Below are 109,136 nucleotides of genomic sequence, written 5' to 3'. Positions count from 1 at the left end.
GAACTTGAGAGAGGGGTCGAAGCGGCGCACGGCCTCGCACAGCGCATCGGCGAGTTCGGGCTCCTTCACGGCCTGGTTGTAGAGCTGGCCATGCGCCTTCACGTGCGAGAGCTTGCCGCCCTCGGCCTTCACGATGGCAGCCAGCGCGCCCACCTGGTAGAGCACGTTGGCCACGATCTCCTCGGGCGGCAGGTGCATGGTGCTGCGGCCGAAGTTCTCGCGGTCCGGAAAGCTGGGATGCGCGCCGATGGCCACGCCGTTGCGCAGCGCCCAGCGCACGCACTGCTGCATGGTCTTCGCGTCGCCCGCGTGCCAGCCGCAGGCGATGTTGGCGGAGCTCACCAGTGCGAGCAGGGCTTCGTCGTTGCCGGCGCCTTCACCGAGGTCTGCGTTGAGGTCGATCTGCATGGTGGGGCTTCCTTTTCCTGTCGCGGTTCTATTGCGACTATCTCGGGGGTTTCTGCAAAGTCTATGCCGCGCGCGGCCAGCCCGCAGCGGCAAGCCCTTGCGCCACCTGCGACAGGTAGCGCTGCTGGCTTGCCCACGCGGCCAGCGCCTGCGGCTGGTCGACCTGCACGAGGCGCAGCCTGCCGTTGAGCGGCGCCTGCGCGAGCTTCCAGAGGTCGGCGCGGATGACCACGCCGATGCGCGGATAGCCGCCGGTGGTCTGCGCATCGCCCATCAGGATGATCGGCTGGCCCGAGGGCGGCACCTGGATGGTGCCGGGAATCACGCCCGAAGACAGCATGTCGCCGCCGCGCTTGCGCTTGAGTTCCGCCCCGTCGAGCCGGCTGCCCATGCGGTTGCTCTGCGGCGTGATGCGCCAGCGCTCGCCCCAGAGCTGCTCGCGCGCGGCCAGCGTGAACAGTTCGAACTCGGGGCCGGGCAGCACGCGCAGGGCGATGGCGCCGTCGTCTTCGGCCGTGCCCCAGTCGGGACTGCGCACGCCGAAGGGGCGGCGCTCCCGCAGCGCGGCATCGAGCATCGATGCGCCCGTCGGCAGCCGGTCGCCCTTGCGCAGCGCACGGCCTTCATGGCCGCCGAAGCCGGCCTTGAGGTCGGTGCTGCGCGAGCCGAGGATCGGCGGCACGTCGACGCCGCCCGCCACCGCGAGCCAGCTGCGCACGCCGGCCTTCCTCTTCGCACCGGAAGCATTGGCGCCCGCGAGCCTGAGTGTCTGGCCCGCTGAAACCGGCACGCTCCAGAAGGGCCACAGCGGCATGCCGTCGAGGGTGGCGCCGAAGTCGTCGCCGGCGAGGGCGATGCGCGTGTCGGTCTCGAACTGCAGTTCGCAGCCGCCCATCGTGAGCTCGAGGCCCGCGGCACCGTCGGCATTGCCCACGAGCCGGTTGGCCAGCGTGAGCGCCAGCACGTCGAGCGCGCCGCCCGGGCAGATGCCGAGCTGGCGATGGCCATGGCGGCCCAGGTCCTGCACCGACGCAAGCACGCCGGGTTTGCGGATGACGATCATGTCTGCACGCTCTCCGCCACGAAGCGCACGCGGTCGCCGGGACGCAGCAGCGTGGGCGGCTCGGCCGCGGGATCGAACAGCTCGAGCGGCGTGCGGCCGATCAGCTGCCAGCCGCCTGGCGACACCAGCGGATAGATGCCGGTCTGCTCGCCGCCGATACCGACCGAGCGCGCCGGCACGGCAAGACGCGGCTCGGCGCGGCGCGGCGTCGCGAGTTCGGGCGGCAGTCCGCCCATGAAGCTGAAGCCGGGCAGGAAGCCGAGCAGGTAGACGACGTACTCGGCGGCGGTGTGCCGCCGCACCACTTCAGCCGGGGTGAAGCCGGTGTGCGCCGCGACGTCGGCCAGGTCGGGCCCGTGCTCGCCGCCATAGGCCACGGGAATCTCGACCAGCCGCCCGTTGACCGCGCCTGCGGCCAGCTTCGGCCAGGCCTCGAGCACCCGCGCGGTGAGCGTGTCCAGATCGATCGCGACGGGATCAAAGGTGAGCGTGAGGTTGTTCATGCCCGGCAGCGTCTCGCCGACGCCGGGCCACTGTCGCGCATGCTCGGCCAGCGCCCAGATGCGCTGCTGCTGCGCCAGCGTGGCCGGCGCGGGCAACTCGCACAGCAACGCTGCATCGCCCAGAAGATGCAGCCGGGGCAATGGCGCGCCGCTCACCTCACACCAGCCTGCAACGCGGGCCGGACTTTTCGCGAAACACCGTGGAACCGGCTTTGCCGGGCCACCGGTGTTGCCCCCGGCGAGGGGGCGGGCGAAGCGACACGAAGTGCGCGCAGCCTGGGGGAGCGCCTATTCACGGCCGAGGCTGCGGACCTTGGCGGCCAGCTGCTGCTCCACGTTCGGGGAGACGAACTTGTGGACTTCGCCGCCCAGCATGGCGATCTCGCGCACGAAGGTGCTGGAGATGAACTGGTACTTGTCGCTCGGGGTCAGGAACACGGTCTCGACATCGGGCATCAGCGAGCGGTTCATGCCCGCGAGCTGGAACTCGTAGTCGAAGTCGGTCACGGCGCGCAGGCCGCGCACCATGGCCTTGCCGCCGCGCGCGACGACGAAGTCGCGCAACAGCCCGGAAAAGCTCTCGACGGAGACCTGGTCGCTGTAGGGCTTGACGGCCTCGCGGGCCATGTCGATGCGTTCGGACAGCGTGAACAGCGCCTTCTTGTGGTGGCCCGCCGCCACCGCGACGATCACCTTGGAAAAGAGCTGGGTGGCACGGCGCACCACGTCCTCGTGACCGAGGGTAATGGGGTCGAATGTGCCGGGATAAACCGCGATGACGTTGCTGGCCATGGTTGCTTCTTCCTCATGCTGCCGGTGCGGCTTGTCCGGCGGATTATGCAGTCCCCTGCGCCGCCGGCCTCAGCAGGTGCGCGTGGACTGCGCCGGCCTTGAGGTAGCGGAACTCCGCGAGGCCGAGGGCTGCGAGTTCTTCGCCGCTCCAGCGGCGCGGGGCCTCGAGGTACACCGAGCCCTCGGCGCGCAGTGCGCGCGCGGCGGCGCGAAGTGCGGGTTCGTAGAGCGCGATGTTGTCGAAGGGCGGATCGAGGAACACGGCATCGAGGCTGCCGGCCGGCGTGCGTTCGAGCGCGGTGACACCGTTGCCGCGCTCGATGCGGACGGCCTCGGCGCTCAGCTTCGTCCTGACAGCCTGCAGCTGGGCGACGAGTGCGGCGTCCTGCTCGCACAGCAGCACGCTCGCCGCGCCACGCGAGGCGGCCTCGAAACCGAGCGCGCCGGTGCCCGCGAAGGCATCCACGCACTGCCAGCCCGGCAGCTCGCCGCCACCGGCTCCGGCCAGGCTCGCGAGCCAGTTGAAGAGCGTTTCGCGCACGCGGTCGGGCGTGGGGCGCAGGCCGGGCTTGTCGGCCACGGCGAGTCGGGTGCGCTTCCATTCGCCGCCGATGATGCGCACCTCGCTGGGCTTCGACGGGCGCTTCACCGCCGGCTTGGACTTGCCGGCTGGCGCGGAACGGGAGGCTGGGGTGGCTTTCTTCTGGGGCATGCGGCGAGCTTAACGCCGCCGTCTGGGCACGCCCTTCAGAGCCCCGTCAGCGCACGCCGCGCCAGCACCGCCGCCAGCACGAGCATGGTTCCGCCGATCAGCGCGTCGAGCATCTGCCAGGCACGCGGCTTTGCGAACACCGGCGCGAGCAGCCGCGCGCCGAAGCCCAGCGAGGTGAACCACAGCACGCTCGCCGCGCTGGCCCCCGCCACGAACCAGACCTTGAGCAGGCCCGCGTACTGCGCGCCGGCGCTGCCCACGAGCAGCACCGTGTCGAGGTAGACGTGCGGATTCAGCAGCGTGAAGCCAGCGGCCTGTGCCACCACGGCCGCGCGCGACAGCGACGTGCCGCCCTGCGCACTGGCCTGCAAGGCCGCGGGCTGACGCGAGCGCCACAGCGCCCTGAGCCCGTAGGCACACAGGAAGGCCGCGCCAAGCCCCGCGAGCACCGTGGCCAGCATCGGCCGCCCGTTCAGCGCCTGTGCCATGCCAGCCACGCCGGCGCTGATCAGCACCGCGTCGCCGACCGCGCAGAACAGCACCACCGCGCCCACGTGCTCGCGGCGCAAGCCCTGGCGCAGCACGTAGGCGTTCTGCGCGCCGATGGCGACGATGAGGACCAGGCTCATGAAGAGCCCGTTGGCGAAGGCGGTGGTGACGTGTACGGCTTGCATGCTTCGAGGATGCCGTCCGCCTCGCATTAATTCAAACTAAACTTTCTTAATCCAATTCAGTTCTACTTCATTCGATCCATGCTGGACTACGCCGCCCTGAACGCCCTTGCCGCCGTCGTGCGCGAAGGCAGCTTCGAACGCGCCGCCCGCGCGCTGCACGTCACACCCTCGGCGGTTTCGCAGCGCATCAAGCAGCTGGAGGAGCGCACCGGCGGCGCGCTGCTGGTGCGCGGCCAGCCCTGCGTCGCGACCGAGGCGGGGCAACAGCTGTGCCGGCACGTCGAGCGCGTGGGCATGCTGGAGCACGAACTGCGCGAAACCTTGCCCGCCCTCGGCATGGGCGGCGGCGAGGCGGGCGATGAGCGCGTCACGATCCGGGTGGCCGTCAACGCCGACACCCTCGCGACCTGGTTCATTGCCGCCGCCGCGGCCTTCACCGCGCAGGAGCCGGGCGCGTTGCTCGACCTCTCCGTGGACGACCAGGACCATACGGCCGAACGGCTGCGCAGCGGCGCGGTGCTCGCGGCGGTGACGGCGCTGGCCCAGCCGGTGGCAGGCTGCAACAGCGAGGCACTGGGCACGACGCACTACGTGGCCGCCGCCAGCCCCGGGTTCGTGCGCGAGCATTTCGCCAAGGGCGTGGGCGCCCGCACGCTGGCGGAAGCACCGAGCCTGGTGTTCGACCGCAAGGACCGACTTCAGGCACGCTGGGTGCGGCGCATCTGCCACCGCAATGTCGAGACGCCGCGGCACTGGATTCCCTCGCCGAGCGCCTTCGTCGAGGCGGCGTGCTCGGGCATGGGCTGGGGCATGCACCCGGTCAGCATGGTGGCCGACGCGCTCAGGGAAGGAAGGCTGGTCGAGCTGGTGCCGGGCTCGACGCTGCCGGTGCCGCTCTACTGGCAGCACGCGCGTGCGGCGCCGAAGCTGCTTGAGAAACTCGGAGCGGCGGTGCGCGCAGCCGCAAGCAGCGGCCCGCACGCATTGGGTTAGGCACTCCCCCAGGCTTCGCGCACTTCGTGTCGCCGCGCCTACCCCCTCGCCGGGGGCGACACCTGCGGCCCGGCCAAGCCGGTTCCGCGGTGTCTCGCGAAGGGGCCCGCCATTCAGGCGCCGTGGGGGAGCAACTACTGCTGCGCCTTGGCGGTCTTCGCGTCCTTGGCGTCCTTGCCGCCCACCACCACCGTCACCATCCGCTCGGGCTGCAGCTTGCGCTGGAAGGCGGCCTTGATGTCGGCGGCCGTGACCGCGTTCATGCGCGCGGTCCAGGTGTCGAGGTAGTCCAGCGGCAGGTCGTGCCAGGCGATGTTGGCGACGTTGCCGATCAGCTTGCGGTTGCTGTCCAGCAGCAGCGGGAAGCCACCGATCAGGTTGTCCTTGGCTGCCTTCAGCTCGCTGGCGGTCGGGCCTTCGGCCACGAACTTCGCGAGCACTTCGCGCGACACCTTGACGGCCTCCTCGGCCTGGTCGGGCCGGGTCTGGAAACCGACGCGGAAGGCGCCCGCCTCGAGCCCCGGCGCGAAGCCGCTGTAGATGCTGTAGGTCAGGCCGCGCTTCTCGCGCACCTCGTTCATCAGGCGCGAGACGAAACCACCGCCGCCGAGCACGTAGTTGCCGAGCGTGAGCGCGAAGTGATCCGGGTCCTTGCGCGGATAGCCGGGCTGGCCGATGAGCACGTGGGCCTGCGCCGAGTCGAACGCGATGCGATCGTCCTTCGGCGCTGTCAGCGCGGCCACCGGCGCAACGGCCGGCAGCGGCGCGCAGGCCTCGGGGCCGGGCAGGCGCGACAGCAGCGTGGTCGCGATGGTCTCGGCCTCGGCGCGCGTGACGGCGCCGACGATGCTGAGCTTGGCGCGGCACGGCACGATGAGCTGCTGGTAACGCTGGCGCATGGCGGCGGTGTCGATGCGCGCCAGCGTCTCTTCCGTCACCTCCTGGCCGTAGGGATGCACGCCGTAGACGTCGGCCGCGAACGTGCGGCCGGCAATGGTTGCCGGCTTGGTGTTGGCTTCCTTGATGGCCGCGTTGATGCGCTCGCGCTCGCGCTGCCACACGTCGTCGGGAAAGGAGGGCTCGCCGATCTCGCGTGCAGCGAGCGCCACAGCCTTGTTGAGCAGCGCCGGATCGGACAGCGTGCGCAGCGAATAGCTGGTGCGGTCGGTGCCGGCGCTCGCGTCGAAGCTGGCGCCCAGGTCGGCCCAGGCTTCGCCGAGCGCATTCTGGTCGAGCGCAGGCTCGCCGTTCTTCCCGGCACGCACGCCCTTCTCGACCATGGTCGCGGTGGTGCTGGCCAGGCCGGCCTGCGGCGCGGGGTCGCGGCGGCTGCCGGCGTCGAAATCGATCTGTACGTCGACGATCGGCAGCGCGTTGGTCGACACGAGATAGATCTTTGCGCCGTTGGCCAGCGTCCATTGCTGGATGGGCAGCGCGGCATGCGCAGCGGTGATGCCCGCGATGGCGGTGACGCCAGCGAACAGGGCGCTCTGCGCGATCTTCTTGATGAGAGTCTTCGTCATGGAATCGGGGCCTTTCAGCGCATTTCGCCTGCGGGCGCGGCAAAGCCACGGCCACGCGGCTTGGCTTCGGGCGGCAGGGGGCGCAGCGTGGCGACGGTAAGCTGGTCGTCGCCGAAGTACTTGGCGGCCACGGCCTGCACCTGGGCTGCCGTGACGGATTGCAGCCGCGCGACGATGCGCTCGCTGGCATCGAGCGGCAGGCCCTGGATCCAGTTGCTGCCGAGTTCGCGCGCCTGCGCCATCACCGAGTCGCGCTTGTAGGTCTCGCTCGCCACCCACTGGGTCTTGACGCGGGCGAGTTCGGCTTCGCCCACGCCGTCCTTGGCGATGCGTGCGATCTGGGCACGCAGCGCGGCCTCGACCACCTCGGCGTTCTTGCCCACGGCCGGCACGCCGTCGAGCACGAAGAGCTGCGGACCACGGCCGATGAAGCCCGAGTAGGCGCCGGCCGAATCGGCGACGCGGTCGGGCCCCTGGGTGAGCGCTCGGTCGAGCCGCGCGCCGGCATAGCCGTCGAGCACGGCGGACAGCACCACCAGCGCCCAGGTGTCGCTGTTCACGTCGTCGAGGTTGGCGAGCTGCGGCACGCGGAAGGCCAGCGATACATAAGCCTGCTCGGCCGGGGCCTTGAGTTCGATGCGGCGGATGCCGCGCTGGGCCGGCTCGGTGCGCGGCTTGCGCTCGGGCACGACGCGCGAGGGAATGCGGCCGTAGTACTTCTCGGCCATGGCGCGCACCTGGGCCACGTCGACATCGCCGGCCACCACCAGCACGGCGTTGGCGGGTACGTACCAGCGCTTGAAGAAGGCGCGGGCGTCCTCGGGCGTCATGGCGTCGAGGTCGCTCATCCAGCCGACCACGGGGCGGTGGTAGGGCGAGGCGGTGAAGACTGCCGCGTTCTGCTGCTCGCCGAGCAGCGCGCGCGGCTGGTCTTCGGTGCGCAGGCGGCGCTCTTCCTTGACCACCTCGATCTCGCGCTTGAACTCGTCGTCGGGCCACTGGTTATTGGCGAAGCGATCCGATTCGAGCTTCATCACCTGCTCGAGGCTGCCGACCGGGATCTGCTGGTAGTAGCCGGTGTAGTCACGGGTGGTGAAGGCGTTTTCCTGGCCGCCGAGGGCCGCCACGCGGCGCGAGAACTCGCCGGGCTTGATGTCCTTGGTGCCCTTGAACATCATGTGTTCGAGCGCATGGGCCACGCCGGAGGTGCCGTCGACCTCGTCGACGGAGCCGACGCGGACCCAGACCATCTGCACCGCCGTCGGCGAACGCCGGTCGGGCTGCACGATCAGCGTCATGCCGTTGGCGAGCGTGAATTGCTGGGGGCCGGGAGCCGCAGCTGCGGCGGCGGAAGACGGAGTGGAAGCCGGGGTGGACTGGGCCTGCGCAGGCATGGTCCACGACGCCAGAAGCGCCATCGCCAGCACCGCACCAGACGCAGCACGGCGTGGCGGGAGGTGTTTCATAGAATGGGTCGGATTGTAAAAAGCTCCTGATGTTCAGTTTCTTCAAGAAAAAACCGCCTGCCGAAACCCCCGATGCGCCGGCGCCCACCCCGCCGGCCCCGGCGGTGCCTGCCCCGGAGCCCGCGCCGGCGCGCTCGGTGTTCTCGCCGTCGAGCTGGTTCGGCTCGAAGCCGGCGGCGGAAGAAACGCCGGCCCCGCCACCCGCACCCGTCGCGGCCCCTGCGCCGGAGCCCGCGCCGCCCCCCGCACCAGTTGCATCGCCCGCGCCGGCCCCTGTTTCCGCTCCTCCGGTTGCCGCCCCCGCTCCAGCACCAGTCGTCGCGCCGATTGCCGAACCCGCCATCGCCACCGAACGCAAGGGCTGGTTCGACAAGCTCAAGACCGGCCTGCGCAAGACCGGCACCGGCATCCAGGCCGTGTTCGTCAACGCGAAGATCGACGAGGCGCTGTACGAAGAGCTCGAATCGGCCCTGCTGATGGCCGATACCGGCGTCAAGGCGACCGAATACCTGCTCGACGACCTGCGCGGCCGCGTCAAGCGCCAGATGGCCACCGACGCCTCGCAGGTCAAGGCCCTGCTGGCCGAGACAGTGGCCGACCTGCTGCGGCCGCTCGAGAAGCCGCTGGTCATCGGCCAGTTCACGCCCACCGTGATCATGGTGGCCGGCGTGAACGGCGCGGGCAAGACGACTTCCATCGGCAAGCTCACCAAGCACCTGGCCGACGAAGGTGCCTCGGTGCTGCTGGCCGCGGCCGACACCTTCCGCGCTGCGGCGCGCGAGCAGCTGCTGGTCTGGGCCGACCGCAACACGGTCGAGATCGTGAGCCAGGAAGGCGGTGATCCGTCGGCCGTGAGCTTCGACGCGGTGAACGCAGGCAAGGCGCGCGGCAAGGACGTGGTGCTGGTCGACACGGCCGGCCGGCTGCCGACGCAGCTGCACCTGATGGACGAGCTGAAGAAGATCAAGCGCGTCGTCACCAAGGCCGACGGCACCGCGCCGCACGAGGTGCTGCTGGTGATCGACGGCAACACCGGCCAGAACGCGCTGGCTCAGGTCAAGGCCTTCGACGAGACGCTGGGCCTCACGGGCCTGGTCGTGACCAAGCTCGACGGCACGGCCAAGGGCGGCGTGCTGTGCGCCATCGCGCGGGAAAGGCCGATTCCGGTCTACTTCATCGGCGTGGGCGAGAAGCTGGAAGACCTGGAAACCTTCAACGCCCGCGAATTCGCGCAGGCCCTGCTCGGTTGATTCGGATAAAAAAACGGCCCCGGCTTGCGCCGGGGCCGCTCACTTTCTCTCTCCCCTACCTACTTCCTTTCGCGAGAAACGCGATGCCGTGAAGATAGGGCACGAGGCCGCTGCCAGCCAGTGTCGAAAGTCATGGACCTCGATGGCCATGGCGCCTGTTCGCCACATCTGGTGACAAAACGAATACAAATGAATTCAAAAGCAGGCTTGATGCCTGCGGCCGCCTTTACCTGGCGACCGCAACCTCGGCCATCGCCTGCAGCAGCAGATCGGCCACGACCGGCTTGAACAGCACCGGCACCCGTGACTCGCGCACGCGCTGCAGCCTGTCGGGCGAGGTCTCGCCGGTGATGAGCAGCAGCGGCGTCGCCGCGCCCTCGGCCTGGCTGAGCCGCAGGCCGGCATCGAGCCCGTCGGCGCCGTCGGCCAGCCGGTAGTCGCACAGCAGAAGGTCGAAGGGGCGGCCCTCGCCGATCGCCCGCCGCAGGGCGGCCGCGGCATCGGCCTCGTCCGCCACGGCATGGGCGTCGATGGCGTGGGAGCGCAGCAAGCCGGTCATGGCTTCGCGGATTTCGAGTTCGTCGTCGAGCAGGAGCACTCGGCTGGGCAGAGCCAGCGCGGCGGCATGACGGGAGGCCGCTTCGGGCACGGCGGCCGCAGGCGCCAGCGCTCCCGAGCGCGCCGGGGTGCTCACCGCCGGCACCACCACGCGGAAGTGCGTGCCCCGCCCCGGCCGCGAGTGCATCTGCACCGGGTGTCCCAGCAGCCGCGACAGCCGCTGCACGATCGACAGCCCGATGCCCAGTCCCCGCGAGCGGTCACGGCCCGGATTGTTGATCTGGTAGAACTCCTCGAAGATCCGCCCCGACTGCTCGGGCGCGATGCCGATGCCGGTGTCGCGCACCTCGATCCACACCGCGTCGCCGCGCTCGCGGGCCGTGACGGTCACGCCGCCGCGCATCGTGTACTTGAGCGCGTTGTCCATCAGGTTCGACAGCATGCGGTGCAGCAGCTGCGGATCGCTCTGCACCCACAGGCCGCTGGCGCGCACGCGCAGCTGCAGCTGCTTCTGCTCGGCGCGCGCCGCGAAGGTGTGGTTGAGCGGCAGGAACAGCGCGTCGAGCTGCACCGGCTGGGGCGCGGGCGTGATCACGCCGGCGTCGAGGCGCGAGACGTCGAGCATGGTGTCGAGCGAAGCGCCCAGCGCGTTCACCGCGCGCATCAGGCGCTCGGCGTTGCGGCCCTCGGGGCGGTCGCGCAGCTCGTTTTCAAGCGCGGCGCCGAAGAGCGCGATGGCGTGCAGCGGCTGGCGCAGGTCGTGGCTGGCGGTGCCGAGGAAGCGCGTTTTCTCTTCGCTCGCGCGCTCGGTGGCGGCGATCTGCTCGCCGAGCCGCGCGGCGAGCGCCTCGTTCTCGAAACGCAGCATGAGCGATTCGGTCAGCAGCTTGTGCTGCCCGATGCCCGCATGCAGCGTCAGCAGCAGATAGGCCGCGCCGGCCGCCGCCAGGAACAGATGCAGCCCGTCGCCCTGCCACGCCAGCGCGGTGATCATGCCCAGCGACATCGGCATGGTGTAGCCGAAGAGCGCCGGCTTCAGCGGCCAGAGCGACTGCGCCGCCCGCGCGCAGCTGCCGACGATCACCGCCATCAGCAGCGAAGTCATCGGCAGGTTGTCATGCGGCACGATGAGCCAGGGCACCACGGCCGTGACCATGCTCACCAGCGTGACCATGCGCGAGATCTTGCGCGCCCAGTACGCGCTTTCCCGCGCGGGCCGCGTCGGGTTCCAGCGTGGCGTGAAGAACACGTAGATGTCGGCCATCAACAGGCCCGCGAGCCAGAACAGCAGGCTCGGATCCTTCAGCTGCGAATAGATGATGCTGCCGAACACGACCACGAAGGCCATGTGCGTCAGCGTCGAGACTCTGTAGGTGCTGTAGACCGAGGCGACATGCTCGCGCAGCACCCGCTGGCCGAGTTCGTGTTCGGCGGACGGGGCGTTCGGCGCGGCGGGCTGCACGCTCAATGCAGGGTGCTGATCAACTGGGCGCGCGAACGCATGCCGAACAGCAGCAGGATGGTCGAGACATGGTTCTTCACCGTGCCTTCGCTCAGGTTCGCGAGCTGGGCGATTTCCTTGTTGGCCTTGCCCTCGAGCACCCATTGCAGCACCTGCATCTGCCGCGGCGTGAGTTCCTGCCAGGCGCTGGCGTGGGCGAACTCGGCGTACCCGGTGAGCGCCCTGGGCACGGGCGGGGACGGCGGCTGTTGCGGCTGCGACGCGTCGGTGGCACCGTCGAGCAGGCCGCAGGCACGGATGAAGCTCACGACCTCCTTCAGGTCGGCCGACTTCGGAAGGAAGGCCGCGGCACCGAGCGCGAGCACGCCCTGCGCCAGCGTGCTGTTGCCAGTGCCGGAGAGCACCACGATCCGCGCATCGGGAAAGCGCATCCGGAACTCGGCCAGGCCGCTCAGGCCGTGCGTGTCGGGCAGCGCGAGGTCGAGCAGCACAAGGCCGATGGAAGCCTGATGAGCCTCGTACAGCCTGAGCGCGTCGGCGACGTTGCTCGCCTCGAAGACTTCGATGCTCGCGCCGGACGGGCTCGCCTGGGCCTGGACCAGTGCGCAGACCCCCAGGCGCAGCAGGTCGTGGTCGTCCACGACAAGGATCGCCCGGGGTGCGCGGGCAGCCGCGCCGGTCTCCGCGGCCGGCGACAAGGGAGCGGGTGGGGAGTCGAAGGGTGGCACTTGCCGATCTTAGCGATGTAACCTTCCGGTGACAGTGCAGAAAGTCACGGCAACCTCCGTGGTTGTAGTGCTTTATGCTACTTATTTGATAGCAATTTCACATCGCATCCGCGCTTGCCATCGGACCTCTCTGTCGGCACCATCGAAAGTCTCGCCGCATCGCACGGCGCCCACGGAGACCCGTCATGACGCACACCGCCGCCGCCCCGCTGGAATCGAGCGACCGCAAGGTCGACCGCCTGCTCGCCCACTACGAGGAAAGCCACCGCAACCCGACCAACGAGCTGATCCATTTCGTGGCCATCCCGGCCATCATGCTGAGCATCGTGGGGCTGCTGTTCGCGATCCATCCCTGGGTGGCCTACACCTTCGTGGCCGCCAGCCTCGTCTACTACATGCTGCTGCGCGCCCCGGCCTTCCTGGTGGCCATGCTCGTCCTGACTGCACTGGCCCTGGGGCTGGTGCATGCAATGGGTGGACTTGTATTGCCGGTTTCCGCCGCTATCTTTGTAGTGGCCTGGATCTTCCAGTTCGTGGGCCACAAGATCGAAGGTAAGAAGCCGTCGTTCTTCGAAGACATTCAATATCTCTGGGTCGGTCCCCTTTTCGTGTTGTCCAAGCTCTTCCTAAGGCTGGGCATCCGCTGGTAGCCGCTGGCTATTCCGGCGATAGAAATTCAAGGGAACCCTTGGTTTAGCACTCCCTCTAACCGAGTGCTAATATGGCCAACACAAAGGAGTTCCCCCTGATGACAACGCTGTCTGGAGTCTCTGCCAACCAGCTGGCCGTCGCCAACCCCTGGTCGATGGTTCCCCCGCTGGGCAACCTGGACGCCTATATTTCGGCCGCCAACCGCCTGCCGATGCTCACGCTCGAAGAAGAGCAGGGCTACGCACGCAAGCTGCGCGACCACAACGACCTCGAAGCCGCCGGCGCGCTCGTCCTGTCGCACCTACGCCTCGTGGTCTCCATTTCCCGCCAGTACCTGGGCTACGGGCTGCCGCACGGCGACCTGATCCAGGAAGGCAATGTCGGCCTCATGAAGGCCGTGAAGCGTTTCGACCCCGACCAGGGCGTGCGGCTCGTGAGCTACGCCATGCACTGGATCAAGGCCGAGATTCACGAGTACATCCTGAAGAACTGGCGCATGGTCAAGGTCGCGACGACCAAGGCCCAGCGCAAGCTGTTCTTCAACCTGCGCTCGATGAAGCAGGGCTTCAAGGCCGACTCGGCCGCTGCCGACAACGGCACGCACCGCGAAACGCTGAGCCCCGACGAGGTGTCGCAGATGGCGACCCGGCTCAACGTCAAGCCCGAGGAAGTGCTCGAGATGGAAACCCGCCTGTCGGGCGGTGACGTCATGCTCGACCCGGGCCCGTCGGACGACGGCGAAGAAGCCTTCGGCCCGATCGCCTATCTGGCCGACGCCTCGCAGGAACCCACCGCGCTGCTCGAATCGCAGCAGCGCGACCGCCTGTCGAGCGACGGCATCGCGACCGCGCTCGAGGCGCTGGACGACCGCAGCCGCCGCATCGTCGAAGAGCGCTGGCTCAAGGTCAACGACGACGGCTCGGGCGGCATGACGCTGCACGACCTGGCCGCGGTGTACGGTGTGAGCGCGGAGCGCATCCGCCAGATAGAAGTAGCGGCCATGAAGAAGATGAAGAAGGCGCTCGCGGACTACGCGTAAGCCTGTCGCCCTCAGGAACAAAGCCCGGTACTGCCGGGCTTTTTCATTTGGAGAGCGTCCGCAGCGCCCGCTTCGCGATGTAGCGGGTTTCGGCCGCGTCCGACTCCGCCACCCACCGCGCGCAGACCTTGTCGACCCACTCGGGCTGGCTCTTGCTCGCGTCGTTGAGCCAGTTGGCCACCGAGTTCTGCACGTAGCGGCTGGAGTCGGCACGCAGCGGCTCGATCAGCGGCAGCGCGCGCCAGGGCTCGGTCTTGAGCGCCTCGATCTGCGCGCACCACACGCCGCGCGGCCGCGTGAGTTCGCTGGCGAAGCGGCGGATGTTGGGGTCGGCATCGAGCACCCAGGGCTGCAGCAGCACGATCGCTTCGTCGAGCGATGCGATCACCGTGTCGCGCACCGCCATCCACGCGATCTCCCGCACACCGAAATGCCGATCGGCGGCAAAGCGCCGCACCGCCTCCAGTTGCTCCGCCAGCGGCAGGCCCGAGAGCGTGACCCACTGCGCGGCCCAGCAGCGCGCGACGTCGCTCGCGTGCGTGGCCAGCCGGTGGGCGACAGCATCGCGCTCATCGTGCAGCGCCGTCAGGTCGTAGAGCGCACGCGCGATGTGCCCGTGCCTCTGCATCGGCTTGAAAGCGCCCAACATCGCGATCGTGTCGGCCAGCCGCTCGCTCTGCGCATCGAGTCCGATGTGCCCCGCCACGCTGCGCGCCAGCCGGGGCAACTCCAGTGCCAGGAATTCGTTGAGATTGACGGTCTCGAGCAAGCCGTCGTTGAGGGCACTCAGCACCTCGGGCGGGATCAGCGCGATGCGGAAGGCGCCCTTGCGCCCCTTCAGGTGCTCGACCGGGTCCGTGGCAGCCATCGGGCGGTCTTTTTCAGGAGGCCAGCAGCGTCTTCAGGTCGGACACCATCGACGCCACGCCGGCGCCATAGCGCGCGTAGAGCCGCAGGCGACCCTGCGTGTCGTAGACATAGCTGGCGGCCGAGTGGTCCATCGAATAGCTGGTCGGCGTCTTGCCGTCGACCTTCTTGTAATAGACCTTGTAGTCCTTCGCGACCGCGGCCAGCTCGTCAGCCGTGGGGATCAGCGCGACGAAGCTCGGGTCGAACGCGCCCATGTAGGCCTTGAGCACCTCGGCCGTGTCCCGCGCGGGGTCGACCGTGACGAACAGCACCTGCAGCTTGTCGCCATCCTTGCCGAGCTGCTGCTTGACCTGCGCCATCTCGGTCATGGTGGTCGGGCAGACGTCGGGGCACTGCGCGTAGCCGAAGAACAGCACGACCAGCTTGCCCTTGAAGTCGGCCATGGTGCGGACCTTGCCGTCCGCGTCCTTCAGGGAGAAGTCCTTGGCGTAGTCGGCACCGGTGATGTCGACCGCGGAGAAGCTCTGCCTGGTCTCGCTGCAGGCCGAGAGGCCCAGCCCGAGGGCGGCGGTCACGCCCAGCCAGCCGGCGCCCGTTGCGATCAATCGGAGAGCGTTGCGCTTGTTCATGGAAACCAGGAGATCAGTGAATGTAGTGATCGACGAGCAGTGCCAGGAACAGCACGCTCAGGTGGATCAGCGAGAAGCGGAAGGTCTTGCGCGCCAGTGTGTCGGAGTAGTTGCGCCACAGCGCGAAGGCATAGCCGGTGAAGCCCACGCTCACGGCGACGGCCACCGCCAGGTACAGCCAGCCGCTCATGCCGTAGATGAAGGGCATCAGGCAGGCCGCGAACAGGATGAAGGTGTACAGCAGCACCTGCAGCCGCGTGAATTCGTTGCCATGGGTCACGGGCAGCATCGGCAGGCCTGCCTTGCGATAGTCCTCGACGCGGTAGAGCGCCAGCGCCCAGAAGTGCGGCGGCGTCCACAGGAAGATGATGAGGAAGAGAATCAGCGCCTCGGGCCCCACGTCGCCCGTCATCGCGGCCCAGCCCAGCACCGGCGGCATGGCTCCAGAGGCTCCGCCGATCACGATGTTCTGCGGCGTCAGCGGCTTGAGGATCACCGTGTAGATCACCGCATAGCCCACGAAGGTGGCGAAGGTGAGCCACATGGTGAGCGGATTGACCATGAACCACAGCAGCGCCGACCCGGCGACGCACAGCAGCGCCGAGAAGACCAATGCCTGCAGGTCGCTCAGTTCGCCGCGCGCGGTGGGGCGCCACGCCGTGCGCTTCATCTTGGCGTCGATGCCTTTTTCGACGAGGCAATTGAACGCCGCCGCCGCACCCGCCACCAGCCAGATGCCGATGCAGGCCACGACGGCGCGCTTCACGTCACCCCACGAAGGCAACCCGGGCACGGCCAACACCATGCCGATCAGCGCGCAGAACACGATCAGCTGCACCACGCGCGGCTTGGTCAGCGCGTAGAACTGGCGCAGCACGTTCGCGGTGCCGGTTTGCTGAACGGGGATCGGGGTGCTCACGCAGCGGCCTTTCTTTGATTTCTTTGACTGTTGTTGTTCTGACCAGTCGCATTGTCACTGGCGCCTGCGATCTGCACCGCCGGAGCGCGCCGGCTCTCGCACAATGCCCAGGTGAGCACCACGGCAAGCGCCGCGGCGCCGCCGGTATGAAGCACGGCCGCGGCCAGCGGCCATCCGAGCAGCACGTTGCCCAGGCCGGTGGCCAGCTGGAGCAGCGCCAGGCCCGCGAGCCATCGCGCCTGCGGGCGCAGCGTGTCGATTCGGCGCATGCGCCACGCCAGCACGCCCAGCGCAACGAACACCGCATAGGCCATCAGCCGGTGCGCATAGTGGATGGCGGTGAGCGCGGAAAAATCGAGCGGCTGGCCTTCGCCGGTCACGCCCAGGTGGCGCCAGATCTCGAAGCCCTGCGCGAAATTCATGGGCGGCCACCAGCTGTCCTGGCAGGTCGGGAACTGCGTGCAGGCCAGCACCGCATAGTTGGTGCTGACCCAGCCGCCGAGCGCGATCTGCAGCACGAGCAGTGCGGTCGTCGCGATGAGTCCGTTGCGCAGCGCGGGCGATACGGGCGTGGGCAGCCGATCGGCGGCTGCCTGGCGGTAGCGCACGGCCTGGATGCAAAGCAGCGCCAGCAGCACCACGGCGCCGAGCAGATGCAGCGTGACGATCGCAGGGAACAGCTTCCAGGTCACCGTGAGCGCGCCGAACGCGCCCTGCAGGCAGACCCAGATCAGGGTGAAGGCCGGCCACCAGGCGCTGAGCGTGGCGTGGTGTTCGCCGTCTGTCGATGGCGGCGGAGCGAGACGCTGGCGGCGGCGCACGATCCAGGTCGCGCCCGCGAGCGTGAGGATCAGTACACCGACACCCGTTGCCAGATAGCGGTGAACCATCTCGACCCACGCCTTGCTGTGCGTGACGGGACCAGTCGGTTGCGCGGACTGCGCCATCGCGATCTCGTGGCGGGCGCCGTGCGGACTGGCGTTGCCGTAGCAACCGGGCCAGTCGGGACAGCCCAGGCCCGAATCGGTGAGCCGCGTGAAGGCGCCGAACAGCGTGAGGTCGAAAGTGAGGAACAGCGTGAGCACGGTCAGCGCATGCAGCCGGCGCGCCGGGCCGGCACCCGCGTTGCGGCGCCACACCCACAGCAGCGGCCCGAGCGCGATCAGCACGCCGACCGCCATGAGCCAGGCGATGGGCGTCAGATCGTAGAGAGAGCTCGTCGTGTCCATGCGGCGTCGGTTCAGTCTTCAGCGGCCCGGCTCGTCCCACGACGCCGAGGCGCGCAGCAGGCGGTCGAGGTCGCGCTTGGCGCGGCTCGCGCCGGCGGCGTCCATGCGGGCCGGGAAGCGCATCATCCAGTTGCCCATCGGATCGACCACGTACAAGTGCTCGGCCAGCGAGTGGCCCGACGCGGGCGCGAGCCACTTGGCCAGCTGGTCGGCGGGCACGCGCAGCACGGTCGCGCCATGCAGGCCGTTGTTCAGGCGCTCGGGCACGGGGGCGGCATCGCTCACGAGCCAGACGCGGTCCATGCGGTCTTTCTCGCGGCCCAGGCTTTCGCGCAATTGCCGCTGCAGGTAGAGCTGCTGCTCGCACAGCGCGTCGCATGCGGCATCGGCCACCGACACCAGCAGCCACTGGCCCTTGAGCGTGGAGAGGTCGACCGGCGCGCCGTTGCGGTCGGCGGCGACGATCTTCGGCAGTTCGCGCTGCGGATCGATCAGCTCGCCGTAGGCGCTGCGCCCCTCGGGCCGGATCACGTAGTAGGTGAAGTACGAGGCGATGACCGGGGCCGCGCACATCAGCATCACGGCGATCATCTTCCAGCGCCCGACGACCGTGCGCCGGCCCTCCGCGCCATCGAGCGCCTGGTTGGGCGACGGCATCGAATGCACCGTCAGGCCCAGCGGCTCGTCAGAAACGGCCATCGCGTGCACGGCGCCTGGCGCGGCGGAGGGGCGTGATGAATTGGAACCAGACATAGAGGATGACGACGAGGGCCGACAGGCCGAACCACTGGAATGCGTAACCGTAGTGCCTCTCGAGACCCAGCGCCGGAGCCGGCCAGTCCCGCTGCAGGCCCTCGGAAGCCGCCCCGCCCTGCTGCAGCGACACATCGGTGCGCAAGGGCAGCTTGGTCTCGGCCCGGAAGGCCTCAAGGTCGAGATTCTGCCGGATGGGCGAATACCCTTCGGCGACCGGTGCCGCAGGGGTTGCTGCAGCCGGGGCGGAAGCAGCAGCTGCAGGCGCAGAGGCGGCGGGCGCGGGTGCCGGCGCGGCGGTGCCGAGCTCCAGCAGGTGACTCGGCGGCGGCTCGATCAGGCCCGTGACCTCGACGATGCCGGCAGGCGTCTCGACCGCCCCCAGCTGCGTACGATCGACGAAATTCCGCTGGATCCAGCCGCGCTGCACCATCACCGTCTGCTCGGTGCCTTCGAGGGCGAAGGGGGTCAGCACGTAGAAACCGGGCACGCCATGCATCTGGCGGTTGTCGAGGTAAACGGTCTGCGGCGTCAGCCACAGGCCGCGCAGGCGCACCGCGCGGTGCAGCGCGTCGGAGGCCTTGGGCAAGGCGAGAAATTCAGCCTGCGTCAGTGGCGGCTTCTGCTTCTCGGCGTCGATGCTGGCCTGCAGCGCTTCTTTCTGCGCGGCGCGCGAGAGCTGCCAGCGGCCAAGGGAAACGGTGGCCGACACGGTCAGCGCGGCGGCGATGGTCAACACCCAGAAGCGGCCCCGGTGGAGGCGCTTTTCGGGATACAGGGGTTCAGGAGTCACTGGAGGGAACGGGGCGTGCGGCCGATAATGCGGGTCATGAAATACTTCGTTGCCCTGGTGTTCGTGGGCATCTTCGCGAGCCTCGCGTTTGCACTCTACTTCATGCTGAAGGACGGGCGCAACGGGCGTGCCAAGAGCGGCGGCATGGCGCGCGCGCTCACCGTTCGGATCGGCCTCTCGGTGTTTTTGTTCCTCTGCATGCTGCTCGCCTGGAAGTTCGGATACATCCAGCCCACCGGGCTCCCGCTCGGCAAGTAGATGGTGCTCGTGCCAGGAGAACCAAGAAAAAGGCGCCTTCCGGCGCCTTTTTTCTGGAATGCCGCGAGGGTCTTCGCTCAAAGCCAATAGACCAGCAGATAGAGGCCGAGCCAGACCACGTCAACGAAGTGCCAGTACCAGGCCGCGCCCTCGAAACCGAAGTGGCGCTCGGGCGTGAAGTGCCCCTTGCGCAGGCGCAGCGTGATGAACAGCAGCATCAGCATGCCGATGAACACGTGCAGGCCGTGGAAGCCCGTCAGCATGAAGAAGGTCGAGCCGTAGGTGCCCGAGCTGAGCTTGAGGTTCAGTTCGGTGTACAGGTGGTGGTATTCGTAGCCCTGCACGCCCAGGAAGATCACGCCGAGCAGCACGGTGAGCCACATGAAGCGGATGGTCTGCGCGCGATGGCCGGCACGCAGCGCGTGGTGGGCGATGGTGAGCGTCACGCCCGAGCTCAGCAGCAGCGCGGTGTTGATCGTGGGCAGCCAGAACGGGCCGACGGTCTGGAAGGGCTCGACGATGCCGGCCGGCGAAGCGGTGGCGCCGGGCGCGACGCTGGGCCACACGGCCTTGAAGTCGGGCCAGAGCAGCGCGTTGTCCAGGCTGCCGAGCGCAGGCAGCGCGTGGGTGCGTGCCCACCACAGCGCAGTGAAGAACGCGCCGAAGAACATCACTTCCGAGAAGATGAACCAGCTCATGCTCCAGCGGAACGAGAGATCCACCTTGTGGCCGTACTGGCCGCTCTCGCTCTCGCCGATGGCGGCACGGAACCACACGAACAGCGTGCCGAGCCAGATCAGCATGCCGGCCAGCAAGGACCATGCCCCCCACTGATGGCCGTTGATCCATTGCGCGGCGCCCAGGATCACGAAGAACAGGCCGATCGCGGCCGAGACCGGATAGGCCGACGGTCCGGGCACGAAGTAGTAGGGCGTGGTTCCGTGGGTGGTTGAACTCATTTCTTCAGCTCCTGGCTTTCTTTCTTCTCTCGATTCAATGGATTCTGCTTGCCGTGGAACGCACCGCGTCCCTCAGGCTCCGGCCGCCGCGACCACATGCCGCACCAGCAGCACCAGCGCGACCACGAAGACGACGACCGCAACGAACGCCACCGCGATGATGTGCAGGGGATTCAGCTTGCGCAGGTCTTCCTGGTAGGCGCTGTTCTTGCGCACGCCGAAGAACGACCAGCCCACCGCCTTCACCGTGTCCCACAGCGAAGCCTTTGGCCGGTTCGATGGATCGGTCACGAGCGCGGCTCATTGGCTGCTGTGCCGGAAACTGCCGCGACCGGCGCCGCGGGTGTCTTGCCGCCCACCTCGAAGAAGGTGTACGACAGCGTGATGGTCTTCACGTCCTTCGAAATCTTCGGGTCGATCACGAACGCGACCGGCCACTGCTTCCTCTCGCCCGGATCGAGCGTGTACTGGTTGAAGCAGAAGCACTCGAGCTTGTTGAAGTACGGCGCGGCCTGCTGCGGCGCGTAGCTCGGGATGGCCTGCGCGGCCATGCGACGGTTCTGCACGTTCTGGAACTCGTACATCACCGTGTTGAGTTCGCCCGGGTGCACCTGCATGGTCCGCTCCGCGGGCTTGAAGTCCCAGAGGCCGCCGCGCACGTTGGAGTCGAACTCGACCGTGATGGTGCGGGTCGTGTCGATCTGCGTGTTGTCGGGCACGCGCACGTTCTTGCCGCCGCTGGCACCGCCCGGCACCTCGAGTTCGGAGAGCGCGAGGATGTTGATGCCGGTCATCTCGCAGATGGCGCGGTACATCGGCACCAGCGCGTAGCCGAAGGCGAACATGCCGCAGGCCACGACGGCCAGCTTGCCGACCATGCGGACATTGGCGCGGCGGATGCGTGGACCGAGGCTCATGCGCGTGCTGCTCCCGTTCGTTGCGTGGATGACGGGTGGTTCAGCGTCCGCTGAACCAGACCATGCGGACGATGAAGCCGATGAAGAACACCACGGCGATGGAGGCCAGCGTGAGCCCCATTCGACGGTTGTTCCTTTTCTGTTCGGGAGTCATCGCGTGCGATACCGATCGTTCAACCGATCACCTTGGTGGCGGTCGCATCGAGCTTGGGCGGGTTCTCGAAGGTATGGAACGGTGCCGGCGAAGGCACTTCCCATTCGAGGCCTTCGGCGCCTTCCCACGGCTTCTGCGTAGCCTTCTCACCCTTGCCGAGCATCGTGGGCAGCACGATGAACAGGAAGAAGTAGACCTGCGCGAAACCGAAGAAGAACGCACCGACCGACGCGATGGCGTTGAAGTCGGCGAACTGCATCGGGTAGTCGGCATAGCGTCGCGGCATGCCGGCCAGGCCCAGGAAGTGCATCGGGAAGAAGGTCACGTTGAACGAGATCAGCGACCACCAGAAGTGCACCTTGCCGCGCGTCTCGTTGTACATCACGCCGGTCCACTTGGGCACCCAGTAGTAGAAGCCCGAGAACATGGCGAACAGCGAGCCGGCCACCAGCACATAGTGGAAGTGGGCCACCACGTAATACGTGTCCTGCAGCTGCGTGTCGATGGGGGCGACGGCCAGGATCAGGCCGGTGAAGCCGCCCATCGTGAACACGAAGATGAAGCCGACCGCGAACAGCATCGGCGTCTCGAAGGTCATCGAGCCCTGCCACATGGTGGCGATCCAGTTGAAGATCTTCACGGCCGTGGGCACCGCGATCAGCATGGTCGCGTACATGAAGAACAGTTGGCCCGTAAGCGGCATGCCGGTCGTGAACATGTGGTGCGCCCACACGATGAACGACAGGATGGCGATCGACGAGGTGGCGTACACCATCGAGGCATAGCCGAAGAGCTTCTTGCGGGCGAAGGCCGGGACCACCTGGCTGATGATGCCGAAGGCCGGCAGGATCATGATGTAGACCTCGGGGTGGCCGAAGAACCAGAAGATGTGCTGGTACATCACCGGGTCGCCGCCGCCGGCGGGGTTGAAGAAGCTGGTGCCGAAGTGCCGGTCGGTCAGCGTCATCGTGATGGCGCCTGCGAGCACGGGCATCACGGCGATCAGCAGGTAGGCGGTGATGAGCCAGGTCCAGCAGAACATCGGCATCTTCATCAGCGTCATGCCGGGAGCGCGCATGTTGAGGATGGTCACGATGATGTTGATCGAGCCCATGATCGACGAGGCGCCCATGATGTGCATCGCGAAGATGCCGGCGTCCATCGAGGGGCCCATCTGCAGCGTGAGCGGCGCGTACAGCGTCCAGCCTGCGGCGGGTGCGCCGCCGGGCATGAAGAACGACCCCACCAGCATCAGCGCAGCCGGGATCAGCAGCCAGAAGCTGAAGTTGTTCATGCGCGCGAACGCCATGTCGGAGGCGCCCACCTGCAGCGGGATCATCCAGTTCGCGAAGCCCACGAAGGCCGGCATGATGGCGCCGAACACCATGATCAGGCCGTGCATGGTGGTGAACTGGTTGAACAGCTCCGGGTTCACCAGCTGCAGGCCGGGCTGGAACAGCTCGGCGCGGATCAGCAGCGCGAGCACGCCGCCCACCATCAGCATCGTGAAGCTGAACAGCAGGTAGAGCGTGCCGATGTCCTTGTGGTTGGTCGCGAACACCCAGCGGCGCCAGCCGGTGGGCGCGTGGTGGTCGTGATGCTCGTCGTGTGCGTGATCGCCGTGGGCTGCGTGACCGTGGGGGTCGAGAACTGCGCTCATTTCGTTGTTCCTTGCAATTTCTTCGTCGCGGGACGCTCGCGCATCACTTGCCGCGCAGGGCCAGCACTTCGGCCGGCTGCACCAGCTGGCCCGTCTTGTTCGACCAGCTGTTCTTGGTGTACGTGGCCACGGCCGCGAGGTCGGTATCGCTCAGTTGCTTCCAGGAGGGCATCGCGCCGTTGTTCTGGCCGTTGAGCAGCACCGCCAGCTGGATCTTGTGGTCGGCGTCGGTCACCTTGGCGGAGCCGTCGAGCGGCTTGATCGGGCCGGCACCCTTGCCGTTGGCCTGGTGGCAGGCCGCGCAGTTGGCGGCATAGACCTTCTCGCCGCGCGTCAGCATGTCGGGCAGGGCCCAGACCTTGGTCGGGTCGTCGAGCTTGGCGGCGGCTTCCTTGCGCTTGGCGGATACCCAGGCCGTGTAGTCGGCCGCGGAGACCACCTTCACGTGGATCGGCATGTAGGCATGTTCCTTGCCGCACAGTTCCTGGCACTGGCCGTAGTAGTCGCCCACGGTCTCGGCGCGGAACCAGGTGTCGCGCACGAAGCCGGGAATGGCGTCCTGCTTGAGGCCCAGCTGCGGCACGGCGAATGCGTGGATCACGTCGTTCGCGGTGGTGATGATGCGGACCTTCTTGTTGACCGGCACCACCAGCGGGTTGTCGACCTTCAGCAGGTAGTCGTCGGGCATCGCGCCCTTGGCGCCCGCGTCGGACATGGCGCGCTGCGAGCTGTCGAGCGTGGAGATGAAGGCCAGGCCCTCGCCTTCGCCGTTCAGGTAGTCGTAGCCCCACTTCCACTGGTAGCCCGTGGTCTTGATCGTGAGGTCGGCGTTGGTGGTGTCCTTCTGGGCCACCAGCACCTTGGTGGCGGGCAGCGCCATCACGATGACGATGAGGAAGGGCACGATGGTCCAGATGACCTCGACCACCACCGATTCATGGAAGTTGGCAGCCTTGTGGCCCACCGACTTGCGGTGCTTCCAGATGGAATAGAACATCACCGCGAACACGCCGACGAAGATGACCGTGCACAGGATCATCATGATCGTGTGGAGCAGATGCTGCTCCTGAGCGATCTTGGTCACTCCGACCGGAAGATTCAACTGGCGCACCGAGGGGCCGCCGGGCAGATCGTTGACTGCGTGCGCCGCGCTGCTGAAAGCCGCGCCGGCCGCCAGCAACAGATTCGCCGGCCTGTACTTATTGCGCCAAATGCTCTTCATCGTGTTCACGTTTCTTCAATTTTTCGACAAACCCAACCGTGCAGCACTGCGCGAGCCCCCTCAGGCGCCGCGTAACGCCATGCGAATCTCGCGGGCCAAGGCCGCACGCAACTCCGGGCGTACATAGCGCCCCACCCTGACCGATCGACCTTGCCCCGAGACCTCGATCAGCGAGCGATCGCCGGTCTGGGGTTCGATCCGCACCTGGTGCGGAAGAAATTCCGTGCGCTCGTAGTGCCCGCCGTTCTCGAGCTCGACGACGAGGCGTCCCTCCTGCAGCGCGATCTTCTCGCCGTCGGTCGCATGCCGTGCGTAGACCATGAACGCAAACCCGACAGCGGCCAGTTCGAGCCAGGCAAAAGGCAGAACCAGCGGCGCACCGTGCAGCCAGAACAGGGTGCCGATGCCGAGCGATACCACGCACAGCGAGGCGTAGAGCCAGCCCAGCTGGCCCGGCGTCACCGAGCAGTTGCGCTTCAGGAACCAGTGGATGTTCTGGCCTGAAACGGTGGCAAATCGAAACACGGAATTCGACACGGGCGAGTTCAGCAAATCGGTGCGTCGATGGTCGCCAAACCCCTCGTACAAACAGGATTCGACACCCCTCGATCGCGGGACAATACCCGCGAGTTTCACGCAACGGCGGATTGTAGCGGGTAGATATCGGCGCCCGAGTGCCCTGTGGGACGCCTACGGGTCACTACTAGTAGGCAAGAAACGGCCTGTGCGACAGGCGTTTTTACCGACTCGCCGGCAAGCGATCAGGCGCCCGGCCGGCCCCGTTGCAGCATCGATCGCATCTCGCGCAGCGACACCGCGCTTTCGGCAGACAGCGACACGCGCGGCAGCGGCTTGAACGCGTGGCCGTACACGACCTCGAAGGTCAGCGCGATGCGGCCGTCGCCGCCTTCGGCCGGCGCGAGTTCGGGCAGCGCCTTCTTCAGTTCCTGCAGCCAGCCCTTGCCGCGCAGCGAGGGGAAGCGCGCCGGATGCAGGTTGCGGCCCAGCGTGCGCAGCTCGGCGAGCGCAGCCTCGGGCGTGGCCCAGGTCAGCACGATGCGCTCCATGTCCATCACGGGTTCGGCGAAGCCGGCGTGCACCAGCATGTCGCCCCAGTCGTGCATGTCGGTGTACTCGTGGCCCGCGGCGGGCCAGCCGAGGCGGGCATGTAGCGCGCGCAGCTCGCGCACGGTGTCGGGGCCGAGGCAGGAAAACATGAGGAAGCCGTCGGTCGCCACCAGCTTGTGCCAGTGCGCGATCAGTGCCTCCGGGTCGGCCGCCATATGCAGCGACATGTTGGCCCAGAGCAGGTCGACGCCGTCTTTGGGCGGTGCATCGAAGCGAGCCTTGCCCGCTTGCCAGCGGCGCGCGCTCCACCACGGGGCGGCCAGCGCCTGGGTGGTGGCTGCGGCGAGCGCGGGCTCGGGTTCGATCACGAAGGAGGCTGCGTCCTTGTAGCGGCGCGCAACGAGTTCATGCGCCTCGAGCCCGCTGCGCAGCGGCGCCCAGTCGGCCCAGGTGCGGGGCTGGGCCTTGATCCATTGCAGCCTGTCTTCCATGCGGCGGCCGATTTCCTCGTGCAGCCAGGGAGAAGCGCCATCGGCGGGCGCGAGCCGGCGCCAGCGGGCGGCCGCCGTGGCATCGATGGTCGGCGGTCGTCTTGAGGGGTCGGTGGCCATGGGGCCGTGAGTATATTGAGGCGATGCTCAGCCACCGGGCCATATGGCCTTTCCCGTCTTCAAGACCTCTCGGGGCCTTCACCGCCCTGCTCGCGCGGCTGCCCAGCCAGTGCACGGTCTGCCGCGCCTGGCCTTCGCGCCCGGTGTGCGATGCCTGCGTGGCCCGCTTCGCCCCGCCCACGGCGCGATGCGGCGGCTGCGCCCTGCCCGTGCCCGAAGGCGTGAGCCGCTGCGGCGAGTGCGTGAAGCATCCTCCGCCGCTGGACGCCTGCCTCGCGGCTTGCACCTACGCATGGCCCTGGCCCGACGCCATCGCGGCCTTCAAGTTCCGTGGCGAGGCCGGCCGGGCCGGGCCCTTCGCCACGCTGCTGCGCAGCGCGCCCTGGGTGGAGCCGGCGCTGGAAGCCAGCGACATCGTGCTGCCGATGCCGCTGGCGCCCGGCCGGCTGCGCGAGCGCGGCTTCAACCAGGCGCACGAGCTGGCGCGCCGGCTCGCGCCCGCGAAGACCGACGCCACCCTGCTCCTTCGCACCCGCGAGACGCCTGCGCAGAGTGGACTGTCGCGTGCCGACCGGCTGCGCAACCTGCGCGGCGCCTTCGCGGTCGAACCCTTGCGCGCCGACAGGCTGCGCGGCCGGCGCCTGGTGCTGGTAGACGACGTGATGACCAGCGGTGCCTCGCTGTTCGCAGCCGCCGAGGCACTGCGGCAAGCCGGCGCAGCCCACATCACCGGCATCGTGCTGGCCCGGACCGATCCGCCGCGCTGAACCTGTCGCGCCGGCCCGCCGACAATCGGCGCATGTTCAATATCGTCCTGGTCCACCCCGAAATCCCGCCGAACACCGGCAATGTGATCCGGCTCGCCGCCAACACCGGCTGCAAGCTGCACCTTGTCGAGCCGCTGGGCTTTTCGATGGACGACCGCCTGCTGCGCCGCGCCGGGCTCGACTATCACGAGTACGCCGAAGTGAAGCGCCACGCCGACTGGCAGGCCCTGCTCGCCGCCGAGCAGCCGGCCGCCGACCGCATGTTCGCCCTCACCACGCGCGGCACGCGCGCGGTGCACGACGTTCGCTTCCAGCCCGGCGACTGGCTGGTGTTCGGCTCGGAAACCAGCGGCCTGCCACCCGCGCTGCGCGACGGCTTCGCCGAGCCCCAGCGTCTTCGGCTGCCGATGCGCGAAGGCCAGCGCAGCCTGAATCTCTCGAATGCCGTGGCGGTGACGGTGTTCGAAGCCTGGCGACAGAACGGCTTCGGCTGAAGCCGCAGCCCCTTCAGGCAACAGGGGCGCATCCGATCGGCAAGACGCGCCGTATGGAAGACATGCCGGCTGCCGATTCAAGGCAACCCGGCATCCGGCCCATCCACCACCTTGCCCCAAGGAGTCTCGCCATGAACGCCAAGCCGATTGCCTTTGCCGCCTTCGCCACGCTCGCCTTCGCCAGCGGCGCCCAAGCCTTCCAGGGAGAGCAGAACCCGCTGCCGCCCGCCCCCTTCCAGTCGACGCTGTCGCGCGCGCAGGTGCAGGCCGACGCACGCCAGCCGCTGCAGATCAGCAATGGAGGCACCGGCGTGACACAGGCAAGGAGCGGCAACGTCGACCGCAATACGGTGCGCGCCAGCGCGCTGAGCATCACCCGCCAGGGCGCGGCCACCTACGGCGAAGTGACCGACCGCAGGATGTAAGAAGAAAGAAAAAGAGGGCGAAGCGCCGCCGCTTCAGCGATATCGGCGCACCACCGACTCGGCCACGCAGGCCGGCTTGGCGGCGCCCTCGAGCTCGATGGTGGTTTCCCAGGTCATCTGGAAACCATCATTGGCGATGGCCTCCGACGTCAGCAGCTTCATGCGCGCGCGCAGGCGCTTGCCCACCGGCACGGGCGACATGAAGCGCACCTTGTTCAGGCCGTAGTTCACGCCCATGCGCGACTCCACCACGTCGAGCGCCGTCTCGTAGAAGCGCGGCAGCAGCGACAGCGTGAGAAAGCCGTGCGCGATCGGCCCGCCGAAGGGGCCCGCCTTGGCCCGCTCGATGTCGACATGGATCCACTGGTGGTCGCCCGTCGCCTCGGCGAACTGGTTGACCTGCTCCTGCGTGATCGTGATCCAGTCGCTCACGGCGACTTCCTGGCCGACGCAGGCGGCGAGATCCTGAAGGGTCTGGAATGTCTTTTTGGTCATGCGAGGCATTCTGGCGTCTGGGGCTGCCGCGCGGCTGTCGGCCTTGCGACAACCGGGCTCAGGGAAAACCGGGATCGGTTCAGGCGTCGAGCCACTCGCAGATCGGCTGCCACTGCTCCAGGTCGCGCTGCACGCGGCCCGGTGCAATGTCGAACAGCGTGAGCCCGCGCGCGGCGAGCTGCACGTAGTTCTGCGTGTCGCGCAGCTCGCCGATCACCGGCACGCCGAGCCCGGCGATGAATTCGTGCAGCCGGTCGGCCGCCAGCGTGCGTGCGTTCACGCGCATGCCGACAAGGCCGATCGTCGTCTTCTCGGCGCGGCGGCTTTCCAGCAAGCGGTCGAGGAAGTCGCGCGTGGCATAGATGTCGAAGATGCTCGGCTGCAGCGGCACGATCACGCGGTCGGCCAGCGCCAGCACTTCCTTGAAGCGCCAGCCGTGCAGGCCGGCGGGCGTGTCGAGCACCGCGTGCGTGGTGCCGCGCGGCGGGCGCACCACGGTGCTTTCGCCGGTGGCTTCCCAGGTGGAGATCGGCCGGGCCATCGGCGGGCGCAGGCCCAGCCAGAGCCGGGAGGACTGCTGACGGTCCACGTCGCCCAGCATCACGGCGTGGCCACGGCTTGCGAAATAGCCCGCGACGTTCGTCGCGATCGTCGACTTGCCCACGCCTCCCTTGGGATTGGCGACCAGAACCACCTGCATAAAAGCACTCCTCCAGAACGGCAACAGGCGGAATGGTAGTCGCTGGGCGTTTTTGCCCGGTGAAACGCTCCGCGACGCACTCTTGAGCTATGTTCGCGGGATGACGACAACAACATCCACGGGAAACCCCGCCGACGGCTCCGACGGCGGTTCCGGCGGCATCTACGTGCTGGCCGCGCACCCCCACTGGCGCGACTCGCGCGTCAACCGGCGCATGCTCGCCGCGGCACGCGCCGTGCCCGGCGTCGACGTCAACGACCTCTACGGCAGCTACCCCGACTTCGCCATCGACGTCGAGGCCGAACAGGCCCGGCTCGCCAAGGCCAGCCTGGTGGTGCTGGTGCACCCGATCCAGTGGTACTCGATGCCCGCGCTGCAGAAGCTCTGGCTCGACGACGTGCTCGCCTACGGCTGGGCCTACGGCCCCGGCGGCACGGCGCTGCAGGGCAAGGACCTCTGGCTGGTCGCCACCACGGGCAGCCCCGAGGCGAGCTACCACCCGCAGAACTACCACCGCTATTTCTTCGACGCCTTCCTGCCGCCCTACGAGCAGACCGCCGCGCTGTGCGGCATGCGCTTCCTGCCGCCGCTGATCTTCTACGGCGCGCGCAGCGCCAGCGAGGCCGACGTGAAGTCCCACGTCGAGACCTTCGCCCAGCGCCTGGGCAGCTACCCCGACTGGCCCGAGATCGAGGAGATCGACGCCTGCATCGCCTGCCCCGTGCCCGAGAGCGACCGGCCGGCCGACGCCGACGACGTCGCCAAGGTGGTCTCCAATGCCTTCCAGGCGGCGATGTCCCACGGCCTGGCTACCGCCACGGCCACCGTCGCTGCGGACAACAACGGCAAGAAGGCAGCCTGAGCATGGAACACGCACCCGCCTGGCTGACCAACAGCCTCATCTACCTGAGCGCCGCCGTGCTGGTGGTGCCGCTGTCGAAGGCCTTGGGCCTCGGCTCCATCATCGGCTACCTCGTGGCCGGCATCGCCATCGGCCCCTGGGGGCTGGGGCTCGTGTCCAGCGTCGAGGACGTGCTGCACTTCGCCGAGTTCGGCGTGGTGCTGATGCTTTTCCTCGTGGGCCTGGAGCTCGAACCCAGGCGCCTGTGGAACCTGCGCCGCCCCATCTTCGGCTGGGGCACCGCGCAGGTGCTGAGTTGCGCCGCAGTGCTGTTCGCGGTGGGCTGGGCCGTGGGCGCCGAATGGCGCGTGGCGCTGGTCGCCGCGCTGGGCCTGGCGTTGTCGTCCACCGCCATCGCGCTGCAGGTGTTCGGCGAGCGCAACCTGCTGAAGACACCCAGCGGCCAGGCCGGCTTCTCGATCCTGCTGTTCCAGGACGTGGCGGCCATTCCCATCCTCGCGCTGCTGCCGCTGCTCGCGGGCGCCACCGCGGCCGAGCAGGCGATCACCGGGCTGGAGCGCGCGCTCGAAGCCGCGAAGATCATCGGCGTGATCGGCGGCATCATCCTCGGCGGCCGCTTGCTGCTGCGGCCCATCCTGCGCTGGATCGCGCGCAGCGACACGCCCGAGATCTTCACTGCCGCCGCGCTGCTGCTGGTGGTGGCCATCGCGGCGCTGATGCAGCTGGTGGGCCTGTCGATGGCGCTCGGCGCCTTCCTCGCCGGCGTGCTGCTGGCGGAAAGCGAATACCGGCGCGAGCTCGAAACCGACATCGAGCCCTTCAAGGGCCTGCTGCTGGGCCTCTTCTTCATCGCCGTGGGCATGTCGATCAACTTCGGCGTGCTGGTCGCGAGCCCGTGGATCATGGCGATGCTGGTGGTCGGCTTCGTGACCATCAAGCTGGTGGTGATCTACGCGCTGGCCAAGGCGATGGGCATCGCCTACCAGGAGCGGCCGGTGTTCACGCTGCTGCTCGCGCAGGGCGGCGAGTTCGCCTTCGTGGTGTTCCAGGCGGCCGGCCCCGACGTGCTGCCGCCGCAGGTCACTTCGCTGCTGATCGGCGCCGTGGCGCTGTCGATGCTGCTGTCGCCGCTCCTGCTGGTGCTGCTCGACAGGTTCGTGCTGCCGCGCTACAGCCGCAGCACCGGCCCGCAGCTCGAAGAGATCTCGGAGCAGCAGGACGCCAAGGTGCTGATCTGCGGCTTCGGCCGCTATGGGCAGATCGTCGGGCGCATGCTGATGTCGCAGGGCCTGCGCGTGACGGTGCTCGACCACGACGCCGACACCGTCGAAGGCCTGCGCCAGTTCGGCTTTCGGGTGTTCTACGGCGATGCAACGCGGCTCGACCTGCTGCGCACCGCGGGCGCGGGCACGGCCAAGGTGATCGTGGTGGCGGTGGACGACATCGAGCAGTCGCTGGAGATCGTCGATCTCGTGAAGGAGAACTTCCCGCAGGCCCGCATCATCGCGCGGGCACGCAACGTGACGCACCTGTTCCAGCTGCGCGACCGCGGCGTGACGGAGGTGGAACGCGAGGTGTTCGAGTCGTCCCTGCGCAGCGCGCGCGCCACGCTGGAGGCGCTGGGCTGGCCGGCGCACGAGGCGCGCGAGTCGGCCATGCGCTTCCGGCGCCGGAACATCAAGCTCAGCGACGAGATCTATCCGCACTACAAGGACCGCGCCAAGCTGATCGCAGCCAATAAGGCGGGCCGGCAGCAGTTCGAGGAGCAGATGGCGCGCGAGCGCGAGGAGCGGCAACGCCGCTCGGGGCGCGACTGGGAACGGCTGGAAGAGGAAGAAGAACGGGAGCAGGCAGAGCAGGTGCCCTGAGGCACCTGCTGCGGAACCGGCTAGATCGCGACGGTCAGGTAGACGCCCTCGCGCCCCACCAGCGGCGCGCGGGTCGGCATGAAGATCGTGCAGTCGTCGCAGGGCGAGCGGATCTCGTGGCCGTCGTCGACGGCGATGAGCTCGCCCTTCTGGAAGACCTCGAAGCCCAGCACAGGCCGCGCGAAGGCGAAGCTCTCGGTCTTCACCATGTGCACTTCGAGCAGGCGGAAGCGTCGCGCGGAAGCCTTCGCAGCAGAGGTCGGCAGCGGGTCGACCAGCCCCAGGTGCGCGAGGAAGCGCAGCGTCACGTCGGTGGCCAGGTCGGCCGCCGACTGGCTGAAATGCTGGCCGCACTCCACGACCACCGCACCGCCGTCGACGCCCTCCTCGCCGTGGCGGCCGTACGCCGTCACACCAGTGCCGGGCGCGCCGCCCACCGGCATCACCAGATGCACCAGCGGATTGCCGACGGCAAGCGCCAGCCCGGCGTTGCGCTCGAATTCCGGATAGACCCAAAAGGGCTGCACCGGCGCGCGGGTCGAATGGATGTCGAGCACATAGTCGGCCGCGTCCAGCACCGGCCGCAGCTCGCGCGCGCGGCGCAGTTCGGGGCTCTGCTCGGGGCCGTCGAGCATCGCCTTCGACCAGATGCGGTTGAGGTTGTGCACCAGCTGGCGGTTCTCGTAGGGCCGCTCGATGTCGAAGGCGTTGTAGGCCTCCACGTTCGCGAAGCTCACGGTGAGCGTGCCGACCTTCGGGCGCACGCCGGTGTCCAGCAGGTGCGTGGCGGCGACCATGCCGCAGATTTCGTTGCCGTGAGTCAGCGCGTTGACGAGCACGTGCGGCCCCGGCCGGCCCGACTCGAAGCGGTGCACGTAGTCGATGCCCGTGTTGCCCTGCCGGTAGGCGGAGATGTCGCGCGGCAGCACCTCCAGCGGTGCGGTGTCGGGCGCGAACGATGACTCGGTCATGCTGTCGTCGCTCATTCGCCGCGGATGCCCGCGCGCTTGACCAGGTCGCCGTACACCACGAGCCGCTCCGACATCATGGCGGTGAACTGCGCGGGCGACTGCGCCTCGGGCGGCAGCGAGCCGCGCGACTGCAGCGCCTCGACCATCGAGGGCTGGTCGGCCACCGAGCGCACCGCCTTGTGCAGCGCCTCGACGATCTCCGGCGGCGTCTTCGCTGGTGCAGCCAGGCCGATCCACGATGTGGTGTTCAGCACCGGATAGCCCAGTTCCGCGAAGGTCGGGATGTCGGGCAACGCCGCCACGCGAGTGGGAGCGGCCACCGCCAGCGCCCGCAGCTTGCCGGACTGAATCAGCGGCAGGAAGGGCGCGAGGTTGTCGAGCCCGAACTGCACTTCGTTCGAGATCAATGCAGTGACCAGCGGGCCGCCGCCGCGGTACGGCACATGCGTGGCGTTGAGCTGCAGCTGCGACTTCATCAGCTCCACGTTGAGCTGGCCCATGCTGCCCGGACCGGCGCTGCAGAAGTTGAGCTCGCCGGGGCGCGATTTCACCAGCGCGACGAACTCCTTGAAGTTCTTCGCGGGCACCGCCGGGTTGACCAGCAGCACATTGATCGAGCGCGCGAGCTGGCTGATCGACGCGAAGTCCTTGATCGGGTCGTAGCCCGGGTTGGGCTGGGTGAGCGGGTTGGCCAGGTGCGAACTCTGCGACGACGCGACCAGCGTGTAGCCGTCGGGCTTGGCGCGCGCCACCTGCGCGCTGGCGATGGAGCCGCCGGCGCCGGCCCGGTTGTCGATGACCACCGCCGTGCCCAGCGCCTTGGCGAGCGGATCGGCGTACAGCCGCGCGATCAGGTCCACGGAGCCGCCCGCGGGGAACGGCACCACCAGCGTGACCGGCCGCGAGGGCCAGGCCTGGGCCTGCGCGGCCAGCGGCAGCATCGACGCGAGGCCGGCGGCGAGGATCTCGCGGCGGCGCAGCGCCGCGGCGGTGAAGATGGGTTCCATGGGGCGTCCTGTCGTGCAATCGAAAAAGTGGGCGCATTGTTGCAAGACGATTTCAATTTTGCAATGACCATTGCAAAATTAGGCCCAACACGACTCCGCATGCAGAATGCGCGCGACCATGAATCTGAACCAACGCATCTCGGGCTACGGCAGGAAGCTCACCAAGAGCGAGCAGCGCCTGATCGACGAGCTGCAGACGCGCTACCCCCAGGGCCTGCTCGAATCTGCAACGAGCCTTGCAAAGAAGGTGGGCACCAGCGCCTCCACCGTGGTGCGGCTGCTGGCCAAGCTGGGCTATCCCAGCTACGCCGATGCGCAGATCGAGGCGCGCTCCGAGGTGACCGCGCGGCTGTCGTCGCCCGCCACGCGCGCGGACGCGGTCATCGTCGACGACGCCTCGGTGCGCACCTGCCTGGCCAATGCGCTGCTGCACGACCAGCACAACCTGGCATCGACTTTCGCGGCGCTCGATGTCGCGGCCTTCGAGGGTGCGGTGCGGCTGCTCACGCAGCGCAAGGCGCGGGTGCACGTGACCGGGCAGCGGCATGCCGCCGCGCTGGCCGGCCATCTTTCGCTGCATCTGAACATGTGCCTGCCCGACGTGCGCCCCATGAGCGGCGGCGGCCCGCTGCTCATGGAAGACCAGTTGCTGTGGATCGGCGAAAACGACGTGCTGCTGGCCCTCACCTTCAGGCGCCACGCGCTCGCCACCGCGCGCGCGGCCAAATACTTCAAGGAGAAGGGAGCGAAGGTCATCGTCATCACCGACGGCCCTTCGGTGGCCGCGGCGGCATCGGCCGACCACGTGATGCTGGCGCGCACCTCGAGCGCGTCGCCCTTCGATTCGTACACGGCGGCGTTCTCGCTGTGCAATGCGCTGGTCACCGCCGTCGTGCAGCGGCGCAAGAAGGAGCTCGGCGCTGCGCTCGAACGCGGTGATGCCCTGTGGGAGCAGCACTGGAACGACGCGGCTGCGCAGACCGGCCGTTCGCGCAGGAAGCCGGCGTCAGCCGCCTGAGGCCGCGCCCAGCTTCAGCAGCCGCATCGCGTTGCCCTTGAGGATGCCGGGCATCACCTCGGGCTTGAAGCCCGCGTTCTCGAAGTCGCGCATCCAGCGGTCGGGCGTGATCAGCGGGTAGTCGCTGCCGAAGAGCACGCGGTCTTTCAGCAGCGTGTTGGCGTACTGCACGAGCTGCTTCGGGAAGTACTTGGGGCTCCAGCCCGACAGGTCGATCCACACGTTGGGCTTGTGCGTGGCCACGCTCAGCGCTTCGTCCTGCCAGGGGAAGCTGGGGTGCGCCATGACGATCTGCATGTCGGGGAAGTCGATGGCCACGTCGTCCAGGTGCATCGGGTTGCTGTATTCCAGCCGCAGTCCGCCGCCGCAGCGCATGCCCGAGCCGATGCCGCTGTGGCCGGTGTGGAAGATCGCCGGCAGGCCGTATTCGGCGATCACCTCGTAGATGGGCCAGGCCATGCGGTCGTAGGGGTGGTAGCCCTGCACCGTGGGGTGAAACTTGAAGCCCTTCACGCCGTGCTCCTCGATGAGCCGGCGCGCCTCGCGCGCGCCCATCTTTCCCTTGTGCGGATCGACGCTGCCGAAGGCGATCATGATGTCGCTGTTGTTCTTCGCGGCCTCGGCGATCTCCTCGTTCGGGATGCGGCGGCGGCCCATGTTCGACTCGGCGTCGACCATGAACATCACCAGCCCGATCTTTCTTTCACGGTAGTACGCCACGCTCTCGGCGATGGTCGGCCGGCCGCTGGAGCCGAAGTACTTGTCGGCCGCGCGGTCGTATTCCTCGCCGTAGTTGTCGAACGGGTTCCAGCAGCTGACTTCTGCGTGGGTGTGGATGTCGATCGCAATCAGGTTCTGGTGGTCCATGTCTTGTCTCCGGTACGGGTAAGTCCCTAGGCTCGGGGGGCTCCAAATTCCTTGAATTGATTATTTCCCATAACCATAATTCGACGCAACCCCGGACCCATCATGACCAATCCAGACCTCCATCTCGAAATCCGCGACGAAGTCGCCATCGTCCGCCTGACGCGCGGTTCCAAGCGCAATGCGCTCTCTGACGGACTGATCCTCGCGCTGCGCGACACCTTCGAGAAGCTGCCTTCCAGCGTGCGCGCGGCGGTGATCGACGGCGAGGGCCCGCACTTCTGCGCCGGCCTCGACCTGAGCGAGCTGAAGGAGCGCGACGCCGGCCAGGGCATGCAGCACTCGCGCCTGTGGCACGCCGCGCTCGACCTCATCCAGCACGGCCCGGTGCCGGTGATCGCGGCGCTGCACGGCGCGGTGGTGGGCGGCGGGCTCGAGCTGGCCAGCGCCTGCCACATCCGCGTGGCCGACCGCTCCACCTTCTACGCCCTGCCCGAAGGTTCGCGCGGCATCTTCGTGGGCGGCGGCGGCTCGGTGCGCATTCCGAAGCTGATCGGCGTGGCCCGCATGACCGACATGATGATGACCGGCCGCGTCTACAACGCCGAGGAAGGCGAGCGCGCCAACTTCGCGCAGTACCTCGTCGACGAGGGTCAGGCCTTCGACAAGGCCCTTGAGCTCGCCAAGCGTGTCGCCACGAACGCGCCGCTCACCAACTACGCGCTGATGCACGCGCTGCCGCGCATCGCGGAGCAATCGGCCGACCACGGCTTCTTCACCGAGGCGCTGATCTCGGGCATCACGCAGGCAGCCCCCGAGGCCAAGCAGCGCGTGCGCGACTTCCTCGAAGGGCGTGCCGCGAAAGTGAGCAAGGGATGAGCGCCGCCCGGCCGCCCGAAGGCGCTCGCCCCCTCGCGTGCGAGGGGGTGTGCGAAGCCACGCAGTGGCAAAGCATGGGGGAGACTTCCAAATGACCGTCCGATACCGCCCGCTGGTCTTCGGCGTTACGCGCGCGGTGCTGCGCGACGGCGCGCCGGGCACGCAGTACCTGACGGCCGAGACGCAGCTCCAGCCCTACCGCGAGCGCATGACCGACCGCCTCGCCTACTGGGCCGAGCGCACGCCCGATCGCACCTTCATCGCCCGCCGCGAGCGCCTTGCCGACGGCAGTACCAGCGACTGGCTGCGCGTGAGCTACGCGCAGGCGCTGGAGGAAGCACGCGGTATCGGACAAGCCCTGCTGGACCGCGGTCTGAGCGCCGATCGCCCCGTCGCCATCCTCAGCGAGAACGGCATCGAGCACGCGCTGATGGCGCTGGGCTGCCTCTACGCCGGCGTGCCCTACTGCCCCGTGTCGCCGCCCTACTCGCTGGTGAGCCAGGACTTCGAGAAGCTGCGCCACGTCTTCGACACGCTGACGCCCGGCCTCGTGTTCGCGAGCGACGCAGCACGCTTCGCCAAGGCCATCGCGGCGGTCGTGCCGGCCGGCACCGAAGTCGTGCTGGCGCAAGGCGCGCTCGAAGGCCGACCCACCACCGCGTTCGACGCGCTGGCCTCGACGCCCGCCACGCCCGCCATCGACGCGGCGATGCGCGCGACCGGCCCCGACACCATCACCAAGTTCCTCTTCACCTCGGGCTCCACCAAGATGCCCAAGGCCGTGATCAACACGCACCGCATGTGGTGTGCCAACCAGCAGCAGCTGCGCCAGTCGATTCCCGCCCTGGGCGACGAACCGCCGGTGCTGGTCGACTGGCTGCCCTGGAACCACACCTTCGGCGGCAACCACAACGTGGGCATCGTGCTGGACAACGGCGGCACGCTCTACATCGACGACGGCAAGCCCACGCCCGCCGGCATGGCCGAGACGCTGCGCAACCTGCGCGAGATCGCGCCCACCATCTACTTCAACGTGCCCACCGGCTTCGAGGCCATCGCGCAGGCGATGGAGACCGACGCGGTGCTGCGGCGCAACCTGCTGTCGCGCGTGAAGATGTTCTTCTACTCGGGCGCGGCGCTGTCGCAGCCCGTGTGGGACAGCCTGCACCGCACGCAGGAGTCGGAAGTCGGCGAGCGCATCGTCATGGGCACGGGCCTGGGCATGACCGAATCGGGCCCCTTCGCGCTCTACGTGACCGGCCCCGACGTGAAGTCGGGCGACGTGGGCCTGCCCGCACCCGGCATCGAGCTCAAGCTGATCGAGGTCGACGGCAAGACCGAGGTGCGCTACCGCGGCCCCAACATCACGCCCGGCTACTGGCGTGCGCCCGAGGCCACCGCCGAGTCCTTCGACGAGGAAGGCTTCTTCTCCACCGGCGACGCCGTGAAGTGGATCGACGACGGCAACATTCACCGCGGCCTGCGCTTCGACGGCCGCATCGCGGAAGACTTCAAGCTCGCCACCGGCACCTTCGTGAGCGTGGGTCCGATGCGCGCGAAGATCATCGGGGTCGGCGCGCCCTACGTGCAGGACGCGGTGCTGACCGGCATCAACCTGAAGGAAGTCGGCGCGCTGATCTTCCCGACGCAGAAGGTGCGGCAGCTCGCCGGCCTTCCGGCCGACGCCACGATGCAGCAGGTGCTGGAGAGCGTGCCGGTGCAGGCGCACTTCCAGGAGGTCGCCGACACGCTGGCCGCCGGCGCCACCGGCAGCGCCAACCGCATCGCGCGGCTGCACCTGATGGCCGAGCCGCCATCCATCGACAAGGGCGAGGTGACCGACAAGGGCTCCATCAACCAGCGCGCCGTGCTGAAGCACCGCGCCGCGCTGGCCGATGCGATGCACGACGGCACGCTGCCTTTCACCCTCAAGCCCCGCTAGACAACATTCCAGGAGACGACACGCCATGAAGATCGAAGGACAAGCCGCGCTGGTCACCGGCGGCGCATCGGGCCTCGGCGAAGCCACCGCGCGCGAACTCGCGCGGCTGGGCGCGAAGGTCGCAGTGCTCGACCGCAACGCCGAACTCGCCGCGAAGGTGGCGGCGGACATCGGCGGCGTCGCCTGCGCCTGCGACATCACCGACACCGAAAGCGTCGTCGCCGCGCTCGACAAGGCCGAGGCCGCGCACGGCCCTGCGCGCATTTTGATGAACGTGGCCGGCATCGGCAGCGCGAAGCGCATCGTCGGCAAGGACGGCAGCCCTGCGCCGCTCGAAGACTTCGTGCGCGTGGTCAACATCAACCTGATCGGCGGCTACAACATGGCGCGCCTGTTCGCCGCGCGCTGCGCGAAGCTCGACGCGCTCGACAACGGCGAGAAGGGCGTGATGCTCTTCACCGCCTCGGTCGCCGCCTTCGACGGACAGGTGGGCCAGCAGGCCTACAGCGCATCGAAGGGCGGGCTGGTCGGCATGACACTGCCGATGGCGCGCGACCTCGCGCAGCACGCCATCCGCGTGTGCACGGTGGCGCCGGGCATCTTCGCCACGCCGCTGCTGCTGGAGCTGCCCGAGCCGGTGCAGCAGTCGCTGGCCGCGTCGATTCCATTCCCGCCGCGCCTGGGCAAGCCCTCGGAGTTCGCCGAGCTGGCCTGCCACATCGTCACCAACGGCCATCTCAACGGCGAGGTGATCCGCATCGACGGCGCCCTGCGCATGGCGCCGCGCTGATTCCAGTCCAGCCACCGCAAATCAGGAGACAACACCATGACCAACCGACGTCAGTTCGTGACGGCGCTCGGCGGCACTGCCGCCATCGCCGCCCTGCATCCCTTCGCCGCGCTCGCCCAGGCGGTACAGCAGGTAGTGAAGATCTACTACGGCTTCCCGGCCGGCAGCGCCGGCGACAGCGTGGCGCGCCGCGTGGCGGAGAAGCTGGGCGACACGCCCTTCACGAAGGTCAATCCGGTGGTCGAGAACAAGCCGGGCGCCGGCGGGCGCATCGCGCTCGACACGCTCAAGAGCTCGGCGGCCGACGGCACGGTGCTGTGCCTCGCGCAGGCTTCGGCGCTGTCGATCTACCCGCACATCTACACCAAGCTGGGTTACGGCATGGCCGACTTCGCGCCGATCTCCATCGGCGCCGTGATGACGCACGCACTGACCGTCGGCCCCGCCGTTCCCGCCAGCGTGAAGACGCTGAAGGACTACGTCGCCTGGGCCAAGGCCAACCCCGGCCAGGCCAGCTACGGCTCGCCGGGCGCGGGCTCCACGCCGCACTTCCTGGGCGCGCTGCTGGGCCTGAACAGCGGCGCCGACCTGCGCCACGTGCCCTACCGCGGCTCGCTGCCGGCAATCAACGACGTGGTGGGCGGCCAGATCGCCTCGAGCATGACGCCCGCGGGCGACGCCATTCCCTTCGCCAAGGCCGGCAAGCTGCGCGTGCTCGCCATGTCGGGCTCGCAGCGCGCGGCCTACCTGCCCGACGTGCCGACCTTCATCGAGCAGGGCTTCCCCGAGATCGTGGCCGACGAGTGGTTCGGCTTCTTCGCGCCGGCGAAGACGCCGGCCGCCATCATCAGCGCCGCCAACGCCGCGATCCAGACGGCACTGAAGGACAAGAGCGTGGCCGACGGCCTGCTGTCGGTGGGCCTCGTCGCCAGCGGCTCCTCGCCGGAGGACATGCGCAAGTCGCTGCAGTCCGAGTACGAACGCTGGGGTCCGCTGGTCAAGAAGATCGGCTTCACGGCTGAATCCTGATTCGTTCCTCTGGTTTCCCTGCCCCGATGGATTACAAGCCCCGCCCCGAAGACGTCCGGTTCATCCTGAACGAAGTGCTTGGCGCACCCGCGCGCCTGGCCGCGCTCGCTCCCTTCGCGGAGGTCGACGAGGCGCTGCAGTCGCAGGTGCTCGAGGAGGCCGGCCGCTTCGTCGGCGAGGTGGTGGCGCCCATCAACCGAGGCGGCGATGAAACCGGCTGCCGCTTCGCCGATGGCGAAGTCGTCTCGCCGCCGGGCTTTCGCGAGGCGTACCAGGCTTTCGTCGACGGTGGCTGGCCCGCCCTCTCGGCCGCGCCGGAAGACGGCGGCCAGGGCCTGCCCGCCGTGCTCGAAGCCGTCCTCTACGAATGGCTGGCCGCCGCCAACCATGGCCTCACGATGGCGCCGGGCCTGCTACACGGCGCGTACGCCTGCCTCAAGCACCACGGCAGCGAGGAGCTGAAGCAGCGCTACCTGTCGAAGATCGCGACCGGCGAATGGCTCGCGACCATGTGCCTCACCGAAGCCCATGCGGGCAGCGACCTGGGCCAGGTGCGCACGCGCGCCACACCGCAGATGGGGCAGGCCGACGGCAGCCTGCGGGTAAGCGGCGGCAAGATCTTCATCTCGGGCGGCGAGCACGACCTGACGCCCAACATCGTCCACCTCGTGCTGTGCCGCTTGCCGGATGCGCCGGCGGGGCCCAAGGGCCTGTCGCTGGCGCTCGTGCCCAAGCTGCTGCCCGACGGTGCGCGCAACGGTGTGCACTGCGAGCGCATCGAGGAAAAGATGGGCCTGCACGGCAGCCCCACCTGCACGATGCGCTTCGACGATGCCACCGGCTGGCTGGTCGGCGAGCCCGGGCGAGGCCTGGCCGCGATGTTCGTGATGATGAATTCGGCGCGCCTGCACGTGGCGCTGCAGGGCATCGGCCTGCTCGACGCCGCCTGGCAGAAGGCCGACGCCTATGCCGCCGAGCGCCGCCAGATGCGCGCCCCCGGCCCCGTGCCCGCCAGCCGCGGCGGCGAAAGCGCCGACCTGATCGCCGAGCACCCGGCCGTGCGCCGCATCCTCGACACGCAGCGCGCCTGGATCGACGGCGCGCGCACCCTCGCCTACCGCAGCGCGCTGATGCTCGACGTGGCCGCGCACGACGCCGACCCGAAGGCCCGCGAGCGCGCGCAGCGCTGGTGCTCCTTCGTCACGCCGGTGCTCAAGGCCGCATGCACGCACCAGGCTTTTCACGGCGCGAGCGAATGTCTGCAGGTGTTCGGCGGCCACGGCTACGTGCGCGAATGGGGCATCGAGCAGATCGTGCGCGACTCGCGCGTGACGATGATCTACGAGGGCACCAACGAGATCCAGGCCATCGACCTGCTGGTGCGCAAGGTGCTGCCCGACGGCGGTGCCGGCATGTCGGCCGTGCTGCTGGAGCTGCGCGACACGCTCGACGCCTCGCGCGAGGCCGATGCCGACGTGCAGCGCCGGCTGGCGCAGCTGCGCTACCTGGGCACCACCGTGGCCATGGCTGCGCATGCCAACCCGGCGCTGCCGTACGAGGTGGCCGACGACTATCTGCGCACGACCATGCTCGCGATGCTGGCGTGGGCATGGGCCCGCATCGAGGCGGCCTCGCCGGACGACGCAACGAAGGCGCGCGTGGCGGCGGCCTTCAGGCGCTGGGTGCTGCCGGAATTCGAGATGCGGCTGGGCATCGTCAAGCGGGCCTGCGAAACGGTCGCGCTGACCCATGCGGCCGCGGCGCCCGCCGGCGGTGTCTCCAACTAGCCACTCGAACCGCTCGCACGGCTCCACCCGGAGTTACGCTCGGGCCATGGCCTCCACCCCGAAACCAGCCCCCGCGAAAGTCGAACAGGCCGCAGCGCCGCAAGGCAGGCCGGACCGGCTCGACGCGCGCATGCTCGAAACCCTGGTCGGCTACAACGCCCGCCGGGCCTGGCTGATCGTCAGCGCCTTCTTCGCGGAGCGCATGGCGCCCTACGGGCTCAAGCAGATCGATTTCTCGGTGCTGTCGCTGCTGGCGCACAACCCCGGCGCCACGTCACGACAGCTGTGCAATGCGCTGGACATCCTGCCGCCCAACCTCGTGAGCCTGGTGGCCACGCTGGACAGCCGGGGGCTGATCGAACGCCGCCCCCATCCGCACGACGGCCGCGCCGTGGGGCTGCATCTCACTGCCGCCGGCGAGACGCTCATCCGCGAAGCCGAGCAGACGGTGATACAGCTCGAGGCCGACGCCAGCGCCAAGCTGACCGCGCGGGAGCGCGAGACGCTGATCCGGCTGCTGCAGAAGATCTACTTCTAGCGCTTCGAAGAGAGCCTCAGAGGCCCCGCTCGACCATGTCGATCGCCTGCTGGCCGAGCTTGTAGGCGGCCTCGGGCGGTATCTCGCGCAACGGCCCGTCGATGATGAGCAACGCCAGCCCGTGCACGGCGCTCCACGCGCAGTATTCGGCGTTCGGGCGCCGCGCCGGGTCGAGCACGCCGGCGTCCACCAGCCGGTCGATGGCCTTGCCGAGCAACTGGAACGGATCCAGCCCGCTCGCGCCCACCTTTCCCGGGCCCAGTTCGCCGCTGCCTTCGTCGGAGATCACGAAAGCCGTGCGGAACAGGCCGGGCTCTGCCTGGGCAAAGCGCAGGTAGGCCGTGCCGATGGCGCGCACCTGCCCGCGGGCGAAGTCGGCGGGAGGCTGGTCGCAGGGCTGCGCCGCCAGTTCTCTTTCCATCGCGATCGCCGCCGCGGCAAGGGCCGCCTCGCGCACCGCCAGCAGCAGCTCCTGCCGGCTGCCGAAATGCCGGTACGCCGCGTTGGGCACCACGCCGGCGCGCCGGGTGGCCTCGCGCAACACGACCGCGCCGGGGCCGCCGTCGCGGGCCAGTTCGATGCCCGCTTCCAGCAGCGCGCGGCGCAGATCGCCGTGGCGATAAGTGCTGCGGGCAGGCGGCAGGCTGTCGGGGACGTTGTTGAGCTTCATTTCTTCATTCCCATGTGGACAGTGTCCATTATCCCTGTTATTCTTTGTGGACGGTGTACACAAAGTAATCCGATTGTTTGCGGCCCGAGACACCGGGGCCCCCGAGTCACCTCTTCAATCCAAAGGAATCGTCATGAAAGTCCAGTCTTACCTCTCGTTCGAAGGCCGCTGCGACGAAGCGCTCGGCTTCTACAAGAAGGCGCTCGGCGCCGAAGTCGTGCAGCTCATGCGCTACAGCGAAGCGCCCGCGGGTGCCCCGTCGGAAAACGCCGAGGCCGGTTGCGCAGGCGGCATGCCTCAGCCGGACAAGGTGATGCACGCCGTGTTCCGCATCGGCGAAACCGAGCTGATGGCATCCGACGGCCGCTGCTCGGGCCAGGCCGAGTTCAAGGGCGTCATGCTCTCGCTCACCGCGAACACCGACACCGAGGCCGTCAAGTGGTTCAACGCGCTGGCCGAAGGCGGCCAGGTGCTGCAGCCGCTGATTCCGACCTTCTTCACCTCCAACTTCGGCATGCTGACCGACCGCTTCGGCGTGGGCTGGCTGCTGGTGGTCGCACATCCAACCTGATCTCCACGCATTCCTTTCATCTCCCGAGAAAGCTCCCGCCATGCTCAAGAAAATCGCCCTCGTCGTCGTGCTCGCGATCGCCGCGCTGCTGATCTTCGCCGCCACCCGGCCCGACACCTTCCGCGTCGAACGCACCGCGCGCATCGAGGCACCCGCCGAAAAAATCTTTCCGCTGATCGACGACTTCCACCGCTGGAGCGCATGGTCGCCCTACGAGAAGCTCGACCCCGCCATGAAGCGCACCTTCGGCGGCACGGCAAGCGGCAAGGGCGCGACCTACGCCTGGGAGGGCAACGACAAGGCGGGCGCCGGGAGCATGGAGATCGTGGAGTCGACGCCCGCGTCGAAGGTCGCGATCAAGCTCGACTTCATCAAGCCCTTCGAAGGCCACAACACGGCCGAGTTCACGCTGCAGCCGCAGGGCGGCGCAACGCAGGTCACCTGGGCCATGTACGGCCCGAGCCCCTACATCGCAAAGCTCATGGGCATCTTCTTCAACATGGACCAGATGATCGGCAAGGACTTCGAAGCGGGCCTCGCCAATCTCAAGACAGCCACCGAAAAGTAATCCACTCAACCAAAGGAAACCTCATGTCTCCCATCAACGCCTACCTCACGTTCGACGGCACCGCAGCCGAAGCCATGCGCTTCTACGAGAAGACGCTCGGCGGCACCATGCAGATGATGATGACCATCGGCGAAGCGCCCGACACCGAGCAGTTCCCGCCCGAGGCGAAGAAGCGCATCATGCATGCCGCACTTGTCCTCGGCGACGGCCTGCTCATGGCCTCCGACTCCATGCCCGGCCAGCCGTACGAAGGCATGAAGGGCTTCGGCGTCGCGCTGATGTTCGATACCGTGGCCGAGGCCCGCCGCGTGTTCGACGCCTTCGCCGACGGCGGCCATGTCGGAATGCCTTTCGAGAAGACCTTCTGGGTCGAGGCCTTCGGCATGGTGACCGACCGCTTCGGCACCCCGTGGCTGATCAACGGCGGAAAGCCGCTGCTCTGAGCCTTTCCTTTCACCACCCTGCAGGAATTGCATTTCCCATGACCAACCAACTCGACAGCCGCAAGCGCTGGCTCGCATTGATGGTGCTGTGCCTCGGCGTCCTGATGATCGTGCTCGACACCACCATCGTGAACGTGGCGCTGCCCTCGATCCGCACCGACCTGGGCTTCACCGAGACCTCGCTGGTCTGGGTGGTGAACGCCTACATGCTGACCTTCGGCGGCTTCCTGCTGCTCGGAGGCCGGCTCGGCGACCTGTACGGCCACCGCCGCGTGTTCCTCGCGGGCCTGGTGCTGTTCACGCTGGCATCGCTGGCCTGCGGGGTCTCGACCTCGCAGGGCCTGCTGGTGGCGGCGCGCGCGGTGCAGGGCCTGGGCGGCGCGGTGGTGTCCGCCGTGTCGCTCTCGCTCATCATGAATCTCTTCACCGAACCGGCCGACCGCGCCAAGGCGATGGGCGTGTACGGCTTCGTGTGCGCCGGCGGCGGCAGCATCGGCGTGCTGCTGGGCGGCCTGCTCACGAGCACGCTGAGCTGGCACTGGATCTTCCTGGTGAACCTGCCGATCGGCATCGCGGTGTACGCGCTGTGCGTGGCGCTGCTGCCCAGCGCGCGCGGCCATGCGCACGGCGAGAAGCTCGACGTGGCCGGTGCCATCACCGTCACGCTGTCGCTGATGCTCGCGGTGTACGGCGTGGTCAACGGCAACGAGGCCGGCTGGGGCTCCACGCAGACGCTCGGCCTGCTCGGCGCGGCGGTGGTGCTGCTGGCGATCTTCATCGCGATCGAATCGCGCGTGCAGCATCCGCTGATGCCGCTGGGCCTGTTCAAGCTGCGCAGCGTGTCGGTGGCCAACGTGGTCGGCGTCCTGTGGGCCGCGGCCATGTTCGCGTGGTTCTTCATCTCGGCGCTCTACATGCAGCTGGTGCTGAACTACACGCCGATGCAGATCGGCCTGGCCTTCCTGCCGGCCAACATCATCATGGCTGTGTTCTCGCTGGGCCTGTCCGCGAAGATCGTGATGCGCTTCGGCATCCGCAAGCCGCTGGCCGCCGGGCTCTGGCTCGCGGCCATCGGGCTGGCGCTGTTCGCGCGTGCGCCGGTCAACGGCAGCTTCGTGGTCGACGTGCTGCCCGGGATGATGCTGCTCGGCCTGGGCGCGGGCATGGCCTTCAACCCGGTGCTGCTCGCCGCGATGAGCGAGGTCAGCCCCGCCGACTCGGGTCTGGCCTCGGGCGTGGTCAACACCTCTTTCATGATGGGCGGCGCGCTGGGCCTGGCCGTGCTGGCCAGCGCCGCGGCGGCGCGCAGTGCGTCGATGGAAGCGGCCGGCGCGCAGATGCCGCTGGCGCTCACCGGCGGCTACAACCTTGCGTTTCTCGTCGGTGCCGTGTTCGCGGCGGCGGCGGGTCTGATCGGAGTCCTGCTGCTTCGCTCCGCCATGCCGGGGCAGATGCAGAACAACGAAGAGGCAGCGGCACCCCAGGGGACGGCGGCATCGTGAACGGCAACGACACGCCATGCAACCGCCGGTTTTCTTTCTTCAACGTTTCCACAGACTATTCAGGAGAACATCCATGGCTCGTTATGTAGACGGCTTCATCGTCGCCATTCCCACCGCCAACGTCGAGGCCTACCGCAAGCTCGCGCGCAAGGCCGGCAAGGTCTGGATGGAGTACGGCGCGATCGAATACGTGGAGTGCATCGCCGATGACGTGAAGCCCGGCAAGCTGACTTCGTTTCCGCAAAGCGTGAAGCTGAAGACCGACGAGACCGTCGCCTTCTCGTGGATCGTCTACAAGTCGCGCAAGCACCGCGACACGGTGAACGCGAAGGTGATGGCCGATCCGCGCATCACCGCGATGGACCCGAAGACCATGCCCTTCGATGCGAAGCGGATGATCTTCGGCGGCTTCAAATCCATCGTCGAGTTCTAGGCTCGCCCCCAGGCTTCGCGCACTTCGTGTCGCTGCGCCTTCCCCCTACCGGGGGCAACACCAGCGGCCCGGCAAAGCCGGTTCCGCGGTGTTCCGCGAAAGGGCCTTGCTTCGCAGGCCTCAGGCCTGGAAGCCGTCGTAGACGAGCTTCAGGCCTGTGAGCAGCATCCCCAGGTACACGAAGCGATAGAACCACGTCGCGTCGATGCGCCTCGCGATGCGGATGCCGACCCACACGCCCAGCGGCGCGAGCGGCATCAGCACCAGCGAGGTGGCCAGCGTGCGGAAGTCGAGCAGGCCGAGCCACGCGTAGGGAATCCACTTGCTGAGATTCACCACGAAGAAGAAGTAGGCCATCGTGGCCGTGAAGATCACCGGCGAGAGTCGCAGCGGAATGACGTAGGCGTTGATCGGCGGGCCGCCCGCATGCGCGATGAAGCTGGTGAAGCCCGACACCGTCGTCAGCACCGCGCCGACGCCGCGCGAGGGCAGCGGATCGTCGGGCTTGGGCGGGAACACCAGCCGCTGCGCCAGGAACAGCAGCGTGAACACGCCGACGATGCCCGCCACCGTGTGCGCCGACAGCATTCGGAACAGCAGCGTGCCGATCACCGTGCCCAGCAGGCCGAACGGAATCAGGAACTTGAGCAGCGAGCGGTCGAAGTCGCGCCGGAACGCGGCAAGCCCCAGCACGTCCATCAGCAGCAACAGCGGCATCAGGATGGCCGCCGCCTGCGGCACGGTAACGGCCAGCGCCATCATCGGCACCGCGAGCGAACCAAAGCCCGCGCCAAAGCCGCTCTTGCTGATGCCGAGCAGCAGCACGGCGGGAATGGCGACCGCGTAGAAATGCGGGTCGGTGATCAGGGGAAAAGCCATGGGAAGGAAGAGCGCAGAAAAAAGCCTGCCGTGGGGGCAGGCTCGGCGAGCGTAGCAGGATGGGGCGCTCCCTGCTGGCGCGCTTCCCGTGGCCGCGTCGTCAGCGCTCGAGCGCGCCGCCGGCGAGCCAGCGGGCACCGCGCCGGTACAGATCCTCCACCGCCGGCCCCTTGAGCATCGGCATGTCGAGCTTCACCGTGTAGCCGATGCGCTGCTGGATGTAGGTCAGGTGGCGATAGCCTTCGGGCAGGCCGGCCAGCACGTCCGCATCCAGCTTCACCGTGGCGGCCGGGTCCACCGGGTCGATGCGGTCCTTCTCGTAGATCGGCTGGCGGTGCAGAAGCTTCCATCCGCCCTCGTGCCTTTCCACGAAGTCGTAGAAGCGGCCGGTGCACACCACGTCGCACAGCACGCCCTCGACCATGCCGCGCTGCGAAATGGTCATCTTGGTCTGTGCGATGGCGCGCTCGCCCACCACCTCGATGGCCGAACCGCCGAGGAAGTGCAGGATGCTCACGCCCTTGGCCCAGCCTTCCTTCGTGACACGGATGAACTCGGTGTACGACCCCTGGAACCAGGTGGCCATCATCACGCCCTCGGGATGCCACACGGTGGCGAAGCGCTCCCAGTCGCCGGCATCGCGCCACACGGCCCAGCGCTCGATCATCCGGCGGATCAGCAGTTCCTGCTGCAGGGTTTCGTTCATTTGCGTTGTTTCCTTGGTTGGTCTTGCTGGATCAGGCGGGCTGCGTCAGCGGGTTCAGCACGAAATCGAGGCGCCAGCGGCCGTTGTCCTGCTTCTTCCACGGCGCGACCAGCGACTGGCGCACCGCGAACACGGCGTCGGAATCCAGGTACTCGTCGCCTTCGCGGAACACGTGCGTGATGAGCCGCTCGTAGCCCGGCGCCTCGATCTTGAAATGCAGGTGCGCGGGCCGCCACGGATGGCGTTTCGTCGCACGCAGAAGGTCGCCCACCGGCCCGTCGACGGGAATCGGATAGGCCACCGCCACCACGCTGCGGAAGTGCAGCGAGCCGTCGGGCCCGGTGCGCAGCGTGCCCCGGTTCTCCGCGTGGTCGAGCCCGGCGTGCTGCACGTCGTAGTGCCCGCCCGCGTCGGCCTGCCACACGTCGACGACGGCATTGGCCACCGGTTCGCCGTCTAGCCCGCGCACCGTGGCGTACACGTCGCAGGGCTCGCCCTCGGCGCCGTTGGCCACGTCGTCGCCGTGCTCGTACTCGGGCGCCCCGTCGAAGTAGAAGGGGCCGAACACGGTGGCCTCGGTGCAGCCGGCCGGCTTGTCGTTGTTCATCGCGATGGTGAGCATCGAAAGGCCCAGCACGTCCGACAGCAGGATGAACTCCTGCCGCTTGTCGTCGCACTTCTGGCCGGTGGCCGTGAGGTACTGGATGCCCTGGAACCATTCGTCCTCGGTGAGCTTCACCTCGCGCGCGAAGGCGTGCAGGTGCTGCACCAGGCTGGTCAGGATCTCGTGCAGGCGCGGATCGGGCGTGTCGGCGAAGCGCGCGAGCACGGCCTGGGTGATGTTGTCCTGGTTGAGGTTGCGCATCGTGGCTGTCTCCATGTTGTCTTGTCGAACATCGACTTCGGGAGACTGTAGGCCGGGCGCCGCGACGGTGAAAGCGCGCGGGACGCAAATGATTTTTCCGCCTGGCGGAACGGTTGCGCGGCTAGACGGGCGGCTCCCGATAGCGCAGCGCATTCACAACCAGCGCGAGCGCCGGCGACATCTGCCTCCTGTTCGCGTAGTAGAGGTGATAGCCCGGGAATGTCGGCCACCAGTCCTGCAACACCGGAACCAGCCGCCCCGCCTCGATGTGCGGCTGCATCAGGTCGAGCGGCACGTAGCAGATGCCCATGCCGTCCACGGCGGCCCGCAGCATCAGCAGGGTGTTGTTGAAGGTCGCCTGCCCCCGCACGCGGACCTGCACGGGTTGCCCGTCCTTCTCGAACTCCCACGAGTACAGGTTCCCGTATGTCGGCAAGCGCAGGTTGATGCACTTGTGGTCGGTCAGCTCCTTGGGAGTGGCGGGGATATTCCTGTCGCTGAAGTACTGCGGCGACGCGGCCGCCGCCATCCGCAGGTCGGGCGCGATCCGCACGGCCACCATGTCCTTGTCCACGCGGCTGCCCAGCCGGACACCGGCGTCGAAGCGCTGGGCCGCGATGTCCGTCATCGCGTAGTCGACACAGATTTCCACCTGGATGTCCGGGTACTCGCGCAGCAGCGGCAGCAGCTTCGGCCACAGCACGGTGCCGATGGCGTGGTCGTGCGCGGTGATGCGGACCGTGCCGGCGGGCTTGTCGCGCAGCGAGGCAAGCGACGCCAGTTCTTCATCGATGTCCGCCAGTCGCGGCGCGACCACGTCCAGCAGCCGGGCCCCCGCCTCGGTGACGGACACGCTGCGCGTCGTGCGGCTCAGCAGCCGCACGCCCATCCGTGCCTCGAGCGCGGTCATGGCGTGGCTCAGGGCCGACCGGGAGATGCCCAGCTGGGCCGCGGCACGGGTGAAGCTGCGGGCCTGCGCCACGGTGACGAAGGCGTGCAGGTCGCCTATGTTTTCTCGAAGCATTGGTGAATCAGATGCACAGGTCCATTCAGTCTAGGCCATCTTCCCGAACAAATCGAAGGCTTCCAGAATCCATTCGTCCCGGGCGTTCCGCTTCGCGAGTCCACGCGAGGCAGTCATTTTCAAGAGAGGTTCAACATGCTGTTCAGACGCCTGATCGGCGGGCTCACCTGCGCCGCCGTCGCGCATTCGGCCGCCGGCCAATCGCCGGCGCCGGCGCCGCCCGGCCAACAGATCACCCGCGCGGGAAGCACGCCGTCGGTGGCCGGGCCGGCCGACTATTTCACCGGGCGGGCCCGCATCGACCCGGTTTATCCGGCCAATACCGACATCGACGTTTCCGGCGCCCTCGTGACCTTCGAGCCGGGCTCACGCTCCGCCTGGCACACCCATCCCCGGGGCCAGTACCTGGTAGTCACCTCGGGTGTCGGCCTGACCCAGGAATGGGGAAAGCCGACGCAGGAGATCCGGCCCGGCGACGTGGTCTGGTGCCCTCCGGGCGTGAAGCACTGGCACGGCGCGGCGCCGGCAACGGCCATGACCCATCTCGCGGTCACGGGAACAACCGCCGAGGGAAAGAACGTCGAATGGATGGAGAAGGTGAGCGATGAGCAATACCTTGCCCGCTGAAACGCCGCTGCCCACCCGCCGGACGCTCATCGCGCTTGCGGCGATGTCCGGCATGGGCCCGGTCCTCGGCCAGCCGAACACTTCGCAGGAAAGGCCGTCGTTGAAGACATCTCCCCCGTCGCCACTCCCCGCCAGGCAGCTCGCGATAGGCCCCATCGCCGCGGGCATGGCCAACGGCGACATGCCCGGACTCAACGCCGCCTTGAACCACGGCCTCGACGCCGGCCTTTCCATCGCCGACATCAAGGAAGTGCTGGTGCAGCTCTACGCGTACACGGGCTTTCCGCGGAGCCTCAACGCCCTGTCGGAGTTGATGAAGGTCGCGGACGACCGGCGTGCAAGAGGCCTGAAGGACCCCGCGGGCACGCAGCCCGGGCCGGTGCCGACGGGCCAGGCATTGCTCGAGCTCGGCACCACGAACCAGACAAGGCTCTCGGGCGCGCCGGTCAAGGGACCGATCTTCGACTTCGCGCCGGCCATCGACCAGTTCCTGAAGACGCACCTCTTCGGCGACATCTTCGCCCGCGACAACCTCGACTGGCAAAGCAGGGAGCTCGCGACCGTCGCCGCGCTCGGAGCACTTTCGGGCGTGGAGCCCCAGCTGCTCTCGCACATCCGCATCAGCATGAATGTCGGGCTCACCGCCGGGCAGCTGGCGCAGTTCGGCGAATCGCTGTCCCGGTCAGGCTTCGCGGAGGCCGGACAGCGGGTGCGGGCGGCGCTGGAGAAGTTCGTCGCCGACGCGGCGAAGCGATAGAGCCGTCAGCGCGAAGGCTCCGGCAGGCAGCCCTGCGGCTCCTGCGCGTCGGAGGACGGCAGGATGCCCCAGCGCACACGCACGCTGCGCGCGTCGTCCTCGCCGGCCCATGGGAGGCGCAGGCTGCCGGTGCAACTGGCGGTGGCCAGCAGCGGCTCGAGCAACGCCCCCTCGGAGCGGAACTCGGGCGTGTCGAGGATCAGCACCATGCCGCCTTCGCGCGCCAGCGTGCCGGGCGCCAGCCACGGCGAGGTGCGCGAATCGCCGTCGATCAGCAGCTGGACGGCCGGGTCCATCTGCAGCACCACCGCGCCCGCGAACCAGGTGTCGCCCACCAGCAGGCGCAGGGGCCGGTCGCCGGCACGCTCGCGCCACACGGCGTCGACGGCCTCGGCGATCTGCCGCGAAGGCAGGTTGGCGCGCGTGATGTAGCCGTGCCGCGCGCTCCAGACACCGTCTACCCACGCCTGGCCGAAAGCGCCGGCCACGTGGAGGACAGCCGCCGCCGCGAGCGTGCCTGCCCATCGGCGGCGCGTCCAGCGCTCGGCATCGAGGCCCGGCACCACCATCACCGCCCATACGGCCACAGGCAGGAAGAAGGTGCTGAGCCACGAAGCCACCAGCCGCGTCTGCAGCAGGACCGACATCGCCAGCACCAGGCACAGCGGCCCGAGCGTCGCCCAGGCGAGAAAGCGCCGGTCGAAACCGTTCTGCGGGGATGCCTGCCGCGCGGCGGGATCGGGTGCGGTCCGCGCGCGCGCGAACCAGGCCCACGCGACGAACAGCAGCATCGGCGACAGGCGCGCAAGCTGCACCAGCAGTATGCGAAGCGGCCGCGGATGCACGTGCTTCAGCACCCCCGAGGGATGCACCGAATGCCGCGCATAGCCGATGGTCTGGTCGCCGTGCTGCAGCAGCCACGCGAGGTGCGGCGCCATGAGCAGCAGAGCCACGCCGCTGGCGCGCAGCAGGTCGCGCCGCACGCGCGCATCGCGCCACGATCCCTCGCGGACGATGAAGCCCGCGCCCACCGCGAACTGCACCACCGCGCTGTACTTGGTGAGCATCGACAGCGCCGCGAACACGCCGAGCCACAGCCAGTCGCGGCGGCCCTGCTCCGCTCCCCCCACGGGCGTCCGCAGCACGCGCCAGAGCATCCACCAGTAGCCCGCCATCGGCAGCAGCTGCACCGTGTTGTGGTTGAAGATGGTCGCGCGCTGCACGTGATACGTCACCAGCGAGCCGAGCAGCACCGCCAGCGCCGCCCGCGCGGGAGACATCATTCCGAGCGACCAGCGCCACATGATGTAGAGCGCTCCCACACCGCAGCCCACGCCGGCGGCGTAGGTCAGCCAGGCCTGGCGGCCGGCGAGGGAAACGAGCAGGCCCATCATCCAGCTCGGCAGCGGCGGGTGCTTGTAGTAGCCCCATTCCAGGCTGCCGCCCCAGAAAAGCTCCTCCACGTTGTCCCAGGGAGGCGTCTCGTAGAAGGTCGCCATCGGCACGGTCCAGAGCACCACCAGCGCAAGGAGCGCGACGAGAACGGTGCCGTGCAGGGAGGTTTGCCGCACCATCGTGGGCGCCGGACGGGCGCCAGGAGGAATCAACCAGGAATTCATTGCGGCCGTTTGTAATGGGTCCGACCTACCGGGAGCTGACTGAGCGCCACATAAAATCGCCTGCCTGCGAGCATCCGGGGCCAGCGGTTCAGCCCCGGAACCAGCCCGACAAGACCACGACAGGCAAGCCCCGGAGACACACCCCATGGACCGCTGGACCGAAATCGCCCTGCTCGTGCAGATCGCCGATGCCGGCAGCCTGAGCCGTGCGGCCGAGGCGCTGGGCCTGTCGAACGCGGCCGCGAGCCGCCACCTGAGCGCACTGGAAGAGCGGCTGGGCGCGCGGCTGGTCGAGCGCAACACGCGCCGCCTGTACCTGACCGACACCGGCCGCGAATTCTGCGGCCGCGCCCGCACCATCCTGGCCGACCTGGCGGACGCCGAGTCGACGGTGAACGCCACCGCGCTCAACCCGACGGGCGTGCTGCGCATCACGGCCTCGCTGTCGTTCTCGATCCACCACATCGCACCGCTGCTGCGCGAGTACACGCAGCGCTACCCGGGCGTGACGGTGCACGTCGAGGCGGCCAACCGCTACTTCGACCTGATCGACAACAACATCGACGTGGCGATCCGCACGCGCGAGTACGAGCCCGATTCGAACGTGACGATCCGCCGGCTCGGCGAAACCCGGCGCATCCTCGCGGCCTCGCCGCGCTACTTCGCGCAGCACGGCTTTCCGAAGACGCTGGACGAGCTGAAGCAGCACAAGCTGCTGATCTACACCCACGCCAACAACCCGAACGAGCTGCGCTTCCGGCGCGGGGAAGAGACGCGCACGGTGTCGGTCACGAGCCTGCTCGAATCGAACGACGGCCAGGTGCTGCGCGCCGCCGCGCTCGACGGCATGGGCATCCTGGTGCAGCCGACCTACATCGTCTACGACGACATCGTGGCCGGCCGGCTGGTGCCCACGCTGGACGACTGGGACCTGCCGCACCTGACGATCAACCTGGCCTACCCGAGCCGCAAGCACCTGTCGGCAAAGGTGCGCAGCTTCATCGACTTCATGGCGGCGCATTTCCAGAAGATGGACTACGAGCGCAAGTGGACCGGAAGGTTCGGCGTCCGCTGACCCGATGGCCCGGCGGGCCTTTCGCCGAAACATGTGCGTAAACGCACATCCCGGCTTTTCGCAGCCCCGCACACTGGAACCGCAACCGTCGCATTCCGCGGCGGACCCACCGTTTTCCATCAGCAAGGATCCGCCATGAACACCCAGGCCACCGCCGCCAACACCCCGCGTGCGCCGATCGCATCGCCGCTGTCCGCCCTCTCCCCCGCCACGCTGGACGACTCCGGCAAGCTGCTGATCCGAGTGACGATCGGCTTCCTGGTGCTGCTGCACGGCATCTTCAAGCTGTCGGCCGGCGTGGGCTTCATTGCCGGCATGCTGGCCAAGTCCGGGCTGCCGGGCGGAATCGCCTACCTGGTGTACGTCGGCGAGATCGTCGCCCCGCTGCTGATGATCGCAGGCATCTACACCCGCGCCGCTGCGGGCGTGGTCGTCATCAACATGCTGGTGGCCTTCGGCCTCGTGCACATGGCCGACCTGTTCGCGATGACCAAGCAGGGCGGCTGGGCGCTGGAACTGCAGGGCCTGTACCTGTTCGGCGCGCTGACCGTGGTGCTGCTGGGCGCCGGCCGCTTCTCCATCGGCGGCACCAAGGGCCGCTGGAACTGATCGCTTGGCGGCTCAGCCGGCGTCGCCGCGCACCTGCGAGACCATAGCCTCCAGGCGGGCCACGTCGGCGACCAGGAGAGCCTTGTCGTCCTTGCGCAGCACACCGCCGCGCACCAGCACGTTGAGCTCGCGGGTGACCTGCTCGCGATTCGTACTGATCTGGCTGGCCAGCGCCGCGTGCTTGGGCGCCGGGTCCAGCCGGGCCTGGTTGCCCTCGACGCCGGCGGTGCGGGCCAGGCGCAGCAGCTCGGCATGCAGCCGGTTCTGCACGCCAAGGGTGCTCAGGTCGATCACCCGCTCGGACAGCTGCCGCACCAGCGACGCCAGCCGCAGCATCACCCGTTCGGCCACCAGCGGCTCGTCGCGCAGCAGGGCCATGAAGGCGGCCCGGTCGAGGCTGGCGACCACGCTGGGTTCGAGGGTGACGACGTCGGCGGAACGCGGGCCGCCGTCGATGGCGGCGATGTCGCCGAAGTGCTCGCCGGCCTCGGAGTCGCGGAAGGTCACCTGCCGGCCGTTGGCCGAGTAGGTCGTCACCCGCACCCGTCCCGAGACCAGCAGGAACACCTCGCCCTGCTGCTCGGCGCGCAGCAGCAGGGGCTTGCCGGCCTCCACGCTGTGCCACAGGCATTGCTGGGCCAGCAGGTCCAGACGCTGGTCTGACAGGCCTTCGAGCAGCGCGATCTGGCGCAGCGCGAGGCTGGAGCGGGGGGTGGATTCGGGTTTGGCCATGCCGGGGTCGATGGTCAACGGGAAGAGGCGCGCGAATTGGCGGGCGGATTATGCTCGGGTGCCGCTTCGAACCCGTTCATGGAAAGACGTTCCCCTCAAGCCGCTCCCGCAGCCCCTTTTTCGCTGAGACCGCCGACACGGCGCAATCTCCGCTGGGCGAGCGGGCTGGTGCTGATGGCCTACGTCACGGCGCACCTGCTCAATCATTCGCTGGGCATCTATTCGTTTGCCGCCGCCGAGACCGTGCTGCGCGGCGTGCAGGCGTTCTGGCACAGCCTCGCGGGCACCGTGCTGCTGTACGGCGCGGCCGCCGTGCATCTGGCGCTGGCCGTGGTCGCGCTGTGGGAGCGGCGCACCCTGCGCATGCCGCCGCTCGAAGGCCTGCGCGTGGCGCTGGGCTTCGTGCTGCCGCTGCTGCTGATCAAGCACCTCACCGCCATGCGCGGCGCTTACCTGGCCTACGGCATCGAGGGCTCCTATGTGCGCGTGGTCTGGGGGCTGTGGGACTGGCAAGGCGCGGCCGCACAGCTCCTGATGATGCTGGCGGCATGGACCCACGGCTGCCTGGGCCTGCACTTCGCGCTGCGGGCTCAGCCGGCATGGCGGCGCTTCTCCCACCTGCTGCTGGCCGTCGCGGTGGTGCTGCCGCTGACGGCAGCGATGGGCTTCGTGTCGATGGGGCGCGAGTTCCAGTGGAGCGGCGTGCCGCCCGTCTCGCTGCCCACGCCGGAACAGGGCCAGGCGCTCGGCATGGCCGAGGACGCCATCAAGTGGTTCTACGGGCTCTCGCTGGTCGCACTGCTGGCGGCACGCTGGGGCCGCAACAGCTTCGCGCGCTGGTCGCGGCTGCCTTCGGTGGCGCTGCGCTACCCCGACCGCACGGTGCAGGTGCCGCGCGGCTGGAGCGTGCTGGAGGCGAGCCGTTCGCACGGCATCGACCATGTGTCGATCTGCGGCGGGCGCGCGCGCTGCTCCACCTGCCGCGTGCGCGTGGCCGGCCCCGCCGGGCACATCGGCGAACCCGGGCGCGACGAGCAACGCACGCTCGAACGGGTGCGGGCCCCATCGGACGTGCGCCTGGCCTGCCAACTGCGCCCGCGCGGCGACATCGAGGTCACGCCGCTGTTCGCGCCGCTGCCCAACGAGGGCCGGCCCGCGCCGGTCGGCCGCTTCGGGCATGAGCGCGACGTGGCGATCCTGTTCGTCGACCTGCGGCGCTGGTCGGGCCTGTCGGAGCGGCAATGGCCCTTCGACCTGGCCTACGTGCTCGACCGCTACTTCGCCACCGTGGGCGCGGCCGTGCGCGAGAGCGGCGGTGTGCCCAACCAGTTCATCGGCGACAGCGTGATGGCGATCTTCGGCCTCGACTGCGACCTGCCCACGGCCTGCAGGCAGGCGCTGCGCGCGACCGAACTGATCGCCGAACGCATGGACGCATGGAGCGAAGGCTTCGAGGCGCAGTTCGGCCAGCGGCTGGAGTTCGGCATGGGCCTGCACGCGGGCCGCGCGGCGGTGGGCGAAGTGGGTTATCTCGAAACCACGACCTTCACCGCCATCGGCGAGGTGGTCAACACCGCGAGCCGGCTGCAGGACCATTCGAAGACCGCCGCATCGCGCCTCGTCGTCTCGCTGTTCGCGGCCGAGCAGGCGGGCGTCGCGCACACCATGGGCACGGCCGAGACTCTCAACGTGCGCGGTCGCTCGGAGCCGCTCGCCGTGCTCTACGCATCGCACGGCACCGTCCCCCTGTAATTGCCGAAAGCGGTGCGCAAACGCACAGCGCCAAGCGCGATGCAGTTTCACACTGCATCCCGTGGCAACGACGAATGTCCGCCGCCCACACCGACAGTCGAAGGGACTCGCATCATGAACACCAAGCAACGCATCGCTCTTTCCGCCATCGCATTCGCCATGCTGGGCGCCGCGGGCGCGGTACACGCCGAAACCTATGAAGGCGTGCATTCGATCACCTCGTCCGCCAGCCGCGCCGACGTGCGCGCCGAGGCCGTCGCCGCCGCGCGCAACGACAACCCCTATGCCGAGGGCGCCAACGCCGGCCCCGCCGCGGTGATCGCCTCGTCGACCACCCGCGCCGCGGTCCGCGCTGAAGCCGTAGCAGCCGCGCACAACGACAACCCCTACGCCGAAGGCGCTTCGTCGGGCGTGGCCCCGATGGTGGCCAGCACGGGCGACCGTGCCACTGTGCGTGCCGCAGCCCGCGCCGCTGCCCGTGGCGACGCGCTGCCGCTGTAATCGGCGCGCAGGCTCCGTCTCGCTCGGCGAGCGTCAACGCCAAAGCCGGCTCTTGCGAAAGCAGGGGCCGGTTTTTTCTTGTGCATATGCATCGGCAGCGACTCGGCTGATTGCCCGAAGCGGTGCGCAAACGCACAGCGCTCATCGCACCACAGTTCGACACTGCATGCCGTGGCAACGACGAATGACCGCCGCCCACACAGCGAACCAAAGGGACTCCCGCAATGAACACCAGGCAACGAATCGCCTCTTCCGCTTTCGCCGCAGCCTTCGCCCTGCTGGGCGCCGCCGCCGCGCACGCCGAAGCCTATGACGGCGTGCATGCCATCACCTCGTCCGCCAGCCGCGCAGATGTGAATGCCGAAGCCGTCGCCGCCGTGCGCGAAGGCAATCCCTATTCGGACACCACCGCCGAAGGCGCCGTGGCCTTCAAGTCCACACTCGACCGCGCCACCGTGCGCGAGCAGGCCGTGGCCGCCGCGAACAACCCACTGCAAAGCCTGGACCGCCGCGCCTTCTATCGCGACGAAGTGCCCGCCGCCTACAAGAAGCCCAGCGTCTCGTTCACGCGGCAAGCCGGCCTGCAGACCACGGCGAAGCCCTGACGACGCATCGGCTGCAACTCAGGAGGGCCGCGCGCCCTCCCAGGCGTTCTGCAGCAAGGCGCGGATCGCCGCGCGCTCCAGCGGGCGCGGATTGGGGTACTGGTTCTTGAGCGCGTGCTCGCAGGCCAGGTCGAGGTCGGACTCCTTCATGCCGATGTCGCGCAGCGCGACCGGCGCACCGTTGTCGCGCGCGAGGTCGTACACGGCCTGCGCGGCACTGCCGCTCCCCCCCAGCGCCTTCACGATGCGCGCCATGGCCTGCGACGCCGCTTCGGCGTTGTAAGCCAGCGCATGCGGCAGCACGATGGTGTGTGTCTCGGCATGCGGCAGGTTGAAGCTGCCGCCCAGCGTGTGGCACAGCTTGTGGTGCAGCGCCATGCCGACGTTGCCGAGTACCGTGCCGCACAGCCATGCACCGTAGAGCGCGTCGCTGCGCGCATCCGGATCCTTGGGCGTGGCGCGGATGGCCGGCAGCGCACGGCCCAGCGCGGCGATGCCCTCCTGCGCCATCAGGTCCATGATCGGGTTCGCATCGACCGCGTAGAGCCCCTCGGCCGCATGCGCGATGGCGTTGATGCCGCTGGTCACGCTCATGCCCACGGGCAGGCCCAGCGACAGCTCCGGGTCGTAGATCACGGTGCGCGGAAGCACCTTGAAGTCCTTGCCCGTCTTCTTCATGCCGGCTTCGGTGATGCCGTAGATCGGCGTCATCTCGGAGCCCGCGTAGGTGGTCGGAATGGCGAGGATAGGCAGGCCCGAATCCAGTGCGATCGCCTTGCCCAGCCCGGTGGTGGAGCCGCCGCCGATGGCCACGGCGCAGTCGGCGCCCAGCCGCGCAGCCACTTCCCTCGCCTCGCGCGCTGTCTCGATCGGCACGTGCATCACGGCGCGGTCGAACACGCCGGCCGCGTGCGCGCCCAGCATGTCGGCCACGCGCTCGGCCTGCGGACGCTGCTCGGGCGTGGACAGCACCAATGCCCGGCGCGCGCCGAGCGCATCGATCTCGCGGGCCAGGTGCTGCAGCGAACCGGTGCCGAAGACCACCCGCTGGGGCACGCTGTTGTAGACGAACGATGGTGTGGTCATGGCTTTCCTGTCTCTCGAATGTTCATGAAGCGTCTGTATGACTGATACGGCCCTTGATGAAGACGCCGGTCATCGCCAGCACCGCGGGCACGATCAGCACCGTCAGCACCTGCTCGAAGTTCCAGCCAAGGCCCAGCAGCACCGCCCCGAGCCAGGCGCCCAGCACCGCGCCGAAGCGCCCGATGCCGAGCATCCACGATACGCCCGTCGCCCGCACATGGGTCGGGTAGTAGCGCGCCGCCAGCGAGGGCATCGCCGACTGCGCGCCGTTGATGCACATGCCCGCGAACAGCACCAGCAGCACGAGCGCCAGCCCGCTGCCCATGCTGTGGCCCACCGCCACGGCGAGCACCCCGGCCAGCAGGTAGCAGATGCCGATCACCTTGTGCGGGTTGCCGCGGTCCATTGCCCAACCCACGCCCACCGCGCTCAGCACCCCGCCGAACTGGAACAGCGCGCCCACCACGGCCGACTGCGTCATCGATGCGCCACTCTCGCGCATCAGCGTCGGCAGCCAGCTCGTGAGCAGGTAGATGATGATCAGCCCCATGAAATTGGTGCCCCACAGCAGCAGCGTTCCCGGGCCGAGGCCGCCCGCGAACATGCGCGCCAGCACCGGGCCGCGCGGCCCCTTGCCGCCGGCCTGCTGGCCAGGAATGGTGAACTGCTCGACGCCCGCCAGCGATTCGCGCGCCACCGGCTGCAGCACCTTGCGGATGCGCTCGACGGGCTGCCCCCGAACCACCATGAAGCGCGCCGACTCCGGCAGCCAGAACAGCAGCACGGGCAGCAGCAGCACCGGCACGATGCCGCCGATCAGCAGCAGGCTGTGCCATCCCCAGTGCGGAATGATCGCGGCCGAGAGAAAGCCGCTGCCGGCCATGCCCAGGTTGAAGCCGCAGAACATCGTCGTCACCAGCAGCGACTTGACCTTCTCGGGCGTGTACTCCGACAGCAGCGTGGTCGCGTTCGGCATGCCCGCCCCCAGCCCGATCCCGGTCAGGAAGCGCAGCACCACGAGCTGGTCGATGCCGGTCGCGAAGGCCGACCACAGCGAGAAACCTCCGAACACCGCCACCGACATGCACAGCACCGCCTTGCGCCCGAAGCGGTCGGCCAGCGGCCCCGAGCCCAGCGCGCCGAAGATCATGCCGGCCAGCGCGGCGCTCATCACCGGGCCCAGCGAGGCGCTGGGCACGCCCCAGTCGCGTACGAGCGCCGGTGCGATGAAGCCCATGGCAGCGGTGTCGAGGCCGTCGAGCAGCACGATCAGGAAGCACATCGCCACGATGCCCCACTGGTAGGGCGACAGTGGGCGGGTGTTGATGAGCCACTGCACGTCGACGGTGCGGCGCGTGGCGATTGAACCTGTGTCGGTCATGGGTTTCTTTTGTCTCCATCGCTGGTTTGCGATGGGCGCGAGTGTCCCGCCGGCCCGGGACCGGTTCAACGACAGGAGCGGAAAGGAGTTTTCCGCTCAGCCTCCGGGGCCTGCCTTGCGCCCGGCCGCCGAGGCGTGGGCGATCAGCACGAGGAAGCCACCGGCCATGGCCACGTTCTTCAGGAAATTGTTGAGCTGCCCGTTGAACTGCGCCGCGTCGGCCGCCCAGAACGCGTGCGCGGTAAAACCCGTGGCCAGCGTGAACAGGGCCAGCGCGCCGGCCACCCATTGCACGCGCCAGCCGGCGATCAGCAACAGGCCGCCGCCGACTTCGAGCGCGATGGTCAGCGGCAGCACCACGTCGGGCAGCGGGATACCGAGCTTGGCGAAGTAGCCGAGCGTCGCGCCGTAGGTCAGAAGCTTGCGCACGCCCGCCACGAGGAAGATCGCAGCCATCAGCACGCGCCCGGCCAGGACCAGGCCGCGCCCACTGTCGCTCGTTCTCGTCATTTGCTTTCTCCGGAAGATGTTGCAGGACGCACGGTGGCGCCCGTGAATTCGAGCCGTCCCATGCACAGCACCATGGCGCACGACAGCAGCGCCGGCACCGCCGCCGCGATGAAGAGCGCGCTGTTCGTCCAGTGCAGCCCGATGAGCCAGCCCGCCAGCACCGGCCCCGCGATGGAACCCGCGCGGCCGATGCCCAGGCTCCAGCCCATGCCGGTGGCTCGCACCGTCGTCGGGTACACGCCCGAGGCCAGCGCGATGAGCGCGGGCTGCGCGCCGACCACGCAGAAGCCGCTGACCGAGACCACCGCAAGCAGCAGCATCAGCGGCAACGCCGGCTGGCCGATGACGGCAATGGCCGCTGCCGCCACGCCGAAGACCGGCACCAGCACGCGATAGAAACCGACACGGTCGATCAGCGGCCCCATCGCCACCGTGCCCACCACGCCGCCCACCTGCAGCAACGTACCCACGAGCACGGCCGTGCCCGCGCTGTAGCCCGCCCCGGCGGCGATGGTCGGCAACCAGTTCGCCAGGAAGAACAGGTTGAGCAGGTTCATGAAGTTGATGCCCCACAGCAGCAGCGTGGCCGGCCCGCGCCCCGCGCGGAACAGCTCCACCACCGGCGCACCGTCCTGCTTCGCCTCGTGCACCACGTAGCGGGTTCCGGGACCGGTGCGCACACCGGGCGCGATGCGGCCCAGCCATTGCTGCACGCGGTCGAGCGCACGCCCCCGCAGCACGAGGAACTGCATCGACTCGGGCATGTAGCGCCACATGAGCGCGGCGATCAGCAGCGGCACCACGCCGCCGAAGACGAACACCGCCTGCCATCCGCCCCAGGGAATGAGCAACGCCGAGATCAGCCCGCCCAGCACCGCGCCGCCCGTGAAGCCGCACGACACCCACATCATCAGCGTGACGCGCCGGCGCTGCGGGCTGTACTCGCTGGCCAGCGCACTGGCGTTGGCCATGATGCCGCCCAGACCCATGCCGGTGATGAAGCGCATCGCGAGCAGCTGGTCGAGCGTGTGCACGAAGACGGTGGCCAGCATGCACAGGGCGAAGAACACCGTGGCGCCGAGCAGCACGGGGCGCCTTCCGATGCGGTCGGCGCAGATGCTCAGCACCAGCGAGCCGACCAGCATGCCGAGCAGGCCCGCGCCGAACACCGGGCCCAGCGCGGCTTTCTCGATGCCCCAGGCCTGCACGATGGCGGGTGCGACGAAGCCCATGGCCTGCACGTCGAAGCCGTCCATGACGACCGCGCAGCCGACCAGCAGCAGGATCCACTTCTGGAACGCGCTGACGGGGTGGCTGTCGATCAGCGCGGGGATGTCGATGGTGACGGCAACGGCACCGCCGCCGGTTTCGAGGGAGTTCGGCAGGATCTTCACGCGGCCGCCTCGTCGTCGAGGCAACTCGCGGCCGTCCATCCGTAGAGCCATTCGAGCGCATCGTAGAAGCGCCCCTGCGGCCGCCCCTTCCACATGCCGTTGCGCACCAGCCGCTCGACACCCTTGGCGTGATAGATGCGGCCCATCTCGCGCGCCGACAGCACCACGCGCGCGGTGCGGGCCACGCGGGAGCGCTCGTACAGCGCGAGCGCGCGCGGCCAGTCGCCCTCTTCGCGGCGCAGCGCGAGGCCCAGCGTCACCGCGTCTTCGCAGGCCATGCATGCGCCCTGCGCGAGGTACTGCACCATCGGGTGCGCCGCGTCGCCCAGCAGCGTGGCGCGGCCGAAGGTCCATTGCTCGATGGGGTTGCGGTCGGCTGTCGAATAGCGCTTCCAGGCCTTCGGGATGCGCAGCAACTGCTGCACCTGCTCGCAGGTGGAACGAAAGTAGCGTTGCACCTCGGCGGGGTCGCCGTCCATCGAACCCCATTCCTCGGGCTGCTCGCTGTGGAAGGTGACGGCCATGTTGAACTTGTCGCCGCCCTTCAGCGGGTAGTGCACCAGGTGGCAGTTCGGACCGACCCAGATGCACGGTGCGGTGAAGCGCAGCGCCTCTGGGAAATCGGCCGTGTCGATCACCGCGCGAAACACCACATGGCCCGACACGCGGATGCTGTCGCCCACGTACTGCTGGCGCACCGCCGAGCGCACGCCGTCGCAGCCGATCACGGCCTGACCCTGGTGGCGGCCGCCCTGCGCATCGATCAGCGTCACGCCCGAGTCGTCCTGCTCGATGTGCACCACCTTGGTCGAGGTGAGAAATTCGATGCCCTCCGTCGTGGCTTTCACGCCTTCGAGCAACGCGCCGTGGATGTCGGCACGGTGGATCACCGCATAGGGATTGCCGAAGCGCTCGCGAAACGCATCCGACAGCGAGATGCTCGCCACGCGCTTCGCATCGATGGCGTCGAACATCACCATCTCTTCGGTGTAGACCGCCTTGGCGCGCAGGTGCTCGCCCACGCCCAGCGCATCGCAGGCCGCGAAGGCGTTGGGACTGAGCTGGATGCCGGCGCCGATCTCGCCGATGTGGGCCGACTGCTCGATCACCTTCACGCGGTAACCCTCGCGCACCAGCGCCAGCGCCGCAGCCAACCCGCCGATGCCGCCGCCGGCCACGAGCACGGGGCGTGTGTCTTTCCGCGCGCTCATGTCACTTCAACCCGAACAGCTTGATAGCGTTGTCGCGGCCGATCTTGCGGCGGTCGTTCTCGCTGATCTCGCACTTGTCGAACCAGCGCGCCGCGTCCTCGTGCTTCTCGAACGGATAGTCGACCGAGTACATGATGCGGTCCGCTCCCACCTCGAGCATGGTCGACAGCAGCGTGGGCGTGCGGAAGTTGCCGCTGGTCGTGATGTGCACGTTGCTGCGCAGGTAGTCGCCGATCTCCTTGTCGCATGGCATGCCGCGACGACCCTTGCGCAGGATGTGGTCGACGCGCCAGATGTTGAACGGAATGCCTTCGCCGAAGTGGCCGAGGATCATCTGCAGATCGGGGTGGCGATCGAACAGGCCGCTCGACAGCAGGCGCAGGGCGTGGATGCCAGTCTCCACCGCGAAAGCCCAGGTCGGGCCGGTGAGCCAGTGCGCGCCTTCGTAGATGGGCTCGCGGCTCAGCAGCGGGTCACGCGGGTGCATGTAGAAGGGCTTCTTCAATGCGGCCGCGGTCGCCCAGAAATCGGCGAAGCGCGGGTCGTCGTAGTAGACGACGGTGTTCTCGTTACCCACCTGCGAGAAACCGTTGACCAGAAAGCCGTGGAAGCCCAACTGCGTCACGCAACGCTCCAGCTCGCGCGCAGCGGCTTCTGGGTCTTGCATGGGCAACGCGGCGAACCCGCCGAAACGCGTGGGATAGCGCCTGACCTGTTCGGCCAGCACGTCGTTCGCGCGCTGCGCCACTTCGATGGCTCGCTTCGCATCGGGAATGCCTTGCACCGCTGGCGAGTTGAGCGAGAGGATCGACAGCTCGGTGCCCCACTCGTCCATCTGCTCGATGCGCTGCTGCTCGAAGTCGAGCAGGTTGCTCTTGAGGCCCTGCCACATCTCGGGGCGGGCGTACACCTGCGAGTCGGCAATCGTCAGGTCGATCGCGAAATGCTCTTCGAGCGCAATCTTGTTCTTCATGGGGGAAATCACTCCGGTTTGATGTTGAGCTTGTCCAGCACGGACTGCCAGGTCTTGCGGTCCTCGGCGATGTAGCTCGCGAGCTGTTCGGGGGTGCCGGGACGCGGATAGGTGCCCAGCTCGCGCGACTTGGCGACCACGTCAGGCAGCAGCAGCGCTTCGTTCATGTCCTTGTTGAGCTTCGCGAGCACCTGCGGATCGACGCCCTTCTTCGCGATGACGGCGAACCAGCCGTGTGCCACCGCGCCCGGCACTGTCCTGCTCGCGAGCGGGAACTGCTCCAGCCCCGCCTCGACGCGATCGCCCATGCTTGCGAGCACGCGCATGCGTCCGCCCTGCACGTTGCCGGCGACCACGTTGTAGGTCTCGACCATCATCTGCGTCTGGCCGCCCAGCGTGGCCTGCATGGCCTGCGCGCCACCGGGGTAGTGCACCTCGAGGAACTGCGCACCTGACTGCAGCCCCAGCAGAGCCGAGGCCAGGTGCGGTGCCGTGCCGCGGCCGTTGTCGGCAACCTCGATGCCCTGCGGCTTCGCACGGGCCGCCGCGATGAAGTCGGCGAGCGTCTTGTAGGGCGAATTGGCCGGCACCGCGAGCATGAAGGGCGCGACGGCCGCGAGCGTGACCGGCACGAAGTCGCGGTTGAAGTCGTAGGTCACGCCCTTGATGGTGCTGGGCGCCACCGAGATCGCCGAGCCCTGCACGAAGCCGAAGGTGTGGCCGTCGGCGGGTGCAGCGAGGATCGCGTTCATGCCGATCACGCCGCTGCCGCCGGGCTTGTTGTCGACGATCACGCCCTGCCCCCACTTCTCGCCGAGCTTGGCGCCCACATGGCGGATCAGCACGTCGGGCGCGGAGCCCGCCGGAAACGGCACCACGAAGCGCACCGCCTGCTGCGGCCACCGGGCCGCAGTGCCCTGAGCCTGCGCCAGCGGCGCTGCCCAGGGAAAGAAGGACGCAAGAGCCAATGAAAGAGCAGCTCTCCGGGAAATCCTCAGATTCATCTTCGTCTCCATTTGCTTGATTATTCAAGCAATTGCGGCGGACTATATACTTGATTGTTCAAGCATGTCTAGATGAAAACCCTCCCCCAAGACCACGACCTCGAGAAGGCGATCCCCTTCCTGCTGGCACGCGCCGGCGCGCGCATGGGCAATGCCTTCGCAAAGGCATTGAAGCCCTACGGATTGAGCCTCAGCGAATGGCGCGTTTGCGCGTCGCTGCAGCACACGCCGCGGCAGACGCTGTCGGAACTGGCCACGCACGCGTCCACCGACCTGTCTGCGCTGTCGCGCATCGTCGACCGGCTGGCGGCGCATGAACTGGTGGCGCGCGAGAAATGCGACACCGACAAGCGAGCGGTGCGCATAGCGCTCACCGAGCGCGGGCTTACGCTGACGCTGGAGCTGATCCCGCTCGCACAGCACTACGAGGCCGTTGCGACCTCGGACTTCAGCGCGGCGGAAGTGAAGACGCTGCGCGCGATGCTGCTGCGCCTTTACGCCAACGCGACGCCGCTGGCCTGATCAGACCGGAGAGACCCGCACCGTCGAAACCTGGCGGCTTTCGTCGATCACGAAGCGCACCGGCAGGAAGCGCTCGATCACCGCGCAGTTGGTGCGCGTGTGCTCGGTCACCTCGCTGCAGGTGAAGGCGCACTCCGTCTTGCCCTGCCACGCTGCGAGCGCCAATAGCAGCGCGAGCTGATCCGCAAGGTGCGGGCCGACCGCAGCCTCGCTCTTCTGGAACGCGCGCAGTTCCTTCACCAGCCCGTGCGCCACCTGCTCGGCGCTCAGCGACTTCTCACCGAAGGCGGTGAACACCTCGGTGACGTTCTCGTAGGCCAGCGTGGCCATCAACGCATTGCCCGGGCCTTCGTTCTGGCGCACCGAGCCGAAGCGCAGCTGCTCGCCGGACCATCCCATCGCGCCGCCCAGCGTGTCGAGCTCGCGCGTCGGCACATGGCGCGGGATACCGGGCGCCAGGCACTCGGCGTAGTTCGAGTGGTGAGCACCGCGCGTCATCAGGTCGAAGCCCTGCAGCGCGCCGGCTGCCGGCTCGATGACCGCCTCGACCTCGCCACCGCCGGCCGGATAGAAACCGCAGCGACGCAGCGTCAGCTGCAGGTCCGCGCCCAGGCGGCGAACCAGCGGGGCGAAGGAGCGTTCCAGGAAATGGAAAGGTGGCGCCATCGGGTTGTGGGTGCCTCCGCTCAGATGCACATGGCTCGTCGCACCGGCAAGCAGCAGCGGCGGCAGCACAGTCTGCAGCACAAGCATGCAGCTGCCCGCGCCGGAGATCGCGAAGCGATATTCGCCAGCGCGCACCGGGCCGGGCACGAAACGCAGCGACTGCGACCCGAGCTCGGCGCCATCGACTTCCGCGCCGCTGATGGCAGCGGCCGCGTTCACGCACGCGAGGTGCTGGCGCATCAGGCCCGGCTTGGCTCGACCCGCGCGGATCTTCTCGATGGCCATGGGCTGGCCCGTGACCATCGACAGCGCGAGGCTGGTGCGCAGGATCTGGCCGCCGCCCTCGCCTTGGGAGCCGTCGAGTTCGACCGTCTTGGATTCCATCTCGTTCATCGTCATCTTGTTCTTCTCTTCCTCATCCCTCGCGCCTGCTACATGAAATCGGCGCGAATCCTGTCCGTATCGAAAGGCGTGATTCCCCGGTGCACGCCGAACACCGTCTCGGCCTCTTCGGCCTTGTCCACCAACGTGCCTCGCGCACGCGCATGCAACATGAAGAGCGTGTGCAGGTCTGGCTTGGCCAGTTCCACCAGCGAACGCAGCATCAGCGACACGCCCGCAAGATTGCTCTGCACGTTGTTCCACAGCGGGTACTGTTTCAGCGCAATGTCCGCCCAGATCACCTCTCGCGCCTGCAGATCGAAGATCGCAGGCAGGCAGATCGTGGTGTTCGCCGCCACGTCGACCCGGTCGACGACGGTGGCGGGCTCGAAGATCTCGCCCGACCCCGCCGCCTGCCGCGCCATCCACCCGGCAAAGCACTCGGGCAAGTCGCAGAAGGCCTGCGTGGTGTAGCTGTTGATCGAACTCACCACGTAACGCACTCCCTTCTCTCGCAGCAACGCTACATCGAGGTCGATGAACTCGGCCGCCCCCTTCGGAGCATCGACGATGTCGCCGCTGTGGACGCCGCCGTAGCTCTTCAGGTTGTAGTACGCCAGCACGTCGATGTATTTGTACTGCGCGTTGAAGAGCGCGGCCGACAGGTCGACGTCGGTGCGGGCACGGCCGTTCTTCCACCAGAGGAAGAGGCGCACGATGTTCGCGTCGGGCATGGGCAGGCGGCTTCCGCGCACCAGCGTGCGTAGCGCCTTCGATGCCGAACGCTGCGAGAACGGCACCAGATAGCTGCGCAGCGCCGCATCCACATGGCAACGACCGAGCGGAGGCAGCTCCGCGAAGCGCGACAGCAATGCGGCATCGCACAGGGCGGCCGCCTCTTCGGCAATGCCTTCCTGCAGCGGCGTTCGCGTGTCCTCGATGGCGAAGACCTTGGCTGTCTCTCCTTTGGGGAAGAAGCTGCGCAGCGCGCGATCGCCACGATGCCGAAAATGCACCATCGTCTGCAGAAGCACAGCCGTCGACGCCTTGCCCACCACCTCGCCGAAACGCGCCAGCACCTCGCTTGGCTGCGGCGCGATGCGCAGCACGTGGTCGAGTCGGCGTGCGAACTCGCCGGGTCGCGTGGGCAGCAGCGCAAGCGCCTCGTCGATGGCGCGCATCTCCAGCTGCCGCTCGACGTGATGGTTGAACCCCTGCGGTCGCTTGCCATTGCGCACGCCGTCGAACGCAGCAGCAGCCGCCGGAAAGCGCTTCGCGTGTTCACCCGGATGCAGCACCTCGCCGAGGCGCTTGAACATCTCGGGGCGGCGTGCCACGTCCTCGGCCACGCTGGTGCTGCGATCCATCAGCGCAATCAGCCAACGACGCCGCGGGCGCTTCATGCGCGGGAACTTCGCTGGCTCGGCCAGCGACACATCGCCGCCGCCCAATGCCGCGGCCAGGCGCAGCACGTCGGTTGCAGTCTGCAGATGCGGCTCCAGGAATGCCTGCGCGCCCGGGTCCTCCACCTGCAGCAGCGCAGCACCAAGCACGGCCAGGTTTTCCTTCGACACGAAGTGCTCCGGCATCCACCCATATACCTTGCCGCGGTAGAAGCGAACGAACCAGACGAGGTCCTCCTTGTCTTGCACCGACAGCGAACTGCGCGCGCCGGCCAGTTGCGTGAATACCCTCTCGAAGTCTTCCTGGTTGCCCAGGTCGATTTCACGCAGGGCCGCGCGGCGTTCCACTTCTGCCAGCGTTGCTCGGGGCAGCGCAGCTTCGTCAGGTCGCACGACGCCGAAGCTCGCATAGTGGCGAATCGCGTTGAGAAAGAGCGTAGTCACACTCGCGCTCGCCACCTGCTCCGGGAAATTGGGATACAGCGGTTTCCACTCTCGGTGCGCGCCCTTCAGTGCACGCACGTCGCGCAGGAGCGCCCGGTAGAACACCACAAAAGACTCGGCGTCCCAGGTACACAAGCACGCATCGAGCGCGGGCGACAGCGTGCAACCGAGCGCATCGAGCTCCTTGTACAGGGTCGCAAGATAGACGGGAGGCAGGGAGTCGTGCGCCGGCTCGGCCAGCACACGCCAACGGCGGCGCAGATACAGCCGGGTGTTCATCGTGCGCCACCTTGACGGGCCCACGAGAAAACGTGGAGCCCGAAAAAAGGAGCGGAAAGCGCAGACCCTAGTTTCCAGATATGAGAGAAGGAAGGACCCACATAGCCGCTCGTGAACATCATACGACCTCCGTCTTGGCGCAAGCAACACCCGTCGCACCGTTTTTGCCGCTGCCGTCGAAGCGCAACACTGTCTCGCACAGGAATGCGTCCAGCTCGATGTTGCCGGAGGACGGCAGCGGCGTAACCGGCTCGGCAGCGTTGACTGCAAGCTCCGATTCGATGAACGCATGGATGCCGCTCCAGCGCGGGCTGGTCGCGGCTTCGCCTGCGCGCATCTTCACTTCGAGCAGAGCGTTGATCTCGTCGATCAGCGCCGCATCGCGCACCGGGTCGAGCGTGCGCTGCGCCAGGTCGGCGAAGCGCATCGGCGGCACGCCGGGCTGCGAGCGGATCCAACGCGCGGCCAGCAGCGGACGCAGCACGTAGAGGTACTTCTTGTAGCGCACCTCGTCGGCCTGCAGATGCTCGCGGAAGTTCTTCTTCGCCATCGAGCTGTAGTGATGCCAGCCGCGCGCGTTGGAGAAAACCGCCTCCGACAGCTCGCGAAAGCGGGGCATCGCCACCGCGTCGTCGCGGTACACGATGGGCGAGCGCAGCCATTCGAGCAGCGTCGGGTTCGACTCGCGCATCAGGCCCAGCGCCTTGCGCAGGTCCCAGCCGTTGATGTCGAGGTCGCCGCTGATCGGCACCTCGATCACGTCGCGGCGCGGCGTCACCGTGAGGTACCACGGCAGACGGTTGACGTAGATGAAGCGCACGTCGTAGTCGCTGTCGGGCGAGGCGAAACCCCAGCCTCGGCTGCCGGATTCGCAGGCGAACAGCACGGTCACGTCGTGCTTCGCTTCGATGTCGCGCAGGGCCTCCATGATCTGCGCGCGCATGGCGGGCTCGATCGGGTGGGCGGAGCGCAGGAATTCTTCTTCGGTGCTCATGGCAATCTTCTTTTCTTTCTTCTTCAATCAGCTTCGGGTGACGGTGACGTTGCCGGCACTGTCGAGTTCGTATGTGTCCAAGTCGTTGGCCAGGAACGCATGGCCGCGGTAGTGCGCCTGCGTCTCGGCCATCAGCGCCGCAATGCCTTCCTCGTTCTGGTGGCGCGCGCTGAAATGCGTAAGGATCAGGTTCGGCACTTCGACGGACTGCGCGAACTCGGCGAGCAGGCGTGCGGAGCTGTGCATCGGGCCGGGACCGACCTTGTCGAGCGCGTCCTGCGTGAAGGTGGCTTCGTGCACCAGCAGCTGCACGCCCTTGCAGGCATCGCGCAGCAGCGCCGGATCGGCGTTGTCGCCGCCGACCAGCGCAGCCGCCGTGTCGACCTGCGTATCCGCGAAGTCGGCACTTCGCAGCACTCCGCCGTCGAAGGGCACATCGTCGCCGCTCTGCAGCGCGCGCCACGCCGGACCGGGAGGCAAGCCGACGGCTCGCAGCGCATCTGCCTTCAGCCGCACGCGCCGCGTCTCGACCTGCACGCGATAGGCGTGGCTGGGCACTCGATGCAGCAACGCATGACGTTCGATGCGCACTCCGGGTGCCTCATACACCAGTTGCTGCGCTTCGAGATCCACATGCTCGACTTCGTAGGGCAGATGCAGATCGGTCAACGCACGCGTAGCCTCGAACCATTGCCATACCGGCAGTGGCGCAATCAGCTTCAGCGGCTTCGTGCGCTTGCCCATGCCTGCACTCGCGAGCAGTCCCGGCAAGCCGTAGCAGTGGTCGCCGTGCACATGCGTGATGCAGACGGCGGCCAGGTCATTCAGGGACAGCGGCGTCTGCAGCACGCGGTGCTGCGTGCCCTCGCCGCAGTCGATCAGGAACCAGTCGGCGCCGAGCACCGTCTGCACCGCGAGGCCGGAGACGTTGCGGTGGCGCGTGGGGGTGCCGGAAGAGGTACCCAGGAAAATCAGCTTCATCATCATCTTTTCGATCACTCCCTGCGCGTCAGCGCGCTCCTCGCGGCATCCGCAGCAACCCGTTCCCATCCGAAATATCGGCGCCCGCCTTCCGGACGAGCCGCCATGAACGCATGGAGCCTTGCAAGGTTCGCCTCGCCGCCCCAGCGCCCCATTGTCTGTATCGCCACGACGCGCAGGCTCCACCATTTGCTTTGCAGTGCAGCCTCGACTTCGGACTTGGCTTGCGCGCTCGGCTTCGCCGCACCCAATGCACGCAGGCGATCCGTCTTTTCAAGCAGAAGGTTGGCGCCAGGTGCGGCGGTCCGCAATCGCTCGCGCCGTGCGCGTCGACATGCAAGACAACGCACGGCACGGCTATCGATATGGCCGTGCATCGTCTCGTACCACCATTTCTGCTGCTTGGCCGTCCACACCTCTTCAGCTCCGCAATCGCGGCAGGTGAACTGGCGTGCCGCATAGAAGGCGGGCAGTGGACTGTACGTGTTGTTGTACAGCCCCAGGACGAGCCGATCTGCCGGCTCCCAGTCGAGCGGATGCGCCCACTCGATCTGCGGCAGACGGACGTCCTGCACGCGCAGACGCGCAGCCAGCGCAGCGGCACGTTCGAGGCGATGCGCTTTGATCTCGGCGCGGCGTTGCTTGTTGCTTTTCATCTTTCAAACCCTCGCATACTGCACTGCGAGGGCAGGCCGTCCGACGGCCTTTCCTCTACAGCGCCACAGTGAGACCGTATTTCGACCTCACCTTCAACCCTTCACGCAAACAACCTGCTTGAGCGTGTAGACCACCTCCACCAGGTCCTTCTGCGCATCCATCACCGCGTCGATATCCTTGTAGGCCATCGGGATCTCGTCGATCACGTCGGCGTCCTTTCGGCATTCCACGCCTTCCGTCGCGGCGATCTGATCGGCCACGGTGTAGAGCTTCTTGGCCTTCGTACGGCTCATCTTTCGACCGGCGCCATGGCTGCAGCTCATGAAGCTCTCGGGGTTGCCCTTTCCGCGCACGATGTAGCTCTTGGCGCCCATGCTTCCGGGGATGATCCCCAGCTCGCCGGCCTTCGCGCTCACCGCGCCCTTGCGGGTCACGAGCACGTCCTCGCCGAAGTGCGTCTCGCGACTCACGTAGTTATGGTGGCAGTTCACCGCTTCCACGTGCGCCTCGAAAGGCTTGGTGATGACCTTGCGCGCGGCCGCGACCACGCGCTGCATCATCACTTCGCGGTTCGCACGCGCGAACTTCTGGGCCCAGCCCACCGCGCGCACGTAGTCGCCGAAGTACTTGGCGCCCTCTTCGAAGTACGCCAGGTCCTGGTCGGGCAGGTTGCGTTGGTGCTGCTCGGCGTCCTTCTTCGCGAGTTCGATGAAGTGCGTGCCGATGGCGTTACCCACGCCGCGCGAACCCGAGTGCAGCATGAACCACACGGAACCCGCCTCGTCCAGACACACCTCGATGAAGTGGTTGCCCGTACCCAGCGTTCCCAGGTGCTTGTGGTTGTTGGTGTTCTTCAGGCGCGGGTAGTCTTCGCAGATCGCGTCGAACTCGTCCACGAGTGCACCCCACGCCACGTCGGTTTCGTTCGGCGGCGTTTCCCACGAGCCCTTGTCGCGGCCCATGCGCTTGGGATTGGAGCCGTGCGGCACGGCCTTCTCGATCGCCGAGCGCAGCGGCGCCAGGTTGTCGGGCAGGTCGTTGGCATGCAGCGTGGTCTTGCACGCCATCATTCCGCAACCGATATCCACGCCCACCGCGGCCGGGATGATGGCCTTGAAGGTCGGGATCACCGAACCCACCGTCGCGCCGATGCCGTAGTGCACGTCGGGCATGGCCGCGATGTGCTTGAACACGATGGGCAGGCGCGCGGCGTTCTCGAGTTGCTTCTGCGCCTCGTCTTCCACGGGCACGCCGCGGGTCCACATCTTCACGGGCACGCCGTTCTCGACTTCGTGCAGGTTGTAGTTTTCTTGCTTCATAACTTTTCAACTCTAGGTATGGCATTCGCCAGTAATTTCTCGATAGCCCATGAAGGGGTCATCAAATCGCAAGCCTCCTCCATGCCGCGTAACTTCGAAAGCGTGAAGGCGATATTTGAAGTCTCGTCGTGCACAACGAGACCTCTTTCCGTGATGCATAGAGAAAGAACTGGTGCACCCGATCCGTTCTCCCGCAAGATTTTCGAGACTTGACCCTCTTCTTCGCATATGACCTTGGCCAGTTCATCAACAGTGTCCTGTAAGCGATGCATGATCAAAGTCACTTTTGCGGGAGTCGATGCGCTGGTTATGCCCATGCCAGGAGACATGTACACCGAGTCACCTAAAACCAGAGGAGGGTTGATTCCGTTCTTTCTAAGGAGATAAATTTCTGATTGGCTCAAAGAACCTCCCGGCAGGACGCCCTTCAACTTGAACATATCCAAGTACTCGGGCCAATTTCGATGAACAGTTTCAATCAAAGAGCGATCACTAAATCCGTCCCCATGGGGATGCCTAAGTACGTCGACAAAGGCAACAGCATCGGCACTGACAATACAAAAAACCAGATAGTCGGCGGGGATGGAAAAGTACTGCCCAGCAGGAATCGGTGTTGCATCAAGATGGAAGTGAGTGATCCCCCAGTCGGCCCATAACAAGTCAGTTCTACTATCACGCAACTCACGGCTTACATCGTTCTTGAGGAGGCCACGCCCTTGATAGGGATTGATGTCCTTTCCCTCTTCGATCATTCGAATCAATTTTTCCAGGGCTACTTGCACACTTGCGGGCATCCGGGAAACCGAAAACTTGTCAGAGAAGACGATTTGGCGCGGAGCTGGGTCGACATAGCGAAGCCTGAAATCTAGCCAGCGGAACAACGGTGAACTCAGATTCACAACATCCTGAGTAAATTTGAGCGAGTGCGCTCGAATGAGATCCGAGGCGATCCCATCCAAATTCACGTGAAAAGTTGAAGCAATTTCTTTTTTATTCAGCTTGTACATAATCAATTCTTCGCTCACAAAGTTGGTGGACACGGCGGGATTCGAACCCGCATCAATACGGCGACCATGGTTCTTGAGTCCGATGGCCCAGTCGACGATTGGAAACGCGCGCCAGTGACAGACCCGTCATCGGAGCCAGCACCTGCATCCTCAACCTTGCTCGTCGACCGACTTGCCCGCCGTACCTGGTCTTACCCAGGCTGCCGGCAATATCAACATTTTTGGCAGTGGCGCTCCCTTCTGTGCCTGCGTGCCCGTATCTCTCTTTGCCTATTGCTCAGGAACCGTTCGGCCGAAGCGTCACCAGTCCGTTGAGCACCTGATCAAGCCCACCGATCACAGAGATCTTGTCGATCCGCTCGGCCACCCGTTCCAGCGTTTCGAGTTCCTTCATCCGCAATGCAACCGGGTTGCCCTCCATCACCTTGGCGGTGTTCAGCAGCGAGCGCGTTGCCGCGGTTTCCTCGCGGCGACGGATCACGTTGGCCTGGGCCGACTTCTCGGCCTCCACCACCTGGGCGAGGATGGTCTTCATCTCGCCGGGCAGGATGATGTCTTTCACGCCCACGCTTTCCAGCGCGATACCCGAACCTTCCAGCCGCTCGCGCACCTGCACCAGCACCGTCTGGTCGATCGCCGCCTTGTTCTCCAGGAGAGCATCGAGCGTCTGCTCGCCGACGGCGGCACGTAGCCCGAACTGCAACTCGCGATACACATGCTCGGCGGGCTTGGGCATCTGCGCCATGGCCTGCCGCACATCGGTGAACCGCCACACGGCCGACATGTTCAGTCGCAGGCCCACCTTGTCGCGGGTCAGGATTTCCTGTCCGCTCACTTCGGCGATCTGCGAACGCAGGTCCACGCTGGTCATGGCAACCTGACGGTTGAAGCGCCAGAAACCGTGGTTTCCCGGCGGCAGCAGCGCCTGCATCTGCCCTTCGAGCGTCAGCACGCCGGCATGGAATTCGGGTACCTGCACCAGCAGCACACCTTCGAGCCCCTGCACCGCACGCGGACGCAGAGCCACGCTCTGCAGCTTTGCGAGCAGCTCGGCCGGCAGGCGCGCATCGGCCGCCACGTCGATCACGTCGATGCGCTGCTCGCGCAGGCCGCGCCAATACAGCTTGCGCGTCGCAGGCGGCAGGATCTGCACCAGCACACCGTCCTCGTGGCGCAGGCCGACCTGGGTTTCCCCCAGAGACACCTGCACGAACTCGCGCTCGACCAGTTCGGGTTCGCGCGCCAGGAAGTAATCGGCCAGCTCGTGCTCGAACACCGGCTCGGCGAGCGAGAAACGTTGCAGCTGGACGGTATCGAAGCCTGCGAACACGCGGTGCTTTCCCGGACCGAGCAGTCGCTCGAAATCACCGTTGCGCAGCAGCAATGCGCGTTCGTTCTTCTTGATGGTGTATTGGTTGAAGCCCAGCATTTTTTTCTCCTGTTTGTTCGGTTCGGCCGTTCGTCCGATTCGTTCTTCGTTCGCTCAGCCAGTCAATCGGTCGTTCATTCATCAATCAATCGATCCAGGCCCACGAAAGGGCAGGCGGCGGACACTGCGACAGCCAAGGCCTGTCATGCGGCGGTCGCGCGGTCCGGTCGGTGCCTCCCTCGTTGCATGTGCAACGCCGTCACTTTCCTCACCGTCGATGGCCGCACGCAGTTCCCTGCCACGCACACAGCGCGCAAGCCGCCTGCGCTTGGCACTGTGTCGCGCGCGCAGGGCTTTTTGGGGCCTTGCGCCATCGCTCCGGTGTGCCGGGGCGGGGGGCTTTCGCCCCATCAGATGGCGGTGCGAGCACCGCCAGGGTTTTTCGCGGGAATCGAACCCGCAACTCCATGTGGTTAGCACGGCGCTCAACCATGAGCAGAACTGAATCAAGTTCAGTTGCCAGCCAGTTCAACAGCGACATACCGCGAGCCCAAGACAGGATCTGGCCTGCGGCACCGGGCCGCTTGAATGCGACACCTGCGAGCGGATGAACTGCATCCGACGGGTTGTCTATTGCAGTTGGCATGCCAGGTTGGGCAAGGCTAGGCAAGAACATCCCCGGAAATTACGCAAGTCGTTGATATGGATAGATAAATTCTTTTCTGTCACTCAACTCACGCCATATCCGAACTGCTAGCATTCAGATACTTCATAGAAATTAAGATAGCTTTTTATTCATGAAGCCAATCGTCGTCATCGGTTTCCTCGGCACCCAGCTCGACGCCGGCCAGGGCGCGGGCCGCTGGAACAAGTGGCGCCCCACCGTCTCGCTCGCGCAGCACGAGGACATGGTCGTCTCGCGCATGGAGCTGCTCTACACGCTGCGCCACAAGGCGCTGGCCGAGCTGGTGAAGGCCGATATCGCCACGGTGTCGCCCGAGACCACCGTCAACCTCGTGCCGCTCGACCTCGCCGACCCATGGGACTTCGGCGAGGTCTACACCCGCCTGTACGACTGGGCGCGCGGCTACAGCTTCGACACCGAGCGCGAGCAGTACTGGACGCACATCACCACCGGAACGCACGTCGCGCAGATCTGCATGTTCCTGCTGTCCGAATCACGCGTGGTGCCCGGCGTGCTGGCACAGACCTCGCCGCCTCGGAAGCAGCGCGAGGGCGAGGCCGGCAAGTGCACGCTGATCGACCTCGATCTGTCGCGCTACGACGTGATCGCGCGGCGCTTCGACGCGGAGCAGCGCGACGCCGTCGCGTTCCTGAAGAGCGGCATCGCCACGCGCAACGCGCGCTTCAATGCGCTGATCGACGAGATCGAGCGCGTGGCCGTGCGCTCGCGTGCGCCGATCCTGCTGGTCGGACCGACGGGCGCGGGCAAGTCCTTCCTGGCGCGGCGCATGTTCGAACTGAAGCAGTCGCGCCACCAGATGACGGGCCCGTTCGTCGAAGTGAACTGCGCGACGCTGCGTGGCGACGGAGCGGCGTCCACGCTGTTCGGGCACAAGAAGGGCTCCTTCACCGGGGCGGCGAGCGACCGCGCGGGCCTGCTGCGCACGGCGCACCAGGGCGCCCTTTTCCTCGACGAGATCGGCGAACTCGGCCTCGACGAGCAGGCGATGCTGCTGAAGGCGATCGAGGAGAAGCGCTTCTTCCCCGTGGGCGCCGACAAGGAAGTGGAAAGCGATTTCCAGCTGATCGCAGGCACCAACCGCGACCTGCGCAGCGACGTGGCCGAGGGCCGCTTCCGTGAAGACCTGTTCGCACGCATCAACCTCTGGACCTACGACCTGCCCGGCCTCGCGCAGCGGCCGGAGGACATCGAGCCCAACGTCGACCACCTGCTGGCCATCCACGCCGCCGAGAACAATCGCGTGGTGCGCTTCAATGCCGAGGCACGCGCCGCCTACCTGCGCTTCGCGCAGAGCGGCGAGGCGATCTGGAGCGGCAACTTCCGCGACCTCTCGGCCAGCGTGACGCGGCTGGCGACGCTGGCGGACGGCGGGCGTATTCCGGTCGCGCTGGTGGAGGCCGAGATCGCACGGCTGCGCTGGCTGTGGAAGCACGCGGGCGCAGCAACCACTGCCGGCGGCGACGTCGACCTCGATGCACTGCTCGGCGAAGAGCGCGCATCGGCCCTCGACCTGTTCGACCGCCTGCAGCTCGAAGCGGTAGTGCGCATCTGCCGGCAATCGCGCAGCCTGTCTGATGCGGGCCGACAGCTCTTCCAGGCTTCGCGCGCGCAGCGCAGCGTGGTGAACGACGCCGACCGGCTGCGCAAGTACCTCGTCAAGCACGGCCTGGAATGGAGCCGGATCGCGGACGCCTGAGCTATCCTCCGCCGCGATGGCCATTTCCGCATTCGCCGTGAAAGTCCCTGCAGCCGAGCCTCTGGCCGGAGACTTGCGCCGTCGCTACGACGCGACCGTCGCACTGGGAGTGCCGGCTCACATCACGGTGCTCGTTCCCTTCATGGACCCCGCGCTGATCACGGCCGAAGTGCTGGAACGCGCACAGCAGGCATTGAACCGGACGCCATCGTTCGCATTCACCCTGCGCGAGGTCGGACGCTTTCCCGAAACCGCCTACCTTGCACCGGAGCCGGCCGCGCCCTTCATTGAAATGACACTGGCGCTCGCGGAAGCGTTTCCCGACTTCCCACCGTACGGCGGCGAACACGAGGGCGTCATTCCGCACCTGACCGTGGCACACGGCAATGCGCGCGATGCGGACACGGCGGCAGCCGAGCTTCAGTCCCGCCTTCTTGCATCAGGCGCCGTGCGCGCGGCGTGCACGGAAGTCGCGCTGATCGAGAACTCTTCGGGCAGTTGGCGGGACATGCACGTCTTCCAGTTGCCCAAGCCCCCGAGCCAACCCATGCGCAACGTTCTCTTCATCTGCAGCAGAAACCAATGGCGCAGCCCGACGGCAGAGCAGCTCTGGCGCCGGCACCCGCTGATCTCCGCGCGCTCCGCCGGCACCAGCCCGAACGCACGGCACAAGGTGTCCATCGACGACATCGAATGGGCCGACGTGATCCTGGTGATGGAAGAAAAGCACAAGTCGAGGCTAGTGGCCGAGTTCTCGCGGGTGCTGGCGCACAAGCCGGTCCATGTGCTCGACATTCCCGATGAATACAAATACATGGACCCGGAGCTGGTCGAAGAGCTCCAGCGGTCCGTCGCCTCCATACTGGACATCGAGTGAACGACATCCTTTCCCAGCTCCGCACGCTCACGCGGCTCGACCTCGACTGCGCCTGTTTCGCGGCAAAGTCGCACTGGTACGACTTGAACCCACCGCTCGCCGAGGAAGAAGTCGCGCGGATGGAGGCCAAGCACCAGTGCCGCTTTCCACCGGAATACCGCCGATTCATCACCGAAATCGGCAATGGCGGCGCCGGCCCGTCTTATGGCGTCTTTCCCCTCGGCCAGCAGGACCACGGCCATGATCTCTCGAAATGGGAGGACGGCTACGGCCTCATCGGCGACCTGTCGAAGCCGTTTCCGCTGGAGCGTGCCTGGAACCTGCCGGACACTTTCTGGCAGCAACAACCGGATCCGCCCGAAGGCACGCCGATCCATGAAGAAGACCAACTATGGGAAGCATGGAATGCGAGGCTCGAGAGCGAGTACTACGCACCGCATCTCACGGACGGTGCCATTCCCATCTGCCACGAGGGCTGTGCGCTGCGCAACTGGCTGGTGGTCACGGGGCCGCTAGCCGGAACCATGTGGCGAGACTTGCGCGCCGACAACGGCGGCATTCACCCGTTCCTCAACGCGGATGAAACCCTCATGGGTTTCAACGATTGGTACCTCGACTGGCTGCGCAAGAACATCGGACAGGTCACTGCCTCGCATGCCCAGAGCCGCTTTGCTCAGGCCTACACGGCGCGGCTCGAAGGCCTTCCGGACAAGAAGCAGATGGCCTTCGCAGCCTTTTGCGCTCAAGCGACTCATCCGAATCTCGAAGCGTATGCCAGGGCCATCGGCGTCGAGGAGGCGCGCATCCCGCAAGACATACTTGACCACTGGCTGTGGCGCCAGTTGCTGGAGCGGCGGGCGGACTTTCCCACGGAGTGCCACGAGATGGTGGGCGACTTCCTTGATGTCTGGCACGACCTGAGGCGTCATCTGCAGTCGCAGAAAAAAGCGGGTCCTGACGATGCCGCGATGAAGGCGGCGGTCTTCTCCCGCATTGCCGCATTCGCGTTCTGGTACGACAAGGGCAGCGTGCCGCAACTGCTCGCCATCGTGCAAGGCGCCGCCGACGCTACACCCGTGCCCGCGGAGGCCGAAGCGGAACTGCAATGGGCACTGGCTCAGCTGGAAAGCGAACCGTCGGAGTGGGCATCTCACGGCGTCATCAAAGCCCTCGAAGACCGTGCCCGCACGAGCAGGAAATTCCTGCAATCGACCATCGAACCGCCCCTTTCGCCTCCCGCCGATCCGCCGGCACAAAGCCAGTGGTGGAAGCGCCTGTTCCAGACCAACACAAGCTAACCGGGCTTGCAGCCTCGCTACGGCCTTGAAATCATTCAATTCATGCCAGAAATCTACATAAGCACCGACGTCGAATCCGACGGCCCCATCCCGGGCCCGAATTCGATGCTCAGCTTCGGCTCGGCCGCCTACACGGCCGACAAGCAGCTCGTCTCCACCTTCAGCGCCAACCTGCACACACTGCCCGGCGCGGAGGCAGACCCGAAGACCGCCGCCTGGTGGAAGACCCAGCCGGAGGCCTGGGCCGCCTGCCGCACCGACCTGCAGGACCCGGCCCACGCCATGAAGAACTACGTGAGCTGGCTCAAGGGCCTGCATGCGCGGCCGGTGTTCGTCGCGTACCCGGCGGGCTTCGACTTCCTGTTCGTCTACTGGTACCTGATGCGCTTCGCGGGCGAGAGCCCGTTCAGCCACTCGGCGCTCGACGTGAAGTCGTTCGCGATGGCGATGCTGAAGCTCGACTACCGCGACAGCACCAAGCGCGCCATGCCGCGTCGCTGGTTCGACGCCGGGCTGCCGCACACGCATGTCGCGCTCGACGACGCCATCGAGCAAGGAGCGCTCTTCTGCAACATGCTCGCGGAAAACCGCGCGGCAACCGCGGGCGCGCGGCCATGAAGGGCGGTGCGGTCCGCCGGTGGTGCACGAGGCTGGCGATGTGCGCGCTGCCGCTCATGCTGGGTGGCTGCGTGCAGTCGATGTTCTATTACCCCGACAACGTGCGCTACGAAACGCCCGACGCGCTGGGCCTGCGCTACGAGAGCGTGCAATTCACCAGTGCCGACGGCACGCGCCTGAGCGGCTGGTTCCTGCCCGCCGAGAACCGCCAGAACCCGAAGGAAGCCAAGGGCACTGTCGTGCACTTCCACGGCAACGCGCAGAACATGAGTACGCACTGGCGCTTCGTGGCCTGGCTGCCGAAGCGGGACTACAACGTGTTCGTGTTCGACTACCGCGGCTACGGCCAGTCCGAAGGCAAGCCGGAGCCCAAGGGCGTGTTCGAGGACTCCAACGCCGCGCTGAACTACGTGCGCTCGCGCGGCGACGTCGACCCCGGGCGGCTGTTCGTCTTCGGGCAGAGCCTGGGCGGCACCAACGCCATCGCGGTGGTGGGCGCGGGCAACCGCGCGGGCGTGAGGGCCGCGGCCATCGAGTCGACCTTCTATTCCTACTCCTCGATCGCCAACGACAAGCTCAAGGGCGCCGGCCTGCTGGTGAGCGACGAGTACGCTGCATCGAAGTACGTGGCGGCCATCTCGCCCATTCCGCTGCTTCTGATCCACGGCACGGCCGACCAGGTGATTCCTCTCGCGCACTCGAAGCGCCTGCTCGCAGAAGCGCGCGAGCCCAAACAGCTGATCGAAGTGCCGGGCGCCAGCCACCTCGAGCCGATGACGGCCCTGCGCTACGGCGCCGCCTATCGCAAGGCGCTGACCGAGTTCTTCGAGTCGGCGCAGCACCCGCTGCAGCAGTGACTACGACGACAACAACAGCCATGAAGCATTTCGACGAGGCAGCCACCCGTGCACCGCTCGGTTTCGAGCGGCTGGTGCCAGCGCTGCGCGCGGCCTTCGCAGCCGAAGCCCAGGTGCCGCCACGCCACGTGCACACCGTGGAAGCCGCCGGGAGCAAGGGCACCGTGCTCATCATGCCGGCGTGGAGCGACGCGGGCTTTCTGGGCATCAAGACCATCAACATCTTTCCCGGCAACAGTGCGCGCAGGTTGCCCGGCCTGCATGCGACCTACGTGCTGTACGACGCGCGCACCGGCGTGCCGCTGGCGTTGATGGACGGCAACGAGATCACCGCGCGCCGCACGGCGGCGGCGTCGGCGCTGGGCGCATCTTTCCTGGCGCGGCAGGATTCGCGGCGGCTGCTGGTGCTGGGCACCGGCCGCATCGCCCGCATGCTGCCGGCAGCGCATGCGAGCGTGCGGCCCATCGACGAGCTGTGGGTATGGAACCATCGGCCGGAAGGCGCCGAGGCCCTGGCGGCACAGTGGCGCGCCGAAGGCTGGAACGCGCGGGCCGCGACCAACCTGGAAGCCGCCGTGCGCCAGGCCGACATCGTGAGCTGCGCAACGCTGGCCACCGCGCCGCTGGTGCACGGCGAGTGGCTGGCCCCGGGCTCGCACCTGGACCTGATCGGCAGCTTCACGCCAGCAATGCGCGAGGCAGACGTGCAGTGCTTCGCGGGCGCACGAACCTTCGTCGACACCGACGAGGCGCTGCAGAAGTCTGGCGACCTGCTCGACGCGATGGCTGCCGGCACGCTGCGCGCGGAAGAAGTCCAGGGCACGCTGGCCACGCTGTGCCGTGCGGAGCGCCCGGGCCGCTCGAGCACCGAGGAACGCACCGTTTTCAAGGCCGTCGGCAGCGCGCTGGAGGACCTGACTGCCGCCACCCTCGTGTGGCAATCGGGCAACACGATATAAGCCTTTTGGCTTGGTTCATGCCGCCCCAATCCCCTCTGGAGGCGGGTTTTCCAACATCTGGATACGTCGTGTAGCCAATAGCGCACACGGCGCATCGCGGATATCGTGGCCCTGACAACATCGTCGGAGGGCCCACGTCATGCTCAGCATCGAACACAAAGCCAACATCCTCCGCAGGGCCGGATACGCCGTGCCGGCCACACCGGGGAGTGCCAACAGCATCTACCAGACGGCCCAGTGCTGGGCAAAGGCGGTCGACACGCTCTACGTGACGTACGCCGCCAGCCGTGCCGCCAAGAGCCTGCGCGACGCGGAGGAAGCGCGGATGCTGGCCTCGCTGCAATTGCGCTCGGCCAAGGCCTACGCCTGAGAACCCGGCGGGCCGGTCGTTCTCAGGGCTTCTTCTGCTTTTCCGGCGCGTCGTTGCTGCCGCCGCGCGACAGCTGGCCCGCCTTCATCGCCTCGCGGTTCGCGGCGCGGCGCTTGGCCGCGGCGGCGCGGCGTTCTTCCCTCGACACCTTGGGCGCGGTCGTGGGGCGCGTTTCGCCTTCCTGGATCTGCGGCCCGCGTGCCGCAGCAGCGCCTTCCGTACGACGCTCCTTGCGCGCCTCGGCGCGCTCCGCCCTGGTGGTGGGCGCCGTGGGCCGGGCCTTTCCTTGCGCCGGGTCCGCTTCGCCGGAAGACTGCGCGGACGCCACCGACACGACCATCATCTGAGCCAGGGCCAGGCAAACCGGCACGAGCATTTTTTTCATTGCGATGACCTTTCAGGACGAGTGAGTGAAGGAACTCGGCGGGCATTGTGGTCAGGGACGGGGCGTGCTGTCCACACCGGCAAGGGATTCAGCCGGTGTGCTGACGATCGCGCAGATAGGCCAGGACCAGCCTGACGAGCTCACGCCTGAGCGCGGGCAAGCCCAACTCGCCACGACGCGCCGCCGCATGAACCACCCCTTCGACCGCGGACGAGAGCATGCGAGCGGCCGTGTCGTCTTCGTTGCTGCTGCCGATGTCGTCGTCACGGGCGACCAGCGCCCGGTAGCGCCGCTGGTATTCCGCCTCGAACTCGGGATAGCTGGAACGCGCGGCGAGCGGCACTTCATCGACCAGCACGCGGTGCAGCGCCTGGTCGACCGAATGGGCGGCAATGACACCGTCCACGAAGCGCTCCACCCTCTGGTCGAGTGAAACGGCTTCGTTGTCGCTTTCGCTGGAACCCGACAAAGCCACGAGCACCTCTTCGAGATGCCGCTCCCGGATCGCCTCCGCAATGGCCAGCTTGTCCGGGAAATACTGGTAAAGCGAACCGACGCTGACACCGGCGACCGCCGCGATCTCGTTGGTGGTGAAGCGCGCCCATCCGCGACGCGCCAGAACGCGAGTTGCGGCTTCGACGATCACGTCCACCGTGACGCGCGAGCGCTGCTGGCTGGGCGCTTTGCGCATGGTCCTGCGCTGTGGGGGAATGCGAGTACCCAAGATCGGAGCTCCACTCAAGAATAGGACCGCACGCACGCGCAGTGCCCGTTTCATCGTTCAAGGGGAGATTGTGATGAGTACGCAGACGCTTCTGGCCTCGCTGTTCCGCTACAAGGCCTAGGCCGACGAAGGCCTGCTGGCGGGCCTGGCCGACATTGCGGGAATAGCCCCGCCCGACGACTACCGCACGGCGCTTCGCGTCTTCAACCATGCAGCCATCGTCGATCGCATCTTCGTGGCAAACGTGCAGCGCACGGCACACGCCTTCAGCACAACGGGCGCGCCCGAGCCGCCGCCACCGGAGACGCTGGCCGAGGCCGTGAGGGAAACCGACCGCTGGTACATCGACTACATCGCGCGCCTGAGCCCGCGCGAGCTCGAGGAAAGCATCGAATTCACCTTCACCGACGGGGCACCGGGCAGGATGTCGCGCGAGGAGATGCTGGCCCACGTGGCAACCCACGCGGGCTATCACCGGGGCGAGGTCGGGCGGATCATGACCCGCCTCACGGGCTCGTCGCCGCCCGACACCTTCACCGGCTACCTGCACCAGGCCGAACCCGCGCGCCGCGCGCGGAATGCGTAGCGGAGCGCGTTCGGGCGAGGCCTCTGGAGTTCCGCTTGCTTACTTGCCCTGTGCCGACTGCAGCACCGGGTTCTGCATGGTCGAGATGACCTTGCTGTTGACGCGCGAGCCGCTGGTCACGTTCTGGTCGGGCGCCGCGGCCGTTGCCATGGCTTCCTGGTAGACCTGCGCCGGGTCGCGGCTGGAGGTGAACGGATCGGCACCGCGCGAGCCGCGGGTCACGTTCTGGTTCGGTGCATGGGCCGTCTCGACGGCCTGCTTGTACACGGCCTCGGCGTCGGCCGTGGACGTGAACGGATCGGCACCGCGTGAACCGCGCGTGACGTTCTGGTCCTTGGCGTGGGCAGCGGCGATGGCTTCGGCCTCGACGGCTTCGCGGGTGCGTTGCTGGGCGTTGGCGGAAGAGAGGGCGAGCACGGCGAGTGCCGCGGCAATTGCGAGTCGGGTGGTCTTCATGGTTCTGCCTTTGTGCGAGTTGTGTCTGTCCGGATGAGGTTGCCCCGCGGATACGGGAAAACCCTGAACGAGGCTATGCAGCGGAAAAGGCAGGTCAATGACGCCCCCGTGGCGCGGCGTAGCTTCTTCTGCGCGCCGAGCAATCTTTGCGAACTTCTGTTAACCGGGCCGGGACATCGCGCCCGGCGAAGTCACAGCCGGCTGCTACCCGCCGCGCCCTCCCCCTTCGAATAATCCGGCGACGGCTTGCGTTGCGGCGCAGGTCCGCATTCCAACCTCGTTCGAAGGAGACAAGAAATGGCTCGCAAGATCCTCATGCTCTGCGGCGACTACGCCGAAGACTACGAAACCATGGTGCCCTTCCAGGCCCTGCTGGCCGTAGGCCACACGGTGCATGCCGTGGCGCCCGACAAGAAGGCCGGCGACTGGGTCCACACCGCCATCCACGACTTCGAGGGCGCGCAGACCTACAGCGAGAAGCCTGGCCACCGCTTCACGCTGAACGCCAACTTTGCCGACGTGCGCCCCGAGGCTTACGACGCCCTCGTCATTCCCGGCGGCCGCGCGCCCGAGTACCTGCGCATGAACAGCCGCGTGGTCGAGATCGCGCGACACTTCCTCGCGGCCGACAAGCCGCTGGCGGCGGTGTGCCATGGCGCGCAGCTGTTGGCGGCCACCGGCCTGCTGAAGGGCCGCAAGGTGTCGGCCTACCCGGCCTGCCAGGTCGAAGTGGAACTGGCGGGCGCCGAGTACATGGGCATTCCTGTAGACCAGGCCGTGACCGACCGCAACCTGGTCACCGCGCCCGCATGGCCGGCGCACCCGGCGTGGCTTTCGCAGTTCCTGGCCGTGCTGGGCACCCGCATCGAGCATTGAGTTCCCGGCGGGCGGCGCTACAGTGCACGCGTCGCCCACCTTCCCCGCAAAGGAGACAGCCCATCATGTGCGAAGTCTTCATCAGCGCCGACCCGCAGAGCTACGACGCGCGCACGCGCTCGGTGCGGCTGCACGGCGTGGTCACCAGCATCCGGCTCGAGAACCTGTTCTGGCAGGTGCTGGAGGAAATCGCGCAGCGCGACGGCATGGTCGTGGTGCAGCTCATCGAACGGCTCTACGACGAGCTGGTGGCCGCGCGCGGCGAAGTCGGCAACTTCGCGTCGTTCCTGAGGGTGAGCGCCCTGCGCTACGAGGCGCTGCTGGCGCAGGGGCGCATTCCTGCGGACAACTCGGTGGCGATCCGCTCGCTCGATGCGAAGGCCGTTCTGCGCGAGCTGCCGAAGGGCTGGGGCGGACCGCTTTCGGAGCAACAGCCCACCGCCGAGGTGCGCACGCTGCACGTGGCAGCACGGTAACTCGGCAGCCTGCTCAGTCCAGCGAAACGTTCGCCTTGCGAATCACGTCCGTGAACCGCTTCGTCTCGCTCGCCACGAACTCGTCGAACTGCGGGCGCGTGGTCGGGAAGGGCTCGTAGCCGAAGCTCTTGAACTTCTCCAGCACGTCGGGCTCGGCCAGGCCCTTCTCGATGTCGCGCTTGATCTTCTCGGTGACCGATGCGGGCAGGCCCTTGGGCACGGCGATGGCGTTCCAGCCGATGACCTCGAAGCCCTTCGGGCCGCCCGATTCGGCGACCGTCGGCACGTCGGGGAAGGCTGCCACTCGCTGCGGTGCGGCAGCGGCCAGGAAGCGCAGCTTGTTCGCGCGCTGCAGCGGGCCGGCGGTGGCACTGCTGCCCAGCGCAAAGGCCAGTTCGCCGGTTGCCACCGAGGTGTAGAGCTGCGTGGTTTCCTTGTAGACGATGTGCTCCATCTGCGTGCCGGTGGCCGACTCGAAGAGCTCCGAGCCCAGGTGCACCGGGTTGCCGACGGACCACGAGCCGTAGTCCAGCTTGCCGGGGTTGGCCTTGGCGTCGGCGATCAGGTCGCCGATGGTCTTGTACTTGCTGTTGGTGGCGACGGTGAAGAAGAAGTAGGTCTTGAACAGCGGCAGCAGCGCGTCGAAGTCCTTGCCCGTGTCGTAGGGCAGCTTCTTGAAGAGCGCCGGGTACGCGGCAAGGTGCACGTTGTCGAGCACGATGATGTCGTGGCCATCCTTCGCACCGCGCTTGAATGCGTCGATGGCGATGAAGCCGTTGCCGCCCGGACGGTTCTCGACCACCACGGGCTGGCCCCAGGCACGCGAGAGCTTGTCGGCCACGAGGCGGGCCACGCCGTCGGGGCCGCCGCCCACGGGGAACGGCGTGATGATGCGCACGGGCTTGCTGGGGAAGGCCTGCTGCGCCGGTGCGGTTGAGGGCAGCAGGGCTGCGGCCGCCAGTGCGAACGCGGCAATGCCGGCGCCGCGGCGCGTTGTCTTCTTCGACGTGTGGTTCATCCTCTGATCCTTCTTTCTCTCTGTCCTCTTGGGTTGAAAAAATGCCATCGGGCCGCTGTTGCCGCGGCTGCCGATGGCCTTGTCTTCTTGCTTCTCTGGTTGTTCTTCGTTTCGCCGTGGTCCGGTCGTCAGACGCGTTCGAGGATCACCGCGATGCCCTGCCCCACCCCGATGCACATGGTGCACAGCGCATAGCGGCCGCCGCCCTTGTGCAGTTGGTTGACTGCAGTGGTGGCCAGGCGCGCACCGCTGGCACCCAGCGGGTGGCCCAGCGCGATGGCGCCGCCGTTGATGTTCACGCGGGCGTCGTCGTCCTTCAGGCCCAGCAGGCGCAGCACGGCGAGGCCCTGCGCGGCGAAGGCTTCGTTGAGTTCGATGACGTCGATCTGGTCAAGCTTCAGGCCGGTGAGCGCCAGCACCTTTTGCGTGGCGGGCGCGGGGCCGATGCCCATCACGCGCGGCGCGACGCCGGCGGTGGCCATGCCGACCACGCGTGCGCGCGGCGTGAGGCCATGCTTCGCGGCGCTGGCTTCGTCGGCCAGCAGCAGCGCGCAGGCGCCGTCGTTCACGCCGCTGGCATTGCCGGCGGTGACGGTACCGTCGGGGCGGACCACGCCCTTGAGCTTGGCGAGCGATTCGAGGCTGGTCTCGCGCGGATGCTCGTCCTTGTTGACGATGATCGCGTCGCCCTTCTTCTGCGGCACGCTCACGGGCACGATCTCGGCGTCGAAGAAGCCGGACTTCTGCGAGGCCACGGCGCGCAGCTGCGAGTTCAGCGCCATCAGGTCCTGCGCCTCGCGCTCGATCTTGTAGTCGGTGGCGACGTTCTCGGCCGTCTCGGGCATGGAGTCGACGCCGTACTGCGCCTTCATGAGCTTGTTGACGAAGCGCCAGCCGATGGTGGTGTCGTACACCGCGTTGTTGCGGCTGAAGGCGCTCTCGGCCTTGGGCATGACGAAGGGCGCGCGGCTCATGCTCTCGACGCCGCCGGCGATCATCAGGCCCGCTTCTCCGGCGCGGATGGCGCGCGCGGCCGTGCCCACGGCGTCGAGGCCCGAGCCGCACAGCCGGTTGATGGTGCCGCCGCCGAGTTCGATGGGCAGGCCCGCCAGCAGCGCCGACATGCGCGCGACGTTGCGGTTGTCTTCGCCGGCCTGGTTTGCGCAGCCGTAGAGCACGTCGCTCACGGCCTGCCAATCGACGTTCTTGTTGCGTTCCATCAGCGCCTTCAGCGGCACGGCGCCCAGGTCATCGGTGCGCACGCTGCTGAGCGAACCGCCGTAGCGGCCGAAGGGGGTGCGAACGGCGTCGCAGATGAAGGCTTGGTTGGTCATGTCTGTCTCTCTTGGATTGCTTGAAGGGGTCAGGCTGCGATCGGGAGTCCGACGAGCTTCTCGAGTTCTTCGCGGCTCAGGCCGTCGACCAGGTCGACGAGCTTCAGGCCCTGCGGCGTGCATTCGAGCGTGGCGAGGTCGGAGTACACGCGCTTGACGCAGCCGATGCCGGTCAGCGGATAGGTGCATTCCTTCACCAGCTTGCTCACGCCCTGCTTGGTGAGCAGGTCCATCATGACCCAGGTCTGCTTGGCGCCGATGGCGAGGTCCATCGCGCCGCCGACGGCGGGAATGGCGTCCTTCTCGCCGGTGTGCCAGTTGGCGAGATCGCCGGTGGCCGACACCTGGAAGGCGCCGAGCACGCAGATGTCGAGGTGGCCGCCGCGCATCATCGCGAAGCTGTCGGAGTGATGGAAGAACGAGCCGCCCGGCAGCAGCGTGACGGGCTGCTTGCCGGCGTTGATGAGGTCGTAGTCTTCCTCGCCGGCCTCGGGCGCGGGGCCCATGCCGAGGATGCCGTTCTCGCTCTGCAGGATGACTTCGCGGCCCTTGGGCAGGTGGTTGGCCACCAGCGTGGGCTGGCCGATGCCGAGGTTGACGACGGCGCCGTCGAAGATGTCCTGTGCGACGCGGGCGGCCAGTTGGTCCTTGGTGCGACGTTGATAAGTCATGGTCATGCTGCCTTCTTGAAGCCGCCGGCCTGCGTGGCCACGCGTTCGATGCGCACCACCTGGTGCACGAAGATACCCGGGGTGACGATGGTCTCGGGGTCGAGGGTGCCGAGCTCGGCGATGTCGTGCACGGTGGCGATGGTCTTCTTCGCGGCCATGGCCATCACCGGGCCGAAGTTGCGCGCCGCCTTGCGGTAGACCAGATTGCCCCAGCGGTCGCCGCGCTCCGCCTTGATGAGCGCCACGTCGCCGTGGATGGGGTACTCGAGCACGTACTGCACGCCGTCGATCTCGCGGGTCTCGCGGTTCCCGGCAAGCTGCGTGCCATAGCCGGTGGGGCAGAAGAAGGCGCCGATGCCGGCGCCCGCGGCGCGGATGCGCTCTGCGAGGTTGCCCTGCGGCACGAGTTCGAGCTCGATCTTGCCGCTGCGGTAGAGCCCGTCGAACACCTGGCTGTCGGCCTGGCGCGGGAAGCTGCAGATGATCTTGCGAACGCGGCCTGCCTTGAGCAGCGCGGCGAGGCCGGTCTCGCCGTTGCCCGCGTTGTTGTTGACGACGGTGAGGTCCTTGGCGCCCTGCTCGACGAGGCCCTCGATGAGTTCGTTGGGAATGCCGGCGGTGCCGAAGCCGCCGATGAGAACCGTGGCGCCGTCCTGGATGCCTGCCAGGGCATCGGCGACCGAGCGCGCGATCTTGTTGATCATGAAGCCTGTCTCCGGGAGTGAGGAAAGAAAAGCGCGGGAGCGAACCGCCTGAACACGCCGACCGATTCTGCGAACCGCCGATTTGTTCGTCTAAAGAACATTTGTTCGTATAATGAATTCTAGAGAGGATCGAGCACCATGGCAACCCACCCCGCACAACCCGAAACACCCGCGCCCGGCGACAGCTACGTGCAGTCCTTCGCGCGGGGCCTGCAGGTGATCCGCTCGTTCAGTGCCAATGCGCCGCACCAGACCCTCAGCGAAGTGGCGGCCGGCAGCGGACTGACGCGCGCGGGGGCGCGCCGCATCCTGCTCACGCTGCAGACGCTGGGCTACGTGGTGACCGACGGCAAGCTCTTCACGCTCACGCCGCGCATCCTCGACCTGGGCTTCGCGTATCTCTCGTCGATGCCGATCTGGAACCGCGCGGAGCCTGTGATGGAAGCGCTGGTGCAGCAGGTGCAGGAGTCGTGCTCGGCCGCCGTACTCGATGCGACCGACATCGTCTACGTGCTGCGCGTGCCGACGAAGAAGATCATGCACATCAACCTCGGCGTGGGCTCACGCCTGCCGGCCTATTGCACCTCGCTGGGCCGGCTGCTGCTGGCGGACCTCGACGACGACGAAGTGCGCGCACGGCTCGAGGCTTCGAACATCGAGGCGCTGACCAGGCACACGGTGACCGACATCGACGCGCTGATGGTCAAGGTGGCGCAGGCGCGCAGGCAGCAGTGGTGCCTGGTGAACCAGGAGCTCGAAGAGGGACTGATCTCCGTGGCCGCACCCATCGTCAACCGCCAGGGCCGCATGGTGGCTGCGCTCAACATCAGCGGACAGGCGAACCGCACCAGCGCGAAGGCAATGCAGGAGACCATGCTGCCCGCGCTGCGCGAAGCGGCGGACAGGATTTCACGCATGCTCTGAGCGGTGTATTCATGGGCACGTCACATCGGTTTTCTAGATTGCGCCCCTCACTACAAAACCGATGGAGGGTCCATTCATGTCCAGTCTTTTCTTCTCGTCAACATTGCCGCGCCACCTCGCGCTCGCGGTCGTTGCCACCGCCGCGCTCACCGCATGCGGTGGCGGCAGCGGTGGAGGCGGCATCGCCTTTCCGCCGGTGGCGGCAACGCCCGCCCCGGCACCTGCGCCAGCACCCGCGCCAGCTCCCCAACCACCGCAGGACAATTCCTCGGGACTGCCCCACAAGCTGACGGGCTGGGCCTCCCTGCCCGCCACGTTCCGCCAGCCCGGTCCGACCACGGGCCAGTTCATCACCGCCACGCTCGGCGTGACACCGCCCTTCGTCGACGGGCAGCCGCTGCCGGGCTTCTCGGCACTGCTGAAGAACGATGACGGCACCTGGCTCGCCATGCCCGACAACGGCTACGGCAGCAAGGGCAACTCCGGCGACTTCGTGGTCGGTTTCTACAACGTCAGCATCGACTTCCGTACGGTGGCCAACGGCACGACGGTTCCCGGCACCGTGAAGGTGAACAGCCATGTCGCCTTCAACGACGCCAACGGCTTCCTGAAGGACGGCAAGGGCGTCGACCTGAAGATCACCGCCGACTTCGCCAACTACCAGAAGGTCAACGGCAACAACCTCGTCGACAGCGGCATACCCGTGGACCCGCGCATCGTCAGCGGCCGGCTGCTGACGGGCTTCGACCTCGACGTGGAGTCGATCGCCCGCGCGAAGGACGGCACTTACTTCGTGGGCGAGGAATTCGGCCCCTACATCCTGCACTTCGACAAGAACGGCACGCTGATGGGCGACCCGGTGCCGCATCCGTTCCTGCGCAGCCCGTTCAACCCGCTCGTGATGAACAACGGCGCCGCCGTCACCTCGCTCGCGAGCCGCGGCTTCGAGAGCCTCGCCTTCAACGGCGACAACAGCCGCCTCTATGCGGTGCCGGAAGCCGCGCCCTCGCTCGCCTCGCTGCGCCCCGTGGCCGACGACGAACGCTACCTGAACTTCTTCGAGTTCGACCCCGCCTCGATGCTCTACACCGGCAAGAACCCGGTCTACAGGAAGGATGGCCCGGCCAAGGACAACCAGATCGTCATCGGCGACATGACCAACATCGGTGGCAACAAGTTCGTGCTGATCGAGCGCGACAGCCTGTATGGCTCGAAGGCCGTGGTCAAGCGCCTGTACATGGTCGACCTCGACGTCAAGGATGCCGACGGCGTGCTGAAGAAGACGCTGCTGGTCGACCTGCTGAACATCTCCGACCCGACGGGCATCGGCGGCCCGCTGGCCGGCGTGGCGGCCGGCAAGTTCACCATGCCTTTCGATTCAGTCGAGAGCGTCGAGGTGGTGGACGACAACACGCTGGCCGTCGCGATCGACACCAACTTCCCGACGGAAGACGGCCGGGTGCAGGGCAAGCCGGACGACACGGAAGTCATCACGATCCGCTTCGACCAGCCGCTGTTCAAGCGCAAGAGCTGAAGACTGCCGCCTGACAGGCTGGCCGCCCCCGCGGTCAGCCTTCCGAGTGGATGCCCTTCATGATGATCACGCCGCCCAGGCGCGTGGTGTCGGCGCGCATGCGCTTGGCCAGCGTGTCGGGCGAACCGGGCTGGGCCTGCCAGCCGGTCTTCAGCAATGCCTGGCTAACCTCGGGCGAGCTGATCACTTCGACCAGCGCTGCGTTGAGCTTGGCCGCGCCCGCGGGCTTCATGCCCGCGGGCGCGGCCAGCGCGGTCCAGATCTCGAGATCGGCACCGCGCACGTCCGCATCGCGGATCGTGGGCAGTTCGCTCGCCAGCGGGCTGCGCTCGGGCGAGGTCACGCCGATGGCCTTGATCTTTCCCGACTTGACGTGCGGCATCGCGAGGCCCGGCGGCAGCAGCGCCAGCTGGATCTCGTTGGCCAGCAGGCCGGCGATGACCTGCGGATTGCCCGTGTAGGGCTTGTGCTGCGCGGTGATGGCCGCGCGGCTCTTGATGAGTTCCATGCCCAGGTGACCCACCGTGCCCACGCCCGGCGTGCCGTATTTGCCGCCGCTGCCGAGGTTGCGCACCCACAGCAGTTGCTCGGCCGAGGTCTTGCCCGTGGCGCTGCCCGACACCGCCAGCACCAGCGGCGCGGTGCCGATGAGGCCGACCGGCGCGAAGTCTTTCTCGGGATCGAAGGGCAGCGACGGATTGAGCAGCTTGGCGATGGTGAGGTTGCCGTTGATCAACGCGCCGACGGTGTGATCGTCGGTGGCCTTGGCCACCTGGTCGGCCACCGTGTTGCCGCTGGCGCCGGGCTTGTTCTCGACGATCACCGGCTGGCGCAGGATTTTCGACAGGGGCTCTGCGATGGCGCGGGCCGCAAGATCGGGCGATGCGCCTGCAGGAAAGCCGACAAGGATGTGGAGGGGCTTGGTCGGCCAGGAAGCGTCGCCGGTGCTGCTGTTGCGCTGCTGGGCCCACGAAGTCTTCGCAAGCAGCGAAGCGGCAATGGCTGCCGCGCCGCCTTCCAGCAGGCGGCGTTTGGTGATCGTCAAGATGACTCCAGGAGAGTGAGAAAAATTGGGGAAAGTGCTTACATTGTGTTTACAAGACGTTACAGGATGGTGATGCTTTTCGCAAGCCTGAAGTGGCTTCCCGTCAGGGTCTATCGCGTAGGAAAGTACTACCAGCAGGCGATGTACGCAGCAGCTTGCGCTGCGTGGGAAACAGCGACCAGCCCCACCGCTGTTGCGCATAGCCCCACAGCCCTTGCTTGAAGAACAGCGTGACGAGGATCGCAAGCAGGCCCAGCCCCAGCAGATACCAGGTGCCGTAGTCGCTCAGGAACTTGTTGAGCGCCCAGAAGATGAGCGCGCCGACGAGCGGCCCCTCGATGCGCCCGATGCCGCCGATGACCACCATGAAGATGGCGAAGGCCGTCCAGTTGACGCTGAAGGCCGCGTCGGGGCTGATGCGCAGGTTGCCCACGAAGTACAGCGCGCCCGCGAGCCCCGCGCCGAAAGCCGCGACCACGTACACGGCGAGCTTCATGCGCGCGACCGGAATGCCCTGCGACTCCGCCGCGACTTCGTTGTCGCGTATCGCCAGCAGCGCCAGCCCGCGCTTGCTGCGCAGGAACAAATACACCAGCGCGACGGCAGCGACCACGCAGGCCAGCGCCATCCAGTAGGTGGTGCTTTCACGTGTGGCCTTCTCGATGCCGCGCAGCGCGGTGAGCGTGGTACCCGAGCCGCCACCTACCGCCGAAACATTGGCGAAGCTGAGCCGGAACACCTCCGCGATGACCCATGTGCCGATGGCGAAGTAGCCGCCCGAGAGCCGGAACGCGACGAAGGACACAGGTATCGCGACAAGTCCGGCAGCCAGTGCGCCCATCGGTATCGCAATGAACGGGTTGACTCCCGCGAAGTTGCCGAGCATCAGCATCACGTAGCCGCCGAAGCCGAAGAAGGCCTGCTGCCCGATGCTCACCATGCCGCCGTAGCCGGCGAGCAGGTTCCACATCATCGCGAAGATGAAGTAGCAGGCGATCTCGACGAACTCGCGCATCCAGCTCGACTCGCCCCACCACGGGAGGCTGGCGGCCACGAGCACGATGGCGATGCCGACGATGAGCGCGGCGTGGCTCGCGGCTGTTGCGCGTTCGACGGCAACGATGGGAAGAGGCATGTTCGTCATCGGCCTTGTCTGCCTTTATCCGCGTGTCTTTGGAAAGAGCCCCTGCGGCCGCAGCACCAGCACCACGAGGAACACGATGTGGCCGAACCAGATGCCCCAGCCCGGGTCGAGCCGGAAGCCGATCTGCTGCGTGATGCCGAGGATCATCGCGCCGGCCAGCGTGCCCCAGAAGGAGCCCATGCCGCCGATGATCACGGCCTCGAAGGCGAAGAGCAGAAGCAGCGGGCCGTCCGATGGAGACACCGTCGTGCGCATGCCCTGCAGTGCACCCGCGATGGCGATCAGCACGAAGGCGATGGCGGTTGCGAACGCATAGACCTTCTTCGCGTTCAGCCCCATGAGCTCCGCGATCTCGCGATCGTCGGACACGGCCCGGAACGAGCGCCCCAGCGCCGTGTGCGCGAAGAGCCACTGCAGCGCGCCGGTCGCAATGACGGCAATGGCCAGTACCACGAGCGGCAACACCCCGAGCGACATCGCCTCGCCCAGCGCGATGCCCTGCGTGTTGAGCCCGCCGGTCTCGATGGCGCGCGGGTCGGCCGAGAACAGTTCGAGCAGCAGGTTCTGAATGACGATCGACAGGCCGAAGGTGACGACCAGCGAAGGCAGCGGGTCTTTTCCGAGCGTGCCATTGAGCACGTAGCGCTGCAGCGCGTAGCCGAAGCCGAAGGCCACCGGCAGCACCGCGAGCGCGACGAGCCAGGGCGCGACATCGCCCGTCAACGACACGCCCGCGATGACCGCGAACGCGCCGAGGATGATGAAGTCGCCCTGCGCCGTGTTGGTGAGCCGCATCACGCCGAACATCAGCGACTGGCCCAGCGCGAAGAGCGTATAGAGGCCGCCGAGCAGAACGCCCTGGACGATGGTTTCAAGCATGGGCCGCCTCCCCGATGCCGAAGTAGGCCTGCGAGATCTGCTCGCGGGTGAGGTCCGCGGAATTGCCTTCGAGCGAAACGCGGCCTTCCTGGAGGCAGTAGATGCGCCGCGAGACCTGCCGCGCCATCGTCACGTCCTGCTCGACGATGACGACCGTCATGCCCTCGCCGGTGATGCTCGGCATGGCGGCGTAGATCTCCCGGATGACGATGGGCGCGAGGCCGAGCGAGAGTTCGTCGCACAGCAGCACCTCCGGGTTGCTCATGAGCGCACGGCCCAGCGCGACCATCTGCTGCTGCCCGCCCGACAGCGACGTGCCTGGCTGGTGTCGCTTCTCAGCGAGGATGGGGAACAGCGCGTACAGGCGCTGGAGGTTCCACGGCCCCTTGCGCGCAGCGGTGGAGCCCATCAGCAGGTTCTCCTCGACGCTGAGGCTCGGAAACAGGCGGCGGCCCTCGGGGACCATGGCGAGGCCGCGGCGCACGATGTCGCCGGGAGGCAATCCGCCGATGGGCTCGCCCTTGAAGCGGATCGCATCGCGCGGCGCGCGCACGAGGCCCGTGAGGCTCTTGAGGAAGGTCGATTTGCCAGCGCCGTTGGCGCCGATGATGGCGACGAGCTCGCCACGCGCCAGCGAGAAGTCGATGCCGAACAAGGCTTGAGCGTCGCCGTAGAAGGCCTTCAGCGCACGGGTGTCGAGCAGCGCGCTCATGCTTCCATCCCCATGTACACGCGCCGCACCTCTGGGTCATTCATCACGACGAGCGGTGCGCCCTCCGCGAGCTTCTGCCCGAAGTTGATGACGAACAACCGATCCGCCAGCGACAGCAGCGCGTGCACGACATGCTCGATCCAGATCATCGTCACGCCCCGCGCCTTGATGCGCTTGAGCTCGCCGACCAGCACCGCGGCCTCGGGCTCCGTGAGCCCGCCCGCGATCTCGTCTAGCAGCAGCAACTGAGGCCGCGTGGCGAGAGCTCGCGCCAACTCCAGCCGCTTGCGGTCGAGCAGGGTCAGCCCGCCCGCAGGCTTGTTGGCATGCGCCATCAGGCCCGTCTGCTCCAGCACCTCATGCGCCGTCTGCCAAGCCTCGCGCTCGGTCTGCTGTCCGCCGAAGCAAGCGGCCGTCACGAGGTTCTCGAACACGCTCATGTTGCCGAAGGGCTGCGGCACCTGGTAGCTGCGACCGATGCCCGCATGGCAGCGCTGGTGCGGCTTGAGCCGCGTCACGTCGCGGCCCGCGTACTCGACGCGCCCTGCATCCACGCGCACGTCGCCCGAGATCAGGTTGAACAGCGTGGTCTTTCCCGCGCCGTTCGGCCCGAGGATGCCCAGCGTCTCGCCCTCGGTCACCGCGAGCGTGATGTCGTCGGTGACCTTGAGCGCGCCGTAGGACTTGCTCACGGCATGCAGTGCCAGAAGCGTCATGGCATTCCCGGGTTCAGAGCAGCCGCAGCTTGCCGCCGGTGGGGATGTTCGTCGCCGCCTCGTTGTTCACGATGGTCAGCTCCACCTTGTACTTCTGGCCCTTGCCCCACTGGCCGAGCACCAGCGGCGTCTTGCTGACGTTCTTGAAGGGCCCTTGACCGCCCCACTTCACCGGGCCGACCACCGAGCTGATGGAGGTCGACGCCACGGCGTCGCGCACGTCCGATGCCTTCAGCGACTTGGCACGCCCGAGCGCATTCGCCGCCACCTCGAACAGCGCGTGCGCGAAGCCGATGGGCTGCGTCCACTGCTTCTTCGTGCCGGCCTCGTAGGCGTCTGCCAGCGCCTTCGCGCTCTGCTGCGTGAGGCTCGACGTGAACGGGTGCGACGGGCTCCACCACACCTCGGTCGAGAGGCCATCACCCAGATCGCCCAGCGCCTCGATCGCACCGGGGAACAGCAGCGCCTTGCCGAGCGTGATGACCTTCGCCTTGAAGCCCTGCTGCCGCGCCTGCGTGAGGAAGGTCTTGGCGTCCGGCGGAATCACCACCCCGGTGACGATCTCGACGCCCTCCTTCTTGAAGGCCGCGATCTGCGCGCTGAAGTCCTGCGTGCCGTTCTGGAAGCGGCCTGGGTCGGTGAGCGTGAAGCCCATCTGCGCGAGCGGCTTCGGAAAGCCCAGCTCCTTGTCGCCCCAGGCGTTGCCGTCGCCGTCGTTGGGGAACAGGCCGCCCACCTTCTTGTTGGTGGCGAGCGTCTTCCAGCCGTTGGTGAAGTTGGTGATGACGTCTTCGAGCCCCCAGAACATGTGGTACGTCCAGTTGAAGCCCTTCGCCGGATCGCCCTTGCGCCCGAAGAACCAGGGCTGCCACGGCACCACGCTCGAGATGCAGGGCACCTCGTTGAGCTCGCAGGCATCGCTCACGGGGTTGGCGGTCTCGGGCGTTCCTGCCGTAAGCACCAGCGCGACCTTGTCCTTCAGGATCAGGTCGTTCGCCACCTCGCCTGCGCGGTTGGGGTTCGACTGGCTGTCCTTCAGCACGATCTGCACCGCGTACTTCTTGCCGCCCACGGTGATGCCGTCCTTGAAGGCCGTCTTCATCTGGTCGATGACCCACTTGTCGGCCTCGCCGAAGGGTGCGAGCGGCCCGGTCTGCGGAGAGACGTAGCCGATCTTCAGCGTGTCGGCCGCGAACACCAGCGGTGCCGCGCCCGAAGCCACCAGCGCGGCCGTGGCCTGCGTGAACTGTCTGCGATTGAATGTCATGGTTGTCTCCTTCTTCATCGGGTCGCTCGGCTCTACTCCAGGCTCAGCTGGCGCTCGCGCACCAGTCGGGTCCATTTGTCCTGCTCGGTGCGCAACACGGCCGCGAACTGCTCGGGCGTGCCGGCGATGCCTGTCAAACCCTGCTCCTGCAGGCGCGCGGCGAAGGCGGGATCGGCGACGATCTTCTTCACCTCGGCCTGCAGGCGGTCGACCACGGGGCGCGGAGTGCCTGCGGGCGCCAGCAGGCCTACCCATGAATTGACCTCGAAGCCCGGGTACCCGCTCTCTGCGACGGTGGGCGTGTCGGGGTAGGCGCTCGCGCGTTGCAGGCCGGTCTGGGCCAGCGCGCGCAGGCGGCCCGACTTCACGTGCGGCTGCGCTAGCACGGCGGAAAGGAACATCATCTCGACCTGCCCGCCCAGCAGGTCCTGCTGCGCGGGGCCACCGCCGCGGTAGGGAATGTGCGTGACGAAGGTGCCGCTCACCGCCTTGAAGTATTCGGCCGTGAGATGGTTGCTCGACCCCGGCCCGACGCTCGCATAGTTGAGACGCCCCGGCTGCGACTTGAGCACGCCCACGAAGCCCTTGAGGTCGCGCGCCTCGACCTTCGGATTGACCAGCAGCACCAGCGGATTGCTCACGATCTGCGTGACCGGCTGCAGGTCGCGGGCGATGTCGAAGCTGAGCTTCGGATAGACCAGCGGATAGGTGGCGTAGCTGTCGAACACCATCAGCAGCGTATGACCATCGGGCGCAGCCTTGGCCACCTCGGCTGCCGCCAGCGTGCCGCCGGCGCCGCCGCGATTGTCGACGATCACCGGCTGGCCAAGCGCGGCCTGCAGGCGCGGCTGGAGCTGGCGCGCCACCGTGTCGACGATGCCGCCGGGCGGGAAGCCGATGACCAGGCGCACCGGTTTCGTGGGCCAGGCCTGCGCGGCGGCAGGCGAAGCGGCGGCAAACAGCGTGCCGGCGGTGATGAGGCCCGCGACGAAGCGGGCGGCGATCGAATGCATCTCTTCTGTCTCCTCGTTCTTTCTTTTGCTCTTCGAGTGCCCGCTTCGTCAGCGCACGAAGTGCGGCGGTATCTGTGCGTCGACGTTCACCCACACGCTCTTCACCTGCGTGTATTCGCGCATCGCGTCGAAGCCCATCTCGCGGCCGTAGCCGCTCTGGCCGACGCCGCCAAAGGGCGAGCCGGGGTTCACGCGCTTGTAGCTGTTGATCCAGACCATGCCCGCGTGCAGGTCGCGCGCGACCTTGTGGGCGCGCTGCAGGTCGCGGGTCCACAGGCCGCTGCCGAGGCCGTAGTCGGTGCCGTTGGCGATCTGCATCGCCTCTTCGTCGGACTTGAAGGTGAGCACGGTGACGAAGGGGCCGAACACTTCTTCCTGCGCGACGCGGTCCTTGTACGACTTCGCGCGCATCACGGTGGGTTCGACGTAGCAGCCCTTCGCAAGATCGCCGTCTGGCGACTTGCCGCCTGCGAGCAGTTCGCCGCCCTCGCCCTGCGCCACGTCCACGTAGCTCAACACGCGCTCGCGGTGCTGCGCGCTGGTGAGCGGCCCCATCTCCGTCGCGTCGTCCAGCGGGTTGCCGAGGCGGATCGACTTGGCGAGCGGGATGAATTGGTCGAGGAATTCGTCGGCGATCCTCTCGTGCAGCATCAACCGCGAGCCCGCGATGCAGGCCTGCCCCTGGTTGTGGAAGATGGCCCACGCGCTGCCGTTGACGGCGGCCTGCAGGTTCGCGTCTTCGAACACGATGTTCGGCCCCTTGCCGCCGAGTTCGAGCTGCACCTTCTTCAGGTTGCCCGCGCTGGCCTGCACGATGCGCCGGCCTGTGGCGGTGCTGCCGGTGAAGGCGATCTTCGCGATCTCCGGATGCTCCGCGATGTACTGGCCCGCCACGCTGCCCAGCCCCGGCAGCATGTTGACCACGCCGGGCGGCAGGCCGGCCTCGGCCATCAGCTCGGCGATGCGCAGCGAACTCAGCGGCGTGATCTCCGCGGGCTTCATCACGATGCAGTTGCCGGCTGCGAGCGCGGGCGCCATCTTCCAGCTGGTGAACATCAGCGGGAAGTTCCACGGCACCACCTGGCCGACGATGCCGACGGGCTCGCGCAGCGTGTAGTTGAGAAAGCCCTCTTCCACAGGGATGGTCTCGCCCTGGAACTTGTCGGCCATGCCGCCGAAGTAGCGGAAGCACGCGGCCGTGCGCGGCACGTCGAGCCGGCGCGAATCGCGGATCGGGTGGCCGGTGTCCAGCGATTCGAGGCGCGCGAGTTCTTCGGCGTTGGCTTCGATGAGGTCGGCGAGCTTCAGCAGGATGCGGCCCCGGTCTGCGGCGGCCATGCGGCTCCACTTGGGAAACGCGCGCTTCGCCGCGGCCACGGCCTTGTCGACGTCGGCCTTGCCCGCGAGCGCAACATCGACGATGGGCGTGTTGTCGTGCGGATTCAGCGTGGCGAGGGTCTCGCCGGATTCGGCGTCGACGAAGCGGCCGTCGATGAAGAGCTGGTGGCGGATGGCGGAAGCAGGCATGAGTTTCCTCTCCCTCCCCATGCGGGGAGAGTTGGATGAATAGGCGGCGGGGAAAGAGAGGAAGACCAGTCAGAACTGGACCGGGATCTCCGGGCTCTCGCCCTTCTGGATCTCGTACACCAGGCTCGGCGAGCCGTTCTCCCACACCAGCAGCATCGAGCGCTTGGGGCTGAAGCCCTGGTGGCGGCAGTAGGCAGGCATGGCGGCCATATCGCCGGCCTTCATGACCACGCGGGCCATGGGCCTGCCGGTGTTCTTGTCGCCGCAGTCCCAGTGGATCTCGTCGGTCATCTGGAAGAACCACTCGACGCGGTCGTTGCCGTGGATGATCGGCAGGATGTGCTCCTCGGTCGTCGGGCACATGTAGCTGTGCTTCACCACCGAGGTGAAGCTCGGGTTCCACGTGACCTGCGAGCGGCTCAGGAAGCCGAAGAGATTGAAGGCGTGCACCTCGTTCTCGAAGCCGGGCTCGGGGTGCAGCTCGGGCTGGCCCTGCGGCACGTCGGCGAAGGCGCGGTTGACGGGCGCGCCGCGCTCGTCGCTGCGCAGGTCGAGGTCGCCCTTCAGGCCCACGCAGCGCTTGGCGAGCTCGCGCGCCCTCGTGATCTTGGCGGTGTTGTTGCCATTCTTGCGGCCGTAGGGCGAGCCGGTTTCCTGCGGCGCGGCGAAGGGGTCGAAGCTCTCGTTGGTCCAGTCGTCGAGCATGGCCTCGAAGGTGGCGCGGATCTGGGCGGTCGGGAAGTTCTCGAGCAGGTCGATGCCGGCGTCCTTCATGGTGCCGTTGAAGCTGCCTGCATACAGGTCGACCGACTCGTAGTGGTTGACGGTGCCGAACACGTCGTCGAAGTTGACCCAGCCGTAGAAGAAGCCCCAGGCCACGTCGCGCATCAGTGCACGCAGGTAGCTGCCGGCGTCCATGGTGTGGCTCATGGGGCGGCCATCACGGGTCTTCCAGCCGATGTGCACGAAGTATTCGTCGCGATGGAAGCTGAAGCTGCCGAGCGTGAAGTCCTTGTAGCCGAGCGTGGCGTCGGGCTGCGACGCGATCACCTTGGCGAGTTCTGCGGGTGCGTTCATGGTGTGGCTCCTGTGTTCGATGCGCTCAGTGCGATTGGCAGATGTCGGCCCACTTTTCCACCGAGAGATCGCCCTTGCAGCTCTGGAGAACAATCACACCGGGCTCGCCTGCGGCGCGGAACTGGTAGGCGGTGTTCTTCGGCAGCAGGCCCTGGTGGCCGCGGGAGAGCTTCATCCAGCCCATCTTCTTGCCCTTAGGCTCGCCCTTCACGAGCACGGCGCCGTTCTTTTCCTTGTCGGCCACCGTCTGGCTGTCGTCGAGCTGCACGAGGTGCACTTCGACGTCGCCGTCCATCACGAGCGCGAACTCGTCGTGCGCGCAGGTGTACCAGGGCGAAGTGCCTTCGGCGCGCAGCGTCTCCAGCACGTAGATCTGGTTCTGGCCGAACACGACCTTCTCGTAGGGCTTGCTGATGCTGGCGATCTCGAAGCAGTTGGAGAACGCGTAGTGGCGAACGTCGTCGTCGATGGGCTCGACGTGGCCCTTCTCGAAGTGCTTGAGGGAACCGAAGCGGGTCTTGTAGGTTGCGCTGGAATTGGTGGCTGGCATGGCTTGTCTCCTTGGATGAGCGAACTCTAGGAGCCAAGCGACTGCGCCGGTAGGGACCAGTTTGGAAGAGGATTATTCGGAGCTTCCGAATAATCGCTGGGGTTTACCCCTGTTCGACCTGCTCACCACGAGCACGCCATCGAGCTTGTTCGCGAGACGCCGCGGAACCGGCTTTGCCGGGCCGCAGGCGTCGCCCCCGGCGAGGGGGTTGGAGAAGCGACACGAAGTGCGCGAAGCCTGGGGGAGTATTCATTTCAACCGCTCGAGCGGCTGAACTCGATGAGTTCGGCGGGGATCAGGCCGCGCTCGATCAGCGTCGCATCCCACGGCGGCACGCGCGTGAAGCGGGTCGCGATGTGCTCGATGAACAGGCGCAGCTTCAGCGCATTGCGCGAGGTGCCCGCATACACCGCGCTCAGCGAGAACGACGACAGCTGGTGATCGGCCAGCACCACGCTGAGTTCGCCCCGCGCGATGGCGTCGCCCGCCACCAGCGTGGGCAGGCAGACGATGCCCGCATGCTCCAGCGCATATTCGCGCAGCAGGTGCACGCTGTTGGTCAGCAGCGCCGCCGCCAGGTAGATGGTGGTCTGCTCGCCCTGGTGGTGGAAAGTCCAGCGGTCGCGCGTGGGGTAGCCCGAGTAGAGGCCCAGCTTGTGCCGGTGCAGTTCGCGCGGCGTGCTTGGCGTGCCGTGCGCCTTCAGGTAGGCCGGCGTGGCGCAGAGCACGCGCCGCACAGGAAAGAGCGGTCTCGACACCAGCTCCTGCGAGGCCGCGGGAAAGATCTGCAGTGCGCAGTCGACGCCGGCCTTCACCGGATCGGCCACCGCGTCGCTCACGATCAGCTCGAGGTGGATGTCGGGGTAGGTCGTCTGGAACTCGCGCAACAGCGAAGCGAAGCGGCCCAGCACCATGCCGGTCAGCGCATGCACGCGCAGCGTGCCCGAGGGCGTGCCGCGCGCCTCGCGCATCTGGTCGACGATGCTGTCGGCGCGCACCACCAGCTCGGTGCAGTCGCGCAGGAAGGCCTGGCCCATGTCGCTGAGCCGGACCACGCGCGTACTGCGGTGGAACAGCGGCGCGCCCAGGAACTCCTCGAGCTGCTTGACCCGCGTGGTGACGACCGAATTGGCCACGCGCAGCTGCCGGGCGGCTTCGGCGAAGCTCTGGGTCTGCGCGACGCGAACGAAAGTTTCAATGCTTTGGAGGCGGTCCACGGCGGCACTGTACTGCGGGGCCGGCCGGCGCGGGGCGCCGAGCGGCGTTGCAGGCAAGCCTAAAGCCCGCGAAAGCCCCGTCATCCCTGTATCGGGGGGTTACCCGCCCCACTTACAATCCCTGCCGCATCACCCACCCCTACGAGGTCTTGTCCGCAATGCCCAAGAGCCCCAGGCCACGCGCCCGTTTCAGCTTCTCTCCCACCGTGCGCGCCCTGCTCCTGGCCGCGGCCACCTGTGGCGTCGCGCTTCCCGCGCTGGCCGCCATCGAGCACGAGGAAGTCGACAAGCTCATGCAGGCCGGCAAGCTCGACGAGGCCATGACGAAGGCCGAAGCCTTCCTGAAGGACAAGCCGCGCGATCCGCAGATGCGCTTCCTCAAGGGCGTGATCCAGCTCGACACCGGCAAGCGCAACGAAGCCATCGCCGCCTTCACGCAGCTCACGCTCGACGCGCCCGAGCTGCCCGAGCCGTACAACAACCTCGCGGTGATCTACGCGAGCCAGAACCAGTTCGACAAGGCGCGCAGCGCGCTCGAGAGCGCGATCCGCACCAACCCCAGCTACGCCACCGCCCAGGAAAACCTCGGCGACGTGTATGCGCGGCTGGCCAGCCAGGCCTACAGCAAGGCGCTGCAGCTCGACCAGAACAACACGGCCGTGCAGCCGAAGCTGGCGGTGATCCGCACGCTCTTCACGCCGACGCCGCCCGGCGGCAAGCCGACGGCGCTGATCGCCTCCGCTGCTCCGGTGCCCGCTCCGGCCGCCAAGGCAACCCCGGCTCCCGCACCCGCCGCGCCACCGCCGCCCGCCAAGGTCGCGGCCGCACCGGCTCCGGTGGCCGCGGCGCCCAAGGCGCCGGAAGCAGCCCCTGCTCCCGCGCCCGCCCCGGCACCGGCGGCCAGCACGGCTGCCAACGCAGAAGTCGAATCGGCCGTGCGCGCCTGGGCTTCGGCCTGGGCCAGCCAGGACATGGACCGCTACCTCGCGGCCTACGGCTCCGACTTCGCACCCGCCGGCGGCCAGAGCCGCAAGAGCTGGGAAGAAGACCGCCGCGCGCGCATCGTCGGCAAGTCGAGCATCAGCGTGAACATCGAGAACCTCGCGATCAAGGTCGATGGCCAGAACGCGACGGCCAAGTTCCGCCAGATCTACCGCGCGGACAACCTCAACGTTTCGAGCCGCAAGACGCTGGACCTGCAGCGCTCCGGCAATCAATGGCACATTCGCAAGGAAAGCGTCGGCGGCTAGTGGCAGACATCGTCCGGCAGGGCCGGCTCCAGAATCCCCCGTTCCGCCTGCGTGGCGGGCAGCAATTGCTCGTGGCGCTGATGACCGCGTCGGCGCTGATGCTCGCGGCGCCCGGTGCCGCGCTGGCATCGAACAATGGCACCGGCAAGCCGGGCAGCGCCAAGACGAGCAGCAGCGGCGCCCACAAGGAAAAGACCAAGGTCAAGGCCGCGGCAAGCAACGGCCGCTCCACGGCACGAGCCGGCACGACCGGCCGCTCTTCCTCCGCCAAGGAAGCCCGCGGGGCCCGAAGCAAGAAGGGCGCAGTGGAAGCCCGGACGGCAGTCGCCGCGGCAGCAGCGACTTCGGCCACAGCCGCGACGGCGGCACGAGCCACGCGCAAGCCCGCATCGGCGGGCGCCATCCAGGAAGCCAGCAACGCCGAAGCACGCCTGATCGCGGTCTATGAGATGTTCGGCCGCGGCCAGACCCGCCCCGCGCTGGCCAAGGCGCGCGACCTGGTGCGCGACTACCCGAACTTCCAGCTCGCACAGCTCGTCTACGGCGACCTGCTCGCGGCGCAGCTGCCGCCGTCGAATGCCCTGCCCGACTCCGCCAGCATCGCGAAGATGCGCGGCAACCCGGCCATGGCCGAACTGCACGAGGAATCGAAGCGCCGCCTGCAGGCCCTGCGCGAACGCCCGCCGGCCAACACCGTGCCGTCGCAGTTCCTGGCGCTGTCCACCCGCAGCCGCTACGCGATCGCCGTCGACGCCTCGCGCTCGCGGCTGTACCTGTTCGAGAACTCGGACAAGGGCCTGAAGCTCACGGCCGACTACTACATCTCGGTCGGCAAGTCGGGCACCGACAAGGTCACCGAAGGCGATGCCCGCACGCCGCTGGGCGTGTACTACATCACCAGCAGCCTCGATCCGAAGTCGCTGAAGGACTTCTACGGCGCGGGCGCCCTGCCCATCAACTACCCCAACCCGTACGACGTGCGGCGCGGCAAGACCGGCGGCGGCATCTGGCTGCACGGCACTCCGCCGCAGCAGTTCGCCCGGGCACCGCTGGCAAGCGACGGCTGCGTGGTCATGGCAAACCCGGATCTGAAGCAGCTTTTGCGAAAAGTGCAAATTGGCGCCACCCCGGTGGTGACCGCGCGCAGCCTGCAATGGATTTCGCAACCGCAGGCAGAAAAAGAAGCACAGTCAATTACAAGTGCTATCACCGGCTGGAAAGATGCCCGGGCCAATGGAAATGAAGCGCAATTGAAGAAATTCTATTTGCCCGATTTCCAGCGCATCAGCAATAAAAAAGCAGCCGAGGGAATTTCAATCGTCGACGACGAAGTGAAATACGCGCAGGGCAAGCGCGTGCAACTCAAGGACATGTCGTACCTGCACTGGCGGGACGGCGACGACACCATGGTCGTTACCTTCGGCGAAGTGTTCGAAGGCGAGAAGAGCGGACGCTCCCGGCGCCAGTACTGGTTACGCCAGGGTAGCGACTGGAAGCTCTTCCACGAAGAAATCCTGGGCTGAGGCCCGGTCGAAGCCCTCCCGGCAGCGAGGTCACCCCCTCAAACTCGTGACTTTTTGCTCACGGGAATGGGCTTTCTTGAGTGTTACATCTGCCCCTGCGGGGCCTGTGCTACGTAACACGTAACGCATTTGTTCCCGTAACAACCCTGCCCCGCGCGTTCCCTGCGGCGTAACGTCACATCCCCCCTTCATGGGAGGCGCCATGTGGCCCACAGAGGGAAAAATCCGTTTCCAGACTGTTAACCAGCCGCCAAGGGTTTCCCTGGCTTCGGCTGGCAGGAGGCTGGCCGCCATCCTGCTTTACCTCTTTTGGCTAGCACACCCTGACGAAAGTCTTGCGGGTTTGTCTTGTTGATACACGGAGTTACGCTGTATAACATCCACCTTGCAAGCCTTTGTTAACACTTCCTGAAAGGGGAAATCATGCATAGCTCAATACGGCATTTTTTGCACGATGAAGAAGGCGCAACCGCAATTGAATACGGAATTATTGCGGGCCTTATTTCGATCGCGATCGTCACCGTTCTTTCCGGAAATACCGGCCTCGGCAGCAAGTTGTCGAGTGTCTTTACCTATATCACGGACAAGCTGGCCGCCATCTCGATGACCTGATCGATACGTTAGTTCTCACAACTTCCTGTCGATTCTCGAAATCACGTTTCAACATTTCCCCTGTCGTTTTTCGGTTGTCCCCTCTGAAAGGTCCATCATGCGTAACTCCATCATCCGTTTCCTCCGCGACGAAGAAGGCGCCACCGCCATCGAGTACGGGATCATCGCGGGGCTGATCTCCATCGCGATCGTCACCGTTCTCTCCGGCAACACCGGTCTCGGCTCGAAGCTCTCGGGCATCTTCACCTACATCACCGGCAAGCTGGTTGTCCCGACGACCTGAGCATCCGAACCAGTGATGCGATTGGCGTGTTTGCTGTGGTTGCTGTTCGTCGCCGTGTATGACTTCCGTCAACGCCGCGTCCCCAACTGGCTCGTGCTTGCCGGTGCCGCAGTGGCGCTGGCGGCACTTGCCCTCGGGATGCAGCCCTTCGGCCTCGACTGGACCACGGCACTCACCGGCGCGGCCGCTGGATTCGGCTTCCTGCTGCTCGTTTACGCCATCGGCTACATGGGAGCGGCCGACGTGAAATTCGCAGGCGCGCTCGGACTCTGGGTCGGCCTGCCCGCGCTGTTGCCGATCTGGGTCGGTGCCAGCCTGCTGGCCGGACTTCACAGCGCGCTCTGGCTTGCGCTGCAGCGCTGGCCCTTCTCTCCCCGGCTTGCACTGATGCTGCACGGCCCCGCCTCTTCAGGCCCCTCTTCGTCCGCCGTCGAGACCGATGGCGGCGCCGCGCCGAAGCGCAGGCGCATCGTTCCCTACGCGGCTTATCTCGCCATGGCCACTGCGGTCTGGATGGTCTGGGGGCGACAGAGTTAGCAGTTCACTGCCTCTGTCACTGCGGGTCATCCATCTCTCAATTCACACGATCGCTTGCCCCCACTCTTTCATCCGCCGCCCATGATCAACATCACGAAAATCATCGCCGCCGTCCTCGTGCTCCTGGCCATCGCGCTCGGAGGCTATGCGTGGATGCTGAGCCGGCAGGCTCCCGCACCGGCCGTGGCGGCCGCGAACCCCGCCGCCGCGCCCACCAAGGCGCGGGAGGTGCTGGTCTATCCGGTGGTGGTAGCGGCCAAGTCCCTGCCCGCGGGCGAGGCGATTCCCGCCGACGCGCTGCGCGTGGAGCGCCTCACGATCAATCCGGTCGGCGCCTTCCAGGACGTGAATGTCGCCGTGGGCCGCGTGCCGGTGCTGGACCTCGCCGAAGGCACGCCCGTGATGGAGAACCAGCTGGTGTCGGGCCTGGCCACGCGCATCGACGAAGGCGAGCGCGCCGTCGCGATCAAGGCGGACGAGGTCATGGGCGTGGGCAACAAGATCCAGCCCGGCGATTTCGTCGACGTGTTCATCACACTCAAGTCGGACGGCAAGGACGTGGACCGCAGCCAGGCGCGCCTGCTGCTCGCACGCAAGCGGGTGCTGGCCTTCGGCAACGCCTCGGTCGACGGCATGCCGTCGAAGTCGCCGGACAAGGCTGCCCAGCAAGCGCAGCGCAACGACCAGGCACGCACCGCCGTGCTCGCCGTGCCGATCGACGAAGTGAACCGGTTGACCATCGGCGACGCCAGCGGCCGGCTGATGCTCGCGCTGCGCAATCCGGCGGACAAGTCGGAGCCCGATCCCAGGCTCTTCGCGGAACTGCCCACGGCTCTGCAGCCGGTGCAGGCCAAGGCGGGCGAAGCGCGCCGCGGCCCGCTCGAAGGCCTGGACCG

Annotated in this window: 117 protein-coding genes and 1 pseudogene (2 of these 118 cut by a window edge); 49 read left to right on the top strand and 69 right to left on the bottom strand. The window is 67.4% G+C overall.

Features of this window, described 5'->3' with window-relative positions:
• The 6 genes from pxpA to EJO71_RS15080 form a co-directional block, all read right to left on the bottom strand.
• On the bottom strand, positions 1-408 hold the 5' portion of the coding sequence (pxpA, locus tag EJO71_RS15110; protein ID WP_125949292.1) for a 5-oxoprolinase subunit PxpA. 327 nt of this gene lie to the left of the window's left edge; 408 of the gene's 735 nt are visible here — the first part of the coding sequence; the start codon lies at positions 406-408; its stop codon lies beyond the left edge, outside the window.
• A gap of 61 nt (positions 409-469) precedes the next feature.
• The gene (locus EJO71_RS15105) at positions 470-1,471 is read right to left on the bottom strand and encodes a biotin-dependent carboxyltransferase family protein (RefSeq protein ID WP_125949293.1); all 1,002 of its coding nucleotides are present in this window, start codon (positions 1,469-1,471) and stop codon (positions 470-472) included.
• Positions 1,468-2,115, bottom strand: coding sequence for a 5-oxoprolinase subunit PxpB (pxpB, locus tag EJO71_RS15100; RefSeq protein ID WP_125949630.1), 648 nt, complete (start codon positions 2,113-2,115; stop codon positions 1,468-1,470). The genes EJO71_RS15105 and pxpB overlap by 4 nt, the downstream gene beginning before the upstream one ends.
• 147 nt (positions 2,116-2,262) lie before the next feature.
• On the bottom strand, positions 2,263-2,766 hold the full coding sequence (gene coaD, locus EJO71_RS15090) for a pantetheine-phosphate adenylyltransferase (protein WP_019658578.1): 504 nt from the start codon (positions 2,764-2,766) through the stop codon (positions 2,263-2,265).
• Between the two features lie 43 nt (positions 2,767-2,809).
• The gene (locus tag EJO71_RS15085; protein ID WP_125949294.1) at positions 2,810-3,478 is read right to left on the bottom strand and encodes an RsmD family RNA methyltransferase; all 669 of its coding nucleotides are present in this window, start codon (positions 3,476-3,478) and stop codon (positions 2,810-2,812) included.
• Between the two features lie 35 nt (positions 3,479-3,513).
• Complete coding sequence (locus EJO71_RS15080) at positions 3,514-4,152, bottom strand: LysE/ArgO family amino acid transporter (RefSeq protein ID WP_125949295.1); 639 nt, start codon at positions 4,150-4,152, stop codon at positions 3,514-3,516.
• A gap of 78 nt (positions 4,153-4,230) precedes the next feature.
• On the opposite strand from EJO71_RS15080, the gene EJO71_RS15075 reads away from it, so the two are divergent.
• Positions 4,231-5,145: a LysR family transcriptional regulator ArgP gene (locus tag EJO71_RS15075; protein WP_125949296.1), complete on the top strand. Its 915-nt coding sequence runs from the start codon at positions 4,231-4,233 to the stop codon at positions 5,143-5,145.
• Between the two features lie 134 nt (positions 5,146-5,279).
• On the opposite strand, the gene EJO71_RS15065 is transcribed toward EJO71_RS15075, so the two are convergent.
• Together EJO71_RS15065 and EJO71_RS15060 are read right to left on the bottom strand one after the other, a co-directional pair.
• A complete protein-coding gene (locus EJO71_RS15065) occupies positions 5,280-6,668 on the bottom strand; it encodes a pitrilysin family protein (RefSeq protein WP_125949298.1) in 1,389 nt (462 codons plus the stop codon).
• Between the two features lie 14 nt (positions 6,669-6,682).
• Positions 6,683-8,086 carry a pitrilysin family protein gene (locus EJO71_RS15060; RefSeq protein ID WP_125949631.1) on the bottom strand — a complete coding sequence of 468 codons (1,404 nt, stop codon included), beginning with the start codon at positions 8,084-8,086 and terminating at the stop codon, positions 6,683-6,685.
• A gap of 77 nt (positions 8,087-8,163) precedes the next feature.
• Between EJO71_RS15060 and ftsY the strand changes: the two genes are divergently transcribed.
• Positions 8,164-9,384: a signal recognition particle-docking protein FtsY gene (gene ftsY, locus EJO71_RS15055; protein WP_125949299.1), complete on the top strand. Its 1,221-nt coding sequence runs from the start codon at positions 8,164-8,166 to the stop codon at positions 9,382-9,384.
• A 226-nt stretch (positions 9,385-9,610) separates the two neighbouring features.
• Here ftsY and EJO71_RS15050 read toward each other — a convergent pair whose 3' ends face one another.
• Positions 9,611-11,410: a hybrid sensor histidine kinase/response regulator gene (locus EJO71_RS15050; protein WP_125949300.1), complete on the bottom strand. Its 1,800-nt coding sequence runs from the start codon at positions 11,408-11,410 to the stop codon at positions 9,611-9,613.
• A complete protein-coding gene (locus EJO71_RS15045; RefSeq protein WP_125949301.1) occupies positions 11,407-12,132 on the bottom strand; it encodes a response regulator transcription factor in 726 nt (241 codons plus the stop codon). The genes EJO71_RS15050 and EJO71_RS15045 overlap by 4 nt, the downstream gene beginning before the upstream one ends.
• A gap of 185 nt (positions 12,133-12,317) precedes the next feature.
• Between EJO71_RS15045 and EJO71_RS15040 the strand changes: the two genes are divergently transcribed.
• Positions 12,318-12,782, top strand: a complete 465-nt coding sequence (locus tag EJO71_RS15040) for an Mpo1-like protein (RefSeq protein WP_125949302.1) — start codon at positions 12,318-12,320, stop codon at positions 12,780-12,782.
• A 98-nt stretch (positions 12,783-12,880) separates the two neighbouring features.
• The gene (rpoH, locus tag EJO71_RS15035) at positions 12,881-13,822 is read left to right on the top strand and encodes an RNA polymerase sigma factor RpoH (RefSeq protein WP_125949303.1); all 942 of its coding nucleotides are present in this window, start codon (positions 12,881-12,883) and stop codon (positions 13,820-13,822) included.
• A gap of 43 nt (positions 13,823-13,865) precedes the next feature.
• Here rpoH and EJO71_RS15030 read toward each other — a convergent pair whose 3' ends face one another.
• The 6 genes from EJO71_RS15030 to EJO71_RS15005 are packed head-to-tail and all read right to left on the bottom strand — an operon-like array spanning position 13,866 to position 19,015.
• A complete protein-coding gene (locus tag EJO71_RS15030; RefSeq protein WP_125949304.1) occupies positions 13,866-14,690 on the bottom strand; it encodes a DNA alkylation repair protein in 825 nt (274 codons plus the stop codon).
• A gap of 13 nt (positions 14,691-14,703) precedes the next feature.
• Positions 14,704-15,321: an SCO family protein gene (locus EJO71_RS15025; RefSeq protein WP_125949305.1), complete on the bottom strand. Its 618-nt coding sequence runs from the start codon at positions 15,319-15,321 to the stop codon at positions 14,704-14,706.
• 13 nt (positions 15,322-15,334) lie between these two features.
• On the bottom strand, positions 15,335-16,240 hold the full coding sequence (gene cyoE, locus EJO71_RS15020) for a heme o synthase (protein ID WP_125949306.1): 906 nt from the start codon (positions 16,238-16,240) through the stop codon (positions 15,335-15,337).
• Entirely contained in the window at positions 16,237-17,469 is a 1,233-nt protein-coding gene (locus tag EJO71_RS15015) for a COX15/CtaA family protein (protein ID WP_125949307.1), read from the bottom strand. Before EJO71_RS15015 ends, cyoE begins: the two co-directional genes overlap by 4 nt.
• Before the next feature lie 18 nt (positions 17,470-17,487).
• Positions 17,488-18,168: a hypothetical protein gene (locus tag EJO71_RS15010; RefSeq protein ID WP_125949308.1), complete on the bottom strand. Its 681-nt coding sequence runs from the start codon at positions 18,166-18,168 to the stop codon at positions 17,488-17,490.
• Entirely contained in the window at positions 18,155-19,015 is an 861-nt protein-coding gene (locus EJO71_RS15005; RefSeq protein ID WP_125949309.1) for an SURF1 family protein, read from the bottom strand. Before EJO71_RS15005 ends, EJO71_RS15010 begins: the two co-directional genes overlap by 14 nt.
• A 27-nt stretch (positions 19,016-19,042) precedes the next feature.
• Between EJO71_RS15005 and EJO71_RS15000 the strand changes: the two genes are divergently transcribed.
• Positions 19,043-19,273 carry a twin transmembrane helix small protein gene (locus EJO71_RS15000; RefSeq protein WP_093206674.1) on the top strand — a complete coding sequence of 77 codons (231 nt, stop codon included), beginning with the start codon at positions 19,043-19,045 and terminating at the stop codon, positions 19,271-19,273.
• Between the two features lie 77 nt (positions 19,274-19,350).
• Here EJO71_RS15000 and EJO71_RS14995 read toward each other — a convergent pair whose 3' ends face one another.
• The 8 genes from EJO71_RS14995 to EJO71_RS14965 form a co-directional block, all read right to left on the bottom strand.
• Positions 19,351-20,232, bottom strand: coding sequence for a cytochrome c oxidase subunit 3 (locus EJO71_RS14995; RefSeq protein ID WP_125949310.1), 882 nt, complete (start codon positions 20,230-20,232; stop codon positions 19,351-19,353).
• Between the two features lie 72 nt (positions 20,233-20,304).
• A complete protein-coding gene (locus tag EJO71_RS14990; RefSeq protein WP_125949311.1) occupies positions 20,305-20,523 on the bottom strand; it encodes a DUF2970 domain-containing protein in 219 nt (72 codons plus the stop codon).
• Positions 20,520-21,149, bottom strand: a complete 630-nt coding sequence (locus EJO71_RS14985) for a cytochrome c oxidase assembly protein (RefSeq protein ID WP_125949312.1) — start codon at positions 21,147-21,149, stop codon at positions 20,520-20,522. Before EJO71_RS14985 ends, EJO71_RS14990 begins: the two co-directional genes overlap by 4 nt.
• A gap of 40 nt (positions 21,150-21,189) precedes the next feature.
• Complete coding sequence (locus EJO71_RS34745; RefSeq protein ID WP_019656111.1) at positions 21,190-21,303, bottom strand: cytochrome oxidase small assembly protein; 114 nt, start codon at positions 21,301-21,303, stop codon at positions 21,190-21,192.
• 19 nt (positions 21,304-21,322) lie between these two features.
• Entirely contained in the window at positions 21,323-22,963 is a 1,641-nt protein-coding gene (gene ctaD, locus EJO71_RS14980; RefSeq protein WP_125949313.1) for a cytochrome c oxidase subunit I, read from the bottom strand.
• A 43-nt stretch (positions 22,964-23,006) separates the two neighbouring features.
• On the bottom strand, positions 23,007-24,185 hold the full coding sequence (gene coxB, locus EJO71_RS14975; protein WP_125949314.1) for a cytochrome c oxidase subunit II: 1,179 nt from the start codon (positions 24,183-24,185) through the stop codon (positions 23,007-23,009).
• 60 nt (positions 24,186-24,245) lie between these two features.
• The gene (locus EJO71_RS14970; RefSeq protein ID WP_125949632.1) at positions 24,246-24,722 is read right to left on the bottom strand and encodes a DUF2244 domain-containing protein; all 477 of its coding nucleotides are present in this window, start codon (positions 24,720-24,722) and stop codon (positions 24,246-24,248) included.
• 224 nt (positions 24,723-24,946) lie between these two features.
• A complete protein-coding gene (locus EJO71_RS14965) occupies positions 24,947-25,864 on the bottom strand; it encodes a biotin synthase (protein WP_125949315.1) in 918 nt (305 codons plus the stop codon).
• A gap of 23 nt (positions 25,865-25,887) precedes the next feature.
• Here EJO71_RS14965 and EJO71_RS14960 point away from each other — a divergent pair, with 23 nt between their 5' ends.
• From EJO71_RS14960 to EJO71_RS14950, 3 genes are all read left to right on the top strand, one after another.
• The gene (locus EJO71_RS14960; RefSeq protein WP_240651392.1) at positions 25,888-26,631 is read left to right on the top strand and encodes a ComF family protein; all 744 of its coding nucleotides are present in this window, start codon (positions 25,888-25,890) and stop codon (positions 26,629-26,631) included.
• Between the two features lie 32 nt (positions 26,632-26,663).
• Positions 26,664-27,125 (top strand): tRNA (uridine(34)/cytosine(34)/5-carboxymethylaminomethyluridine(34)-2'-O)-methyltransferase TrmL, encoded by a 462-nt coding sequence (trmL, locus tag EJO71_RS14955; protein WP_125949316.1) that lies wholly within the window; start codon positions 26,664-26,666, stop codon positions 27,123-27,125.
• Positions 27,126-27,256: 131 nt separating this feature from the next.
• On the top strand, positions 27,257-27,550 hold the full coding sequence (locus EJO71_RS14950; protein ID WP_125949317.1) for a DUF4148 domain-containing protein: 294 nt from the start codon (positions 27,257-27,259) through the stop codon (positions 27,548-27,550).
• 33 nt (positions 27,551-27,583) lie between these two features.
• Here the strand turns inward: EJO71_RS14950 and EJO71_RS14945 are convergent, their stop codons facing one another.
• Both EJO71_RS14945 and EJO71_RS14940 read right to left on the bottom strand, forming a co-directional pair.
• Entirely contained in the window at positions 27,584-28,054 is a 471-nt protein-coding gene (locus EJO71_RS14945) for a MaoC family dehydratase (RefSeq protein WP_093057622.1), read from the bottom strand.
• A gap of 70 nt (positions 28,055-28,124) precedes the next feature.
• Positions 28,125-28,745 carry a ParA family protein gene (locus EJO71_RS14940; protein ID WP_125949318.1) on the bottom strand — a complete coding sequence of 207 codons (621 nt, stop codon included), beginning with the start codon at positions 28,743-28,745 and terminating at the stop codon, positions 28,125-28,127.
• Between the two features lie 100 nt (positions 28,746-28,845).
• Between EJO71_RS14940 and EJO71_RS14935 the strand changes: the two genes are divergently transcribed.
• Together EJO71_RS14935 and kefC are read left to right on the top strand one after the other, a co-directional pair.
• A complete protein-coding gene (locus EJO71_RS14935; RefSeq protein ID WP_125949319.1) occupies positions 28,846-29,607 on the top strand; it encodes an NAD(P)H-dependent oxidoreductase in 762 nt (253 codons plus the stop codon).
• 2 nt (positions 29,608-29,609) lie between these two features.
• Positions 29,610-31,475, top strand: a complete 1,866-nt coding sequence (gene kefC / locus EJO71_RS14930; RefSeq protein WP_125949320.1) for a glutathione-regulated potassium-efflux system protein KefC — start codon at positions 29,610-29,612, stop codon at positions 31,473-31,475.
• 20 nt (positions 31,476-31,495) lie between these two features.
• On the opposite strand, the gene EJO71_RS14925 is transcribed toward kefC, so the two are convergent.
• Together EJO71_RS14925 and EJO71_RS14920 are read right to left on the bottom strand one after the other, a co-directional pair.
• Entirely contained in the window at positions 31,496-32,446 is a 951-nt protein-coding gene (locus EJO71_RS14925; RefSeq protein ID WP_125949321.1) for a succinylglutamate desuccinylase/aspartoacylase family protein, read from the bottom strand.
• Between the two features lie 11 nt (positions 32,447-32,457).
• A complete protein-coding gene (locus tag EJO71_RS14920; protein WP_125949322.1) occupies positions 32,458-33,453 on the bottom strand; it encodes a tripartite tricarboxylate transporter substrate binding protein in 996 nt (331 codons plus the stop codon).
• A 118-nt stretch (positions 33,454-33,571) separates the two neighbouring features.
• Between EJO71_RS14920 and EJO71_RS14915 the strand changes: the two genes are divergently transcribed.
• On the top strand, positions 33,572-34,471 hold the full coding sequence (locus tag EJO71_RS14915) for a MurR/RpiR family transcriptional regulator (RefSeq protein WP_125949323.1): 900 nt from the start codon (positions 33,572-33,574) through the stop codon (positions 34,469-34,471).
• Here EJO71_RS14915 and EJO71_RS14910 read toward each other — a convergent pair.
• A complete protein-coding gene (locus EJO71_RS14910) occupies positions 34,460-35,338 on the bottom strand; it encodes an amidohydrolase family protein (protein WP_125949324.1) in 879 nt (292 codons plus the stop codon). The genes EJO71_RS14915 and EJO71_RS14910 overlap by 12 nt on opposite strands.
• Positions 35,339-35,440: 102 nt before the next feature.
• Between EJO71_RS14910 and EJO71_RS14905 the strand changes: the two genes are divergently transcribed.
• The 6 genes from EJO71_RS14905 to EJO71_RS14880 all read left to right on the top strand — a co-directional run bounded on the left by EJO71_RS14905 (position 35,441) and on the right by EJO71_RS14880 (position 42,300).
• On the top strand, positions 35,441-36,214 hold the full coding sequence (locus EJO71_RS14905) for a crotonase/enoyl-CoA hydratase family protein (RefSeq protein WP_125949325.1): 774 nt from the start codon (positions 35,441-35,443) through the stop codon (positions 36,212-36,214).
• A 91-nt stretch (positions 36,215-36,305) separates the two neighbouring features.
• Positions 36,306-38,156 carry a feruloyl-CoA synthase gene (locus EJO71_RS14900; protein WP_125949326.1) on the top strand — a complete coding sequence of 617 codons (1,851 nt, stop codon included), beginning with the start codon at positions 36,306-36,308 and terminating at the stop codon, positions 38,154-38,156.
• A 25-nt stretch (positions 38,157-38,181) separates the two neighbouring features.
• Positions 38,182-38,946, top strand: coding sequence for an SDR family NAD(P)-dependent oxidoreductase (locus EJO71_RS14895; RefSeq protein ID WP_125949327.1), 765 nt, complete (start codon positions 38,182-38,184; stop codon positions 38,944-38,946).
• 36 nt (positions 38,947-38,982) lie between these two features.
• Positions 38,983-39,975: a Bug family tripartite tricarboxylate transporter substrate binding protein gene (locus EJO71_RS14890; RefSeq protein ID WP_125949328.1), complete on the top strand. Its 993-nt coding sequence runs from the start codon at positions 38,983-38,985 to the stop codon at positions 39,973-39,975.
• Between the two features lie 26 nt (positions 39,976-40,001).
• Positions 40,002-41,762, top strand: a complete 1,761-nt coding sequence (locus EJO71_RS14885) for an acyl-CoA dehydrogenase family protein (RefSeq protein ID WP_125949329.1) — start codon at positions 40,002-40,004, stop codon at positions 41,760-41,762.
• 46 nt (positions 41,763-41,808) lie between these two features.
• The gene (locus EJO71_RS14880; RefSeq protein ID WP_125949330.1) at positions 41,809-42,300 is read left to right on the top strand and encodes a MarR family transcriptional regulator; all 492 of its coding nucleotides are present in this window, start codon (positions 41,809-41,811) and stop codon (positions 42,298-42,300) included.
• Positions 42,301-42,316: 16 nt separating this feature from the next.
• Here EJO71_RS14880 and EJO71_RS14875 read toward each other — a convergent pair whose 3' ends face one another.
• Positions 42,317-42,970 carry a TetR/AcrR family transcriptional regulator gene (locus tag EJO71_RS14875; RefSeq protein WP_125949331.1) on the bottom strand — a complete coding sequence of 218 codons (654 nt, stop codon included), beginning with the start codon at positions 42,968-42,970 and terminating at the stop codon, positions 42,317-42,319.
• A 133-nt stretch (positions 42,971-43,103) separates the two neighbouring features.
• On the opposite strand from EJO71_RS14875, the gene EJO71_RS14870 reads away from it, so the two are divergent.
• The 5 genes from EJO71_RS14870 to EJO71_RS14850 all read left to right on the top strand — a co-directional run bounded on the left by EJO71_RS14870 (position 43,104) and on the right by EJO71_RS14850 (position 46,487).
• Entirely contained in the window at positions 43,104-43,541 is a 438-nt protein-coding gene (locus EJO71_RS14870) for a VOC family protein (RefSeq protein WP_125949332.1), read from the top strand.
• 40 nt (positions 43,542-43,581) lie between these two features.
• Positions 43,582-44,109, top strand: a complete 528-nt coding sequence (locus EJO71_RS14865; RefSeq protein ID WP_125949333.1) for an SRPBCC family protein — start codon at positions 43,582-43,584, stop codon at positions 44,107-44,109.
• 23 nt (positions 44,110-44,132) lie between these two features.
• Positions 44,133-44,552, top strand: coding sequence for a VOC family protein (locus EJO71_RS14860; protein WP_125949334.1), 420 nt, complete (start codon positions 44,133-44,135; stop codon positions 44,550-44,552).
• 38 nt (positions 44,553-44,590) lie between these two features.
• Positions 44,591-46,054 carry a DHA2 family efflux MFS transporter permease subunit gene (locus EJO71_RS14855; RefSeq protein ID WP_125949335.1) on the top strand — a complete coding sequence of 488 codons (1,464 nt, stop codon included), beginning with the start codon at positions 44,591-44,593 and terminating at the stop codon, positions 46,052-46,054.
• Positions 46,055-46,127: 73 nt separating this feature from the next.
• Entirely contained in the window at positions 46,128-46,487 is a 360-nt protein-coding gene (locus EJO71_RS14850) for a DUF1428 domain-containing protein (RefSeq protein ID WP_125949336.1), read from the top strand.
• 120 nt (positions 46,488-46,607) lie between these two features.
• Here EJO71_RS14850 and EJO71_RS14845 read toward each other — a convergent pair whose 3' ends face one another.
• The 4 genes from EJO71_RS14845 to EJO71_RS14830 form a co-directional block, all read right to left on the bottom strand.
• A complete protein-coding gene (locus EJO71_RS14845; RefSeq protein WP_125949337.1) occupies positions 46,608-47,366 on the bottom strand; it encodes a sulfite exporter TauE/SafE family protein in 759 nt (252 codons plus the stop codon).
• Between the two features lie 100 nt (positions 47,367-47,466).
• Complete coding sequence (locus tag EJO71_RS14840; protein WP_125949338.1) at positions 47,467-48,072, bottom strand: nuclear transport factor 2 family protein; 606 nt, start codon at positions 48,070-48,072, stop codon at positions 47,467-47,469.
• A gap of 31 nt (positions 48,073-48,103) precedes the next feature.
• Positions 48,104-48,937, bottom strand: a complete 834-nt coding sequence (locus EJO71_RS14835) for an intradiol ring-cleavage dioxygenase (protein WP_125949339.1) — start codon at positions 48,935-48,937, stop codon at positions 48,104-48,106.
• A gap of 121 nt (positions 48,938-49,058) precedes the next feature.
• The gene (locus EJO71_RS14830; protein ID WP_125949340.1) at positions 49,059-49,961 is read right to left on the bottom strand and encodes a LysR family transcriptional regulator; all 903 of its coding nucleotides are present in this window, start codon (positions 49,959-49,961) and stop codon (positions 49,059-49,061) included.
• Between the two features lie 135 nt (positions 49,962-50,096).
• Between EJO71_RS14830 and EJO71_RS14825 the strand changes: the two genes are divergently transcribed.
• Together EJO71_RS14825 and EJO71_RS14820 are read left to right on the top strand one after the other, a co-directional pair.
• Positions 50,097-50,588 (top strand): cupin domain-containing protein, encoded by a 492-nt coding sequence (locus EJO71_RS14825; RefSeq protein ID WP_125949341.1) that lies wholly within the window; start codon positions 50,097-50,099, stop codon positions 50,586-50,588.
• A complete protein-coding gene (locus tag EJO71_RS14820; protein ID WP_206169020.1) occupies positions 50,566-51,345 on the top strand; it encodes a carboxymuconolactone decarboxylase family protein in 780 nt (259 codons plus the stop codon). The genes EJO71_RS14825 and EJO71_RS14820 overlap by 23 nt, the downstream gene beginning before the upstream one ends.
• Before the next feature lie 5 nt (positions 51,346-51,350).
• Here the strand turns inward: EJO71_RS14820 and EJO71_RS14815 are convergent, their stop codons facing one another.
• On the bottom strand, positions 51,351-52,964 hold the full coding sequence (locus EJO71_RS14815) for a glycosyltransferase family 39 protein (protein WP_125949342.1): 1,614 nt from the start codon (positions 52,962-52,964) through the stop codon (positions 51,351-51,353).
• A 145-nt stretch (positions 52,965-53,109) separates the two neighbouring features.
• Here EJO71_RS14815 and EJO71_RS14810 point away from each other — a divergent pair, with 145 nt between their 5' ends.
• Positions 53,110-54,039: a LysR family transcriptional regulator gene (locus EJO71_RS14810; protein ID WP_125949343.1), complete on the top strand. Its 930-nt coding sequence runs from the start codon at positions 53,110-53,112 to the stop codon at positions 54,037-54,039.
• Between the two features lie 135 nt (positions 54,040-54,174).
• A complete protein-coding gene (locus tag EJO71_RS14805) occupies positions 54,175-54,648 on the top strand; it encodes a DoxX family protein (protein ID WP_093206642.1) in 474 nt (157 codons plus the stop codon).
• Between the two features lie 12 nt (positions 54,649-54,660).
• Here the strand turns inward: EJO71_RS14805 and EJO71_RS14800 are convergent, their stop codons facing one another.
• The gene (locus EJO71_RS14800; RefSeq protein ID WP_125949344.1) at positions 54,661-55,380 is read right to left on the bottom strand and encodes a Crp/Fnr family transcriptional regulator; all 720 of its coding nucleotides are present in this window, start codon (positions 55,378-55,380) and stop codon (positions 54,661-54,663) included.
• 78 nt (positions 55,381-55,458) lie between these two features.
• Between EJO71_RS14800 and EJO71_RS14795 the strand changes: the two genes are divergently transcribed.
• The 3 genes from EJO71_RS14795 (at position 55,459) to EJO71_RS14785 (ending at position 58,238) form a co-directional block, all read left to right on the top strand.
• Positions 55,459-57,132: an adenylate/guanylate cyclase domain-containing protein gene (locus EJO71_RS14795; protein ID WP_125949345.1), complete on the top strand. Its 1,674-nt coding sequence runs from the start codon at positions 55,459-55,461 to the stop codon at positions 57,130-57,132.
• Positions 57,133-57,246: 114 nt separating this feature from the next.
• The gene (locus EJO71_RS14790) at positions 57,247-57,633 is read left to right on the top strand and encodes a helicase SNF2 (protein ID WP_125949346.1); all 387 of its coding nucleotides are present in this window, start codon (positions 57,247-57,249) and stop codon (positions 57,631-57,633) included.
• Positions 57,634-57,857: 224 nt separating this feature from the next.
• On the top strand, positions 57,858-58,238 hold the full coding sequence (locus EJO71_RS14785) for an alpha/beta hydrolase (RefSeq protein WP_125949347.1): 381 nt from the start codon (positions 57,858-57,860) through the stop codon (positions 58,236-58,238).
• A gap of 18 nt (positions 58,239-58,256) precedes the next feature.
• Here EJO71_RS14785 and EJO71_RS14780 read toward each other — a convergent pair whose 3' ends face one another.
• The 7 genes from EJO71_RS14780 to EJO71_RS14750 form a co-directional block, all read right to left on the bottom strand.
• Complete coding sequence (locus EJO71_RS14780) at positions 58,257-59,324, bottom strand: maleylacetate reductase (RefSeq protein ID WP_125949348.1); 1,068 nt, start codon at positions 59,322-59,324, stop codon at positions 58,257-58,259.
• Positions 59,325-59,346: 22 nt separating this feature from the next.
• Positions 59,347-60,705 carry an MFS transporter gene (locus EJO71_RS14775; protein WP_125949349.1) on the bottom strand — a complete coding sequence of 453 codons (1,359 nt, stop codon included), beginning with the start codon at positions 60,703-60,705 and terminating at the stop codon, positions 59,347-59,349.
• Positions 60,706-60,801: 96 nt separating this feature from the next.
• Positions 60,802-61,215, bottom strand: a complete 414-nt coding sequence (locus EJO71_RS14770) for a DoxX family protein (RefSeq protein WP_125949350.1) — start codon at positions 61,213-61,215, stop codon at positions 60,802-60,804.
• Positions 61,212-62,609: an MFS transporter gene (locus EJO71_RS14765; protein ID WP_240651393.1), complete on the bottom strand. Its 1,398-nt coding sequence runs from the start codon at positions 62,607-62,609 to the stop codon at positions 61,212-61,214. Before EJO71_RS14765 ends, EJO71_RS14770 begins: the two co-directional genes overlap by 4 nt.
• A complete protein-coding gene (locus EJO71_RS14760) occupies positions 62,606-63,820 on the bottom strand; it encodes a 3-hydroxybenzoate 6-monooxygenase (RefSeq protein WP_125949351.1) in 1,215 nt (404 codons plus the stop codon). Before EJO71_RS14760 ends, EJO71_RS14765 begins: the two co-directional genes overlap by 4 nt.
• A gap of 1 nt (position 63,821) precedes the next feature.
• Entirely contained in the window at positions 63,822-64,793 is a 972-nt protein-coding gene (locus EJO71_RS14755; RefSeq protein ID WP_125949352.1) for an amidohydrolase family protein, read from the bottom strand.
• Between the two features lie 8 nt (positions 64,794-64,801).
• The gene (locus EJO71_RS14750; protein WP_164546827.1) at positions 64,802-65,761 is read right to left on the bottom strand and encodes a tripartite tricarboxylate transporter substrate binding protein; all 960 of its coding nucleotides are present in this window, start codon (positions 65,759-65,761) and stop codon (positions 64,802-64,804) included.
• A gap of 108 nt (positions 65,762-65,869) precedes the next feature.
• On the opposite strand from EJO71_RS14750, the gene EJO71_RS14745 reads away from it, so the two are divergent.
• Positions 65,870-66,319 (top strand): MarR family transcriptional regulator, encoded by a 450-nt coding sequence (locus EJO71_RS14745; RefSeq protein WP_125949354.1) that lies wholly within the window; start codon positions 65,870-65,872, stop codon positions 66,317-66,319.
• Here EJO71_RS14745 and rtcA read toward each other — a convergent pair whose 3' ends face one another.
• From rtcA to EJO71_RS14705, 8 genes are all read right to left on the bottom strand, one after another.
• Positions 66,320-67,384 carry an RNA 3'-terminal phosphate cyclase gene (rtcA, locus tag EJO71_RS14740; RefSeq protein WP_240651394.1) on the bottom strand — a complete coding sequence of 355 codons (1,065 nt, stop codon included), beginning with the start codon at positions 67,382-67,384 and terminating at the stop codon, positions 66,320-66,322. It abuts the gene before it with no gap.
• A gap of 32 nt (positions 67,385-67,416) precedes the next feature.
• Positions 67,417-69,492: a TerD family protein gene (locus EJO71_RS14735; protein ID WP_125949355.1), complete on the bottom strand. Its 2,076-nt coding sequence runs from the start codon at positions 69,490-69,492 to the stop codon at positions 67,417-67,419.
• A gap of 118 nt (positions 69,493-69,610) precedes the next feature.
• Positions 69,611-70,486 carry a nucleotidyltransferase domain-containing protein gene (locus EJO71_RS14730; RefSeq protein WP_125949356.1) on the bottom strand — a complete coding sequence of 292 codons (876 nt, stop codon included), beginning with the start codon at positions 70,484-70,486 and terminating at the stop codon, positions 69,611-69,613.
• A gap of 27 nt (positions 70,487-70,513) precedes the next feature.
• The gene (locus tag EJO71_RS14725) at positions 70,514-71,467 is read right to left on the bottom strand and encodes a ribonuclease Z (protein WP_240651395.1); all 954 of its coding nucleotides are present in this window, start codon (positions 71,465-71,467) and stop codon (positions 70,514-70,516) included.
• 14 nt (positions 71,468-71,481) lie between these two features.
• The gene (locus EJO71_RS14720; RefSeq protein WP_125949358.1) at positions 71,482-72,123 is read right to left on the bottom strand and encodes a zinc-ribbon domain containing protein; all 642 of its coding nucleotides are present in this window, start codon (positions 72,121-72,123) and stop codon (positions 71,482-71,484) included.
• Positions 72,124-72,216: 93 nt separating this feature from the next.
• Positions 72,217-73,443, bottom strand: a complete 1,227-nt coding sequence (locus EJO71_RS14715) for an RtcB family protein (protein WP_125949359.1) — start codon at positions 73,441-73,443, stop codon at positions 72,217-72,219.
• Positions 73,440-74,483: a hypothetical protein gene (locus EJO71_RS14710; RefSeq protein WP_125949360.1), complete on the bottom strand. Its 1,044-nt coding sequence runs from the start codon at positions 74,481-74,483 to the stop codon at positions 73,440-73,442. The genes EJO71_RS14715 and EJO71_RS14710 overlap by 4 nt, the downstream gene beginning before the upstream one ends.
• A gap of 244 nt (positions 74,484-74,727) precedes the next feature.
• A complete protein-coding gene (locus EJO71_RS14705) occupies positions 74,728-75,879 on the bottom strand; it encodes a slipin family protein (protein ID WP_125949361.1) in 1,152 nt (383 codons plus the stop codon).
• A gap of 737 nt (positions 75,880-76,616) precedes the next feature.
• On the opposite strand from EJO71_RS14705, the gene rtcR reads away from it, so the two are divergent.
• From rtcR to EJO71_RS14665, 8 genes and pseudogenes are all read left to right on the top strand, one after another.
• The gene (gene rtcR, locus EJO71_RS14700; protein WP_125949362.1) at positions 76,617-78,221 is read left to right on the top strand and encodes an RNA repair transcriptional activator RtcR; all 1,605 of its coding nucleotides are present in this window, start codon (positions 76,617-76,619) and stop codon (positions 78,219-78,221) included.
• 16 nt (positions 78,222-78,237) lie between these two features.
• Positions 78,238-78,699, top strand: a pseudogene (locus tag EJO71_RS14695) (2'-5' RNA ligase family protein); the annotation flags it as partial.
• A gap of 69 nt (positions 78,700-78,768) precedes the next feature.
• Complete coding sequence (locus EJO71_RS14690; RefSeq protein ID WP_125949637.1) at positions 78,769-79,098, top strand: phosphotyrosine protein phosphatase; 330 nt, start codon at positions 78,769-78,771, stop codon at positions 79,096-79,098.
• The gene (locus EJO71_RS14685; RefSeq protein WP_125949363.1) at positions 79,095-80,396 is read left to right on the top strand and encodes an SMI1/KNR4 family protein; all 1,302 of its coding nucleotides are present in this window, start codon (positions 79,095-79,097) and stop codon (positions 80,394-80,396) included. The genes EJO71_RS14690 and EJO71_RS14685 overlap by 4 nt, the downstream gene beginning before the upstream one ends.
• 42 nt (positions 80,397-80,438) lie before the next feature.
• Positions 80,439-81,014: an exonuclease gene (locus EJO71_RS14680; RefSeq protein WP_125949364.1), complete on the top strand. Its 576-nt coding sequence runs from the start codon at positions 80,439-80,441 to the stop codon at positions 81,012-81,014.
• Positions 81,015-81,052: 38 nt separating this feature from the next.
• On the top strand, positions 81,053-81,871 hold the full coding sequence (locus tag EJO71_RS14675; RefSeq protein WP_240651396.1) for an alpha/beta hydrolase: 819 nt from the start codon (positions 81,053-81,055) through the stop codon (positions 81,869-81,871).
• 20 nt (positions 81,872-81,891) lie between these two features.
• A complete protein-coding gene (locus EJO71_RS14670; protein WP_125949366.1) occupies positions 81,892-82,830 on the top strand; it encodes an ornithine cyclodeaminase family protein in 939 nt (312 codons plus the stop codon).
• Between the two features lie 139 nt (positions 82,831-82,969).
• Positions 82,970-83,200 carry a hypothetical protein gene (locus EJO71_RS14665; protein WP_125949367.1) on the top strand — a complete coding sequence of 77 codons (231 nt, stop codon included), beginning with the start codon at positions 82,970-82,972 and terminating at the stop codon, positions 83,198-83,200.
• A 22-nt stretch (positions 83,201-83,222) separates the two neighbouring features.
• Here the strand turns inward: EJO71_RS14665 and EJO71_RS14660 are convergent, their stop codons facing one another.
• Complete coding sequence (locus tag EJO71_RS14660; protein ID WP_125949368.1) at positions 83,223-83,585, bottom strand: hypothetical protein; 363 nt, start codon at positions 83,583-83,585, stop codon at positions 83,223-83,225.
• Between the two features lie 88 nt (positions 83,586-83,673).
• Entirely contained in the window at positions 83,674-84,276 is a 603-nt protein-coding gene (locus EJO71_RS14655) for a TetR/AcrR family transcriptional regulator (RefSeq protein ID WP_125949369.1), read from the bottom strand.
• Positions 84,277-84,442: 166 nt separating this feature from the next.
• Between EJO71_RS14655 and EJO71_RS14650 the strand changes: the two genes are divergently transcribed.
• Positions 84,443-84,895, top strand: coding sequence for a DinB family protein (locus tag EJO71_RS14650; protein ID WP_346428057.1), 453 nt, complete (start codon positions 84,443-84,445; stop codon positions 84,893-84,895).
• 39 nt (positions 84,896-84,934) lie between these two features.
• On the opposite strand, the gene EJO71_RS14645 is transcribed toward EJO71_RS14650, so the two are convergent.
• Entirely contained in the window at positions 84,935-85,351 is a 417-nt protein-coding gene (locus EJO71_RS14645) for a hypothetical protein (protein ID WP_125949370.1), read from the bottom strand.
• A gap of 297 nt (positions 85,352-85,648) precedes the next feature.
• Here EJO71_RS14645 and EJO71_RS14640 point away from each other — a divergent pair, with 297 nt between their 5' ends.
• Both EJO71_RS14640 and EJO71_RS14635 read left to right on the top strand, forming a co-directional pair.
• On the top strand, positions 85,649-86,227 hold the full coding sequence (locus EJO71_RS14640) for a DJ-1/PfpI family protein (RefSeq protein WP_093206613.1): 579 nt from the start codon (positions 85,649-85,651) through the stop codon (positions 86,225-86,227).
• A 65-nt stretch (positions 86,228-86,292) separates the two neighbouring features.
• Positions 86,293-86,703 (top strand): ribbon-helix-helix domain-containing protein, encoded by a 411-nt coding sequence (locus EJO71_RS14635; protein WP_125949371.1) that lies wholly within the window; start codon positions 86,293-86,295, stop codon positions 86,701-86,703.
• 13 nt (positions 86,704-86,716) lie between these two features.
• On the opposite strand, the gene EJO71_RS14630 is transcribed toward EJO71_RS14635, so the two are convergent.
• From EJO71_RS14630 to EJO71_RS14615, 4 genes are all read right to left on the bottom strand, one after another.
• On the bottom strand, positions 86,717-87,721 hold the full coding sequence (locus EJO71_RS14630; protein WP_125949372.1) for a tripartite tricarboxylate transporter substrate binding protein: 1,005 nt from the start codon (positions 87,719-87,721) through the stop codon (positions 86,717-86,719).
• Between the two features lie 128 nt (positions 87,722-87,849).
• Positions 87,850-89,055: a 3-oxoadipyl-CoA thiolase gene (pcaF, locus tag EJO71_RS14625; protein ID WP_125949373.1), complete on the bottom strand. Its 1,206-nt coding sequence runs from the start codon at positions 89,053-89,055 to the stop codon at positions 87,850-87,852.
• Between the two features lie 29 nt (positions 89,056-89,084).
• Positions 89,085-89,732 (bottom strand): 3-oxoacid CoA-transferase subunit B, encoded by a 648-nt coding sequence (locus EJO71_RS14620; RefSeq protein ID WP_125949374.1) that lies wholly within the window; start codon positions 89,730-89,732, stop codon positions 89,085-89,087.
• Entirely contained in the window at positions 89,729-90,430 is a 702-nt protein-coding gene (locus EJO71_RS14615; RefSeq protein ID WP_093206608.1) for a 3-oxoacid CoA-transferase subunit A, read from the bottom strand. The genes EJO71_RS14620 and EJO71_RS14615 overlap by 4 nt, the downstream gene beginning before the upstream one ends.
• A 138-nt stretch (positions 90,431-90,568) precedes the next feature.
• Between EJO71_RS14615 and EJO71_RS14610 the strand changes: the two genes are divergently transcribed.
• Together EJO71_RS14610 and EJO71_RS14605 are read left to right on the top strand one after the other, a co-directional pair.
• Positions 90,569-91,354 carry an IclR family transcriptional regulator C-terminal domain-containing protein gene (locus tag EJO71_RS14610; RefSeq protein ID WP_125949375.1) on the top strand — a complete coding sequence of 262 codons (786 nt, stop codon included), beginning with the start codon at positions 90,569-90,571 and terminating at the stop codon, positions 91,352-91,354.
• Between the two features lie 76 nt (positions 91,355-91,430).
• Positions 91,431-92,888 (top strand): esterase-like activity of phytase family protein, encoded by a 1,458-nt coding sequence (locus EJO71_RS14605; RefSeq protein ID WP_125949376.1) that lies wholly within the window; start codon positions 91,431-91,433, stop codon positions 92,886-92,888.
• 34 nt (positions 92,889-92,922) lie between these two features.
• Here EJO71_RS14605 and EJO71_RS14600 read toward each other — a convergent pair whose 3' ends face one another.
• The 11 genes from EJO71_RS14600 to EJO71_RS14545 form a co-directional block, all read right to left on the bottom strand.
• Complete coding sequence (locus EJO71_RS14600; protein WP_125949377.1) at positions 92,923-93,933, bottom strand: tripartite tricarboxylate transporter substrate binding protein; 1,011 nt, start codon at positions 93,931-93,933, stop codon at positions 92,923-92,925.
• Positions 93,934-94,036: 103 nt separating this feature from the next.
• Positions 94,037-95,077, bottom strand: coding sequence for a branched-chain amino acid ABC transporter permease (locus tag EJO71_RS14595; RefSeq protein ID WP_125949378.1), 1,041 nt, complete (start codon positions 95,075-95,077; stop codon positions 94,037-94,039).
• A gap of 15 nt (positions 95,078-95,092) precedes the next feature.
• Positions 95,093-95,956: a branched-chain amino acid ABC transporter permease gene (locus EJO71_RS14590; RefSeq protein WP_125949379.1), complete on the bottom strand. Its 864-nt coding sequence runs from the start codon at positions 95,954-95,956 to the stop codon at positions 95,093-95,095.
• The gene (locus tag EJO71_RS14585; protein ID WP_125949380.1) at positions 95,949-96,668 is read right to left on the bottom strand and encodes an ABC transporter ATP-binding protein; all 720 of its coding nucleotides are present in this window, start codon (positions 96,666-96,668) and stop codon (positions 95,949-95,951) included. The genes EJO71_RS14590 and EJO71_RS14585 overlap by 8 nt, the downstream gene beginning before the upstream one ends.
• Entirely contained in the window at positions 96,665-97,384 is a 720-nt protein-coding gene (locus EJO71_RS14580; RefSeq protein WP_125949381.1) for an ABC transporter ATP-binding protein, read from the bottom strand. Before EJO71_RS14580 ends, EJO71_RS14585 begins: the two co-directional genes overlap by 4 nt.
• 13 nt (positions 97,385-97,397) lie before the next feature.
• A complete protein-coding gene (locus tag EJO71_RS14575) occupies positions 97,398-98,651 on the bottom strand; it encodes an ABC transporter substrate-binding protein (protein WP_125949382.1) in 1,254 nt (417 codons plus the stop codon).
• 32 nt (positions 98,652-98,683) lie between these two features.
• A complete protein-coding gene (locus EJO71_RS14570; RefSeq protein ID WP_125949383.1) occupies positions 98,684-99,664 on the bottom strand; it encodes a tripartite tricarboxylate transporter substrate binding protein in 981 nt (326 codons plus the stop codon).
• 48 nt (positions 99,665-99,712) lie between these two features.
• Entirely contained in the window at positions 99,713-101,176 is a 1,464-nt protein-coding gene (locus tag EJO71_RS14565) for an aldehyde dehydrogenase family protein (RefSeq protein ID WP_125949638.1), read from the bottom strand.
• Between the two features lie 84 nt (positions 101,177-101,260).
• Positions 101,261-102,268, bottom strand: a complete 1,008-nt coding sequence (locus EJO71_RS14560) for a hydroxyquinol 1,2-dioxygenase (RefSeq protein WP_125949384.1) — start codon at positions 102,266-102,268, stop codon at positions 101,261-101,263.
• 25 nt (positions 102,269-102,293) lie between these two features.
• Positions 102,294-102,818, bottom strand: a complete 525-nt coding sequence (locus EJO71_RS14555) for a hydroxyquinol 1,2-dioxygenase (protein WP_125949385.1) — start codon at positions 102,816-102,818, stop codon at positions 102,294-102,296.
• Positions 102,819-103,072: 254 nt separating this feature from the next.
• Positions 103,073-104,035, bottom strand: coding sequence for a LysR family transcriptional regulator (locus EJO71_RS14545; RefSeq protein ID WP_125949386.1), 963 nt, complete (start codon positions 104,033-104,035; stop codon positions 103,073-103,075).
• A gap of 158 nt (positions 104,036-104,193) precedes the next feature.
• Here EJO71_RS14545 and EJO71_RS14540 point away from each other — a divergent pair, with 158 nt between their 5' ends.
• From EJO71_RS14540 to cpaB, 6 genes are all read left to right on the top strand, one after another.
• Positions 104,194-105,285, top strand: a complete 1,092-nt coding sequence (locus EJO71_RS14540; protein WP_125949387.1) for a nuclear transport factor 2 family protein — start codon at positions 104,194-104,196, stop codon at positions 105,283-105,285.
• On the top strand, positions 105,285-106,808 hold the full coding sequence (locus EJO71_RS14535; RefSeq protein WP_240651397.1) for a L,D-transpeptidase family protein: 1,524 nt from the start codon (positions 105,285-105,287) through the stop codon (positions 106,806-106,808). The genes EJO71_RS14540 and EJO71_RS14535 overlap by 1 nt, the downstream gene beginning before the upstream one ends.
• Positions 106,809-107,231: 423 nt before the next feature.
• Positions 107,232-107,420, top strand: a complete 189-nt coding sequence (locus tag EJO71_RS14530) for a Flp family type IVb pilin (protein ID WP_125949389.1) — start codon at positions 107,232-107,234, stop codon at positions 107,418-107,420.
• 97 nt (positions 107,421-107,517) lie between these two features.
• Positions 107,518-107,703 carry a Flp family type IVb pilin gene (locus EJO71_RS14525; RefSeq protein ID WP_116266962.1) on the top strand — a complete coding sequence of 62 codons (186 nt, stop codon included), beginning with the start codon at positions 107,518-107,520 and terminating at the stop codon, positions 107,701-107,703.
• Between the two features lie 15 nt (positions 107,704-107,718).
• Positions 107,719-108,240 (top strand): A24 family peptidase, encoded by a 522-nt coding sequence (locus EJO71_RS14520; RefSeq protein ID WP_125949390.1) that lies wholly within the window; start codon positions 107,719-107,721, stop codon positions 108,238-108,240.
• Between the two features lie 81 nt (positions 108,241-108,321).
• Positions 108,322-109,136: the 5' portion of a Flp pilus assembly protein CpaB gene (gene cpaB / locus EJO71_RS14515; RefSeq protein ID WP_125949391.1), read on the top strand. The gene runs 181 nt beyond the window's last position; 815 of the gene's 996 nt are visible here — the first part of the coding sequence; its start codon is at positions 108,322-108,324; the stop codon falls past the right edge of the window.

The sequence above is a fragment of the Variovorax sp. 679 genome (assembly GCF_003952185.1).
Taxonomy (GTDB): Bacteria; Pseudomonadota; Gammaproteobacteria; order Burkholderiales; family Burkholderiaceae_C; genus Variovorax.
The sequence above is the reverse complement of the archived record's forward strand: the minus strand, read 5'-3'. Positions and strand labels throughout refer to the sequence as shown.

Coding starts and splice junctions, on each gene's coding strand:
- kefC (WP_125949320.1), top strand. CDS start 29,610: ATGGAACACGCACCCGCCTGGCTGACCAACAGCCTCATCTACCTGAGC.
- EJO71_RS15085 (WP_125949294.1), bottom strand. CDS start 3,478: ATGCCCCAGAAGAAAGCCACCCCAGCCTCCCGTTCCGCGCCAGCCGGC.
- EJO71_RS14640 (WP_093206613.1), top strand. CDS start 85,649: ATGGCTCGCAAGATCCTCATGCTCTGCGGCGACTACGCCGAAGACTAC.
- EJO71_RS14520 (WP_125949390.1), top strand. CDS start 107,719: ATGCGATTGGCGTGTTTGCTGTGGTTGCTGTTCGTCGCCGTGTATGAC.
- EJO71_RS14890 (WP_125949328.1), top strand. CDS start 38,983: ATGACCAACCGACGTCAGTTCGTGACGGCGCTCGGCGGCACTGCCGCC.
- EJO71_RS14580 (WP_125949381.1), bottom strand. CDS start 97,384: ATGACGCTTCTGGCACTGCATGCCGTGAGCAAGTCCTACGGCGCGCTC.
- EJO71_RS14800 (WP_125949344.1), bottom strand. CDS start 55,380: ATGGCCAAACCCGAATCCACCCCCCGCTCCAGCCTCGCGCTGCGCCAG.
- EJO71_RS14635 (WP_125949371.1), top strand. CDS start 86,293: ATGTGCGAAGTCTTCATCAGCGCCGACCCGCAGAGCTACGACGCGCGC.
- EJO71_RS14775 (WP_125949349.1), bottom strand. CDS start 60,705: ATGACCGACACAGGTTCAATCGCCACGCGCCGCACCGTCGACGTGCAG.
- EJO71_RS14620 (WP_125949374.1), bottom strand. CDS start 89,732: ATGACCATGACTTATCAACGTCGCACCAAGGACCAACTGGCCGCCCGC.
- EJO71_RS15010 (WP_125949308.1), bottom strand. CDS start 18,168: ATGGCCGTTTCTGACGAGCCGCTGGGCCTGACGGTGCATTCGATGCCG.
- EJO71_RS14805 (WP_093206642.1), top strand. CDS start 54,175: ATGAACACCCAGGCCACCGCCGCCAACACCCCGCGTGCGCCGATCGCA.
- EJO71_RS14895 (WP_125949327.1), top strand. CDS start 38,182: ATGAAGATCGAAGGACAAGCCGCGCTGGTCACCGGCGGCGCATCGGGC.
- EJO71_RS14780 (WP_125949348.1), bottom strand. CDS start 59,324: ATGACCACACCATCGTTCGTCTACAACAGCGTGCCCCAGCGGGTGGTC.
- EJO71_RS14845 (WP_125949337.1), bottom strand. CDS start 47,366: ATGGCTTTTCCCCTGATCACCGACCCGCATTTCTACGCGGTCGCCATT.
- EJO71_RS14720 (WP_125949358.1), bottom strand. CDS start 72,123: ATGAAAAGCAACAAGCAACGCCGCGCCGAGATCAAAGCGCATCGCCTC.
- EJO71_RS14680 (WP_125949364.1), top strand. CDS start 80,439: ATGCCAGAAATCTACATAAGCACCGACGTCGAATCCGACGGCCCCATC.
- EJO71_RS14925 (WP_125949321.1), bottom strand. CDS start 32,446: ATGACCGAGTCATCGTTCGCGCCCGACACCGCACCGCTGGAGGTGCTG.
- EJO71_RS14670 (WP_125949366.1), top strand. CDS start 81,892: ATGAAGCATTTCGACGAGGCAGCCACCCGTGCACCGCTCGGTTTCGAG.
- EJO71_RS14570 (WP_125949383.1), bottom strand. CDS start 99,664: ATGCATTCGATCGCCGCCCGCTTCGTCGCGGGCCTCATCACCGCCGGC.
- EJO71_RS14940 (WP_125949318.1), bottom strand. CDS start 28,745: ATGCAGGTGGTTCTGGTCGCCAATCCCAAGGGAGGCGTGGGCAAGTCG.
- EJO71_RS14870 (WP_125949332.1), top strand. CDS start 43,104: ATGAAAGTCCAGTCTTACCTCTCGTTCGAAGGCCGCTGCGACGAAGCG.
- EJO71_RS14705 (WP_125949361.1), bottom strand. CDS start 75,879: ATGCTGGGCTTCAACCAATACACCATCAAGAAGAACGAACGCGCATTG.
- EJO71_RS14965 (WP_125949315.1), bottom strand. CDS start 25,864: ATGGCCACCGACCCCTCAAGACGACCGCCGACCATCGATGCCACGGCG.
- EJO71_RS14595 (WP_125949378.1), bottom strand. CDS start 95,077: ATGACGAACATGCCTCTTCCCATCGTTGCCGTCGAACGCGCAACAGCC.
- pcaF (WP_125949373.1), bottom strand. CDS start 89,055: ATGACCAACCAAGCCTTCATCTGCGACGCCGTTCGCACCCCCTTCGGC.
- EJO71_RS14850 (WP_125949336.1), top strand. CDS start 46,128: ATGGCTCGTTATGTAGACGGCTTCATCGTCGCCATTCCCACCGCCAAC.
- EJO71_RS14675 (WP_240651396.1), top strand. CDS start 81,053: ATGTGCGCGCTGCCGCTCATGCTGGGTGGCTGCGTGCAGTCGATGTTC.
- EJO71_RS14865 (WP_125949333.1), top strand. CDS start 43,582: ATGCTCAAGAAAATCGCCCTCGTCGTCGTGCTCGCGATCGCCGCGCTG.
- EJO71_RS14830 (WP_125949340.1), bottom strand. CDS start 49,961: ATGCTTCGAGAAAACATAGGCGACCTGCACGCCTTCGTCACCGTGGCG.
- EJO71_RS14730 (WP_125949356.1), bottom strand. CDS start 70,486: ATGAGCACCGAAGAAGAATTCCTGCGCTCCGCCCACCCGATCGAGCCC.
- EJO71_RS14760 (WP_125949351.1), bottom strand. CDS start 63,820: ATGAGCGCGCGGAAAGACACACGCCCCGTGCTCGTGGCCGGCGGCGGC.
- EJO71_RS14790 (WP_125949346.1), top strand. CDS start 57,247: ATGAACACCAAGCAACGCATCGCTCTTTCCGCCATCGCATTCGCCATG.
- EJO71_RS14785 (WP_125949347.1), top strand. CDS start 57,858: ATGAACACCAGGCAACGAATCGCCTCTTCCGCTTTCGCCGCAGCCTTC.
- EJO71_RS14655 (WP_125949369.1), bottom strand. CDS start 84,276: ATGCGCAAAGCGCCCAGCCAGCAGCGCTCGCGCGTCACGGTGGACGTG.
- EJO71_RS15075 (WP_125949296.1), top strand. CDS start 4,231: ATGCTGGACTACGCCGCCCTGAACGCCCTTGCCGCCGTCGTGCGCGAA.
- EJO71_RS15015 (WP_125949307.1), bottom strand. CDS start 17,469: ATGGACACGACGAGCTCTCTCTACGATCTGACGCCCATCGCCTGGCTC.
- EJO71_RS14950 (WP_125949317.1), top strand. CDS start 27,257: ATGAACGCCAAGCCGATTGCCTTTGCCGCCTTCGCCACGCTCGCCTTC.
- trmL (WP_125949316.1), top strand. CDS start 26,664: ATGTTCAATATCGTCCTGGTCCACCCCGAAATCCCGCCGAACACCGGC.
- EJO71_RS14770 (WP_125949350.1), bottom strand. CDS start 61,215: ATGACGAGAACGAGCGACAGTGGGCGCGGCCTGGTCCTGGCCGGGCGC.
- EJO71_RS14905 (WP_125949325.1), top strand. CDS start 35,441: ATGACCAATCCAGACCTCCATCTCGAAATCCGCGACGAAGTCGCCATC.
- EJO71_RS14610 (WP_125949375.1), top strand. CDS start 90,569: ATGGCAACCCACCCCGCACAACCCGAAACACCCGCGCCCGGCGACAGC.
- EJO71_RS14810 (WP_125949343.1), top strand. CDS start 53,110: ATGGACCGCTGGACCGAAATCGCCCTGCTCGTGCAGATCGCCGATGCC.
- EJO71_RS15030 (WP_125949304.1), bottom strand. CDS start 14,690: ATGGCTGCCACGGACCCGGTCGAGCACCTGAAGGGGCGCAAGGGCGCC.
- EJO71_RS14605 (WP_125949376.1), top strand. CDS start 91,431: ATGTCCAGTCTTTTCTTCTCGTCAACATTGCCGCGCCACCTCGCGCTC.
- EJO71_RS14745 (WP_125949354.1), top strand. CDS start 65,870: ATGAAAACCCTCCCCCAAGACCACGACCTCGAGAAGGCGATCCCCTTC.
- EJO71_RS14825 (WP_125949341.1), top strand. CDS start 50,097: ATGCTGTTCAGACGCCTGATCGGCGGGCTCACCTGCGCCGCCGTCGCG.
- EJO71_RS14855 (WP_125949335.1), top strand. CDS start 44,591: ATGACCAACCAACTCGACAGCCGCAAGCGCTGGCTCGCATTGATGGTG.
- EJO71_RS15060 (WP_125949631.1), bottom strand. CDS start 8,086: ATGGCGCTTCTGGCGTCGTGGACCATGCCTGCGCAGGCCCAGTCCACC.
- EJO71_RS14715 (WP_125949359.1), bottom strand. CDS start 73,443: ATGAAGCAAGAAAACTACAACCTGCACGAAGTCGAGAACGGCGTGCCC.
- EJO71_RS14755 (WP_125949352.1), bottom strand. CDS start 64,793: ATGAAGAACAAGATTGCGCTCGAAGAGCATTTCGCGATCGACCTGACG.
- EJO71_RS14985 (WP_125949312.1), bottom strand. CDS start 21,149: ATGAGCCTCGGTCCACGCATCCGCCGCGCCAATGTCCGCATGGTCGGC.
- EJO71_RS14645 (WP_125949370.1), bottom strand. CDS start 85,351: ATGAAGACCACCCGACTCGCAATTGCCGCGGCACTCGCCGTGCTCGCC.
- EJO71_RS15065 (WP_125949298.1), bottom strand. CDS start 6,668: ATGACGAAGACTCTCATCAAGAAGATCGCGCAGAGCGCCCTGTTCGCT.
- ftsY (WP_125949299.1), top strand. CDS start 8,164: ATGTTCAGTTTCTTCAAGAAAAAACCGCCTGCCGAAACCCCCGATGCG.
- EJO71_RS14575 (WP_125949382.1), bottom strand. CDS start 98,651: ATGACATTCAATCGCAGACAGTTCACGCAGGCCACGGCCGCGCTGGTG.
- EJO71_RS14540 (WP_125949387.1), top strand. CDS start 104,194: ATGCCCAAGAGCCCCAGGCCACGCGCCCGTTTCAGCTTCTCTCCCACC.
- EJO71_RS14665 (WP_125949367.1), top strand. CDS start 82,970: ATGCTCAGCATCGAACACAAAGCCAACATCCTCCGCAGGGCCGGATAC.
- EJO71_RS15040 (WP_125949302.1), top strand. CDS start 12,318: ATGACGCACACCGCCGCCGCCCCGCTGGAATCGAGCGACCGCAAGGTC.
- rtcA (WP_240651394.1), bottom strand. CDS start 67,384: ATGACGATGAACGAGATGGAATCCAAGACGGTCGAACTCGACGGCTCC.
- coxB (WP_125949314.1), bottom strand. CDS start 24,185: ATGAAGAGCATTTGGCGCAATAAGTACAGGCCGGCGAATCTGTTGCTG.
- EJO71_RS14660 (WP_125949368.1), bottom strand. CDS start 83,585: ATGAAAAAAATGCTCGTGCCGGTTTGCCTGGCCCTGGCTCAGATGATG.
- EJO71_RS14795 (WP_125949345.1), top strand. CDS start 55,459: ATGGAAAGACGTTCCCCTCAAGCCGCTCCCGCAGCCCCTTTTTCGCTG.
- EJO71_RS14945 (WP_093057622.1), bottom strand. CDS start 28,054: ATGCCTCGCATGACCAAAAAGACATTCCAGACCCTTCAGGATCTCGCC.
- EJO71_RS14725 (WP_240651395.1), bottom strand. CDS start 71,467: ATGAAGCTGATTTTCCTGGGTACCTCTTCCGGCACCCCCACGCGCCAC.
- EJO71_RS14900 (WP_125949326.1), top strand. CDS start 36,306: ATGACCGTCCGATACCGCCCGCTGGTCTTCGGCGTTACGCGCGCGGTG.
- EJO71_RS15025 (WP_125949305.1), bottom strand. CDS start 15,321: ATGAACAAGCGCAACGCTCTCCGATTGATCGCAACGGGCGCCGGCTGG.
- EJO71_RS14525 (WP_116266962.1), top strand. CDS start 107,518: ATGCGTAACTCCATCATCCGTTTCCTCCGCGACGAAGAAGGCGCCACC.
- EJO71_RS14920 (WP_125949322.1), bottom strand. CDS start 33,453: ATGGAACCCATCTTCACCGCCGCGGCGCTGCGCCGCCGCGAGATCCTC.
- EJO71_RS14875 (WP_125949331.1), bottom strand. CDS start 42,970: ATGAAGCTCAACAACGTCCCCGACAGCCTGCCGCCTGCCCGCAGCACT.
- EJO71_RS14885 (WP_125949329.1), top strand. CDS start 40,002: ATGGATTACAAGCCCCGCCCCGAAGACGTCCGGTTCATCCTGAACGAA.
- coaD (WP_019658578.1), bottom strand. CDS start 2,766: ATGGCCAGCAACGTCATCGCGGTTTATCCCGGCACATTCGACCCCATT.
- rtcR (WP_125949362.1), top strand. CDS start 76,617: ATGAAGCCAATCGTCGTCATCGGTTTCCTCGGCACCCAGCTCGACGCC.
- EJO71_RS14935 (WP_125949319.1), top strand. CDS start 28,846: ATGACGACAACAACATCCACGGGAAACCCCGCCGACGGCTCCGACGGC.
- EJO71_RS14835 (WP_125949339.1), bottom strand. CDS start 48,937: ATGCGCAACCTCAACCAGGACAACATCACCCAGGCCGTGCTCGCGCGC.
- EJO71_RS14820 (WP_206169020.1), top strand. CDS start 50,566: ATGAGCAATACCTTGCCCGCTGAAACGCCGCTGCCCACCCGCCGGACG.
- EJO71_RS14860 (WP_125949334.1), top strand. CDS start 44,133: ATGTCTCCCATCAACGCCTACCTCACGTTCGACGGCACCGCAGCCGAA.
- EJO71_RS14560 (WP_125949384.1), bottom strand. CDS start 102,268: ATGAACGCACCCGCAGAACTCGCCAAGGTGATCGCGTCGCAGCCCGAC.
- EJO71_RS14735 (WP_125949355.1), bottom strand. CDS start 69,492: ATGAACACCCGGCTGTATCTGCGCCGCCGTTGGCGTGTGCTGGCCGAG.
- rpoH (WP_125949303.1), top strand. CDS start 12,881: ATGACAACGCTGTCTGGAGTCTCTGCCAACCAGCTGGCCGTCGCCAAC.
- ctaD (WP_125949313.1), bottom strand. CDS start 22,963: ATGAGCGCAGTTCTCGACCCCCACGGTCACGCAGCCCACGGCGATCAC.
- EJO71_RS14815 (WP_125949342.1), bottom strand. CDS start 52,964: ATGAATTCCTGGTTGATTCCTCCTGGCGCCCGTCCGGCGCCCACGATG.
- EJO71_RS14590 (WP_125949379.1), bottom strand. CDS start 95,956: ATGCTTGAAACCATCGTCCAGGGCGTTCTGCTCGGCGGCCTCTATACG.
- EJO71_RS14910 (WP_125949324.1), bottom strand. CDS start 35,338: ATGGACCACCAGAACCTGATTGCGATCGACATCCACACCCACGCAGAA.
- EJO71_RS14915 (WP_125949323.1), top strand. CDS start 33,572: ATGAATCTGAACCAACGCATCTCGGGCTACGGCAGGAAGCTCACCAAG.
- EJO71_RS14995 (WP_125949310.1), bottom strand. CDS start 20,232: ATGAGTTCAACCACCCACGGAACCACGCCCTACTACTTCGTGCCCGGA.
- EJO71_RS14555 (WP_125949385.1), bottom strand. CDS start 102,818: ATGCCAGCCACCAATTCCAGCGCAACCTACAAGACCCGCTTCGGTTCC.
- EJO71_RS14840 (WP_125949338.1), bottom strand. CDS start 48,072: ATGAACGAAACCCTGCAGCAGGAACTGCTGATCCGCCGGATGATCGAG.
- EJO71_RS34745 (WP_019656111.1), bottom strand. CDS start 21,303: ATGACTCCCGAACAGAAAAGGAACAACCGTCGAATGGGGCTCACGCTG.
- EJO71_RS14880 (WP_125949330.1), top strand. CDS start 41,809: ATGGCCTCCACCCCGAAACCAGCCCCCGCGAAAGTCGAACAGGCCGCA.
- EJO71_RS15000 (WP_093206674.1), top strand. CDS start 19,043: ATGCGGGTCATGAAATACTTCGTTGCCCTGGTGTTCGTGGGCATCTTC.
- EJO71_RS15105 (WP_125949293.1), bottom strand. CDS start 1,471: ATGATCGTCATCCGCAAACCCGGCGTGCTTGCGTCGGTGCAGGACCTG.
- EJO71_RS15080 (WP_125949295.1), bottom strand. CDS start 4,152: ATGCAAGCCGTACACGTCACCACCGCCTTCGCCAACGGGCTCTTCATG.
- EJO71_RS14960 (WP_240651392.1), top strand. CDS start 25,888: ATGCTCAGCCACCGGGCCATATGGCCTTTCCCGTCTTCAAGACCTCTC.
- EJO71_RS14690 (WP_125949637.1), top strand. CDS start 78,769: ATGCGCAACGTTCTCTTCATCTGCAGCAGAAACCAATGGCGCAGCCCG.
- EJO71_RS14615 (WP_093206608.1), bottom strand. CDS start 90,430: ATGATCAACAAGATCGCGCGCTCGGTCGCCGATGCCCTGGCAGGCATC.
- EJO71_RS14585 (WP_125949380.1), bottom strand. CDS start 96,668: ATGAGCGCGCTGCTCGACACCCGTGCGCTGAAGGCCTTCTACGGCGAC.
- EJO71_RS14530 (WP_125949389.1), top strand. CDS start 107,232: ATGCATAGCTCAATACGGCATTTTTTGCACGATGAAGAAGGCGCAACC.
- EJO71_RS14630 (WP_125949372.1), bottom strand. CDS start 87,721: ATGAACCACACGTCGAAGAAGACAACGCGCCGCGGCGCCGGCATTGCC.